The sequence below is a fragment of the Aeromonas rivuli genome (assembly GCF_020149575.1).
Taxonomy (GTDB): Bacteria; Pseudomonadota; Gammaproteobacteria; order Enterobacterales; family Aeromonadaceae; genus Aeromonas; species Aeromonas rivuli.
Genome location: NZ_CP079742.1, coordinates 2517072 through 2632414 on the forward strand (window position 1 = coordinate 2517072; position 115343 = coordinate 2632414).

Genomic DNA, 115343 nt, shown 5'->3' on the forward strand with positions numbered 1-115343 from the left:
AAAGTATGGTTTCGGCCAGATCTTCACCACCCTGGGGGAGCGGCTGGTGGCAGAAGGTGTGACGGTCAAGACAGGCGCCACCATCAGCCGCCTGGAGCAGGTCGATGGTCGGATCGAACGGGTCTATTGGTCACAAGATAACGTTGAGCAGAGCGAGCTCTTCGATCAGGTGATCTCCACCCTGCCACTGCCGCTCACCTGCCAGCATCTGGGGTTACCCTGCGACTTGCACTACCGCGCCCTGCGCTTTATCAATATGCCCCTGGCGCAAGAGAACCTGTCGGACAACACCTGGCAGTACCTCTCCGATCCCCATATTCTGGCTACCCGCTTGCAGGAGCCGCGCCGGCGCAGCCCCTTTATGGCGCCACAAGGCAAGAGCTCGGTGATGCTGGAAGTCCCCTGCAATCCGGGGGATACCACCTGGCAGGCGCCGCTGGCCGAGCTGCGGGGCCGGGTGACAGAGGATCTGGCAACGCTTGGTGTAGATACCGCCAAACTTGGCGATGAGACCTTCGAGGCGCGCAGTGAATATGCCTATCCGCTGATGGATCTCGGTTATCAGGGCCGACGCGACGCGGCCATCCAGGCCCTGATGCCGATCAGTAACCTCATCATGAGCGGGCGCCAGGGGACATTTCGCTACATCTTTACCGACACCGCCATGGAGATGGGGATGATGGCTGCGGACATGGTGATCGACGGGGTGGACAGACGCCATGCCATCTTCAATCATCGCAATGAAAATACCGTCATTGAAACCCAGAGCGTGGCCTGAGGATGGTGACAGGTGTTCAACAGGCAAACCGACGCCGCAACATCTTCAATCATCGCAATGAAAACAGCATGATTGAAACCCAGAGCGTGGCCTGATGGATGGTGACAGGTGTTCAACAGGCAAACCGACGCCGCAACACCTTCAATCATCGCAATGAAAATACCGTGATCGAGACCCAGAGCGTGGCTTGAGCCCGGCTGAATACATCAACGAAGGAGAACTGGATGACCATACGCCCGGGTTTACTTGCCCTCACTCTGCTGCTGACCCTGAGCGGACAGGCCCAGGCCTACTCCTACGCGGCGGCGGGCAAGGAGCCGTTGATCGATGCCCGCGAGCAGTTGCTCACCGCCGCCAGCGAAGGCCAGGATGGCAGCGCCATACTGGCCAGCCTTGCCGAGGAGCTCGGCTACCTGGAGCAGCACCACAAGGTGACACTGCAAGCGCCCCTGGCGGCCGCCATCGCGGCCAAGGATGCCAAGGGCACGGCCGCCCTGCTCAACCGCGCCTACAAGGCGGAGATCGAGCGTCGCCTGGAAGGTGCCAGCCAGAATCTGGGGGACTATCAAACCGCCAAGGTGCTGGTGGTCAAGAGCAAGCGCTTCCTGGATTTGATCCTCCCCTCCCTCAGTGAAGGGGATCGCCAGGCGGCCGATCAGGCGCTGGCCCAAGTGCTCGATGCCATCGGCAACCCTGGGGTGTTCGGGGTGGGTGCCAAGCCCGCCGATGCCGCCGCCTTCGCCGAAGCGGAAAAAGCGCTGATGGCCGTGCTGGCAACACTCTGATGACCACCTGCCAATCATTGCGCCATCTCGCAGTGACAAACGGTGGGTGTCGCTTCGCGCTACCCGCCCTACCCACAGCCTGCCGATAGATGCCCCCGAACGCCGGTTTGCCCCCTTCTCCCCTTGCGGGAGAAGGGCTGGGGATGAGGGGGACGATAGCGTCTCGGCGTTGGGCTTCCCCCTGCACCACCACCATTTGGCTGCTTGCCTTGCTACAACTGGCTTGGCTCGGCTGGCTATTTTCCTTCCCGGTGGCTCTCGATTCCGACGATGCGCTGAACTTTGCCCACGGGGTGACGCGTTTCAGCGTGCTGGAGTTCTCCCCCCACTTTCCGGGCTACCCCGTCTTCATCTGGCTGGCCCGACTGCTCAATTTGGGGCTGGCAGACCCCATTGCCGCCGTGCACTATGCCAGCCTGCTGGGCACGGCGCCTATCCCGCCCCTGCTCGCCTGGCTGGTGGTGCGTCGCTGGCAGGCTCCCACCTTGCTCGCTCCCCTCTGGTTGCTTGGCCTGGGTCTGCCGCTGGTGCCCGCCCTGGGGCTGGCAGGTTTGTCCGATGGCCCCGCACTGGCCGCCTGGCTCGGCGCCCTGCTCGCCTTGACGCCAAGCGGCCACTCTCCCTTGAGCGCGCGCAGACTCATGCTGGCCGGGTTGCTTGTCGGCATCATGCTGGGCCTTCGCCCCTCGTACTTTGTGTTGGCCCTGCTGCCAGGGCTGCTCGGCTGGCAAGGAGGGCGCATCCGGTTCTTGCTGCTGCCCATCCTGCTGGTGGGGCTGCTCTGCCTGGCCTTTGTCTGGCAGGGGGATGGCTGGGCCTATTTCAGCGAGGGGCGCCGCTTCACCAGCGGTCATTTCACCCTGTGGGGCAACACGGCGGTGGCCCATGGGGATCGCCTGCTGAGCTGGGCTCAGACGCTCAATACCCAGTTCAGCCCGCTCTGGCCGCTGGCCTTGCCCCTCATCGGCTTAGGTCTGCGCAACATGGTGGCGGCGAGCGGGCGGGCACTGGCCAGCCGCTATGGCCTGAGTTGGCTTGCCCTGCTGCTCTGGACGCTGTTTGGCCAAAATCCGGATAACCCCCGCCATCTGGCCCCCCTGTTGCTGCTCAGCCTGCTGCTGGCCGCAGGCGCCTTGGTCACGCCCGGCAAGACGGGGGCAGGATGGGGGCGCCGCCTTGCCTCAGGGCGCTCCTCTCCCGGCCATCTTGGCACCCCCTTCCCCCTGCTGCTCTGTCTGCTCGGCCTCTGGCTGCTCTGCACTACCCTGACCCCGGCGCGACCTGCGGCCCTGTATGCGGCGAAACAGCTGGCCGAGCAGCGCTGTCCGGCCCTCGTCACCCAATGGGGGGTACGACTGCTGCGGGAACAGAGCTCCCTGGCCATCACGGATGCCTGGTATGAGGGGGATGCTCGTCTGGCCCTGGCCGAGGGTGCCTGTCGGCTCAGCCGTCGTCCCCTGTCCGAGCTGACCACCCGCAATCCCCCTCTCACGCCCCTCTGGTTCGCGCCGCGTTTTCGGGCTGAGCCCGGGCTCTGGCTCGGTATCCCCCCCTCTTGAAGCGATCCAGAGGATCTGTCTCAGACAGAGCTCGACTACACTCAGCCCGCATCCCCCACTACCGAGATCATGCTGGATGACATACCGCCTCTGCCTGGTTCCCCTCACCCTGCTCATGGCGACGGGCGCCCTGCTGATGCCTCTCTGGTGGCAGGGGGGCAGCCAGGGTCATGATCTCTTCCATCACCTGCTCTCCGGTCACTATTTTGCGGCGCAGCTCTGGCAGGGTGAACTCTACCCTCGCTGGTTGATGGCCATGAATGGCGGTTTTGGTAGCCCGACCTTCTTCTTCTATCCGCCGCTGCCCTACTATGTCAGCGCACTCTTTGCGGGCCCCGATCTTGCGCCCCACAGGGCCATCTATCCCCTGCTGGCCAGCGCGACCCTGGCGCTGTTTCTCTCCGGACTCTTCGCCTATCTCTGGCTGTGCCGTCTGACCTCTTGCGGACGGGCCCTGGCCGTGAGTCTGCTCTATCTCGCCCTGCCCTATCACCTGGCCATCGATCTCTATGCCCGCTTCGCCCTCGCCGAGTTTTGGGCCTTCGTCTGGGCCCCCCTTGCCTTGCTGGGCCAGGAGCTCATCTGCCGCAACAGGCCCATGGGCCCCACCTTGCTGGCCCTGGCCGTGGCGTTGCTGGCGCTCTCCCACCTGCCCAGTCTGCTGTTGACTCTGGGGCTCGTCACCCTGCTGGGGTTGTTGCACGCCCGCCAGACAGCGGCGCTTGGCGCTCTTTGGCAATCCCTGTCCGCCCAGATGCTGGGCATGGGGATGGCGGCCATGTTGCTGTTTCCTGCATTGCTCGATCAAGGTGCCATCTCCATGGAGCTGATGCGCGGTGGCATTTTCGATTTTCGCCGCAACTTCCTCGACCGATTACCCAGCGGATGGCATGACTGGTATTTTCGCGGCCAGCTGGCCTGGCTGACCATCCTGACCCTGGGGCTGCTGCTGCTTGCCTGGGCCGGGGCGGCCGATCCCAGGCGAACCAGCCTGCAGTGCTGGGGCGTGGTGGGGGTGCTGGCCTTCCTGATGATGCTGCCGGTGAGCCAACCCCTGTGGTGGCTGCTGCCCCCCCTGCAACAGGTGCAATTTCCCTGGCGCTGCAATCTGATCCTGACCCTGGCCACCCTGGCCGTGGTGGCATTGGCGACACCGGCGCAAGGCCTCTGGCGTTATGGCTGGTGGGGGTTGTTGCTCCTGACGCTGGTCTCCTCCCTGGCCTATGTGAAGCATGCCCCCCTCACCCAGGCCCCCGACAAGGCGGTGCTGGACGCCGAATTCGACAGCAAGCGCAGCGCCCGGGAGTACAGGCCCAGCCAGGTGCCCAAGGGGGAGTTCACCCCCACAAGGCTCGCCTGGAAGGAGGAGTTCCAGCCCCCCATCGTCACGCAGCAAGCCGATGTCCAGTGGCAAGTCAGGCACTGGCAGGCGCGCCACCTCGAACTTGAGGTGACGGCCAAGGCCCCGGCCCGGCTGCTGCTGCACCAGTATGACTATCCCGGCTGGCAAGCCTGGCTCGATGACAGTCTCCCCCTGGCCGTGAGCGCCAATCACCAGGGGCTGATCCAGGTCTGGGTGCCGGCGGGTCATCACCGCCTGACCCTGCGCCTCGCACCGCGCTGGCCGGAGCTAGCTGGCTATGGCGTCTCCTTGCTGGCCTGGCTGCTCTGGCTTTACCTGAGCTACCGCGCCCTGGTGCATGCCCGCCCCATCTCCGAGGGGGGCTAAGCCACAACCGATGTGCCAACACTCAATGGGCGGCCATATCCGGTCTGGATGTGGCCGCTGCCCGGGCAAAGCTGCTAGACTCACCCCTTTGTCACGCCGTCATCCCAACCCCGGACTCTCTATGCCACAGACGCCCCTCTCGCCACGCTTCCTGTTTATCCTGCTCGGTGCCCTCGCCGGTCTCACCCCGCTGTCGGTGGACATGTATCTGCCCGCCATCCCCAACATCGCTCAGGACTTGGCCACCAGCATTGATGGCGCCCAACTCACCATCAGCGCCTTCCTCGGCGGTTTTGCCATCGGCCAGCTGTTCTATGGCCCGCTGGCCGACAGCTTTGGCCGCAAGCCGGTGATACTGGCGGGTCTGGTGATGTTCTCCATCGCCTCGGTCGGTTGCGCCATGGCGGACTCCCTGCCCGAACTGCTGGCCTGGCGCATGGTGCAAGCCGCGGGAGGGGCGGCGGGCTCTGTGGTGGTCAATGCCCTGCTCCGTGACATGTTCGAGAAAGATGCCTTCTCCCGCGCCATGTCTTTTGTGATCCTGGTGATGACCCTCGCCCCCCTGGTGGCCCCCATCATTGGCGGCTATATCGGTGCCCATGCCAGCTGGCGCCTCATCTTCTGGCTGCTGGTCGCCATCAGCTTGCTGATCTGCGTGGTGATGCAGTGGAAGATCCAGGAGACCCTCAAGCCCGAGCTGCGCCAACCCCTGCGTCTGGGTCAGATCTTGCGTAACTACTGGGGCGTGCTGAGCCACCGCCGCGCCATGGGCTATGTGCTGTGCGGCGCCCTCTCCAGCTCGGGTATGTTCGCCTTTTTGAGTGGATCCCCTTATGTCTATATCGAATATTTCCATGTGCCGACCCAGCACTATGGCTGGCTGTTCGGCCTCAATATCTTGCTGATGATGCTGGTGACCTTTGCCAACAGCCGACTGGTGAAGGGGGTGGGTTCGGAGCGCATGCTGCAATACGGTCTGACGGTGCTGCCCCTGGCCGGCCTCCTGCTGGTCTATAACGCCTGGAGTGAGAGCGGCGGCCTCTGGGGCATCGTCATCCCCATAGTGCTGTTTGTCGGCCACATCAGTCTGGTGGGAGCCAATGCCATGACGGGCCTGCTCGGCCACTTTCACCAGGCGGCGGGTACCGCCTCTGCCCTGGCGGGCACCCTGAGATTCGGGGTCGGCGCCCTGGTTGGCATCCTGGTCAACCTCAACCCGCCGCAATCTCCCCTGCCCATGGCCATCGCCATCGCCGGCTGTGGCCTGGGGGCGACCCTCTGCTACTGGTTGCTGGCCGGCAGACGTCCCGCCACAAGCTGAGGCTTGTCTCTCCCACGAAAAAGCCCTGTCTGTTCAGACAGGGCTTTTTCGTGCTCCTGTCACCGGGTTTTCACGGTGACAGCGCGGGTTGGCGCGGGGAGCGCGCTGACTTATTGCTCGGGGTCTTGCACCGCCGCCAGGCCGCTGCGGGCCACTATCTCGCTCTCAAAGCCATCCAGGCTCTGCTGGTTCTTCTTGCGCCAGTATGCCTGGATCCCCTCCTCGCCCTGACGCGTCGACCAGTTGGCCAAGTCCACCCTGTCAGCCTGATAGTCATACAGCGGCACCGACATGCCGCAAGAGGACTGCACGCTATCGATGTCGAGCAAGAAGATCTGCCGAGCCGCCACGCTGGGGGGAAACAGCGCCATCGCCTCGTCCCAGTCCAGATCGCCACGATGCAGTACCCGTGCCTGGCCATAGGCCCGCAGTATCATGGGCGCCCCCTCGAAGGCGCAGAACATCACCGTCATGCGCGGGTTCTGCAACACATGGGCCGCCGACTCGTTGCCACTGCCGGTCAGATTGAGCCAGGCCAGGGTGTTGCCATCAATGACCCGCACAGAGTCACCCCCCTTGGGCGAGAGATTGACGGTGCCCTCCTCTGCCGCCGTGCCGACAAAAAAGATCTTCTGCGCCTCGATAAAGGCACAATGACGCGGTGAAAGCGCCTCGAATAACTGTCCCATCTGCTTGTTCCCTCGGCTTTATCAGGCGATGACGCAGCGCTCCTGATGAGCGCCTTTCCTGGGGACGAGCATATCAAAACAGGGCGCTATTGAGCCACAGGTGAGCACCTATGCTCGCCAGATAGCCAAGCAGGATGACAGGCAGCCATTTGAGGTGGCCAAAGAAGGTATACATGCCGTGAGCCTGCCCCATCAGCGCCACCCCGGCGGCCGATCCGATGGAGAGCAGACTCCCCCCCACTCCCGCCGTCAGGGTCACCAGCAGCCACTGCCCCAGGGGCATATTCGGATCCATCGACAGCACGGCAAACATCACGGGGATGTTGTCGACCATGGAAGAGAGCAGCCCGATGGCGATGTTGGCCCAGGTCTGCTGTCCGCCCTCGTAGAGGAAGTGGGAGACCAGCTCCAGATAGCCCATGAAGCCGAGCCCGCCGACACACATCACCACCCCGTAGAAGAACAGCAAGGTGTCCCATTCGGCTTTCGCTATCTTGTTGAATACATCGAACGGCACGACCGATCCCAGACGCCGCAAGCGTTCATGATCGCCGGTGCGCTCGTAGAGGGCGCGCTTACGCGCCAGGGAGCCTGGCAGCGTCTTGCGCAGGTAGAAACCGAAAAATTGCAGATAACCCAGCCCCATCATCATGCCCAGCACAGGGGGCAGCAGCAGGAAGTGATAGCAGAGGACGGCGGTCACTATGGTCAGGATAAAGAGCAGCACTATGGTGCGGGCTCCCCGCTTGAGCTCCACCACCTCACGGAGGGCATTGGGGGCATGGCGCGGCACCATGAGGCTCATCAGCAGGGCGGGCACCAGGAAGTTGAGCAAAGAGGGAATAAAGAGCAACAAGAACTGGCCGAATTGCACCTTGCCAGCCTGCCACACCATCAGGGTGGTGATATCGCCAAAGGGGCTGAAGGCCCCGCCCGCATTGGCCGCCACCACTATGTTGATGCAGGCCAGATTGACGAAGCGGCGATCGCCATTGGCCACTTTGAGGACCACGGCGCACATCAACAGCGCCGTGGTCATGTTGTCTGCCATCGGCGAAATGAAAAAGGCCAAGCCACCGGTGAGCCAGAACAGGGTGCGCAGCCCGAAGCCCGATCGCACCAACCAGGCACGCAGGGCATCGAACAGCAGCCGGTCCTCCATGGCGTTGATGTAGGTCATGGCCACCAGCAGGAAGAGCATCAGCTCGGCATATTCCAGCAAATTGTGGCGAAACCCGTCGTGGACCAGGGTACTGAGCCCCTGCTCGGCGTAGACGATGCCTATCAATATCCAGATGATACCGGCCGCGATCAACACAGGTTTGGATTTGCGCAGTTGCAGGTACTCTTCGGCCATCACCAGGGCATAGGCAAAGACGAAGATGGCCACGGCAAACCAGCCAACACCGCTGTCGGTCAGGGGAATGCCGCCACTGTTGGCGACGCTGGCGCAGGAAAACAGACTGAGCCCAAGCAGGGCCATGAGGCGTATAAAACCAGACATAACTGCTCTTCCGTTGAGAACTGTCTGGCCTTGATGCTAGCAGCCGATACAAAAATAAATTGTATCCATATCAAGCTTTTCAGTATTGCTGCCCGAAAACACGCACCTCGTTGAGCCGTGGGAAAAGCAATTGGCCAGGCTCCAGAAAAGCCCGGCATCCTGGCTATTTTTTTCCGAAACCTGACTGTTTCAGGGTATGGCCGCTGCTGTTGTGCCAGGCATCCAGGCCGCTGCGGTTATTGCCCGCCACCAGGCTGGCCGCGAGACTCGGGCTATTGAACAGTTGATCCTGGGTGAAGAGGAAGCCCTGCTCCTTCGGCTCAAGCACGCCCTTGGCGAGCAACTCTTCACGCAGTTCGATCACCGCCTCGCGCAGGGAGGCCGCGTCCACCCCATTGGCAGTGGAGCCCGCCAACACCATGAAGCCCGGATTTTGCCGCTTGCCGACCGGGTAACCGTGGGCCTCTGCCCCCTTGCCGCTGAAGTGATAAATTTCCCGCTCGCCCGGCTTGGTCTCTGCCAGGGCTTTTTGCAGTGTCATCAGCTCGTTATAGATGTCGATGGGCACCACAGCCGCTTGTTTGTTGCCCTTGCCATCGACGATAAAATTGACCTGCTTGTGTAACATCCTTGCCATCCTCTAAGCCACGATGCCCTATTCTACCCAGCTCTGCCAGACAGGATCCAGACAGGATCCCGCTCCGTTTTGCTGCCCGGATCACGCCTCGCCCAAGACGAGCGCCTCCCCCTTGGCCTATAGTGGCCCCAGACTCGGATAACGCGCCGCCGAGTCAGTCGGCGGGCTCAGGGAGAGTAACATGCCAAGGCTCAACCAGATCCACAAGAACAGGATCAAGGAGGTCAGTCTGTTAAAGGTTGTCAAACTCCACAAAGGGTTCGAGGGGGACGGCACAAGGCAGCCCCTGCTGCAGGGGGTGGATTTTTGCCTGATGCCGGGGGAGATCTGCCTGCTGCTCGGCCAGAGTGGCTGCGGCAAATCGACCCTGCTCAACCTGATTGCCGGTCTTATCGCCCCCGACAGCGGCGAGATCTGGCTCGGCGATACCCGGCTCGATCTGTTGTCTTCCCACGCACTGGCGCAGCTGCGGGGCCGCGAATTTGGCATCGTCTATCAGGATTTCAACTTGCTGGCGACCCTGACCGTGGCCGAGAACCTGCGACTGCCCAGGGAGATCAACGGTCAGCCCCAGGATGAGGCGGCGCTGACGCAGCTGCTCGACGAGCTCGGCCTTGGCGCAAAACGCCACGCCTGGCCCGAGCAACTCTCCGGCGGCCAGCGACAACGGGTGGCGCTGGGGCGGGCACTGATCCACCATCCTGCTTGGCTCCTGGCCGACGAACCCACCGGCAGCCTGGATGAGGAGAACGCCGATCAGATGATGGCGCTCATGGTCGCTGCGGTGCGCGAACGCGGCACCGGTTTGCTGCTGGTGAGCCACAACCCCGCCTACGCCGCCCTGGCCGATCGCGTGTTGCGGCTGAGTGCGGGCCGCTTGCAACCCGTCGAGCGCCATCCACCTCAACCTGCCTCCCCATGCTGATCTTTCTCTCCTTGCTGAGGCTTTACCGCCGTCATCCCTGGCTATTGCTGATGAGCCTGTGCGGGCTGCTGCTCGGTAGCGCCCTGGTGGTGGCCATCGACCTGCTCAACCAGAGTGCACGCAGCAATTTCCTCGCCGCCCGCAGCCAGCTCGCGGGGGAGGCCAACTACCGGCTCTCTGCCCCGCCCGGCGCCCTGCTCGATGAGGCCCTCTACGTCAAACTGGTGCGCAGTCTGCCCGGACTCGAGGCCATGCCCCAGACCCGCGACTGGCTCAAGGATGAGCAGGGACGCAGCCTGCAACTGCTCGGCATGGACTTGTTCAACCCGGGCCCCTTGCGCTCCCTCTTCTCCCAGGATGCGGCTCAAGCACTGCCCGGCCTCTCGCTGCGCCCAGGGGAGAAGGCCCTGGTGCAAAAGGGCGTCTGGCTGGCCAACAGTGAGGCCGAGCGACTGGGCTGGCGAGTCGGCGAGACGCGCGCTTTTCACCGCTTCAACCAGGGGGCGGCGCCACTGCGCCTCACCCTGGCCGGTACCTTTTCACCCGGCGCCCTGCCCATGGAGCAGCTGATCATCACCGACATCGGCATCGCCCAGGAGCTGACCGGCAAGCGCGGGCGACTCGACGCCATCTTGTTCAAATTGACGGCCCCCCAGGTCGCCGCCGTGCAGGGGTTGTTGCCCGCCCCGCTCTGGCTGGTGCCCATCAGCCCGGTCCTGGACGCCAGTCAGCTCGGCGATGCCCTTGGCCTCAATCTCAGCGCCCTCTCCCTGCTCGCCATGGCGGTGGGGCTCTTCCTGGTGTTCAACGCCATGAGCTTCGTGCAGAGCGTGCGCCGCCCGCAACTGGCCCAGTTGCTGATGCTGGGGGCGACGCCCTATCGGCTGCTGCGCCTGCTCGCCCTGGAGCTGTTGCTCATCGCCTCGGTCGGCACCGGCCTTGGCATATTGCTGGGCATGGTGCTGGCCGAGGCGTTGATGGGCCAGGTCTCCCAGAGCCTGGCCAGCCTCTATGGCCCCAACCCCATCGAGCTGCTGCGCCTCTCGCCCTGGGTGCCCCTCAAGGCCGCCGCTATCGGCATGGGGGGCGCCCTGCTCGCCGCCCTCCCCGGCTGGTGGCAGCTGCTGCGCCAACCGCCGCTGACCTTGCGAGACAGCCCCCCGCAACCCCCTGGCCGCACCCGCTGGCGCCGCACGGCGGCCTCTGGGTTATTGCTGCTGTGCGGGCTCTGCGCCGTCTGGCCAGCAACCGGTCTTATCGGCGCGCTGTTGATGGCGGCGGCCTGGTTGCTGGCCATGGCCCTCTGGCTGCCCGAGGGACTGCGCTGGCTGCTTGGGCTCCTCAGCCGCTTCGCCAACCAGGGCTCCCACTCCTGGCCCCTCTCCCTGCGTCTGGCCTTGGCCGAGACCCGCTATCACCTGAACCGCACCGCCATCGCCCTGATGGCCCTGCAACTGGCCATCGCCGCCGCTATCGGCATCGGGGTCATGGTGTCGAGCTTTCGCACCAGCGTGGAGCTCTGGCTCGGCCAGCGGCTGGTGGCGGATCTCTATGTCAGCCCCCCCGCCCGCGGCCCCGGTGAGCGGGGCTGGTTTGCCGCAGATGAACTGGCCACCATTCAAGCCCTGCCCGAGCTGACACAGCTATCCCGGCGCAGCACCACCTTGGCTCGCGTCGGCGAGCACGCGATAGAGTGGGTACAGATGGACCTGATCCCTCCCATGCGTCGCGCCTATCCCCTGCTGGCCGGTCACTGGCCCACGGGGAACGATCAGGTGCTGGCCAGCGAGCCCTTCACCAACCACTTTGCCGCGACGGTCGGGGAGAGGCTCTCCGTTGAGACATCAAGCGGGCCCAGAGAGGTACAGATAAGCGGCATCTATCGCGACTACAGCAGTGACAAGGGCCAGTTGCTCCATGAGTTCGAGGCGGGCGCGGCGCACTCCCTGGCGCTGTTCACTGCCACCCCTGAGGCCCTGAGTCAGCGGCTGCGGGCCCTTGAGCCCAGTGCCAGCCAAGTGTTCGCCCCCGCCATTCGCACGGCCGCCCTCAAGGTGTTCGAGCAGACCTTTGCGGTGACCGAGCTGCTCAAACTGTTGATCCTCGGCATCGCCTTTATTGGCATCGCTTCGTCGCTCATGGTGCTGGGGCTGGCGCGGGCCCCGGAGTTTCGCACCCTGCAAAGCCTGGGCTTCACCGCTGCCCGCTGCCGCCGCTTGCTCATCTTGCAAGGGGCGGGCCTTGGTCTGCTCACCGCCCTGCTGGCCCTGCCGGTGGGTTATGGCCTGGCCTGGATCTTGATTGAGATGGTCAACCCCCGCGCCTTTGGCTGGACCCTGGTGTTTGAACCCGCCCCCCTGCACGCCGCCACAGCCCTGCTGTTGGCGCCGCTCACCTCGGCCCTGGCCGCCTGGCTGGCGGCAAGGAAGGCCATATGAATCAGCCCCTACCCATCACACTCGCAAACGGCAAGGGGAGCCCCATGAATCAACCCCTCGACACTGGCCGACTCATCGCCGGTGGCAAGGAAGGCCATATGAACCAGCCCCTCGAAAACGGCAAGGGGAGCCCCATAAATCAGCTCCTCGACACTGGCCGACTCATCGCCGGTGGCAAGGAAGGCCATATGAACCAGCCCCTCGGCACTGGCCGACTCATCGCGGGCGGCAAGGAAGGCCATATGAATCAGCCCCTCGGCACTGGCCGACTCATCGCCGGTAGCAAGGAAAGCCATATGAACCAGCCCCACGGCACTGGCCGACTCATCGCCGGTGGCAAGGAGAGCCAACTGTGCAAGACCCGCCATGCTCATCCGCTGGCAAGGCTCGTCACACCGACCAACAAGCAGCTTGGCTCAGTGGTGATGGCGCTCTGGCTGGCATTATTGGCCCCAAGCCTCGCCCGGGCCGATCCGTTAAGGGAGGTGCTCGGCGCACAAGAGGATGGCGCGCGAAAGGTCAAACCGGGGGAGAGCGTGCAACTGCCCCGGGATCACGGGGCCCACCCAGACTACAGATCCGAGTGGTGGTATCTCACCGGCAACCTCAAGGATGAACAGGGGCGTGACTATGGCCTGCAATGGACGCTGTTTCGCCACGGCGTAGCTGGCCAGGGCATATCCACCAACAGCGAGGGGGCCAGCGGCAATCCCTGGCTCAGCCCCCAACTCTGGCTCGCGCAGTTTGCCATCACGGATCTGGCCGCTGGCCGCCATCGGCAAGATGAGCGCAGCAGTCGCCAGGGGCCGGGGCTGGCGGGGGCCAGCAAGGGGGAGTATTGGCTCAGGGAGTGGTCACTGAAATCCCAGGCAACAACCCGAGGGGCTGATCTCTTTCCGGCAACCCTCAGGGTCGATAGCAAGATTGGTCAGCTGAAGCTGCGAGTAAACGCCCTTAAACCCGCGGTACTGCAAGGCAAGGGGGGCTACAGCGAAAAGAGCTCGGGCAACGCCTCCCTCTACTACTCCTACCCCAGACTGGCGCTGACCGGCACTTTGACCCTCGACGGGGAGGCGCGCTCCGTGACGGGGCAAGGCTGGTTCGATCACGAGTGGAGCAGCTCGGTACTGGCCCAATGGCAATCGGGCTGGGACTGGTTCTCCCTGCAATTAAACGATGGTCGCGAGCTGATGCTGTTTCGCCTGCGCACCAAAGCGGGCCGCGCCAATCCCGAAAACCAGCCCGAGAACCGCTACGGCATCTTGATCGAACGGGACGGCAGCAGCCGGCTGCTCGCCCCGGAATCCATTGTCCTCACCCCCGGCAAAACCTGGCGTGGACCCAAGGGCCAGCCCTACCCCATCGAGTGGCAACTTAAGGCCGCCGATTTGAATCTCGTTATTAAGGCGCGCCAGCCCAATCAGGCCATGACCGGCCGCTTCGACTATTGGGAAGGAGCAGTGACTGTGGGGGGCGATGCCAAAGGACTGGGCTATCTGGAAATGACGGGGTATTGAGCACCATAAAAATCTGATCGGCTTCAAAGAATCATTCAAACCCCATGCTTTTGGTGATTTTTCACTCAACAGGCTGATAGGTGATTGATACCATCTCCAGCTGGACCCTTTGTTGCCTTGTTACATATGATTTTTATCATCGACTTACAAGACCAAAAAAATCCGCGAAAGTCCGATTACGCTTCGCTAATCGAACCTACCGTGAAGTGAATTATTCATATAACAACAGCCTGACGCAGTATTCTCAGACCTCCATTGTTAATATTTACCATGTGAGTACATATGATTGACTTAGATAAAATTTACTTTAAGAGCAAAGTGGTAGGTAAGTTATCTTCTCAAAACCTGATTGATTTGAAAAATATGTTACATGACATAGAACAGAGCAGAAGAAAATTACAAGAAAATGCTTATATGATAAATATAAATATTAAAGATACTGAATCCAGTCTAGCATGGATAAATTGGTTCCCGGCAAAATTTTTCTTTAAGAAAAATATATCATCTAAAAAATCTGCCTTGCTCACCCTAAGAGATAAGTCAGCAGAGTTAGATAGTGAAATTAAAAAGCACCAACTGGGACTTGAAATACAAATATCAGATAAGCTTGAAAGCATATTTGGCTCACTGAGCCATCACTTCAATAACTTGATATCTATAGATAAAGCATGGGATATTACAACCTCTAGAAGGATTGACCGAGTTGTTGAAAGGACGGCAGCAGACAATGTTATAGAGAGAAAGGAAGTGAGGCTAAAGCTATCGGATAGTTCAAAAATACTCTGTGACTACCAGGCGCTTAACTTCGGAAATGCAAATGGTGACGACTTACATATCTATCCACAATTTATATTTATGGAAAGCAATAATGATATTGCCCTAATTGACATACAACACGTAACCATTGACTTCTCATATGTTAATTTCATCGAGAGTGAAAAGGTACCTTTAGATTCAAAGGTTATCGATCATGCATGGGCAAAATCTAATAAAGATGGAAGCAGAGACAAGCGTTTTACTGACAACTATCAAATCCCTATTGTTCGTTATGGTGAGCTACATCTGAAATCTAAATCTGGTTTAAATGAAGTATATATGTTCAGCAAACCTGAATCCGCAAGGGAATTTAAGAATCTATTCGATGAATATAAAACAGCATTAATAAAGGATGGCGTTTGAAATTATATATCTGGCGTAGGTTAGAATAGCGGAGCGTATTCGGATGATCGTGGATGGAACGTTCGAACCTCTCCAGTCTCGAGATAATTCTCGGGTCGATTATATTTTTGTCGATGGTCGCTATCGAACTCTGTAACAACGAGGCAATTCGCTGTTTTGCTTCACCTCGCTCAACTCAACCACCTATGCCGCGACCGTCTGGCTGGATATAAACGCCAACGACTGCCGATTAAAGTGCTCCGGCTGCTCAACATTGCAGACATGGCCGCAGTTCTCGATGATGGCGAGCTGGCTGTAGGGGTCGCGGGCCACCTGCTCGCGCACCGGGGAGAGGAACATGTGATCCTCCTGCCCCATCACATAGAGGGTCGGGATCGGCAGGGCGCGCTCCTTGAAGTAGCGCATCAAGGGGTTCACCTCGGCGGCGAGGCGGAACCAGCGTTTGAACTCCTTCTGGCACAATTTCCGGGCCTCGCGCACGAACAGGTTGCGGGACTCCTGATGGTGCTGGCGCGGCATGATGATGAAGGCGAACAACCGGTAGAGCCACATGTAGGGCAGAATATGCTGGCCGACCCGGCCGAGCTGCACCAGCACCCTGGAGCGGATGTCGAGGCGCAGTATGGCGCCGCCGAGCACCATGCTCTTGACCCGCTCGGGGCAGAGCTCGGCCAGGTGGCGAATGAGGATGGTGCCAAGGGAAATGCCGACAAAATGGGCGCGGGGAATGCGCAGGTGATCGAGCAGGCGCTGGATGTCCTCGGTCACGGCCCGAAAGCTGTAGTGCCCCTTGACCACTTGCTGCAACTGGTGGGATTGGCCGTGGCCGCGCAAATCCAGCAGCAGCACGTTGAAGTGCTCCCGATAGGCGCGCAGTTGCTTGAACCAGATGTTGGAGCTGCCACCGGCGCCGTGCACGAACACCACCCAATCCCGATCGGGGCCAAGCTCAAAGGTCTTGTGGTACAACATCTTATGGGCTCCCGGGGGGTTGAGGGATATACTCGGCGAGCATATTAACAGAAGGGGCGCCCCGCTGAATATGCTGTCACTCATCATCGGACCAGCACGGAGCCCCGCATGACCCTCTCTCTTTTGCGTGAATTTCTGCTCAGCCTGCCCGGCGCCCAGGAGGATACCCCCTTCGGCCCGGAGTTCCTGGTCTATCGCATCGCCGGCAAGATGTTCGCCCTGGTCAACTGGCAGGCCGAGCCGCTGACCATCAACCTCAAGTGCGAGCCTGAGCTGGCGCTCTTGCTGCGCGAGATCCACCCCGAAGTGAAACCCGGCTGGCACATGAACAAGCAGCACTGGAATACGGTGACCCTGAGCGAGAGTCTGGACGCCGCGCTCTGGCAGGGCTGGATCCTGCACTCCTATGAGCGGGTGGTGGCGGGTTTGCCCAAGGCCAAACGACCGCAGGCGGTGAAATCATGACGATATCGCAACCATCATCAGGCAGCCAAGAGCGTGATACCTTGCGCTGCGTGCCACTGTGCGCCGCCCACATCCCGCGCCTCGCAGACCTGTTCGAGCGCACTGTGCGCGAACTTGGCCCCGAGCATTACAGCCCGGAGCAGGTCGAGCAGTGGGCCCGGGGGGGCCAGCATCCCGGCTTTGCCGACCAGTTGCAGGCTCATCTCGGTTGGGTACTGGAGCAGGGCGACACCTTGCAGGGCTTTATCACCCTGAGCCCGGATGGCCATCTCGGCCTGCTCTATGTGGCGCCGGAGCTGCGCAGACGGGGACTGGCCAGTTTGCTCATTCGCCGCCTGCTGCAAGAGGCCAGGGCCCTGGGCCTGACGTGCATCGACACCGAAGCGAGCCTGTTCAGCTACCCGCTGTTCCTGCGCCATGGCTTTGAGCTGGACGGATTGGAGCAGGTAAGCCGGGGCGGTGTCAGCTTCACCCGTCACCGCCTGCACTTGAACTTACACGGATGAGCTTGCCAAGCTGAGCCTGGCCACTAGAATACGCCCTGATTTTTTCGATGAGGTAGAGACCCCATGGTGGTTGAGAGTGATGGCTACATAGCACTGATTGAATATCTGGTTGAACGGCTCAGCCTGTTCGAGGGCCACCAACAGGGGCCAGGGAGCCTGACCATAGAAGATCTGGTCAGCGAGCGAGTCGCCAGCAGTCTGATGACCCTGTGCGAGCAAAACCCCCAACTCGATGCCACCTTGCGTTTCGTGATGATGCAGGAGGCCGATGCGGTGGTCGCCGATCTGGAAGAGGTGCTCTCCGCCGTCTGGCTGCAGGCCCCGACCGAGCCGCAACTTGCTTTTTTGAACGAATTTATTGACCTTATCAAGAACCTGTTCGACAGCGCCATCAACTGACCCCGACCCGCAAGGGGTGTCAAATGAAAGGAGGACTCTGGCTCCCTCACGCGCTCTGATCTTGGAAACTGACCCGGCAAGTGGCTCGCAATGTTTTGATTGATAAGCGGAAATGAGAAGGGCCGCCCCCTGGAGGGCGGCCCCGCTTGCTATCATGGTTGGGAGGCTCATCATGTGTCTGGCATCGCGGCCATCCTTGGCTGCTATCTAGTTAGTCTACTCCTGTGGCCGCAAGTTCCTTTTTTGTTCCACTTTATTTCAACTTTTTTGCAACCCCTGATAACAAGCTCCGAAAGGAAACGTTCCTGGCATTAACGGGCCAGACTGGGGGGCAGGCAGACGCCGATGCCACCGAGGCCGCAATAACCTTCCGGATTTTTATGCAGATATTGCTGATGATAATCCTCGGCGTAGTAGTAGGGCGCAAACGGCACTATCTGGGTGGTGATGGTGCGTGTATCACCGCTCGCCACCATGGCCTCCTGATAGGCGGACAGGCTCGCCTCGGCCAGCGCTTTTTGCTGCTCATCGGCATAGAAGATGACGGATCTGTACTGGCTGCCCACGTCCCCGCCCTGGCGCATGCCCTGGGCCGGATCATGATGCTCCCAGAACAGGCGCAGCAGATCCTGGTAGCTTATCTGCGCCGGATCGAACACCAGTTGCACCGTCTCGGCGTGCCCGGTCTGACCGCTGCACACCTCTTTATAGGTCGGATTGGGGGTATGCCCGCCCTGATAGCCAGCCGTGCTCGAATAGATGCCTGGCTGCTGCCAGAACAGGCGCTCGACTCCCCAGAAGCAACCCATGCCAAACCAGGCCCGGGCCAGGCCCTCGGGCCAGGGACCCTGGGTCGGGTGACCGTTGACCGCGTGCACCTGACCAATCACCATGGCTTCATCGCGACCCGGCAGGGCCTGGTCGGCTGACAACATCTGTTCCATCTGTTCATCCTTAAATAGCGAGGCAGGCTCGCGCCGCTGGCACGCCGCCGGTCCCTGACATCGGCAAGAGCTGTGAAGATAAGGAGTTTGCCCGTTTGGATCAACCGCCCTCGCCTCCCGGGGGCCACTCTCCTTGGCGCCCATCCTGCCCCTGTCATCTCCCTCAGGTAGACCAGCCCTGCCTCCCCATCGGCAATAAATCGCACAAAATCAATATTTAGTCTTGATTTGTGAATTTATTTTCATATATTGGGCCCATTGCTGTTTTTTATGGATGTATCTCGAGTGCGTGAACGTGAACCCAGCCTGGTCCATGCCTTTCGGCAGTCCACCCCCTATGTCAACGTACACAGGGGCGCCACCTTTGTGCTCATGATGGGGGGCGAGTCGGTCGCTCATCCCAACTTTGCCAATATTGTCAGTGACATCGCCCTGTTGCAGACCCTCGGGATCCGCCTCGTGCTGGTGTTCGGCGCCCGCCCCCAGAATGATGAAGCCCTGGCCCGCGCCAACATAGACGCCCAGTACCACAAGCGGATCAGAGTCACCGACGATCAGAGCTTCGCCCTCATCAAGCAGGTCAGTGGCGGTATGCAATTCGACATCACCGCCAAGCTCTCCATGGGCTTGGCCAATACCCCCATGCAGGGCGCCCGGATCAGCGTGGTGAGTGGCAACTTCGTCACCGCCCAGCCCCTGGGAGTCGATGACGGGGTCGACTACTACCACAGTGGCCGGGTGCGCCGCATCGACGTCGAGGGGATCGTTCGCCAACTCGATCAGCAGAACCTGGTGCTCATCTCCCCCATCGGCTGCTCGGTCACCGGCGAGAGCTTCAATCTCACCTCCGAAGAGGTGGCCCGCCGCATCGCCGTGGATCTCAAGGCCGACAAGCTGATCTGTTTCAGCTCAAGCCAGGGGGTCATGGACCGTCATGGTCAGGCCGTCTCCGAGCTCTTCCCCGAGCAGGCGGAAGAGTACCTGATTGAGCTGGAGCAGGCGGGTGAGGAGATGTCCGGCACGGCTCGCTACCTGAGAGCGGCCATCGCCTCTTGTCGCGGCGGTGTGCCCCGCTCTCATCTGGTCAGCTACCAGGAAGATGGCGCCATGCTGCAGGAGCTGTTCAGCCGCGAGGGGCTGGGCACCCAGATAGTGCGCGAGAGCGCCGAGCAGGCCCGCGCCGCCACCATAGAGGACATTGGCGGCATCCTGGATCTCATACGCCCGCTGGAAGAGGACGGGATCCTGGTGCGCCGCTCCCGGGAGCAGCTGGAGATGGAGATCGACAAGTTCACCATCATAGAGCGTGACGGCCTCATCATCGGCTGCGCCGCCCTCTACTGCTTCATGGAAGAGGCCATGGCCGAGATGGCCTGCGTCGCCATCCATCCCGAGTATCGCAACTCCAACCGGGGGGATCAGCTGGTCGCCAAGGTGGCTGAGCGGGCCAAGCGGCTCGGCATACGCCAGCTGTTCGTGCTGACCACCCGCTCCATCCACTGGTTCCGGGAGCGCGGTTTCGAGCCCCTGGAGGTCGAGGCCCTGCCGGTGGAGCGTCAGCGGCTCTACAACTGGCAGCGCCGCTCCAAGGTTTTGTCGAAGACTATTTTTTAAGCTGTTGATTTTGTGCTGTCTTCGATGGGAGATTGAACTTTTTTCGAAACTCGATTGACAGTGCAATCCAACGCGGGTTATTTCTAATTGCACTCCATCCCCAGCGGATGGAGCCAGAAGAGGAGCGTTGCCCAGGTAGATCGGAGCAGGACACCAGCGTCCAGTGATGCCGATTGAGGGGGAGCAGCGCCGAGATGGTGCAGGAGACTGGTCTTCTCATCGTCGGCTACGGGGGCTGAATCCCCCGGGTTGTCATCGGTAGTGTTCATCCAATACCCGCGCCAGACTCTGGTCGGGTACTGGATGGGTTCTACAGGTGGAGCGCTTCTGGCCGGGATCCTTCGCTATTCCTGCCATTTTCTGCCCTCCCCTGTCTATTTCCCCCACGGATCCGGATTTTTGATATTTAGACAGGAGCATGCAATGAACCCTTTCAATGTCGCCAAGTTTGGCGGAACCAGCGTCGCCAATGCCGCCGCCATGAACAACTGTGCCAACATAGTGCTGGCCAACCCGGCAACCCGTCTGGTGGTGCTGAGCGCCAGCTCCGGCGTGACCAACCTGCTGGTCGCCCTGGCCCAGGGCGAGCTCGATGAAGGGGAGCGCGAGGCGCAACTCGGCAAATTGGCCGATATCCAGCAGAGCATATTGCAAGACCTCGGCCAGCCGAGCGAAGCCTCTGCCATCATCCATGGCCTGCTCGGCGACATTCGCAAGATGGCGCTGCAAGCCACCCAGCACACCGATGCCGAGCTGGCCGATCGCCTCATCGCCTGTGGCGAACTCATGTCCACCCGCCTCTTTACCGAGCTATTGTGCCAGCGCGGCGTCAAGGCCCAGTGGCAGGATGCGCGCCAACTGCTGCGCACCGACAGCCGCTTTGGCAAGGCGAGCGTGGATCTGAATGCCAGCCGCGCCCTGTGCCAGCAAGCGCTGGCCCCTCTGCTCGGCGACACCCTCGTCATCACCCAGGGCTTTATCGGCGCCGACGGCGATGGCCGCACCACCACCCTGGGCCGGGGTGGCTCGGACTACAGCGCCGCCCTCTTTACCGAGGCCCTGGACGCCGCCGCCATCGAGATCTGGACCGATGTTCCCGGTATCTACACCACGGATCCACGTCTGGTGACCCGCGCTCGCCCCATTCCCGAAATCAGTTTTTCAGAGGCGGCCGAGATGGCGACCTTCGGCGCCAAGGTGCTGCACCCCTCCACCCTGCAACCCGCCGTGCGCTGCGATATCCCGGTGTTTGTCGGCTCCAGCAAGGATCCCCAGGCCGGTGGCACCTGGATCCGCGCCAGCACCCAGAGCAGCCCGCTGTTTCGCGCCGTGGCCCTGCGCCGCCAGCAGGTGCTGGTCACCCTGCACAGCCTCAACATGTTCCACGCCTACGGCTTCCTGGCCGAGGTGTTCGGCATACTCGCCCGTCACCGCATCTCGGTGGATCTCATCACCACCTCTGAGGTGAGCGTGTCGCTGACCCTGGATCACACCGGCAGCCAGAGCAACGGTGAGCCCGTGCTCGGCGACAAGGTACTGGCCGAGCTGGGTCAGCTGTGCAAGGTGAAGGTAGAGACGGGGCTCGCGCTGGTGGCCCTCATCGGCAACCGGATGAGCGAGGCAACCGGGGTCGGCAGCCGGGTGTTCGACGCCATGCGCGATCACAACATCCGCATGATCTGTTATGGCGCCAGCGCCCATAACCTCTGCTTCCTGGTCAACGAAGGCGAGGCTAACCAGATAGTGAATCGCCTGCACCAGGAGCTGCTCGACTGAGCCAGCCGGGCTTGACGACAACAAGGGCGCCATCAGGCGCCCTTGTTGTTTGTGGCCAGCGCCTCAGAGGGGCGGTGTCACGCTGTGACTCACACCCGCTCAGGGGGGAGCTGCCAGCTCTTGGCCTGCTCGCGCTGGCTCGCCAGCAGGGCGAGCAGCTCACCCTGGCTCTGGTTGATCTGGGTGCCCCCGGCAAGCAGCTCCTCATAACAGTGGCCCAGGGCATGCTCCAGCCAGTCGAGGCGCTTGAGGGTGAGCGGGGTACAGCTCTGGCCACTGAGGTCGTCTTGCACATCCAGCCAATGGCTGCGGTACATGTCCTTGAGCCAGTTGGCCGCCAGCCCCTCCTCGCTTGCCAGGGCGGTGCGCCACTCCTGCTCGAGGCCCACCAGCCGCGCGAGCACGGGCTCGCAGGCCCCCTCCCGGCCAAGGCGAGCCAGCTCCTGCTCGGCCCAGGCCAAGGTGAGGCCGCGCCAGTAGGCAAATTGCGGCAACGGATTGGCAACCCCGAGCCAGAGTCCCGACAGGGTGCGGGTCTCGAGCCTCTCCACCACATGAAACGCCGGATCGCACAGGCCATTGGAGTTGAACTCGAAGCGGGGGTCGAAGGGCCACATGTAGCCAAAATCGAACACGCTGATCTGCTGGCCATCATCGAGCAGGTTGCCCGGGCTCGGATCCCAGTCAAACCATCCCCAGCGCGCCAGCTCCCCCTGTACCGCCAGCATCTGGGCCAGATTGCGCTCATTGAGGCGCTGTACAGGGTCGCCACGCAACCAGGGGGAGAGCAGTATGCCGGCCTGGGCCGATCCAAAGCTGGTGCAGACCACATGGGGCAAGAGGGTGGGGTGTTGTTCGCGCAGGGCCTCTATCTCCCGCCTGCGCTCCAGCTCGGTGAGAAAGGCGGTCTGGCCATCGATGTTGGCCACTCGCGACTCGGGAAGGCGCCGCTTGAGGCACCAGTGATGCCCCTCGACCTTGAGGTGGAACACCTGGGCGGTGAGGCCACTGTGATACACCTCGAGCACGGCGGGGTGCCCCTCGTGCAGGCTTTGCAACTGCGCGAGGGTCAGAGGGCAATCGCGCTCACGGCCGATCTGGATCTCTTCATCACACTGCAACATCTGCAGCAATCTCGCCTGGCGTCCAACAACCTTAGGATTCATTGCAGCCTCCCCCATCGTTATTGAGAGAGTAAACAGCTCTGTGCTTGGCCCGCCAGCCCCTTCATCTGATGATGCCGCTTTCATCACAGAAAGAGCCACCGCCAGCGGACCCCGATCACACAAGCGCCATCCAGGCTTCAGCATCAATTCATTTATCTGTCATTAAATTGACAAGCTGGAACAAGCCCAGCACCATCGGGTCAAAATTAAAACAAGCCAAGTCTGCCTCGCAACGCTCAAAGGATGAGCCCTTATGTCTCTCTCTCACCCCGGCCGCCATTCCCTACGGGTTTCTCTGCTGCCAGCCCTGACCCTGGCACTGCTGTTTGTGCTGCTGCTGTTTACCCTGCTGCTGCCAAAGCTAGGCCCGGCCAACCTGCTGAGCCCGGCCACGCCGCTGATACTGGGCCCGGCCGACAACCCGGTCGCCACCCTGGTGCGCCACTCCCTGCTCTACAAGAGTGACAATCGCGGTCTCTATCTGGTGGTGCACAGCCAGTGGCAACTGAGAAAGCCGTTGCAAGCCAGCGATCGGGTACTGGTCGAGCTGCTCGGCGAGCAGGGGCAGCGTATCGACCAGCTGCGCCAGCGGGCCGACAAGAGACAAAAGTGTGGCAAGCAAGGCTGTACCCTCGACATCAACAGCACGCTCAGGGCGCCGGACGATGCACTGTCTAACCACTATCAGCTGAGGGTCGGTCTGCTGCTGGCAGACCGGGAGGAGAGCGGCGAGTTTCGCCAGATCTTGCAGCCCCTGCCGGAGCAGGGCTTCAATCTCAGCTACCTGTTGATAAGCCTTGGGCTGGCCTTGCTGATCTGCGCCGCAATCTTGCGCATCTGCCTGCCCTTGCTGCGCCAGAACCTCTGGTGGCGCCTGCTCGGCTGCCTGCTGCTCGGCAACCTCACCTTCGTGTTGCTCCATGGCTTCGTGGTGTTCAGGGTCGGTGAGTTCCTGCTCTGGTCCGGCTTTCGACCCGAGCACTACTACCTGGCATGGGGCAGCATGGTGCTGGGCTGGGGGCTGTGCGCCCTTGCCGGTTTCAATCTCTACATGGGGCTGATATTCACCCTGTTATGCGCCGTGGGTCTGCTCGCCAATTTCATGAAGATTGCCATCTACGGCGTGCCCCTTGGCGGGGACGATCTCGGCAATCTGCTGGCCCTGGCGCGGATCCTCACCGAACAGCATCCCGTGCTGCCCTGGCTGACAGGCCTGGCGCTGATCGGGCTCTGCTGGTATTTCGCCCTGTCCCGCTGGGTGCTGCGCGCCCTAGCCGCCACCGTCGCCTTCTTCGCCCTGTGCGTGTTCGCGACCCAGGCGGGCAATCTGCTGCTCGGTGCCAACATCCGCTACGTGGACAGGGCGGTCAATTATCACAGAGACATCATCCGCTCAGGCCCCGGCCTCTACCTGTTCAACCTGGTCAACGAGATGCTGCAAAGCGGCAATATCTTCCGTTATCCGTTGCAGGCCAATGATCTCACCCCGCAGCTGAGCCAGCTGCCAAACCAGACGGCGCCACGCTGGGATCTGGTGATCGTGCTGCAATACGAATCCCTCTGGCTCAACTGGAAGGCCAACATCTGTGCCCCCGCCCCCACCCTCAACCTGCCCGCCAGCGTGCAGCAGTGGCAAAAAACCATTCACTCCCCCACCACGGGGGGCATGACGGTGCTGGCGGAGTTCGAGATGAATACCGGTTTGCCGGTCGGCCTGCTCAAGCAGGGCATAGTGCCTTACTACTACTTGCGTGACCGGGTGCCGGGCCTGGCCCAGACCGCCAAGGCGAGCGGTTATCGCACCCTGTTCGCCCACCCCTATACCGAGAAATTCTGGGGGCGGGAGAAGGCCATTCCTGCCCTTGGCTATGAGGAGCGCTGGTTTATCGATCGTTTCACCAGCCTGGAGCACAAGGGACTCTATGTCTCGGACCATGCCCTCATCGATCACCTGCTAAGGCGCAGCGAACAAGACAGCCAGCCCCTGTTTGCCTATGCGGTCACCATGCAGGGCCATGGCCCCTTCGATGCGGCCCGCTATCAGGCCCAGGAACTCGACAAGGCCTGCCCGGACATGGATCCGGCCCAGCGGCAGCTGCTCAATACCTACTACACGGGGGTGGTCGATGCCATGGCTTCCCTCGAATACCTGCTCAAGGTGCTCGATGGCAGTGACAAGCGCTATCTGGTGCTCGCCTTTGGCGATCATCAGCCCTTCCTGATGTCGGCCAGCGAGGGCATTCATGGCAAGCAAGCCCCCCGGGATGCCGGCTACCAGATCCCCATGATGGCCTTCACCCGGGATGATGGCAGCATCGAACTCGAACGCCAGTTTGGCGCCGTGCGCCAGCTCTATCAGATGGGCCAGGAGACCCGGGCCCTGCTGGCCGGGGATCTCACGCCGCTGGCCGACAAGCCGCTGCTCCATCCGGTATTGGGGGAAGAGAAGGGGTTCAAGGCCGCGCCCCTGGTGCCGCAGATCCGCGAGAGCTTCCGCCCGGACAGCCTGCCCTGACGGCCAGCGCCGTTGCCAAGGGCCCCTCTCGCCGTGCTCCTTGATACCGGGCCAGGCGAGATGCATCAGACAAGAGGCCGCCCCAGGCGGCCTCTTTCTCACCTATTCATGGGGTCAAGCGCGCTCAAGAGCACCAAGGCTCAAGCAGTCGCAACTGCTGGCGGTCAAGATCCAGCTCGGCCTGGATCCCCAGGGGCAGGGTCAACATGGGGTGGGTATGGGCACAATCAAACTCAGCCAATATGGGGAAGCTCGGCTCGCCAATCACCTCCAGCAGGATATCGAGGGGGCCCTTGCCGCTGCCCTGATCGTTGAAGCCCTCGTGTTTGCCAAGCAGCAGGGCGCCAATCCGGCTGAAGACGCCGCACAGCTTGAGGTGGGCGAAACTGCGCTCCACCGTCTCGGCGGATTTGAGGCTGTCTTCGAGCAACAAGATGTCCCCCTGCTCGATTGCAGGCATATAGGGGGAGCCCCAGATGCCTGCCATGGTATTGAGATTGCCGCCAATCAATCGACCCCGCACCCGGCCCGTGCCAAGGCTGATGAGTCGATTCTCCTGCCGCAGCTTGGCGCGGCTCTGGCTTTCCCAATCGAGCCGCTCGTCGGTCCAGTGGGTTGGGGTTGGCAGGAGATATGGCAAGGGACAAGCCTCGCCAACGCAGATCCCAAGGAAGGCAGCCAACGTCTCATCGACCAGGGGTGGCCACTCCCCGAAGGAGGCGACCAGGGCGGGACCGTAGAAGGTGACCAGCCCCGTCTTGGCCTGAATGCCCAGCAACAGCGCCGTCACATCCGAGTAGCCGATGATTATCTTGGGATCCCGGCGCAGCGCCTCGTAATCGAGATGGGGCAGCAGGGAGTTTGAGTTGCTGCCGCCGATCACCGACATGATTGCGCGCACCTGCGGGTCGCGAATGAGGGCATTGAGCTCATCGGCCCGCGCCGCGATGGAGCCGGATCGCCAACTCTCCTGCTGACCCGTCAGGCTGCCCGCCTTGAGCACAAAACCCTGCCCCTCAAGATACTCTCTGGCCCGGGCGAAGCGGTTCGGTGCCCAGGCGGTTGCCGCGCTGGAGGGCGAAAAGAAGCCGATGCACTCCCCGCGCTTGAGTCTGGGAGGAAAAAGGGGGCCCATCAGATCACCACGGCAGTGCCGCTGACGCTCACCATCAACATGCTGCCGTTCTGACCGACCACTTCATAATCGAGATCGATGCCGACCACGGCGTTCGCGCCCAGCGCCTGAGCGCGCTCTTTGAGCTCATCGAAGGCAATCTCCCGGGCCCGGGCCAGCTCTTTCTCATAGGCGCCGGAACGTCCGCCTATGATGTCGCGAATACCGGCAAACAAATCCTTGAACACATTGGCGCCGAGGATGGCCTCGCCGACCACGATGCCGCGATACTCGCGAATGGCTTTACCTTCCAGGGTGGGGGTGGTTGAGAGGATCATGGGATCTCCTTGTCGTGGTGATCGCGCACCGTGCGCTGAGTCCCCAGAGTAACAGGCCGGTATCAAAACGACACCCCTCACCGCTTCCCATGGGCAAGTAATGAACGGGCCAAAATAGAACAAGATCTTGATTTACCATAAAAATATTATTTTATATGCCGCATGACATGCTCATTGGCTTCACTCAAACTCAACGAGGTCAGCACAGGTTGTGCGAAGCGCCACGCGGATCATCAAGATTGACTCAACAAGGATATGGATAAAACCACAGCGACTGCGTCTGCCCCTCAGCCTGCTGGTGACTGCCCCCAGCAACAGACAAAAAAAGGGAGAGGCCTGGCCTCTCCCTTTCTTAATCGTGCCCACTGCCATGGGCGACGTGCAATGACTCAGTGCAGCTTCAGGGTCGGTCTCAGCACCCGGTTGATGCGACCCACCAGCATGATGAGGCCGGTCTTGATGTAACCGTGCAGGGCGACCTGGTGCATCCGGTACAGGGAGATGTACACCAGACGGGCGATGTAGCCCTCGACCATCATGGAGCCGCGCATCAGGTTGCCCATCAGGCTGCCGACGGTGGAGAAGCGGCTCAGGGAGACCAGGGAGCCGTGATCGTGGTAGAGATAAGGCTTCATCTCGCCACCTGCCAGCTTGGCCAGGATGTTCTTGTAGGCCTGGGTTGCCATCTGGTGGGCAGACTGGGCGCGAGGCGGCACGAACTTGCCATCGGGCTGCGGGCAGGCCGCACAGTCGCCGATGACGAAGATGTTCTCGTCACGGGTGGTCTGCAGGGTCTGGTGCACTACCAGCTGGTTGATGCGGTTGGTCTCAAGCCCGGCTATCTCCTTCATGAAGTCCGGCGCCTTGATGCCAGCGGCCCACACCATCAGATCAGCTTCGATAAGCTCGCCATCCTTGGTGTGCAGCCCCTCGGCCGTTGCCTCGGTGATCATGGTGCCGGTGCGCACATCCACCCCCAGCTTGGCCAGCTCCTGGTGGGCTGCGCCGCTGATGCGCTCTGGCAGGGCAGGCAGTATGCGCGGGCCCGCTTCGACCAGGCTCACCTTCAGGCTGTCGGTGGTGAGGTTCTTGAAGCCATAGGCATAGAGCTGCTCCACCGCGTTGTAGAGCTCGGCGGAGAGTTCGACCCCGGTGGCGCCGCCACCGACGATGGCAATCTTGACCTTGTCCCCTTCCTTGTATTCCGTCGCGAACTGCAAGAAGCGGTTCATCATCTGATCGTGGAAGCGGTGTGCCTGGGAGGGGCTGTCCAGGAAGATGCAGTGCTCCCGGATCCCCTTGGTATTGAAGTCGTTGGACACTGAACCTATTGCCATGACCAGGATGTCGTAAGGCACTTCACGCTCATGCACCACCAGCTTGCCGTCCTCATCGTGGATGGGGGCCAGCACGATGCGCTTCTCATCACGGTTGATGGCGGTCAGGCTGCCGAGCTGGAAGTCAAAACCGTGGTTCTTGGCATGGGACTGGTAGCTCAGGGCATCGATGCCCGCATCCATGGAGCCAGTGGCCACTTCGTGCAACAGGGGTTTCCACAGGTGGGTGCGATTGCGATCCACCAGGGTTACCTGCGCCTTGTTCTTCTTGCCCAGCTTGCGGCCCAGGCTGGTCGCCAGCTCCAGTCCGCCAGCCCCGCCGCCGACGACAACGATATTGGTCATGGTGAATTTCCTCAGTCTCATTTAAAGCTAAGGGAGCCGGCGGCTCCCTTGAAGTTGAATTCCATGACGTGACTGCATCAGGCCTCTTTGAAGGCCTTCATCCGCTGCAGGTGATGAGAGATGTTCTTGAACTTGTGGCTCTCTGTCTCATCCCACACGATGTTGTAATAATTCTTCAATTCACGCTCAATGTCCGCATTATTACCCACTTCATCCTGGACGGAAAGGATGCACAGGCAATTTCCTGAGTTTTTATTACGAAATTCTGACACACATTTGGTGCCTATGTCCTGATACTCCTCAGGCCGGTCGATGCGCCCTTCCATGTTGATTTCCGGGTGCAAATTGGGGTTGAAGATGACCTGCTTGATGCCACACAGGAAACCGATCCGCTCGCTCCAGTATCCTCCCAGGCCCACGCCGCAGATGAGGGGCTTGGGATCCGAACTCATGTCGAGCTGTTTCTTCACCTCTTTGAGCAGGTGACTCATGTCGTGACGGGGATGAACGGTGCTGTAATGAACGAAGCGCACATCATCATCGATATACTGCAACTGCAGCACTTTCTCATGATTGCCAGGGCTAGTGGCATCAAAGCCATGCAGATAGATGATCATGGTAAGACCTCAGACTCTGTGTCGGTTCTATCGAAACTACCGCAGCAGGCGGGCCCCACGCCACCAAAACATGCGGCTTTCTTGCTTTGGATCACGCCGGCCATCGTCAGCTGCGTCCGCCCTTCCCGTCACAACTTGCTACTCTTCAAACACAAAAAGACCACGGATGGGGTCGCTGTGAACGCCATTGCTCTGAGTTATCTGCTACTGGCGGCCCAGATGGGGCTGTATGGGATCCTCTGGTCCCTGACCGCCTGGCTGGTGCGCAGTGAGCGGCTCACCGGCCTGCTCGGCGCCGCCTACTCCCTGTGCTGGGCCGGTGCCTTGGCGCTGTTTGCCCTGCGGGGCACCCTGACCCCCTGGCTCACCTACACTGGCGCCGATGTCTTGGTGCTCTGCGGCTTCACCCTGTTGTGGGGCCGCGCTTACTGCTTCGACAGAGGCCGTTTCCCCTGGCGCCGCTGGTCACTGGTGACCCTGTTCGGCGCCTTGCTGCTCATCTGGGCCGGACCTGCCCCAGAGCACATGGACCTGCGCCTGCTGCTGCTCGCCCTCTTCTCCGGGGTCAGCGGCTTCCTGATGATCTGCTACTCGGCCCGCCCCTTGCGCCAACAGCTGGGCACGCCGCTGAGCTGGCTGATCTGCCTGCTGGGGCTGGCCGCCATCCTGGCCTGGGGAGAGCGGATCATGATGGCCCAGAGCCTGCCGATCCCGGCCCAGGATTTCGTCTACCCCTCGAGTCACAACATCCTGGCCTTGCTGGTGATCTGGCTGCTCACCATCGCCCTGCAGCTGGGGCAGTTGTTCATGGTGGTGCTGCGCAACACCCGCAAGCTCAACGACCTCTCGGTACGTGATGTCCTGACCCAGCTCCTCAACCGACGCGGCTTTGAGGCCAGATGGCGCGAGCTGCCCGCGGCATCCAGGTCGCTGCTGCTCATCGATGTGGATCACTTCAAGCAGGTCAACGATCGCCACGGTCATGATGTGGGCGACAGGGTGCTGTGCCACCTCGCCCGGCAGTTCACCGATCACATGGGGCCATCCGCCACCCTGGCCCGCATCGGCGGTGAAGAGTTCGCCATCTTGTTGCCGGGGGAGGATATCGCCAATGCCCATGGCCGCGCCGAATACCTGCGCAGCCAGATAGCCGCCACGCCACTGCCCAGCGAACAGGGCGCACTCCATGTCACGGTCAGCATTGGGGTGGCCACCAGTCAGGGGGAGTGCCTCTTCGAGCTGCTCAAACAGGCCGATCTCGCCCTCTATCTCGCCAAACGACGCGGTCGCAACTGCGTCGCCAGTCAGCAGGATCTGGCCGCGCAGATGAGTTGAAAGCCGGCCTCCCAGGCTATCGCGCCCCGGACATTGCAACCTCGGTGGCCCCGGACAGCTCCTGACTCAAGTCGGCAAAACGGTTCACCGCCTCCTCCACCCTGTCCAGACTCTGCTGCCAGAAGGCGGTGGTGCGAATATCCAGCCCCAGATGTTCCAGCACCAGGGCCTCGGCGCTCATGCGCCCCGTGTCGCGCAGCAGGGCGCGATAGGCCTGCGCCACCCCCGCCTCCCCCCGCGCCTTGCGCGCCATCAACTGGCCATAGACCCCCAGGCTGAACAGGTAACCAAACAGATAGGGGTAGTTGTAAAAACCCAGCCCCGGGATGGCGAAGTGCCCCTTGGCGGCCCAGAACAGCGGGAAGTACTCCCCCAGACTCTGCTCGTACCAGCGCCCCCACGCCTCATCCATCAGTTCCTTGAGCCGGGCGCTGCCCACATAGCCCTGGGCCCGCTCGCGCACCAGGGCCTGCTCGAAGTCGAAACGGGCCGGGATATTGAGCAAGAAGGTCGCGGCGCTGTCGGCCTCCATCCAGGCGATGGCGTCCCGATCCCCCGCCTCGGCGCGCTCAAACAGGGCGCCACGCACCAGGGTCTCGGCGAAGATGGAGGCCGTCTCCGCCAACGTCATGGGATAGGCTCGCTGGCTCATGGGCAAGTCGCGCAACAACCAGTTGTGCCATGCATGCCCCAGCTCATGGGCCAGGGTCACCAGGTTTCTCATGCTGCCCTCATAGGTGAGGAAGACCCGGGGCTCGACGGGATCGGCAAACTTGGTGCAGTAGGCGCCGCTCTGGCGACCAGGGCTCGGCGCCGCATCAATCCAGCCGCGCTCGGCCATCATGCGGGCAAACTCCCCCATCTCGGGATCGAAGCTGGCAAAGGCCTCGGCTATCCACTCGATGGCCTGCTCAAACGGGATGCCTGGCCCCGAAGCTGCCGGTGCGGGGGCGGCCAGATCCGCAGCGCTCATCCGGTTGATGCCGAGCCGACGCCCCATCACCCCCAGCGCGCGCTGACCCAGTTCACGCCGCGCATAGGTGGCGCTCATCATGGCCTCCAGGGTCACGGGTTCGATGCGGCTCTGATGGCAGGAGAGAGCCAGGGCATCCAGAGGGTGGCCGGCTTGGGCACCGCGCTGGCGAGCCAGCTCCAGGCGCCAGCCATTGATGGCATTGAGGATGGCGGCCACCGTCTCCTGCTCTGCCTCCCAGGCGGCACTGATGGCCGCCTGGGCTTGCAGGCGCACGGCGCGATCGGCGCTGCCGAGCAGGTTGCTGGCCTGGGCCAGCCCCAGCTCGCGGTCATCGACGCGCAGCCGCAGTCGGCCCGCCAGCTCGTTGTAGAGGTTGCCCCAGGCGTGCAGGCCATCGCTGCCCAGACCAATGACCAGCTGCTCCGCCGCCACCGGCAGCCGTTGATCCGCCAGGCGCCGCTCGTGGCGTAGCCGAAAGGCCTCCTCCCCCAGCAGGGGGTCTCTCATCAACGCCTCGAAGTCGACGTCCGGCAGGGTGAGCAGCAACTGCTCCATGGGCGCCAGGGTCTTGAACAAGTCGGCATTGAGGGCGCGGGCGCGAGAGGCCTGGGTTTTGGCCAGCGGGTCCCGGCTATTCTGGCTGGCGGCACTGGCCGCCAGCACGGCGATATTCCAGCCGATGTTGCGAATGCCCTGGGCGCGCTGGCGCACCTTGCGCAGGAGTGCCAGCCGCGCCGCCGGCTCCTCGCACGCCGTCTCCAGCTCGCCCATCACATCAGCCAGCTCGATGAGACGGCTGCGAGCCTGGGCCAGATCGGCCTCCAGTTCCAGGCTATCGAGGCCGGGATAGATGTGTTGATTGTCCCAGCATTGGGGATAGACGGTCTCTTGGCGCATCGATTCTCTCTTTATCAGGCGGGTTGCGGGCACACATCCGCTGGTGAAGGGGCACCCAAACAGGGCTGCGCCGCCTCTTCAGCGGGCGCAGCCCACTCATAGGTTGGCAGGGGAGGCAGGGCTCAGATCAAGCGCTCGAAGCGCTCGACCCCCTCCTCCACATAGTTCAGGCTCTCATGCCAGAAGTCGGGCTCCCGGATGTCCATCCCCAGGTGTTTGGCAATGAGATCTTCGGCGCTCATCCTGCCGGTGTCGGTGAGCAGGGCGCGATAGGTCTCGGCAAAGCCGCTCCCTTCCCGCACCTTCTGGGCATAGAGACTGAGGGCAAACAGGTAGCCAAACAGATAGGGGTAGTTGTAAAAACCCACCTCGGAAATGGAAAAATGACCCTTGCTGGCCCAGAACAGATCGTCATGGCGACTGAGGCTGTCACCATACCACTGCTCCATGGCCGACTTCATCAGGCTCCTCAGCTGACTGGCCCCGACATAGCCTTCGCGGCGGGCCGCCACCAGAGACAACTCGAACTCAAAGCGTGCGGGGACATCGACCAGCAGCGAGGCGGCACTGTCGGCGTCCATCGAGGCGATGTTGCGCCGCTCGCTCACCTCCTGACTGCGCTCGAACAGGGCGTCACGCACCAGGGTTTCGGCAAACAGCGAGGCCGTCTCCGCCAGGGTCATGGGGTAGTCACGCTGCTCCAGCGGCAGGTCACGCAGCAACCAGCTGTGCCAGGCGTGGCCCAGCTCATGGGCCAGGGTCGTCAGATTATCCACTGTCCCCTCATAGGTGATGAAGACCCTGGGTTCGGCGGGATGGGCGTACTCCGTGCTGTAAGCCCCGCTGCGCCTGTGCTCGCTCGGCGCCGCATCGATCCAGCCCCGCTCGGCCATCATCAACACGAAGGCCCCCATCTCGGGGGCAAACTCGGCGAAGATCTCCGCAATCAGGGTGATGGCCTGCTCAAAACCGATCAGCTTGGGCTCGCTCACCGGCGCCGGTGCATAGAGATCCCAGGGACCATAATCGCGCAATCCCAATGCCAGTGCCTTGCCCTTGAGGGCGCGCTGACCCAGGGTGCGGCGCTCCCGCGTCACTCTCAAGAGGGTATCCAGGGTCTGGCGACTGATCTGACTCTGGTGACAGGAGAGATCCAGGGCATCGAGCTGGCGCTGCCCTCCCCGCTGGCGGGCGAGCTCCAGGCGCCAGCCGTTGATGGCATTGAGGATGGCGGCCACCGTCTCCTGTTCCTCCTCCCAGGCGGCGCGAATACCAAACCAGGCGGCCTTGCGCCGTGCCTGCTGCGGATGACTGAGCAGGTTGCTGGCCTGGGCCAGCCCCATGCACTCCCCCGCTATCTGCGGCATCAGCTTGGCAACCAGGCTGTCGTAGAGTTCGCCCCAGGCCTGCAGGCCATCCACCGCCAGCCCCTCCAGCAGCTGTTCGCAGGCCAGACCCAACTGCTGATCTTGCAGCTCACGCTGATGACGGACCTGATGCGCCAGCTCGAACAGTTCCGGATCCTGAAGCAGGGTCTCGACCAGCGCCGGCGCAGCCTCCAGCCAGAACAGGGTCACCGGTTTGGTAACCTGCGCCAGGCGCGACGAGAGACGAGTACTTCGGGATAACAGGGTCTTGGCCGCCTCGTCCTGGCCGTTGCGACTGAGTAGGTTATAGCCATAGACGCCGCTATTCCAGGCGAGTTCGGTCAGCCCTTTCGTCTGCGCGCGAATGGTGCGCAGCAGCGCACGCAGGGCGGCCGGCTCATGGCGGTGGGCCAGTTCGGCGATCAGGCACTCCAGGCGATGAAGGGCCGGTTCGGCGTCGGCAAACTGCTGGTCAATGGCCGGGCAGTCGGGGGCGGCGAAGATGTGCTCATCACGCCAGATCATGCGGTTCATAAGGCTCCTTGGTTGTGTCGCGTTGTCTGCATCCATGACAAACCTCTTCTGACGAGAGGCTGGTCAGCATGCTAGGAGAAGCCCGGCCCCCTGACCATCCCCCATATATGCGCGCCACCCGCCCCTGATAGCCAGGGAACGCCAGCAAGCAGTGCGCCCCGACCAGCGGGGCGCACTCTGTACTGTTTGATCACGGCGTGACTGAGTATGGGGAGGCGCAAGAGAGGCAAGCGCCACCGCCTCTCTTGCTGGCGGTGTTATTTGGCGGGCTTGAGCCTGCTCACCATGCTCATCAGCGCCACCAATGCCAGACCGGCCAGCACACCGATCAGGGCATTGAGCAGGGTCGGCGTCAGGGCACCCAGTACGCTGCCCATCGTCGGCAGGGTCTGCACGCTCGCCGCCGCCCCCTCGACCAGGTGGTGCACGAAGGGCCAGCCATGGACCAGGATGCCGCCACCGACCATGAACATGGCAATGGTGCCCACCAGCGCCAGCAGGTGCATCAACTTGGGGGCCACCGCCAGCAAGCCGCGGCCCAGCCCCTGACGCAACAGGCCGCCATCCGGTTTCTTCAACAGGTGCAAACCGATGTCATCGAGTTTGACGATGAGGGCCACCAGGCCATAGACCCCGACCGTCATCAAGAGCGCTATCCCCGCCACTACGGCAATCTGCAAGCTCAGGCTGGTACCTTGCACCGTGCCAAGGGCAATGACGATGATCTCGGCGGAGAGGATAAAGTCGGTTCGAATGGCCCCCTTTACCTTCTGCTGCTCATAGCCGACCAGGTCCTCGATAGGAGGATGAGATGCGGCGCTCCCCTGCACATCCTCACCCGCCGTCTCCTGGTGGGGCAGAAACTTGTGCACCAGCTTCTCCGCGCCCTCGAAACAGAGATAGGCGCCCCCCAGCATCAACAGCGGGGTAATGAGCCAGGGGATCAGGGCACTGATGGCAATGGCGGCGGGCACCAGGATCAGCTTGTTGCGAAACGATCCCTTGGCCACGGCCCAGACCACCGGCAGCTCACGCTCGGCGCGCACCCCAGAGACCTGTTCGGCATTGAGGGCAAGATCGTCTCCCAACACACCCGCCGTCTTCTTGGCGGCGACCTTGGTCATCAGGGCGACATCATCGAGCACGGTCGCAATATCATCGAGCAGGGTCAGCAGACTGGCTCCGGCCATATCAATTATTCCTCATGTCAGTGGCGGGGAAATCCATCGATAAAGAGACTCTCTTCTTTGTCACTCCCTTGGTGATCTGCGCCATCTCGGCCAACGAGCGGGTTCCAGGCATCATGGTGGCTTCCTTATTTCGGACTAAAGATGGCACAGTGTAACGAGAAGCCGCCGTTTCGGCAGCACCCCTTGAGTCGTTTGTCCTTTGCTGCATCCGCACTCACCCCCCCTCTAGCCCAAGGAGTTTCCATGCAACCCTGGCAGCCTCTGCTCGATTTCTGGTTTGGCGATGACACCGACGATGCCAGCCGTGCCAAGCGACAAGCCCCGCTCTGGTGGGGTAAAAGCCGCGACACTGACCTCCTGATCCGCCAACGCTTTGGCGCGCTGGCCGAGCAAGCAAGCGCCGGCACCCTGGCCCACTGGGCCGAGGTGCCCACCGGGCGGCTGGCGCTGATCCTGCTGCTGGACCAGTTGCCGCGCAACATTCACCGCGGCACCCCGGGCTCTTTTGCGCAGGACGCCAAGGCCCTGGCCCTCACCTTGGCCGGGTTGTCCCTGGGGGCGGACAAGGCACTCTCCCCCCTGGCGCGGGTGTTTTACTACCTGCCCCTCGAGCATTCGGAGCAGCGGGAACATCAGGCGCGCAGTGTCGCCCTGTTCGACGCCCTGGCCGCCGAGCAGCCCGGCTCGACCTTCGCGGGCTACCTCAATTTTGCCCGCCGCCATCAGGTGATAGTGGACAGATTCGGTCGCTTCCCCCATCGCAATGCCATTCTGGGCCGCCCCAATACGACCGAGGAGAGCGCCTTTCTCACGCAGCCGGGCTCGGGCTTCTGACTGGCCGCCCCTCATCGCCATTGAAAAACGGGCCAAAGGCCCGTTTTTCGTACGCATTGGATTGAAGCTCGTTCAGGCCGCCTCGGGCAATGCCTCCTTCTTCTGGTAAGCCGCAGGGCTCAGCCCCAGCAGCTCCTGCACCGTGGAGGCCACCGTGATGGAGGAGAGGGTACCGGTCAAAATGCCGACGAACAGGGTGAAGGCGAAGCCATGGAGGGCATCGCCGCCAAACAGCAGCAGGGCTCCCACGGTAAAGAGGGTGGTGCCCGAGGTGATCATTGTGCGGCTGAAGGTCGCCTTGATGGCGATATCGCTGCACTCATGCATCCCCAACCGGGTGCGGGAGCTCAAGATGTCCCTCAGCCTGTCCGAGATGACGATGCTGTCGTTGAGGGAGTAGCCGATCACCGCCATCAGGCCGGCGATCACGTTGAGGTCGAACTCGATATGGAACAGGGCAAGCAGCCCCAGGGCGACCACGGCATCATGCAGCACCGACAGCAAGATGCCGACGGCCTGACGCCATTCGAAACGAAACGCCAGATAGACGGAGATGGCGATAGAGGCCACCAGCACCGCCATCATCCCCTGCTGGAACAACTCGGCGCCCACCTGGGGGCCCACTATGGTGGTGCGCAGCAGTTCGACCGGCAGGCCAAGCTGAGTCGCCAGCCGATCGGCCAGCTCCTGGGCAGGCATGGTCAGCCCCTCGGGGGGGAGCTTGATCAGCCACTCACCGGGGACGCCGGCCGGTTGCAGGCTCACCAGGGCGCGCAGAGGCTCCCCGAGCAAGGCATTGATCTCATGGGCATCCTTGAGGGTCTGGATCTTGAACTCCAGCAAGATGCCCCCGGTGAAATCCAGTCCCAGTTGCAGGCCGTTGATGGCCAGCAGCCCGAGACTGGCGAGGGTGAGCAGCACGGAGAGGCCCAGCCCCAGATAACGCCAGCGGGTCAGGCTCATGGAAAAGAAGCGATGAAACATGATTAAACCCTCTGCAGCCGTTGGCTGCTCTTGCCCCAGATGGGATTGATGATGGCGCGCGTGCCCCAGATACCGGTGATCATGCTGGAAACCAGCCCCAGGATCAGGGTGATGGAGAAGCCTTGCAGCGGGCCTGAGCCGATGGCGTAGAGCACCACGGCACTGATCAGGGTGGTGATGTTGGCGTCGAAGATGGTGCTGAAGGCCGAGCGGTAGCCAAAATCGATGGCTCCCGCCAGGCTGGCACCTTCACGCAACCTGTCCTTGACCCGCTCGAAGATGAGCACATGGGTATCCACCGCCATGCCGACCGTGAGTACCAGACCGGCGATGCCGGGCAGGGTCAATACGGCGCCGGGCAACACCGCCAGCATGCCCACCTGCATCAACAGGTTGCCAAACAGCGCCGTGATGGCGACCCAGCCAAACTTGCGATACCAGCACAACATGAACACCATCATGCCGACCATGCCAAACACCAGGGCGCTAAAGCCCGCCTCTATGTTCTGCATCCCAAGAGTGGGGCCTATGCTGCGCTCTTCCAGGATCGTGAGGGGCGCGGTCAGGGCCCCGGCGCGCAGCAGCATGGCGAGCTCTTGTGCCTCCGGCATGCTGCCAAGCCCGGTGATGCGGAACTGGTTGCCGAGCGCCGTCTGTATGGTGGCCACGTTGATCACCTGACTGTGAGCCCGCAACTTGCCGCTGCTGCCCGTCTTGTACTCGGTGAACACGGTTGCCATGGGGCTGCCCACATGCTGGCGACTGAACTGGCTCATCTTGCTGCCCCCCAGGGCATCGAGCACTATGCCGACCTGAGGCTGCCCCATCTCTCCCATGCTGGCACGGGCATCGACGATGTGATCGCCGGTCAACACCGGTTTGCGATCCAGCCCGACGCTGCGTCCCTCCTTGTCGGTCATGACAAAGCGGCTGTCCGGCTTGGCCTGATAGAAGGCCAGGGATGCCGTGGCGCCAATCACCTCCTTGGCCTGACGGGGGTTGTGGACCCCGGGCAGCTCGATGCGGATACCATCCTGACCCTGGCGCTGCACCGAGGCCTCGACGATGCCGAGCTCATTGATGCGCTTCTTGAGGATCGACAGGTTCTGGGTGACGGCGTTATTGGCGAGCAGAGTGCGCTCGGCCTCGCTCATCTTGAGGGTCAGCACCTGGCCCGATCGGGTCAGCAGCCACTGGCCCTGACGCACACCGCCACTCTCCTTGACGAGGGTGAGCCAGGCGCCCTGCTCCGCCTCCTCTGGCAGCACTATGCGCACCTCCCCGGTCGCTACCCGGCTCACATTGCCCCCGCGCAAGTGGGCTTCTCGCAGGCCGGTGCGCAGGTTATCCACCAGATTCTTGGTCTGATTCTCCAGCACGAAGTCCAGATCGACCCCGATCAGCAGCTGCGACCCCCCCCGCAAATCCAGCCCCAGCTTGATGGGGGTGGCGCCGAGCTGGCTGATCCAGGTCGGCGCCTTGGCATGAAACTCCAGGGTCAGGGCGGCGCTGTCATGGCCCTGCTGCTCGAGCAACTGCTTGGCTCTTTGCTGATCCCCCTGATCGGCAAACACCAGCTCCAGCTTGTCCGCCGAGGCGATGGTCTGCTGCAGCACTATGCCCTCTGCGGCCAGCCGCTTGGCATCGCTGGCACTCAGACTCGACTGGCCATGCAGGCCGAGGGAAGGCTGCTCACCGAAGAAGGTGGGCAGGGAATAGAAACCGAAGGTCAATAACATCAGCAGCAACAAGGCGTACTGCCAGGCGCTGGTGCGGTTGTGCAGCAGGCGCGGTTTTTTTCTCACACTGTTCATGGCAAGGATCCAATTCGAAACAGGCATGGCGATCGCCGCGATAGTCGCAGCAAACGCAGAAAATCAATCGAAATGGGGGCTGGCGTCCGATGGACGAGCCCGTCGGTCAGCGAGGGCAACTACCCTGATGTGACCGAAGATCAGCCGTGAACGGCGCTCTGGGAGAAGCGGTATTGCAGGTGTCGGCGGGAGAGCCAGCGGCGATGTATGCCCCTGAACTTGTCTCTGAAGCTGTGTTTCTGATAGAGCAGCGGGAGGCAGAGCAACAGGCCCCCCAGCAGTAGCAGGCTGACGGCAGCTGACCAGTCATGGATGAGCTGATAGTCGCGATCTTGCCTGTCGCCATGGTTGCGCAGGGAGTGTTCCAGCCGCTGCAGATGGCTCTGATGGGTGCCGATAAACTTGACGGCTCCCTCCTCAGGGCTGCTCACACCATGGAAGGCGCTCTGGGAGAGGGATGTTTCCTGGGGAGCAGCCACCACATGTCCATCCACTCGAAGAGTAGAAAACAGCAGCATGAAGGCGATGAGCAGGCTCATCACTATCCATTTCACTGTATTTGGACGATGGGACGACATAAGGCTCCGAAAAAAAGTGTGAGCTGGCGCCCACTGTGGGCAAGCTATCACAGGGGCTCGTCGGCAGCAAGGGCTGAACGGACCGGCCTTTGCCCTACCGACCCGAGCAACCCTGTGATAAATGGCGCTATTTACCTTGGGTCATCTGTTCGAAGTCGCTGGCATAACCCTTGAGCAAGCTGTAAAGGTGGGCACGCTGCTTGAGATCCAGGGAGCCACTCAAGTCACTCAACCACTGGACGGTACGTTGGCGGGACTGCTCGGTATAACCGGTGAAACGGCCGTCCATCAGACCATCCCCCTCGGCCAGCAGCTTGGTGAGCCGCTGCTCGAAGTCGGAGCTGGCACGCTGCCTGAGCAGCTGATCCAGCTCGCCGACCCAGGCTCTCTGGTACTCAATCCAGGGCGGCATCATCTCGTATTGCCACTCAACCCAGCGGGCCACCAGGGGCGCCTGGGCGGGTTTGACCTCGCCTATCCAGAACACCAGTCGCTTGTTCATCTTCTCGGTCGACTCGCGCAGCACCTTCTCCTTGGGATCCTTGGCAAAATCCTGCTCCCGCTCCTGCTGTCGCGCCAGCCTGTCTTTCATGAAAGCATCGACCTGAGCATCGGTCAGGGTGCGGGCCAGCCGCACCGCCCGCGGTATGGTGTTCTCCAGGGTACGGGTCAGGCTCTGTTGGGTGGCATCCAGATGTCGGGAGACCTGAGCCGGTGTCATGGGACTCGCCACCGCCCTGGAGAGGGCGGCAAGATCCTTGGCATAGCGCGGCAACTCATGCTGACGGTGCCAGCTCATCAACCCCTTCACCTCCTGATCGAGCAGCCTCTTCTGGCTGCTGCTCAGGGAAAAATAGTCATCGAGCTGCCAGACGATGCCGACGTCGAGCCAGTAGTAGATGACCCGGGTCGAGCAGCCGACCAGCAGCAGGCAGGCCAGACCCGCCAGCCAGACTCGTGTTTTCTTGCGCCAAGGGTGTGTCATCAAGATGGGTTACTCCAGTCGTTGGCGATGATGGGCTATCAGCTCGGCATAGGCCGCATCGGGAGCCTGCTCGGCCATGAGCAGGGCCCACAACAGGGCGATGTAATCGACCCAGGGCAGAAAGGCCGCCCCCTGAAAATCCAGGGGACGTGGCGTCTGACCCAGGGCAAGCCGTTCAATTTCTTCAAGATAGCAGTCTTCAAGCGCTGCCATCTCCTCCAGACCCCAACCATGGGTGCGCACTATGCTGGCCAGTTCGAAACCGGGGTGACCCGCTGCGCCATATTCCCAATCGATGACCCAGGGTCGCTCTCCCAACAAGTTAGCCGGATTGAGATCGTGATGGCAAGGGAGCCAGCAACCGTCCGGCTCCCGGCTGGCGAGTAGAGGCGCCTCCAGCTTGTCGAGCCAGGGAGGGGGTGCCTTGAGCCCCTCGCGGTAGCCCCGGGCATGGGCGCGCACCGCCATCCTGACGGTCGGTACCGGCAGTTGATGAAGCCGAGCCAGCAGCAGTGCCAGGGCGGGCAACGCCTGACGCTGCGGGAGGGGAGCCTGCGCCCAGCTCGGCGCCTCGCACCAGTCGAGCAGCAGTATGCCGCGATCGGGGTCCCCATAATGGCAAGGCAGTGCCAGCCCGGCGGCCATGGCCCCCCGATAGAGCTGCCATTCGGTCGCCCTGTCGATGCCAAGGCGTGCCGGTTCTGGGTGACCCTGCCTCAAAAAGTAACTGCGCCCCGAGGGGAGGCGCAGTCGATAGTTGCTATTGGTCAGCCCGAGCCCCAGTGGTTCGAGCCGCCCCTCCCGCCAGGGAGCGGGCAGGCTCGCCAGCAGGCGCTGTTGTTCATTACCAGCCAAAGGTCGATGTCTTCGCCTGTTTGCGGATCTCTTTCTGATCGGCCCACTCCAGCTCGCCGCTCTCCAGATCCATCAGGTTCATGGTCATCTGGTAGTAGACATCCTTCACCTTGCCGTTGTCCTTGACGATGCTGCTGAGGTTGCCATAGACCATGTAGCGGGCACCGGTCTGCTTGCCAAGCCGTACCATGGCAGCGGGATCCACCATGCCACTGCTCTGCTGATATTCGAGCTGCTGCTTGACCGCCGCCACCTTGCTCATGTCGACGAAACGGAACTTGCCGGAGCGCAGCAACTTGGTGCGGATGGTGTCGCTCACGGCTTCGGTATCGATGTGCTCCGAGGTCTTGTTGCGGATGGAGTCCATGAACATCACGGGGCGACCCCCTGCCGTGATTTCACTGGTCGCCGGCGAGCTCAACATGGAATCCGCCATCTTGTCGGCGATGGCTTGCAAGTCGCTCGATCCGTAATCCACGGTCACCGTCTCGGTGGCCGTCGGATCGCCATAGCTGACGGTGGTGCTGGAGCAGCCGCCCAGCAGCAGGGCGCCGCCCAGGATAAGCAAGGCATGATTCATCTTCATCGATTCGTTTCCTCAATCACTAAGTACATGCAAGGTGTCAGCACCCCTGGTGCCTGACACCTCAAGCCACCGCCTCGCGGCGGCAGGGGCTCATCAGTTCGACTCTTCAATCACTTCACGGACGGAGAGCCGATAACCCTTCACATCCACGGTCGGCGCCAGGGCCGACAGTGTCCGAACCTGCTGGCCATGGAGCACGAGTGGCGTCCAGCCGCGGCCATCAGACGCGACCTCCTGGCCGCTGGCATCATACCAGTAGAACAGGTATTGCAGAGGATTGTCGCCACGGCGCTCATTGACTATCTCCACGTTGACCTGCATCAGGCCATTTTGCTGGCGCCTGGCCAGCTCGCGCAGGTGCAGGTCAAGAGTGCTGTTATCCACTTGCATCTGGGCCGCGCCGCCACTTGGCGCCGACAGGGCAACACCGCTGGTGTTGGTGGCACAGGCCGACAGCCCCAAGGCGAGGCCGCAAGCCAGGACGATTCGTTTCATCTTCTACTCCTCACATCAATATCTCCCCCCCAGGCACCCGGCCTGGGGGGATTAGAGCATCATCACCCGGATGACGAGATTGGCACCGAGCCGGTTGACCCACACCAGGGTGGTATGCCCGGCACGCACCTCGATGGGCAGGGTCTTGCTCCCACTGCCTGATCCTAACTGCAACTGCTGCGAGCCCGGGGGAAGCGTCGCGTCCCAACTCGATGCCTGGGCAGGCAGGGTCAGCCAGCTGCGGGTGTCGGCCCGCTCAGACAAGGTGTTGAAGATGCCGACCACCAGGTTGCCCACATCGCCCCCCTCCTTGGCGGCGCTGCGGCGCAGTTGCTCCTTGGCGACCAGACGCAGCGCCTGACGGCTCAACATGGCGGGCAGTCGCTCCTGCAGATCCTTGGCAGCCAGGGCTTCGAGCCGCACCAGGGGCGCCGTGCTGCCTGCCTGGTTGCCCACCCCGACACTGAGCGGCCCCACCTCGGCGCCGCGATTATCGTAGTAGGGGATGGCCACGGTAAAGGTGCGAAAATCCCCCCTTGAGGTAAAGAGCGGCAGTGGCAGGAAGAGTTCGCGGCGGGCCGGGATCAGCCCATCTTCGAACAGCACCACCACCCTGCCCTGCCCCCGCACCAGAGGCGGAGCCTTGCGACCGAGGCGCTGCTCGGTGGCCGCCAACTCAGCAGCCGAGCCGCGCAGCCGTGCCAGACGCAGCATGGCCCCTTGCAGAGCCGGGTTATCCGGGGCTATCTCCAGGCCGCGACCATAGTCAACCCAGGCATCGTTGAGATCCCCGCTCGCCTCATAGAGCACCCCGGACAGATAGAAGGTATAGGCATTCTGGAAGCCGTTCTTGACCTGGCCGGTGAGGCGGTCGAGATCCGGCGCCCGCGACAGCGCCTGGCGCACACTGGCCTCTTGCTTCGCCTTGGCAACCTCATCACCCCGCTCGCGCAGGGCCCGCTCCTGCACCTGATTGGCGCGGCGCACTTCGACCAGGGCCCCTTCCAGATCCCCGCGCTGCAGATAATCCAGCGCCAGATAGTGGTGCAGCATGGTGCGCTCGTAATCCGGCGTCTGATAGCTGAGGGTCTGATCGTTGGTCAGCAGACTGCCGGCCTGGGCCAGCCCCTGGCTCACCCGAAAGCGGGCCTGCTCATCGTCGGCCTTGAGGGCCAGGTCCGCCGCCTCCCAGGCCTTGCGGCTTTGCGGGGCCTGATTGGCGAGCGAAGCGATACGCCCCAGCTCCAACCGGCTGAGCACATAGCCATCATCGCCGGGGTCAAGCTCACGCACTTCCCCGATGGCGTCGAGTGCCTTGCCCTGCAGCAGGGCATTGCGCACCGGAGTCATCTGCACCGAATAGGAGACGAACAGGTCTTGCCAACTGGCGCAGCCGCCCAGCCCCAAAACGGCGCAGAGCAGCAAGGGGCGCAGCCCGGTCAACCGCATCCTCACAGGGTGAGCAAGGGGCCCAGGGAGTGACCGCCAACCAGATGCATATGGATGTGATACACCTCCTGCCCGCCATGGCGGTTGCAGTTCATGATGAGGCGATAGCCATCCTCGGCGATGCCCGCCTCAGAGGCCAGCTTGCGCGCCACCGTGAACATGCGGCCAAGGGCCAGCTCGTGTTCGGCTTCGACGTCATTGACCGTCGGGATCAGCACATTGGGAACGATGAGGATATGCGTCGGCGCCTTGGGGAAGATGTCGCGAAAAGCGGTGACCAGATCGTCCTGATACAGGATCTCGGCCGGGATTTCCCTGCGGATGATTTTGCTGAAAATGGTTTCATCGGCCATGGATAACTCCTTGCGTTAAAAAGAAAAATTCAAATTAAGACTCTAAAGAGCCCATTCCATCCCACTGGGCTTCGCCAAGTGTGACACAGGGCGATTTTTGCGACAGCCGTTGTCACAAAGCCTTCAGTTATTGTTAAAAATACCGATAGCGAGAACAGTAAGGATCCCCGGTGCCCACCACGAAGTCCGTAGGGTAACAAAGGGACGGGGGATTCAGGCAAGGGACTTTTGCATCACAGCGGGACAATAATGAAACTAAGTATGTCTGACCTCTCCATCTTGCAGCGGGTCTATCTCGGGTTTGCCATCCTGGTCGCCGTGATGATAGCGAGTTCTGCTTTCACCTTTCACAGCCAGCGCGCACTCGGCCAGGCCCTGCATCAGGTCACCCAGCAATCCATGCCCCTGGTGCAGGCCAGCAGCCAGACCCAGATCAGCCTGCTGAGCGCCAACAAGCGGCTCAACGACGTGCTGACCGAGCAAGATGCCAAGGCGCTACCCGAAGAGATCAGCGCCCTTGACGCCGCCCAGATCGAGGTCGAGGGTCGCCTCCAGGCCCTGAGCAGCCAGGCCGGCAATGAGCCCCAGTTGCAAGCACCGCTCAACGCCCTCAAGGAGCAGGTCGCCAGCTATCAGGCGCTGACCCAGACCCTGCCCACCGAACACCAGGCCCTGCTCAGCCAGCTGCACAAGGTCAATCAGGCCAAGGGACAATTCCAGGTCACCCTGCCCCAGTTCAAGAAAAACCTGAGCGACATGATGGCGGGACAAGAGGACAGCTTTATCAAGATGCTCTCCGAGAAGCTGACCACCCAGCTCTCCACCATCGAGCTCTCCACCATGGATGCCCTCAATCAGAGCATGACGGGCCCCATCGAAGCGGCGCTCAAGCGCAACAAGATGCAGATTGGCGGCTTCAACGGCACCATCGCCGATCTGGAAAAAGAGCTGCCCAGCTTCGACAACGACGTCGGTCACAACGTGCGCGCCTTCGTGCGCGACACCACCGCCAGCGACGGCCTGCTCGGCCAGTATCAGGCCCTGATGACGCAACAAGCCGCCCTGCTGGAGAAGAGCAAGCAGGCCAGCCAGCTCATCATCGCCATCCAGGAACAGCTCGATGCCATCACGGCCCAGAGCCAGCAACTGATGAATGCCAGCATTGCCGCCTCGGAACAGGTACAGCAGCGCAGCACCCTCTCCCAGGGGGTCAGCATAGTGCTCGCCATCCTGGTCGCCATCCTGGTCGCTCTCACCCTGGGCCGGGCCATCCGCCGCCCACTCAAGGAGCTGCTGCGGGTACTGACCGACGTGACCCAGGGGGACATGACACTGCGGGTCGGCTTCAAGAGCCGCAACGAATTTGGTCAGCTCGGCAGTCAGGTCAACCTGCTGATCGCCCAGATGAGCGAGGTCCTCACCCAGCTGAGCCAGGCCTCGACCCAGCTCAATGATGCCGCCCACGGCAACCGCCACACCACGGAGTCGGTGCGTGCGGATCTGGAGACCCAGCGTCAGGAGACCGCCTCGGTCGCCGCCGCCATGACCGAGATGGAAGCCTCGGTGCGCGAGGTTGCCCAGGCGGCCAACCAGACCCTGGAGCGGGTGATGGATGTGGAGAAAGCCTCCGAAACCGGACGCCAGGTGATGGCGGGCAATATCAGCACCACCCACCAGCTGGCGGGCAAGTTGCAGCAGACCGGGGCTGTCATCGCCGAGGTCAGCACCATGAGCGGCCAGATTGGCAACATTCTCGACGTCATTCGCGGCATTGCCGATCAGACCAATCTGCTGGCGCTCAATGCCGCCATCGAGGCAGCCCGGGCCGGCGAACAGGGCCGTGGCTTCGCCGTGGTGGCCGACGAAGTGCGCAGTCTGGCGGGCCGCACCTCCCAATCCACCAGCGAGATCCAGACCATGATAGAGAACCTGCAACAAGGGGTCGCCAAGGCGGTGACCGTGATGCAGGAGTGCTCCCATGAGATGGACAGCTGCATGAGCCAGAGTTCCCAGGCCAACAACGCCATGGAGGAGGTGCAGGGGATAGTGGTGCTGATCAGCGACATGTCGAGCCAGATAGCCTCGGCCGCCGAGCAGCAGCAGGCGACCAGCGCCGACATCGCCACCAACCTCAATCGCATCTCGGATATCTCGGATCTCAATTACCAGGGCATCGCCCGGGTGGCCGAGACCAGCCAGCAACTCGATGCCCTGGCCGAGCAGCAGGAGAGCCTGGTCAAGCGGTTCCGGCTCAGTGCCTGATCGCCTCTGACGGCGCCCCCAGCAACAACAAGGCCCCTTTCGGGGCCTTGTTGTTTATCCATGGCGCATCAGGCGTAGGCGATGGCGCCCTTGCCCACCCCTTCATAGGCGACAATCTTGACGAACTTGTCCCCCACCTGCTTCTTCACTTCACGGGCAATATGGTGGGCAAGCAGCTCTATGGTGGTGTCGGTGTCGATCATCTCCACCTCGCTTCTGGCCATGGCGAGCTGGAACAGCCCCTGGGGGGCCACATATTTAAAACCAACATGCTGCTCGCCAAGCAGTGGCGTGGCGACGGCGCTCAGGACCAGTTCGGTCAGGGGAACTTGGTCCTCGGCGGTGCCGAGGTAGATATCGGCCCAACGCTCGGCCCAATTCTGTTCAAGCTCTTCATCACGCTCCCCTTCCACCTCTATCTCGATGGGCGAGCGATGACCGTGGGCGATGCGCTGGCAGTTGCCATCGTGTTTCTTGAGGCCATGGCTGTAGTGATAGAAGGCACCGGCAATGGCTTCGTGGCGCAGGGTCAGCGACAGATCCCGGATATTGCCCGGCAGCTCCTTGGCCAGTACCGCCAGCAGGTAGCGGGTCACAGACTCCTTGTCGACCTGGGCACCGGGGATAAAGGCAAAGGCCTCCCCCGGACAGCGCAGATGGATGGAGCCGCCCTGGCGCAGCAAGTCGACGCACTGCTCGCCCCCGGCCAGACTCTCGATGCGCACCAGGGCGTTGTCTGCCGGGACCAGCAGCTTATGGTCCACTTCGCGGTCGATGATCGCCTTGATAAGCTTCTTCACCCGACCAAAATCGAGCAGCATGCTCATCTCGTTGAGCTCGCCGCCCAGCTCCACGTCCACCAGCCAGCTCTCACCCACCATGCCACGGCGTTCACACAGGTAGCTGGAGTCGATCACGGTCAAATCTCTTACAAATAACTTCATTACTCAGGCCTTGCTACAGAGTAGGGACAGATTGCGCTATTATGACCCGCGCTCACCGACAAAGGAACTGGACCCGCCATGAACACATTGCTTATCAAGAACGCAACCCTGGTCAACGAAGGGCGCATCTACGCCTCCGATGTGCTGATCGAGGGCGAGCGTATCAAGAAGATCGCCCCCCAGATCGATGCCCCGGACGCCGTGGTGATCGATGCGGCAGGCCGCCATCTGATCCCCGGCATGATTGACGATCAGGTCCATTTTCGTGAGCCGGGTCTGACCCACAAAGGCACCATAGCGAGCGAGTCCCGCGCCGCCGTAGCCGGTGGCACCACCAGCTTCATGGAGATGCCCAACGTCAATCCCCAGACAACTACTATCGACGCCCTGGAAGCCAAGTACGAGATCGCCGCCAAAGGCTCTGCCGCCAACTACAGCTTCTATCTGGGTGCCACCAACGACAACCTGGAAGAGATCAAGAAGCTCGATCCCAAGCAGTCCTGCGGCATCAAGATCTTCATGGGCGCCTCCACCGGCAACATGCTGGTCGACAACCAGGAGACCCTGGCGGCCATCTTCCGGGAGAGCCCGGTGATGATAGTGACCCACTGCGAAGACACGCCGTCTATCAAGGTGCTCGAAGACGAGGCCCGCGCCAAGTGGGGCGAGGATGTGCCGATGCGCGAGCACGGCCGCATCCGCAGCGCCGATGCCTGCTACAAATCCTCCAGCATGGCGGTGTGCCTGGCGAAAAAATACGGCGCCAAACTGCACGTGCTGCATCTGACCACGGCAAAAGAGCTGTCGCTCTTCACCGCCAGCCCGGACTTGAAGGATCTCAAGGACAAGAACATCACCGCCGAGGTGTGTGTGCATCATCTGTTCTTCAACGAGGCGGACTACGACACCCTGGGCAGCCAGATCAAGTGCAACCCGGCGGTGAAGAGCGCGGCCGATCAGCACGCGCTGCTCGATGCGGTGCGCAACGATGTGCTCGACATCATCGCCACCGACCACGCCCCCCACACCTGGGAAGAGAAGCAGAACAGCTACTTCAAGGCGCCGTCCGGCATCCCGCTGGTGCAGCACTCCATGCAGGCCCTGCTCGAGCTCTACCACAACGGCGTCTTCTCCCTGGAAACTATCGTCAAGAAGACCTCCCACGCGGTGGCCGAGCGCTTCCAGGTGCAGGATCGCGGCTACATCCGCGAAGGCTACTTCGCCGACCTGGTGCTGCTGGATCTGGGCAAGCCCTATGTGGTCAATGACGACAACCTGCTCTATCTGTGCGGCTGGTCGCCCTTCAACGGCTATCGCTTCCAGAGCAGCATAGAGATGACCCTGGTGAATGGTCAGATTGCCTGGCAGAACGGTCAGGTCACCGACCAGGTATTGGGCAAACGGCTGACCTTTAACCGCTGACAGTGAGGGAAGCGATAGCCATTCAAAGGCTGTCGCTCCCAACCCCATTGGCATGAAGATGACAGGCAGATCACCCGGCAAAACGGTCAGTTCACCGGCTTGCCATTGGGCAAACGGCTGACCTTTAACCGTTAATTGCGTGCAAAGCAGGCGAACGCGTCAAAGTCGCTGTTTGCTGGTTGACAGGGGGGGGCCATCTCCATAAACTCAGCCCCCGTCAGCCAAGCTGACGCAGTCGGCGTGTAGCGCAGCCAGGTAGCGCACTGTCATGGGGTGTCAGGGGTCGGAGGTTCGAATCCTCTCACGCCGACCATCATTCCCCGAGAAAGGCCCAATCAGCAGATTGGGCCTTTTTTTATTCGCGATCCATCCCCTCCCCCTTTTCCCTCATCGCGGATGGCATTGACCCTCTCCCTGCTCTCCTCCAGCCAGGTGGATGATTGCCCAAAACCGATCCCTGTGTTGTGATCAGCTATCGTCTCTGCCCAGGGTTTATCTCATGCCATCTTGTCGCTCTCCTCTGCCCTCTCTCCTGCTGGTCTGCACCCTGCTCTTGGGCGGCTGCGCGACCCCCTATGACAGTGAGAAGTCAATGTGGAATGGTCAGACTGGCTTCTCCCAGACCCAGCTCGGCCCGGATCGCTGGCAGATAGAGTTCGTCGGCAACGATCTGGTGGACAGGGAGACGGCGCGCAAATACGTGCTCAAACGCGCCGGGGAACTGGCCCTGTCCAGAGGCTATGGCTGGATAGAGGTATTGAGTCTGGAGATTGCCCGGGATGCCGTGCGCGCGACCCCCCGTCGCCCTCAGTTTGGTTTCGATGAGTACGAGCCAGACACCTTCATGGAGCAGTTGCATGTCGAGCATCGCATCTCTGCCCTGCTCAACCTGCGCCTGCGTCACCAGGCCAAGGGGGATGGCAGCTTGTCAGCTGAATATCTCAATAAAATAACAATTAGCAACAGTAAATAGTAACAATTAATTAAATAACATCCTTGATACACCTAAGACCAGTATGAAAAGTGTGACTCGACGCTGGTGTTAGTGCTCGCCTTTGGGCATGCTGCAAACCGTGATCGCCCTCCTCTGGCGATCTGGCACGGCTGTCGTGGCACTCGCCACCCCATCCCGACTCCTTGCGTTGCCCGGATCTCTCCCCATGAAAATGAACAAGCTGACCCTCGCCATCCTGATCGCCATGCTGCTTGGCATCGCCACCGGTCAGGGTTATCGACTCTTTGCCCCCGGCGAAGCCCCCGCTTTTGCAGACAATGTCACCCTGCTCACCGACATCTTCCTGCGACTCATCAAGATGATCATCGCCCCCCTGGTGTTCACCACCCTGGTGGTCGGTATCGCCAAGATGGGGGATACCCGCACCGTCGGCCGGATCGGCGCCAAGACCCTCGGCTGGTTTATGCTCGCCTCCCTGCTCTCCCTGAGCCTGGGGCTGCTCATGGTCACCCTGATGCAGCCGGGCAGCGGCCTCTCCTTGCCTCTGCCACCCGAGTCCGCCAGCAGCGGCATCAGCGCCGCCAGCCTGAGCCTGCGCGACTTTATCGCTCATGCCATCCCCAAGAGCCTGATCGAGGCCATGGCCAACAACGAGATCCTGCAAATCGTGGTGTTCTCGCTGTTCTTCGGTCTGGCCGCCGCCGCACTCGGTGATGCCGCCAAGCCGGTGGTGATGCTGCTGGCAAGCAGCGCCGAGATCATGCTCAAGGTGACCGGCTATGTGATGAATTTCGCTCCCTTTGCCGTCTTTGCCGCCATCTCGGCCATGGTCGCCAAGGAGGGGCTCGGCATCCTCGCTACCTATGGCAGCTTCATGGCCCAGTTCTATCTGGCCCTGGCCTGTCTCTGGCTGCTGCTCATCGCCATGGGCAGCCTCTTCCTGCGCCAGCGCACCCCGCGCCTGCTGGCCCTGATCCGCGAACCCGTGCTGCTCGCCTTCTCGACCGCCAGCTCGGAGGCGGCCTATCCCAAGACGCTGCAACGCCTCGAGTGGTTCGGCTGTGACAAGCGCATCGCCAGCTTCGTGCTGCCCATGGGTTACTCCTTCAATCTGGATGGCTCCATGATGTACTGCACCTTTGCGGTCATGTTCATCGCCCAGGCCTATGGCATCGAGCTCTCCTTCGCCCAGCAGGTGACCATGTTGCTGCTGCTCATGGTCACCTCCAAGGGGATGGCCGGGGTGCCACGGGCCTCCCTGGTGGTGATTGCCGCCACCCTCAACCAGTTCCATATCCCGGAGGCGGGTGTCCTGCTGCTGCTCGGCATAGACCACTTCCTCGACATGGGCCGCTCCGCCACCAATGTGCTCGGCAACGCCATCGCCGCCTGCGTGATCGCCAAGACCGAAGATTGTCTGGAAGAGGAGACCCAAGCGCCCCATGCCGTCTCGAAAGAGGCTCGCCAACCCGTTTGATGAGGGGCGAGGTCCGCTCCGTCAATGGCCAACGCCCGACTGTGCCCCCTCCCGCCCCGAGACGGGGCACAGCTGGCATTTTCCCCTGTCTTGCTCCCCTTCAGCCTCTGATCACCTCAGGGAAACGTGACCTAAAGACGTGCCACAAAGAGCACCATACGGTACACTCCCATCCGGGTCCAAACCCCGTTAAATACATAAAAATCAATAACAAGGCATTTATTAGCCACTGGTAGCATCCAGGGGCGGATCCCGATCTGCCCCTCGATGCCCAGCCGCCTCGCCTCAACAAAACAGGACATCCCATGAACAAGAAAACCCTGCTCGCGACCCTGATCTTCGGCCTGATGGCTGGCCAGGCCGTTGCCGCCCCTTACCTGCCCCAGGCGGACGATCAACGCAATGGCCAGCAATACAGCGCCGCCAATGCCTGGCTGGAAGTGGATCTGGCAGCCTTCGATCACAACCTGCAGACCCTCAAGACTCGCCTCGGTGACAAGGGCCCGCAGATCTGCGCCATCATGAAGGCCGACGCCTATGGTCACGGCATCGATCTGCTGGTGCCCTCGGTGGTTGCCGCCGGCATCCCCTGCATCGGCATCGCCAGCAACGAAGAGGCCCGCGTGGCACGGGACAAGGGCTTCACCGGTCGTCTGATGCGAGTCCGCGCCGCGACCCCGGCCGAAGTCGAGCAGGCGGTGCCTTACAAGCTCGAAGAGCTGGTCGGCGGCCTGGAAAACGCGACCATCATCAGCGAGATAGCCCAGCGCCACCAGACCCGGATACCGGTGCACATTGGCCTCAACTCGGCAGGCATGAGCCGTAACGGTCTGGACTTGCGCGCCCAGGATGCCAAGGGTGAAGCCCTGGCCATACTCGGCCTCAAGGGGATCACCCCGGTCGGCATCATGACCCACTTCCCGGTGGAGGAGAAAGAGGACGTCAAGCTGGGTCTGGCCCAGTTCAAGCTCGATTCCCAGTGGCTGATCGAGGCGGGCAAGCTGGATCGCAGCAAGCTTACCCTGCACTGCGCCAACTCTTTCGCCACCCTGGAAGTGCCCGAAGCACATCTGGACATGGTTCGCCCGGGCGGCCTCATCTATGGCGACTCCATCCCCTCCTACACCGAATACAAACGCGTCATGGCCTTCAAGAGCCAGGTAGCGGCAGTCAGTCACTTCCCGGCGGGCAACACGGTCGGCTACGATCGCACCTTCACCCTCAAGCGGGACTCCGTGCTGGCCAACCTGCCGATGGGCTACTCGGACGGCTATCGCCGCGCCATGAGCAACAAGGCCTCCGTGCTCATCAACGGCCAGAAGGCCCCGGTGGTGGGCAAGACCTCCATGAACACCGTCATGATCGATGTGACCGACATCAAGGGGGTCAAACCCGGTGATGAGGTGGTGATGTTTGGCCGTCAGGGGGATAACGAGATTAAACAGGCAGATCTGGAAGAGTACAATGGCGCCCTGCTGGCGGACATGTACACCGTCTGGGGTTACAGCAACCCGCGCATCATCAAGCGTTAATCCTGCCGCCCCTGTGGCACGGCGCGCGAGCGGGCAATCAATGCCCATAGAAAAGGGCTCCCTTAGGAGCCCTTTTCATTTCATTATCCTCTGGCACCGCCGCCGTTATACCCGCGCGCCAGGGCTGCGGATCAGCTCGCCGATTTGACTTGCTTGCGCGTCAGCCAGAGGCTGAGCCCCATGCTGAGCACCAGTATGCTGGCCACCACCCCCAGGGCTACCCCGGTCGGGATCTTGAAGATGTCGAGCAGCAGCATCTTGACCCCGATAAACATCAGGATGAAGGCCAGGCCGTATTTCAGCAGGCTGAAACGCTCGGCCACACCGGCCAGCAGGAAGTACATGGCCCGCAGCCCCATGATGGCGAAGATATTGGAGGTCAGCACGATGAAGGGATCCGTGGTCACCGCGAAGATGGCCGGGATGCTGTCCACCGCGAAGATGAGGTCACTCACTTCAACCAGCACCAGGATCAGCAGCAGCGGCGTGGCGTAGCGCACACCATCACGCCAGACGAAGAAGTTCTCCCCTTCCAGCTGCTCGGTCACCTTGAAGCGACGGCGCATCCAGTTCAACAAGGGGTTGTTGGCAAGATCCGGCTCCTTGTCGGCCGCCCACAGCATCTTGGCACCGGTCAGCAGCAAGAAGGCGCCGAACAGATACAAGATCCAGTGGAACTGCTCGATGAGCCAGCTGCCCGCAAACACCATGCCAGCCCGCATCACGATGGCGCCCAATACCCCGTACAGCAGCACCCTGCGCTGCAGCTCGGCCGGGATCGCAAAATAGCCAAACAGCATCAGCCAGACGAAGACGTTGTCCACCGCCAGTGCCTTCTCAATGAGGTAGCCGGAGAGGAACTCCAACCCCTTCTGGTTCGCCATCTCGCGACCCATATTCGCATCAACCCAGTACCAGATGGCCAGGTTGAAGAGCAGCGCCATGCTCACCCAGACCAGGGACCAGGCTCCCGCCTCCTTGAGGGAAACCTTGTGAGACTTGCCGCCCCCCACGAAACGTAAATCGACCCAGAGCAGGGTCAACACCAGGGCGAAGAACCCCAACCACATCCACCATTCACCCATTGTGTCCTCCTTAAAAACGACAAAACCCATGACCGGAGGCATGGGTTCGCGTTTGGAGCAGATACACCTTGCCTCTCGGCAAGGTCTCACTTACAGCCTTGGCTGCCCGGGTGCCGGGTGCTTTGCGCTGCAAAGACACCGTAATGACGACAGACCGGCGAGAAGTTACTCCCCTTGTGCCGCGGATACTAGCAGGCCCTCCTGGTGCTGCCAAGTGCCTGATAAAGATATAGCAATCCGATGAGCGGATCGGTCCGCACCCAGCCTCTCCCCCCGCAGCAGCAGGGGGCACCCATAAAGAAGGGCGCCCAGAGGCGCCCTGTTATCTGCATGACGGCGACACGTCAGAGCGGGTCTGCCTTGAGGCAAGAGACGGCGTGGTCGAAGTTCCCCTCAAGCACAGGCCGGGTCTTGGCGCACTCGGGACCGGCCACCGGGCAGCGGGTACGGAACACGCAGCCGGACGGCGGATTCATCGGCGACGGCAAGTCCCCTTCCAGGATCTGGATCACCTTGCTGCGCTCCAGATCAGGATCCGGCACCGGCACCGCCGACATCAGCGCCTTGGTGTAGGGGTGCAGAGGATTGGCGTAGATCTCCTTGCCCTTGCCCAGCTCCACCGCATTGCCCAGATACATCACCAGCACCCGATCCGAAATGTGCTTCACCACGGACAAGTCATGGGCGATGAAGATGAGCGACAGCCCCATCTCCTTCTGGATGGACTTGAGCAGATTCACCACCTGCGCCTGGATGGAGACATCCAGCGCCGAGACCGGCTCGTCACAGATGATCATCTTGGGTTCGAGGATCAGGGCCCGGGCGATACCGATGCGTTGACACTGACCGCCGGAGAACTCATGGGGGTAGCGGTTGACCAGGTTGGGCAACAGCCCCACCTTGGTCATCATGGCGCGCACCTTGCCCTCCACCTCGCTCCTGGAGAGCTTGGGATAGAAGGTGATAAGGGGCTCGGCGATGATATCCCCTATGGTCATGCGCGGATTCAAGGAGGCGAGCGGGTCCTGGAAGATCATCTGGATCTCCTTGCGCTTCTCACGCAGGGCCTTCTGATCGAGCTTGGTCAAGTCGTTACCCAGCCAGACCACCTTGCCGTCCGTGGCGGGCACCAGGCCAATCAGCGCCCGGGCAAAGGTGGACTTGCCACAGCCGGACTCCCCCACTACGCCCAGGGTCTCCCCTTCATACAGACGCAGAGTCACCCCATCGACCGCTTTGAGGGTCGAGGGCTTGGCCCAGGGCCAGGCCTTGTCACTCTTGATGCTGAAGTGGACTTTGAGGTCGGACACTTCCAGCAGCAGTTTCTTGTCAGTACCCATTTAGTTCACTCCCTTGACCATGGCATCCGATACCCAGTGGCACGCGCGAGCGCGGCCATCGTTGAAGGGCAGCAAGCGCGGCGACTCCTGACCGCAGATCTCGCTGGCCCTGTGGCAGCGCTCCTGGAAGGGGCAGCCTTTGGGCAGACGCAGCAGGTTGGGCGGGTTGCCCGGAATGGTCGGCAAGATCTCCCCCTCGGTGTCGAGGCGGGGAATGGCACGCAGCAGCCCCTCGGTATAGGGGTGGCTAGGACGGTAGAAGATGTCGTTGACCTTGCCGTACTCCATGGTGCGGCCGGCATACATCACCAGCACCTTGTCGCAGATCCCCGCCACCACGCCCAAGTCGTGGGTGATCATGACGATGGAGGTGTTGAACTCGCGCTTGAGCTCGTTCATCAGGGTCATGATCTGGGCCTGTACCGTCACGTCCAGCGCCGTGGTCGGCTCATCGGCGATGAGCAGTTGCGGGCGGCAGAGCAGCGCCATGGCGATCATCACCCGCTGACGCATGCCACCGGAGAACTCATGCGGATACATGTTCATCCGCTGGCGCGACTCGGGGATCTTCACCGCATCGAGCATGCGCACCGACTCCTCGAAGGCCGCAGCCTTGCTCATCCCCTTGTGTTGTATCAGCACTTCCATCAGCTGATCCTTCACCTTCATGTAGGGATTGAGCGAGGTCATGGGATCCTGGAAGATCATCGCTATCTTCTCGGAGCGGATCTTGTTGAGCTTGTGCTCCGGCAGGTTGAGGATCTCCTCCCCCTGGAACTTGGCCGAGCCGGTGATGATGCCGTTCTTGGCGAGCAGGCCCATGATGGCGAAGGCCGTCTGAGACTTGCCTGAACCAGATTCTCCCACTATTCCCAGAGTCTCACCGGCCGAGAGGGAGAAGTTGAGATCGTTGACCGCCACCACATTGCCGTCCGGGGTCTTGAACTCGACCCGCAGATCTTTTACATCCAGTAATTTCATAAAAATTCCTTATCGAACCTCGTGGCTCTTATCAATCCTTCGGGATGCATGACCAGACCATGGGCGTCTGTTAGCACGCCCTGGCTGCACGTTTAGCGATCCTTGGGATCGAGCGCGTCACGCAGACCATCCCCGAGGAAGTTGAAGCAAAACAGGGTCACCACCATGAAACCGGCGGGGAACAAGAGTTGCCAGAGGGCCACTTCCATCGACTTGGAGCCTTCATCGAGCAGGGCACCCCAACTGGTCATGGGCTCCTGCACACCGAGGCCTAAGAAGCTCAGGAAAGATTCAAACATGATCATGCCAGGCACCAGCAAGGTCGCGTAGACCGCCACTATGCCGAGCACGTTCGGTACTATGTGCCGGGTGATGATCTTCCACTTGGAGACGCCGCAGACATGGGCCGCCTCGATGAACTCCTTGCTCTTGAGGCTCAGGGTCTGGCCGCGGACGATCCGCGCCATGTCGAGCCAGCTCACCGCGCCGATGGCGATGAAGATGAGCGCCAGGTTGCGGCCGAAGAAGGTCACCAGCATGATCACGAAGAACATGAAGGGGAAGGCGTTGAGGATCTCCAGCACCCGCATCATCAGGCTGTCGACCCGACCGCCGATAAAGCCGGAGGCGGCGCCATACAGGGTGCCGATGATGACGGCCACCAGGGCGCCCATGATGCCGACCATCAGCGAGATACGCCCGCCGAGCAGGGTCCGCACGAAGAGATCCCGGCCCAGGCTGTCGGTGCCAAACCAGTGTCCCGTCTCCAGATCCGGGGCCGATTGCATGGCGCCCCAGTCCGGATCGTCGAAGGTATATTGGGACAGATGCGGGCCTATGATGACCGCCAGACCGATGATGGTCAGGATGATCAGGCTCACCAGCGCAGCTCTGTTGCGCAGGAAACGGCGACGGGCATCTTTCCACAGGGAACGCCCCTCCACCACATCCACTTTCTGTGCGAAGGCTTCGAGTACTTCACGCTTTTCACTATTTACAACCATGATGCACTCCCGGCTTAGTAACGGATTTTGGGATCGATGAAGGCATAGAGAATATCGACCACGGCGTTAAAGGTGATGGTCAAGGCGCCGACCAGAATGGTCAGACCGAGCACCATGGAGTAGTCACGGTTAAGGGCACCGTTGACGAACAGCTGGCCAATGCCTGGCAGGCCGAAGATGGTCTCGATGACCACGGATCCGGTGATGATGCCGACGAAGGCCGGGCCCAGGTAGGAGACCACCGGCAGCATGGCCGGGCGCAGGGCGTGCTTGAGAATGATGTGGTGCAGCGGCAGCCCCTTGGCGCGGGCGGTGCGGATAAAGTTGGAGTTCATGGTCTCTATCATGCTGCCGCGCATGATGCGCGAGATGGCGGAGATGTAGTACATCATCATGCCAAACACCGGCAGCACCATGAACTGGATGCCGCCGCCCTGCCAGCCACCGGCCGGGAACCAGCCCAGATAGATACTGAAGAAGAGCACCAATAACGGCGCCAGTACGAAGCCCGGGATCACCACCCCGGCCATGGCCGACGACATCAGCAGATAATCGATGAGGGTGTTCTGTTTAAGGGCGGCAATGGTGCCGAAGGTGACCCCCAGCAAGACGGCAAAGAAGAAGGCAGATGCCCCTATCTTCGCGGACACTGGCAGCGCCTGGCTGACCAGATCGTTGACGCTGAAGTCTTTGTATTTGAACGAGGGGCCCAAATCACCCTGTACCAGGTTGCCCAGGTAGGTGAGGTATTGGGTGCCTATGGGTTTATCCAGACCATATTTGGCCTCGATATTCGCCAGAACTTCCGGCGGCAATGCCCGTTCGCTGGTAAAGGGGTTACCGGGGGCGAAGCGCATCATAAAGAAGGAGACGGTGATCAAGACCAGCAGGGTCGGGATCGCTTCCAATAGACGTTTAAGGATGAATTTCAACATAGACATGTCCTGTCCTGTACTGCTTCCAAAGGGTCGCGGTTTTAATTTAAAGGCCCGCCGTCTGGCGGGCCTGCTTGTTATGCGACTTTTTATTGTACTCAGTGAGCGATGATGTACATGTCCTTGCTGTACAGGTTATCCAGCGGGTTGGCCGGGTAGCCGCCCACATAGGGTTTCACCATACGGGAGGTCACGTACTGATAGATGGGCGCAATCGGCATGTCCTTGGCCAGGATGTCTTCGGCCTGAACATAGAGCTTGTTGCGCGCATCCGCATCCACCTGGTTGCGCGATTCGCTCATCAGCTTGTCAAAGGCGACATTGGAGTACTTGCCGTCGTTGTTGCCGTGGGTGGTCTGCATCAGATCCAGCATGGAGGAGGCTTCGTTGTAGTCCGCAATCCAGCCGGCGCGACCCACGTCGAAGTTACCCTGCTTCTTGGTTTCCAGGTAGGTCTTCCACTCCTGATTCACCAGGCTCACCTGCACCCCCAGCTTCTTCCACATGGAGGCGACGGCCACGGCCACTTTCTTGTGGTTGTCATCGGTGTTGTAGAGCAGCTCGAACTTGAGCGGCTTGCCCGGGCCGTAACCGGCCTCGGTCAGCAGCTCTTTCGCCTGGGCGTCACGCTCGGCCTGGGTCAGCTTGGACCAGGCCGGGGCCACCGGCTTGAAGCCATCCACGAAGTCCGGCACCAGGGTGTAGCCCGGGGTCTCGCCCTTGCCCATCACCTTCTCGGCGATCACGTTGCGATCGATGGCATAGGAGAGCGCGGTACGCACCCGCACGTCGTCAAACGGCTTGTGCTTGAAGTTGTACTGGTAGTAATAGGTGCCCACATAGCCGCTCACCTGCACCTCCGTCGGGTGCTCCTTTTTCATCTGCTTGAAGCGCTCGATGGGCATGTTGTAGGTGAGATCCACTTCGCCAGCCAGATAGCGGTTCAGTTCGGCGTTGGTGGACTGGATGGGCAGATAGGTGACCTTCTCGATCACCGTCTTGGCGTTGTTCCAATAGTTGGGGTTGCGCTCGACATCGACCCGCTCGTTGACCACCCAATCCTTCAGCTTGTAGGCACCGTTGGAAACCATGTTTTCCGGTTGGGTCCACTTGTCACCAAACTTCTCGATCACCGCCTTGGGTACCGGATAAGTGGTGGTGTGGGAGAGCATGCTGACGAAGTAAGGCACAGCCTTCTCCAGCTGTACTTCGAAGGTGTAGTCGTCGCTGGCTTTCACACCCAGGGTGTCGGCCGGTTTCTTGCCACCGATGATGTCGGTCGCATTCGTGATGGTCGGAATTTCCATGTACCAGGAGTAAGGAGAAGCCGTCTTGGGATCCACGGCGCGCTGGAAGGCGAAAACGAAGTCGTGGGCGGTGACAGGATCGCCATTGGACCACTTGGCATCTTTGCGCAGGTGGAACACGAAGTGTTTGTTGTCCTTGGTTTCCCAGGACTCGGCGACGCCGGGCAGGGTCTCACCCTTGGGGCCTGAGGTGACCAGACCTTCAAACAGGTCACGCAGAATATTGGATTCGACCGTTCCTTCGGTCTTGTGCGGATCCAGGGTAGCGGGTTCTGAACCGTTGCCTTTCACCAGGGATTGCTCGGGGGCGAGCTTGGTACCAGCGGGGACGTCGGCGGCCTGAGCCAGGGTGGCTCCACCGAATAGCGCAGCCAATAAAAGGGTATTAATCATTGTTTTTTTATGAGTCATTTCCATTTACTCCAACAAGAACATTCCATGCGTTTGTCATAAATGCGGGCCTGAGCACGCAGTCAGCATAATTCCCTGTCATTTCTGATAATGCAATAGATATCATCAGAGCGGGTCTGGATTCTTGGTTAAATAAACAGCTTTTAAGCAATTATCCAGCATTTAAATAGGCCGAAACGGCGCTTTTATACACAGAGCCGCTCGATTCTAGGAAATGGTTAACGAAAAAGAAACAATAAAAAGCCGGTCACGGGGACCGGCTGGCACAAAACAGACTCAGCTCACATCAGGCTAGGGAAGACTCCCTTGATGCCCGCCACCATGATCTCGATGCCAAGGGACATCATGATGAGGCCCATGATCCGGGTCACCACGTTGATGCCAGTGTTGCCCATCAACTTGAATAGCAAGGGGGCGGCGCGAAAAATCAGCCAGGAGCAGAAGGAGAAGATGGCCACCACCAGCGACATGCCAAGCAGCTGCTGCCAATGGCTCTGACTGGCATAGACGATCACCGATGAGATGGCCCCCGGACCCGCCATCAGCGGCAGCGCCAGTGGCACCACGGCAATCGACTCGCGGGCGGCCAGCTCCCCTTTCTCCTGCTTGTTGTGTTTCACCTCTCCCAGCTTGCCCTGCAGCATGGACCAGGCGATCAGGGTGATAAGCGACCCCCCTGCGATGCGAAACGACGCCAGCGAAATGCCAAAGCCATCGAGGATCAGTTGCCCCATGTACATGGAGACCAACAGGATCACCATGACGGCAATATTGGCCGTGGTGTTGGTCCTCATCCGCTCGGCCGGTGTCTGATGATTGGTCAAGCTGACGAAGACAGGCAGGAGGCCCAGCGGGTTGATAATGGCGATAAGGCCAATGAAGAACTTCAGATATAACGAAAAATCGATGTCAGCCACGCAAGTCATCCACAGATAAGCGCCCGTTGGGGCCAGCAGGTAAGAAATTGTGCACGAATTTACCTCATAGTTTGTGCGGCCACCAATCAAATAATCTCACGTTCCCCGCCCTCAATAGTTAGTTCCTCTAATGTGTTATCAAATTTCGACATAATCGTTTGTTAAAAAACATTGTGACGATTTAACATTTCGGTAAAATCATTTCGAGTTTTATCTCGCCATCGGATTTGGTAACAAGATTTCATCTCACAAAAAGAGGAGTTTTCAATGATAGATATGGACGTCACCCTGGATTGGCAACTCGATACCCTGCCAGCAATGCTCGTTGCCGGGCTGAGTATGTTTTTCGATCAACTCCCGGTAGATCCCTATATCGACGGTGATTTTCGTCGCCGCCGCTACGGTCGTTTCGAAAAACAGGGCCAGGGCTTTCATCGCCTCGACAACGGCGTCTTCTTCCAAGCCGCCGCCATCAACAAGTTTCTCGGCGACGTGCCCCGCACCTACCCCGATCTGCTGCCCGCCGTTGCCCAGCATGATGCCTTCCTGGCCATGCTCAGCGCCTTCGCACGCCACACGGCACTGGCTGACGGCCGCGAGATAGGCGTGCATCAGATGCGGATCTGCGCCTCCCTCGGCAGCGCAACCCCTCCCGCCCCCGAGGGCGTGCATCAAGATGGCTTCGACTTCATCGGCGTCTTCTTCTGTGGCAGCCAGGGGGTCACGGGCGGGGCCTTGCAGCTTTACCACGGATTAAAAGAACAACCCTTTTTCCAGCAAGCGTTAACAACCGGTGACTATCTGGTGCTCGATGATCGTCGCTTCTACCACAATGCCGCCCCCATCCTCCCCACAGGCCAGCAGGGCCACTGGGATGTCATAGTCCTAACTGCTTGATTTAAATGGCGTGAGATTCGTTCACGCCCCATTCATCCCCCGCCAGCTTAACTCCACAAGCCGATAACATGTTGAAAACATGTATTTTGAAATAAAATTTCTTTTGTTCTTTTGTTACACATGATCCAGATCAAGCTTTGCTGACATGAGACAGCCCTATAATCGATGTCGAAAGCAGTTCAGTAAGGCTTGTAAATACCCCATAGTGGTCAGGCTCTCCTTGACACGGTGTCTATAATTGCCGGGCATTGCCAAGGTCTTACTAAACAGTTTTCAAATCATCAGGAGATAAACATGGCAGTAACCAATTTGGCTGAACTGGATGCACTGGTTGCTCGCGTCAAAGAAGCGCAGCGTCAATTCGCCAGCTTCTCGCAAGAGCAAGTTGATGCAGTGTTCCGCGCCGCCGCCCTGGCCGCCAGCAACGCCCGTATCCCCCTGGCCCAGATGGCCGTGGCAGAGTCCGGTATGGGTATCATCGAAGACAAGGTTATCAAGAACCACTTCGCCTCCGAATACATCTATAACGCGTATAAAGATGAGAAGACCTGCGGCATCCTGAGCCAGGATGACGAGATGGGCACCATGATCATCGCCGAGCCGGTAGGCATCATCTGCGGCATAGTGCCGACCACCAACCCGACCGCTACCGCGATCTTCAAAGCCCTTATCTCCCTGAAGACTCGCAACGCCATCATCTTCTCCCCGCACCCCCGCGCCAAGAACTCCACCAATACCGCCGCCAAGCTGGTACTGGATGCCGCCATTGCCGCCGGTGCCCCGAAAGACATCATCGGCTGGATTGACCAACCTTCCGTCGAGCTGTCCAACGCGCTGATGAAGCACAACGACATCAACCTGATCCTGGCCACCGGTGGCCCGGGCATGGTGAAAGCGGCTTACTCCTCAGGCAAGCCTGCCATCGGTGTCGGTGCGGGCAACGTGCCTATCGTCATCGACGAAACCGCCGATGTTAAGCGCGCCGTCGCCTCCATCCTGATGTCCAAGACCTTCGACAACGGTGTGGTCTGCGCCTCCGAGCAAGCGGTCATCGTGGTTGACTCCATCTACAACCAGGTGAAAGAGCGTTTCTCCAGCCACGATGGCTACATCCTCTCCAAGGATGAAGCGGACAAGGTACGTAAAGTACTGCTGATCAACGGCGCCCTGAACGCCGACATCGTCGGCCAGCCGGCCACCAAGATCGCGGCCATGGCTGGCGTGACTGTGCCTGCCACCACCAAGATCCTGATCGGTGAAGGTCTGGAACTGTGCGCCGAGGATGAGTTCGCTCACGAGAAGCTCTCCCCGACACTGGGTATGTTCCGTGCCAAGAACTTCGAAGACGCTGTTGATATGGCCTGTGACATGGTCAACATCGGTGGTATCGGCCACACCTCCGGTCTGTACACCGACCAGGATCGCAACGCCGACCGCATCAGATACTTTGGCGACAAGATGAAGACCGCCCGTATCCTGATCAACACCCCCTCCACCCAGGGTGGTATCGGTGACCTGTACAACTTCGCTCTTGCTCCTTCCCTGACCCTGGGTTGCGGCTCCTGGAGTGGTAACTCCATCTCCGAGAACGTCGGTCCCAAGCACCTGATCAACAAGAAGACAGTCGCAAAACGGGCAGAAAATATGCTGTGGCACAAACTTCCGAAATCCATCTATTTCCGTCGTGGCTCCCTGCCGATCGCCCTCGGTGATCTGGAAGGCAAGAAGCGTGCAATGGTGGTCACCGACCGCTTCCTGTTCAACAACGGCTATGCCGACGACGTGGTGCGTCTGCTCAAGAAGCTGAACATGGAAGTGGAAGTCTTCTACGAAGTAGAAGCCGACCCGACCCTGTCCATCGTCCGTAAGGGCGCCGAGATGGCCAACTCCTTCAAGCCGGACGTTATCCTGGCGCTGGGTGGTGGTTCACCGATGGATGCGGCCAAGATCATGTGGGTCATGTACGAGCACCCGGACACCGCGTTCGAAGACTTGGCCATGCGCTTCATGGACATCCGCAAGCGTATCTACAAGTTCCCGAAAATGGGCGTGAAGGCCGAACTGGTCTGTATCACCACCACGTCCGGTACCGGCTCTGAAGTCACCCCGTTTGCGGTAGTCACCGACGACGCCACCGGCATGAAATACCCGCTGGCCGACTACGAGCTGACCCCGAACATGGCCATCGTCGATGCCAACCTGGTCATGAACATGCCCAAGTCCCTGTGCGCCTTCGGTGGTGTGGATGCGGTCACTCATGCCATGGAAGCCTACGTTTCCGTACTGGCTAACGAATACTCCGATGGCCAGGCGCTGCAAGCCCTGAAGCTGCTCAAAGAGTACCTGCCGTCCAGCTACCAGAACGGTGCCAACGACCCGGTTGCCCGCGAGAAGGTGCACAATGCTGCCACCATCGCCGGTATCGCGTTCGCCAACGCCTTCCTGGGTGTCTGCCACTCCATGGCGCACAAGCTGGGTGCCGAGTTCCACATCCCGCACGGTCTGGCCAACGCCCTGCTGATCAGCAACGTGATCCGCTACAACGCCAACGACAACCCGACCAAGCAGACCGCGTTCTCCCAGTACGATCGTCCGCAGGCTCGTCGTCGTTACGCCGAAATCGCCGATCACCTGGGTCTGACCAACAGCAGTGACCGCACCGCGGCCAAGATAGAGAAACTGCTGGCCTGGCTGGACGAGCTGAAAGCGACCTTAGGGATCCCGGCCTCCATCCGTGAAGCCGGCGTGAACGAAGCCGACTTCCTGGCCAAGGTTGACCAGCTGGCCCTGGAAGCCTTCGATGACCAGTGCACCGGCGCCAACCCGCGCTACCCGCTGATCACCGAGCTCAAAGCCATACTGATGGATACCTACTACGGTCGTCCTTTCAGCGAGGAAGTCCGGGTTGCTGCCAAGGTGGAAGCCAAAGTCGACGTCAAGGTTGATAGCAAGAAGAAAGCCAAAGCCTGATAAGTCAGAGCGATAACAAGAGCCCGCGCACATGCGCGGGCTTTTTTATTTGTCTATCTGCTTAATTTTGCTAGCTTGTTGGTAGGCTTTTTGGCGAACAGGTGTTGCGTATGGCACTGATGCAGGCATCTATCGAGCAGTTGCGGATAGGCCACTATGTCCACCTGCCCGTGGGCTGGCAGCAACACCCCTTCCTGTTCAACGCTTTCAAGATCAAAGATCAGCAGCAGCTCGATATCATACGCCACCTGGATCTCGCCCTGCTCACCGTCGACACCGACAAGAGTGACCTGCCGCTGGCCCCCTTGCTGCAAGGTGACGACCCCGTCGAATTACCCCCTGCCGGACACTCCCCTGCCCCGAGTCACGCCACTGAGACGGCACTCTTCGATGACAAAGCCTGGCGCCGATCCCTGCGCAGTGCCGACAAGGCATTTGGCCAATCCATGTCGGATTTGCGTGAAGCACTCGGAGCCCTCAATTTGAAACCCGATGAGGGGCTGGCCAATGTCGCCCAGCTGGTGCGCAATGTGGCCGCCCGCCTGCGTGAACATCAGGGCCCCCTCGGCCTGCATCTGATCCGCAGTGTCCACAGCGACATCCTGCTACAGCACAGCCTCAACATTGCCTTTATTGCCATGTTGATGGCCCGCGAGCTGGAGATGGACCCCTTGGCGATCGAGGAGGTGGGATTGGCGGGTCTGGTACATGATATCGGCGAGCTGAGAGTGCCCAGCCAGATCAGCCAGAAACGGGGCGAACTGACGCGTTCTGAACAAAATTACCTGAATATGCACCCTCAATACGGGCTGGAAATGCTCAATCAGTGGCAGGCATTCGAACCCAGGATCCGTCAGGTTGCCCATCTTCATCATGAACGGCTCGATGGCAGTGGTTTCCCCCTCGGCATCAAGGGCGGCGAGATCCCGCCACTGGCGCGCCTCATCGGTCTGGTGGATTATTTTGATGAACTGCTTCACCCCAGGGGGACGAGTCAGCCAGTCGCCCCCAATCAGGCCATCAGCCAGCTCTACAAGCTCTCTCAGAAGAAATTCGAGCAACCCTTGGTCAAGCTGCTTATCAAACTGCTCGGCGTCTATCCCCCCGGATCTCTGGTGCAGCTGTCGGATGGTGTCCTGGCCCTGGTTGTCAGCACTGAGCCTACCCAACCCTTGAAGCCCAAGATCCTGCCCTATGCCAAGGGGCAGCGCAGCGAGGGGGTTCCCCTCATCGATCTGCGCGAAGATGAACGCACTATCATCGCCTCCCTCAAACCGGAGGAACTGGACGATGCCCAGCGCCACTTCTTCAATCCGGGCCGACGCTTTTGTTACTACTTTGCATTTTGAGTTATCCCCAGAAGCTGGGGATAACTCATTGGACAAACTTGAATAATCGACTGAAAACCCACAAAACGGTTGTCGACTGAGGATGGATGAAAAACGCCCAGTCTCACGACTGGGCGGAGCATGCCACCTCCATGTGGCACATCCTGCGGATGCATTCATGCTCCCCTCCTGAATATCAATTGTTTTTCATTTACACAAATATCAATTTAACGTACTGATTTTATATAGTTTTTATTTTATGTTCTGGCAGAATGCCGCCCCAGGCACCAACAGAGTCGCCACAGAACAAGATCCCGATCACAGTTGCGGGGGGATGGTCATCCACTGACCCCCTAGCAATGAGGAACGTTTTTTATGCAATTGGTCCTCTCACTGCTGCAGCAGATGAGCGTCTTCCTGGTCATCGCCTACCTCTTTTCCAAGACGCCACTGTTTCGGCCGCTGACGCATTTCTCGGTGCGCCTGCCCCACAAGGTGCTCATTTATGTGCTCTTTTCCGGTTTCTGCATCCTGGGCACCTATGTGGGCCTGGACATCGATGATGCCATCGCCAACACCCGCGCCGTGGGGGCCGTGCTCGGCGGTCTGCTCGGCGGCCCCCTGGTTGGCCTGCTGGTCGGACTGACCGGTGGCCTGCACCGCTACAGCATGGGCGGTTTTACCGATCTGGCCTGCGCCATCTCCACCACCTGCGAGGGGCTGCTCGGCGGCCTGCTGCACTGGCGCCTGGTGCGGGCGGGTCGAACCGATGCTCTGTTCGAGCCCAGAACCGCCTTCTTCGTCACCCTGGTGGCCGAAGTGATGCAGATGGTGATCATCTTGCTGGTCGCCGCCCCCTTCGATAAGGCACTGCTGCTGGTGCGCACCATCGCCACCCCCATGATCCTGGCCAACTCCTGCGGCGCGGCCCTGTTCATCAGCATGATCCGCGATCAACAGCAGATGTATGAGAAGTTCTCCCGGGTCTTCTCGGCCAAGGCCCTGACCATCGCCAACCGCACCGTCGGCATCATGAGCCAGGGGTTCACGGTGGAAGCGAGCGACAAGATTGCTCATATCGTCAAGGAAGAGACCGGGGTCGGCGCCGTGGCCATCACGGACACTCACCAGATCCTGGCGTTTATCGGCATAGGGGAAGATCACCACAAGCCGGGTACCCCTATCACCTCGCGCCTCACTCAGCAGGCCATCAGTGAGAACCGGGTGCTGTTTGCCGATGGCAACAGCCAACCCTATCGCTGCAGCATCTCCCCCCAGTGCGAGCTCGGCTCGGTGCTGGTGATCCCCCTGCAGGGGGACATGGGGGTGATTGGCACCATCAAGCTCTACGAGCCCAAGACCCGATTGTTTCTCAAGATCAATCACACCCTGGGCGAGGGGATCGCCAATCTGCTCTCCCAGCAGCTGCTCAGCGGTCGACTGGAGCAACAACAGCGCCTGCTGATGCAGTCAGAGCTCAAGTTGGTACAGGCCCAGATCAATCCCCACTTCCTGTTCAACACCCTCAACACCATAGGGGCCATCACCCGCCGCAACCCGGAGCGGGCCCGGGAGCTGCTATTGCACCTGTCGCGCTTCTTTCGCAACAACCTCAAGCGCCAGAGCGATCTGGCCACCCTGCAAGAGGAGCAAGAGCACTGCCAGTCCTATCTGGAGATAGAGCTGGCCCGCTTCGGCGACAGATTGACGGTCATCAACGAGATCCCCGAGCATCTGGCCCAGCTGCGTCTGCCGAGCTTCACCCTGCAGCCTCTCATCGAGAATGCCATCAAGCATGGGATCTCCACCCTGCTGGGCGAGGGGCGATTGCGATTGTTGGCCCAGGAGCATGAGGGGTGCGTGACCATCAGCGTCGAGGACAACGCCGGTTGCTGGCAACCGGGAGCCAATGGCGATGGGTTAGGCATCTCCATTGTCGACAAGCGCCTCAAGAGCGCCTTCGGCCCGCAATATGGCATCAGCATTCACTGTGAACCCGAGCACTGGACCCGGGTCTCGTTCACCTTGCCCAGGGATACCCCATGAACCCGCCTTGCGCCCCGGTCTCAACCCGTCCCACACAGAGCCCTTTGTCCCAGGAGAGAAGATGATCCGCGTTCTCATCGTCGACGATGAACCCTATGCCCGCGACGAGCTGGCCCTGCTGCTTGGTCAGGATGATGACATCGTTCTCCTGGGGCAGGCGGCTAACGCCATAGAGGCGCTCGGCCTGATCAACAGCCTCAAACCTGACGTGGTCTTCCTCGATATTCAGATGCCCAAACTCAGCGGCATGGAGCTGGTCGCCATGCTCGATCCCCTGCCCCGCATCGTCTTCGTCACCGCCTATGACGACTATGCCATTCAGGCCTTCGAAGAGCAGGCCTTCGACTATCTGCTCAAACCGGTCGAACCCGCCCGACTGCACAAGACCCTGGCTCGGCTCAAGCAGGATATGACGCCGCAACCCATGGCGACCCTGGCACCGGCCATCCACCATATTCCCGGCTATCTCCATAACCGGGTGAGACTGTTGCCCATGGCGCAGGTGGAGTACGCCTTCTCGGATCTGGGCGGGGTGCATGTGGCCTGTCAGGGGGAGTTGTTTCATACCCAGCTCACCCTCAAATCCCTGGAGGAGAAGAGTCCGCTGCTGCGCTGCCATCGCCAGTACCTGATCCACCCTGCCGCCATCTTCGAAATCGCCCTGCTCGATAACCAGCTGGCCGAGATAGTCACCCAGAGCGGCGCCCGGGTGCCGGTCAGCCGCCGCTACCTCAAGGAGCTGAAAGACCAGTTCGGTCTCAGCTAACCGCCCTCCTCCAGCAGGCCAAGGCGCCTTGACCACCCGCTCGGCGTTGATTGACCGCCTCCCCGCGCCTTGACCAAGGACCCCTGCCAGGGCCCCTTGCCATGCAAGCCGGGCCTCCAGCAGGCCTGGCCCATCGGGCATCAAGCGTGAACCGGATCACAATCCTTCGCCGCTCGGGACGCCAAGACGCCGCTCAGGTTCTTTCCCATGAGTTTCACCGCCCGGCCACCTAGACTCCTCAGCGCACACCACAATAACAAGTAATGGAGCGTTACAATGGTCTGGTTCTTCCTCTGTGTCGGCCTGCTCGTCGCCGGCTATTTCACTTACGGTAAAATCATCGAACGGATTTTCGGCCCCAAACCCGAGCTGAAAACCCCGGCCATCACCATGGCCGATGGGGTGGACTATGTCCCCATGTCCGACAAGAAGATTTACCTGGTTCAGCTGCTCAACATCGCCGGGGTCGGTCCCATCTTCGGCCCCATACTCGGCGCCCTCTATGGCCCGGTCGCCATGCTGTGGATCGTATTTGGCTGCATCTTCGCCGGTGCGGTGCACGACTACTTCTCCGGCATGCTGTCGGTGCGCGCCAAGGGCGCCTCTGTCCCGACCGTGGTCGGTGAGCACCTGGGCACGGTCGCCAAGCACTTCATGAACCTGTTTGCCGTCATCTTGCTGATGCTGGTCGGCGTGGTGTTCGTACTGAGCCCGGCCGGTCTGCTCTCCAGCCTGACTCATATCGAGATGGTCTACTGGATCGCGGCCATTTTTGCTTACTACATCCTCGCGACCATTGTCCCCATCGACAAGATCATCGGTCGCTTCTACCCCATCTTCGGCGCCCTGCTGGTGTTCATGTCGGTCGGCCTGGTGATCGGCCTCATGGTATCGGGCAAGGGGTTCTACAACACAGGGATGGACTTCTCCAACCTGCACCCCACCGACTTGCCGCTCTGGCCGCTGCTGTTCATCACCATCGCCTGCGGTGCCGTCTCGGGTTTCCACGCCACCCAGTCCCCACTGATGGCGCGCTGCATGCAAAATGAGAAGTCCGGTCGCTTCATCTTCTACGGCGCCATGATAGGCGAAGGTGTCATCGCGCTGATCTGGTGCACCCTGGGGCTCTCCTTCTACGAGAGCACGGACGCCCTGAACGCAACCCTGGCCAATGGCGGCCCCTCTGCCGTGGTCCACGAGGTCTCCACCGGCCTGCTCGGCACCGTCGGCGGCATCCTCGCTATCCTCGGCGTGGTGATCCTGCCCATCACCTCCGGCGATACCGCGTTTCGCAGTGCCCGCCTGATAGTGGCGGACTTCCTCAACATGACCCAGAAGCCCATCGTCAAGCGCCTGCTGATTGCCATCCCCATGTTTGTGCTGGGTTACATCATCTCCAAGGCTGAGTTCGGGGTGATCTGGCGCTACTTCGGCTGGGCCAACCAGACCACCGCAGTGATCATGCTGTGGGCTGCCGCCGCCTACCTCGCCAAGGAGGGCAAGCTGCACTGGATTTGCACCATACCGGCCATGTTCATGACCGCCGTGGTCATCACTTACCTGGCCAATGCCCCCATCGGCTTTGGCATGGAGATGCAGATCTCGACCATCATAGGCTTGGTGGCTACTGCCCTGCTGACCCTGGCCTTCCTGGTCAAGTTCAGGCCAACCGATGCGAGCGAGACCGCCAGTGAAATCAAGGAGAGCTGACCGCCCTCCCGCGCTGAAATAGCAAAAGGCCCGGCATCGCTGCCGGGCCTTTTCATTTGTCAGGTCATCAGACGCAGACCCCTGACTCAGTTGCCAGGTGCCTGATCCTTGGGCGCTTCGGCCGGGGCCTGGTACCACTGCTCCTTGGCCACCAGCACCGCCTGCTCCGGCTGGGCAATGAAGTTGGGGGACATGATCTGCACCCCGAACTCGTTGAACACATCCTGGATATGGCCATGGAGCTCGGTCTTGACCACCGCGGGCAGCAACCCCGCCTTCATGCGCACCTGCAGCTCGTACTCCACATACCAATCCTGCAGATTGAGCTGACGCACCAGCGGGGCCTCGTCCTGATTGAGCCGCTCACAGCGCCGGGCGGCCAGTTCCAGCATGGCATGCACCTGACGCCAGGGGGTGTCGTAGCCGATGGTCACCTTGGTGAGCAGGGCCACTCCCTTCTCGCCGGCGAGGCGGGTGAGGTTGACCACCTTGCCCCCCACGACCACGGCGTTGGGCAGGGTGACCTCGTGATCCTGGCGCGTCACCAGCTTGGTAGACAGGGCGCTGAGCTCGGTCACCATGCCTTCCACCTCGCCAATCTGTACCAGATCGCCGGGACGCAAGGCCCGCGAGTAGATGAGCACCAGACCACTCATGGCGTGGTTCATGATCCCCGCCGAGCCCAGGGTCACCATCAGGCCGAAGAAGACACTCACCCCCTTGAAGGCATCCGAATTGGCGCCGGGCAGATAGGGGTAGGCCACCGTCAGGGCAAACAACCAGATCACCACGGAGAGCAGGCGACGGGTCGCCCCCACCGTCTCGGCATGCAGCCCCTGCATCCGTAGCTGGCCACGTTCGATGCGATCAAAGATGATGCCCAGCATACGTATGAAGAGCCGGGTCATGACGAAGATGAGCAACACTGTCACCAGCCCCGGCATGGCGGCCATGATGCCCTCCAGCATGTCGACGCACAGGGTAAACAGCGAGCTGCCCAGCCGATCGCTCCAGGCCCTGGTTTGAGGAAAGAGCCCCAATACGTAGGTGAGCCAGCCGTAGGTCACCATGAACACCAGCAGCAGCGTCACCAGCCCCAGTAGTCGCACCTCGACATTGCCCGCCACCTGGCGCCACTGGTGAGGGATCAACCCCTTTTGCAGCAACAGTCGATTGGCGAGCCACTTTCTGACTCGACGATGGATCCATTGCAGGCCCCATATAAGGCCGAAGAATACCAGGCTGGCCAGCACAGCCTTGCCGGTGGCCTTGAGCAGATAAGGCGTGGAGTGCAGCTCCAGATACTTGAGTCTCACCTCTTCCAATCGCCCCCGCACGCGGTCGGCCGCTTGATCCAGGGTTAGCTCATCGAGATCGTCCAGATCCTTGTCCACCAGCACCAGGACTCGTTTGCCGTTGGCCATGAACTCCCGCGTCTCATAGCCGAGCCGCTGGCTCGCGACGACGGTAATGGGGGTCTGCAAGTCATCCGCACTCATGGTGTCGAGGCGTTCATGCACCCGACGCACCCGATCCGCACCGTCCAGGCTACCAAATTTGGCCTGAAACATGACGATAGGTTCATGGAGCAGCACCAGGGTCCGGGCCAGCTCCTGCTCGGTGGGCTCTCGCCTCGGCTCTGCCGCCCAGCCCACTCTTGCCAAGAGCAGGCAAGTCAACAGCAGACCGGTCAACCACAAACTCATGTTGCACAGTTTTTTCATCGCGCCCCCATTTCTCTGTTCCTCACAGATCCGGATCAATTTCTTGTTTGATTTTACAGAAAAAAAACTCTTTTGCGTGATTAATAACCGGCCAATGAACCTAGGCTGTACCAGAAGATGGACGCCTCTATTGCACACTTGCACTGAGGTAATATGCTGTCATCATGTGCCGCTGAACACTGCGGATACGAGATGAAAGTGTCAGCTCGAAATTTATATGGGAGAAATTGAGGATGCTTGATTACATTGCCTTGGGGATCTTGGTATTCGTCGTCTTGGTCATGTTTTATGGAGTTATCGTCATTCACGATATTCCGTATGAAATTGCCAAACATCGCAATCACCCCCATCAGGATGCCATTCACGTGGCCGGTTGGGTCAGTCTGTTTACATTGCACGTACTTTGGCCTTTCCTGTGGATCTGGGCCACTATCTATCGCCCCGATCGTGGCTGGGGGTTCAGTCAACGTCTGCAACAGGACGAAGATGATCTTTCTACCATCAAGCAAGAGCTTGCCGCTTTGCAAGCCCGTATGGCCACGCTCGAACAGCCCAAAAAATAGGTAATATTTCATGGACTTGCTACTGATCCTTACTTATACCGCTCTCTGTATCGGTATCTTCAAGCTCTTCAAGATCCCCCTCAACAAGTGGACTGTGCCGACGGCCGTGCTGGGCGGGGTCTTCATCATCGGGGCGCTCATCGTACTGATGAACTACAACCACCCCTATTCAGAGCTGGCACGCAACTATTACGTCTCCACCCCCATGGTGCCGCTGGTCAAGGGCCGCGTCACCGAGGTGCCAGTCCAACCGAATCAGCCTGTCAAGAAAGGAGATGTGCTGTTTCGTATCGACGCAGAGCCATTCCAGGAGAGGGTTGCCAGCCTGACCGCCAGGCTCGCCTCCAACACAGATTTCCTCAGAGCCCTCAGTGCCAGACTGCGCTCCGCCAGTCTGGATCGCGATCGTGCTCAGGAGCTGATGCGCCGTGGCATCGGCAAACAACGGGATCTCGACGTCACCCAGGCCAACGTGGACGATATCGTCGCCCAGATTGATCAACAAAAGGCAGCGCTGGATGACCTCAAGGCCCAGCTAAACATCGCCAAATACGATCTGGAGCAGACAGTGGTCTATGCCCCAAGCGATGGCCATATCGTGCAACTGGCGTTGCGCCCCGGCATGATCGCCGCCCCCTTCATGTATCGACCCGTGATGACCTTCATCCATGAAGATGCCAACTCCTATGTCGGCTGGTTCTGGCAGAACAGCATGCAGCGCCTGAAGGCAGGGGACGAGGCTGAAGTGGTGCTGGACGGCATCCCAGGCAAGATCTTCAAAGCCAAGGTGCAGTCCGTGATCCCCGCCATGGCGCCGGGTAACATTCAGGCTCAGGCGGGCCTCATCGACCAGACCACGGCGCAGCTGCCGGGTCGCCTGCCCATCGTCCTCGAGATCACCGATCCCGAGTGGGCCAAGTATCAGGTGATCGCCGGCTCCAGTGGCCAGGCCGCCATCTATACCGAACATGTCCACCATGTGGCCATCATGCGTAAAATTCTGATGCGCATGGGTAGCTGGCTCAACTACCTGTTCCCCTTCCATTGATCACCCCAAGCGGGCCAGTCTGACTGGCCCGCTGTCGTTTGTGCCCAGCCCTTCCCCTCCCTATAATGCCCGCCAGCCCTTTTTATCAGTCAGCTTCCCCATCATGTTCGTGCTCAGGCCCTATCAGACAGAGGCGGTCAACGCCGTCATCCAGCATTTTCGCAAGCACCCGGATCCCGCCGTGGTGGTGCTGCCCACCGGGGCTGGCAAGAGTCTGGTGATCGCAGAACTCGCCCGCAAAGCCCGTGGCCGGGTGCTGGTGCTGGCCCACGTCAAGGAACTGGTGGAACAGAATCACGGCAAATATGAGGCCTGGGGGCTCAAGGCCGATATCTTCGCCGCCGGGCTGGATCGCAAGGAGGCCAAGGCCCAGGTGGTGTTTGGCTCTGTGCAGTCTGTGGCACGCAATCTGGCCGCCTTCGATCCCGTTTCACCAGTGGTAGCCACCTCGGTAGACACCATCACTGCCACGGGCAGCTTCTCCCTGCTCATCATCGACGAGTGCCATCGGGTTTCACTGGATGAGGAGAGCCAATACCATCAGGTGATCGACCATCTTAAAATCGCCAATCCATCCCTCAAGATCCTCGGGCTCACCGCCACCCCCTACCGACTGGGGCTGGGCTGGATCTACCGGCGCCATTATCACGGCATGGTGAAGAGCCACGGCGAACGGCTGTTTGGCGACTGCGTGTTCGAGCTGCCGCTGCGCTACATGGTGAAACACGGTTATCTCACGCCGCCCCGATTAGTTGATGCCCCCATAGTCCACTACGACTTCAGCAAGTTGATTCCCAAGGGCAATGGCCTGTTCAGCGAGGCGGACCTCAATGGCGAGCTCAAGCGCCAGCAGCGGGTCACCCCCCACATCATCAGCCAGGTGCTGGAGTACGCAGTCGATCGCCAGGGGGTGATGGTCTTCGCCGCCACCGTCGAGCATGCCCGCGAGATCCAGGGCCTGCTCGTCGCCAAGGAGCAGCACGCCGCCCTCATCACCGGCGAGACCCCGGGCCCTGAGCGCGATGCCCTCATCAGCGCCTTCAAAGGGCGGGAGCTCAAGTTTCTGGTCAACGTCTCCGTGCTCACCACAGGTTTCGATGCTCCCCATGTCGATCTCATCGTGATGCTGCGCCCCACCGAGTCTGTCTCGCTCTACCAGCAGATCGTCGGCCGTGGCCTGCGCCTCTCGCCGGGCAAGACGGATTGCCTGGTACTCGACTACGCGGGCAACAACTTCAACCTGTTCGCCCCCGAGGTGGGGGAGCCCAGGCCCCATGCCGGCACCGAACCCGTGCAGGTACCCTGCCCGGCCTGTGGTTTTGCCAACACCTTCTGGGGCAAGACCGATGAGGATGGCCAGGTGATTGAACACTATGGCCGGCGCTGCCAGGGATTCTTCGAGGATGACGATGGCGCGCGGGAAGAGTGCGACTACCGCTTTCGCGCCAAGATTTGTCCCGGCTGTGGCAGTGAAAACGACATCGCTGCCCGCCGCTGCCAAAGCTGCTATCAGCTGCTGGTCGACCCGGATGACAAGCTTAAGGAAGCCCTCAATCTCAAGGACTGCATGGTGATCCGCGCCGCCGGGCTGACCCTGGCTGCCGGCCGCGGCAAACAGGGGGAGCGGCTGGAGGTGACCTATCACGACGAGGATGGTTTGACCCTGATGGAGTATTTTTCTTTCCACAGCCCAGGGGCGCGACGCTTGTTTCAACGGGCCTTTGTGCGTCATCATTGGCGCGCTCCGGGCCTGGAGCCCGAATTTGCCACCCTGGATAGCGTCCTTGCGGCACAGGCCCAGTTCCGTCATCCCGATTTCGTCATCGCCCGCAAGTCAGGGCGCTTCTGGCAGGTGAAAGAGAAGATTTTTGATTATGAGGGGCGGTATCGCACTGCCGACACCCTCGGCTAACGTCGGAGCCTGACTGACAGGTGACAGCGACCATGCTCGATGATGAGGCGCCGCACCGCCAACCCTTGGCTAAGGTCGGGACCCGGCTGATGGGTAAAAGAGACGATTTTTCTATTCTGAGGGGCGACAGCGCACCGCCGGCCCCTCGGCTAACACAGAGGTTTTTATGCAGCGGCTTTTGACAGGTTTTTGTGCTTTCGTTTCCCTGGCGGCTCTGGCTGCCCCGCTGACCCCGCCCCAGGGCGGTCAATATGCCGTGATAGTGCAGGGCAACAATGGCGTCGAGTACGCTCGCCACGCCGATGACATGATAGCTCCCGCCTCCACCATGAAGGTACTCACCGCCCTGGCTGCCCGACTCGAGCTCGGCGCCGATTTTCGCTTCGCCACCGATATCCAGGTCAAGCCGGGCGCTAAGCAGGGCGATCTCATCAATGGCGATCTCTGGATCAACTTCGTGGGCGATCCCACCCTGTCGCGGATGGATCTGCTCGCCCTCTTCAAGCAGCTTGGCGTCACGCGCATCAAGGGCAATGTCCACGTCAATACCGGCGCCTACAACGGCTATGAACGCGGTAATGGCTGGTCCTGGGGGGATCAGACCCTCTGCTTCGCCGCCCCCGTCTCTGCGGTCATCATCGACAAGAACTGTGCCTATGGCACCGTCAGCGCCACCCAGATAGGCCGCCCCGCCAGCGGTCATGTGGCCACCGGGGTACCCATCAGCATCAGCGCCGACAACGTGGAGGTGATGAGCTATGGGGACATGGCACGCCAGTTCTGCGCCCTGGAGGTCGACATGGCCAAGGGCAATCATTACGAACTCAAGGGCTGTATCACCCCGAACAAGGAGCCTCAAGGGCTACGTTTTGCCATCCACGATGTGGAAGCCTGGGGCTGGGACAACATTCGCTGGGCCATGGACAGAGCCGGGGTCAAGCATGACGGTCTGCTGCGCGTGACTCACAAGGCGCCTGAGGGTGCCGAGACGCTGGCAACCCACTATTCCGCCCCGCTGCCGGTGATGCTGGCCAAGATGCTGAAGAAATCCGACAACACCTATGCCGATACCTTCCTCAAGACCGTGGGTCGCCACTACTACAACAAGCCGGGCAGTTATCGCAGCGGCACCATGGCGGTCCGCGCCATCCTGACCAAGCAGGGCATCGATCTGGGCAATGCCACCCTGGCCGATGGCTCGGGTCTCTCCGCCCATAACCTCATCAGCGCCCGCCAGATGCTGTCTGTGCTGAACTTTATCCAGCGCAATGATGCCCAGCTGGGCTTTATCAAGTTACTGCCCAGCTCCCAGGTTGACGGCACCCTGGCGTGGCGACGCAGCGTCACCGCCCCCATGATGAAAAACAAGGTGCATGCCAAGACGGGCACCATCACAGGCACCTCCAACCTGGCCGGTTTCATCGATACCGCCGGGGGACAGCGCAAGGCGTTCGTGGTGTTCCAGCGTGGCCTCTCCCAGGATCCCGCCACCCATGAGCGCTACCGTGCCAGCAAGGCGCCCTGGCCATGGACCGTCTTTGAGAAAGGCATACTCGAGGGTATCTACCAGCAGCAACCGCTCCAGATCGTCGATCGCCCGTGAATGGGCGCGGTGAGCATACCGATGCCGGCAGGGCCTGTGCCATCGAACAAGGCGAATGCAGGCATCGACAATTTCCACTTTGACTGACCCAGGGGCACCGCTATGCTGTGCCCTGTCCCATATCAACGCCCTCGTATCATCGGAGAGAGAAGATGTTTGTAGAAATTTATGGTCGTCCCGGTTGCCCCTACTGCGTGCGCGCCAAGATGCTGGCCGAGCAGTTGCGTGAGGAACGCGATGATTTTGACTTCAAATACGTGGATATCCAGGTAGCAGGGCTCACCAAGGATGACTTGGCCGCCAAGGCGGGTAAACCCGTCACCACAGTGCCGCAAATCTTCCTGGACGAGCAGCACATCGGTGGCTGCACCGATTTCGAAGCCTATGCAAGAGCCAATCTGGGCCTCGATCAGTAACCCCATAGAAATACCAAAAAGGCGCCCCGGGGCGCCTTTTTCATGCTCATGGCCGATCATTCCCCGGCTTGACTCGCCACCCTGGCGAATCGGCTCACGGCCTGGCCTTGATCCTCGGCGCTCCCCATGAACATGGCGAGGGGGCGAGCGTACACCACGCCATCCTGCTCGGATTGATAGATCACCAGCTGCTCCCGGGTCTCGCTGTGCCAAGCCAGGGTGAGCACCCGATAGTAGCCGCCCTTGAAGTGACGATAACGGCCTGGCTCGGGTAACTGGGGTTGCATGTCCGCTGCCATCTTATTCTCCTCAATGGTGCCATCGGTGAGCACTTCGCCGCACTGGCCTGAACACCGACCCACTCTGCGGCCAATCAGGCCCCCAAACGATACTTTTTTACGCAAGCTAATCGTGCCACAAGCGGGTGGTAATTCAATACAGTAAGGGTTGATATACCACTACCACCCCATCTTTCACTAGAAATCCGCACCATCAGCAAACGAAAACACTAAAAATAACAACTTGGCAACCCTGTTTTAGCGGTCATAAACAGGGAATTATTCTAAAAAGAGGATTGTTCTGGCATTCAATTCTGTGAAGAATAGGGACAAAGAAATTTGATTCTAAGCATGCCTTTTCGCCAACGCGCTCCAGGGGATTTCAGTCACTATGCTCACCATCGACAAGTCGCACAAGCTCGACGATGTCTGTTACGACATTCGCGGCCCTGTGCATAAAGAGGCTCGCCGTCTCGAAGACGAAGGCCACCGCATCATCAAACTCAACATCGGCAACCTGGCCCCCTTCGGTTTCGAGGCCCCGGAGGAACTCATCAAGGATGTGATCCTCAACATGCCCCAGAGCCAGGGCTACTGCGACTCCAAGGGACTCTTCTCCGCCCGCAAAGCGGTGATGCAGTACTACCAGCAAAAAGGGATGCGCAAGATCGATATCGATGATATCTACATCGGTAACGGTGCGAGCGAGCTCATCGTCATGGCCATGCAGGCGCTGCTCAACAACGGCGACGAGATGCTGGTACCCTCCCCTGACTATCCGCTGTGGACCGCCGCCATCACCCTCTCCGGCGGCCATGCGGTGCATTACCGCTGTGATGAAGGGGCCGACTGGTATCCGGATCTCGATGACATCCGTGCCCGCATCACCCCGCGCACCCGCGGCCTGGTGCTGATCAACCCCAACAACCCGACCGGTGCCGTCTACGGCAGCGAATTCCAGTTGGAGTTGATCGAGATAGCCCGTCAACACAACCTCATCATCTTCGCCGACGAGATCTACGACAAGATCCTCTACGACGACATCTCTCATACCAGCGTCTGCACCCAGTGCGACGATGTGATGGTGGTGACCTTCAATGGCCTCTCCAAGGCCTACCGCGCCTGCGGTTTCCGCCAGGGCTGGATGGTCCTCACCGGCCCCAAGGGCCGTGCCAAGGGCTACATAGAGGGGCTGGAGATGCTGGCCTCCATGCGCCTGTGCTCCAACGTGCCCATGCAGCATGCCATCCAGGCGGCGCTCGGTGGCTACCAGAGCATCAATGAGCTGATCCTGCCGGGCGGGCGGCTGCGTCGCCAGCGAGACAAAGCCTGGGAACTGATCAACGCCATCCCCGGGGTCTCCTGCGTCAAACCCAAGGGGGCGCTCTACCTGTTCCCGCGCCTCGACCCCAAGGTGTACGACATTCGCGACGATCAGAAGATGGTGTTCGACCTGCTGCAGCAAGAGAAGCTGCTGCTGGTGCAGGGGACCGGCTTCAACTGGCCTGCCCCGGATCACTTCCGCCTGGCCTTCCTGCCACGGGAAGAGGAGCTGGAAGAGGCCATTGGTCGCCTCGCCCGTTTCTTGAAGGGTTACAAGCAGTAAGTCGCTGATTGACATGTAGAAAAGAGGCTCCCACGGGAGCCTCTTTCATGGATGCAATGGGCCGGGTGAGGCCCGCCTATCGGCCCCATGAGCCGTTCATAGCAAAGGGCCCTGTCTGTAGCAGACAGGGCCCTTTTCATGGCGGGAACTCAGGCGAGATTACAGCTCGATAACGTCGAACTTCACGTCCGGATCCACATCCGCGTCGTAATCCACCTCGTCCAGACCGAAGCCGAACAGGCGCAGGAACTCCTGCTTGTAGCCGGTGTAGTCGGTCAACTCGGAGAGATTCTCGGTGGTGATGGAAGGCCACAGATCCCGGCAGGTCTGTTGCACGTCTTCACGCAGCTCCCAGTCATCCATGCGGATGCGGGCCTTGTCATCCAGGGCCAGATCGCCGGTGTAGAGACGGGTGCGCATCAATCTGTCCACCTGCTCCATGCAGCCTTCGTGGATGCCCTTCTCTTTCATGATCTTGAAGGCCATGGAGATATAGAGCGGCATCACCGGAATGGCGCTGGAGGCCTGGGTGACCACGGATTTGAGCACGGCCACGTGGGCGGTGCCGCCCTTGGCCGCCAGGGAGCCACGGATGGCGGTCGCGGCGCGGTCCAAATCTTCCTTGGCGCGCCCCAGAGTGCCATGCCAATAGATTGGCCAGGTGAGATCGGTGCCGATGTAGGAGTAGGCCACCGACTTGGCGCCATCGGCCAGCACGTCTGCATCACGCAGGGCCGCCATCCACAGCTCCCAATCCTGACCGCCCATGACGGTGATGGTGCTCTGGATCTCTTCCTCGTTCGCCGGCTCGACGGTGGCGGTGATGATCTGATCCTTGTTGGTATCGATGGCGGTGGTGGTATAGGTCTCGCCGATAGGCTTCAAGGCAGAGCGCACCACTTCACCGGTGTCCGGCATCTTGCGTACCGGCGAGGCCAGGGAGTAGACCACCAAGTCGATTTGACCCAGATCGGCCTTGATAAGCTCGATCACCTTGGCACGGCACTCATGGGAGAAGGCATCGCCGTTGATGCTCTTGGCGTAGAGACCGGCCTCTTTGGCAGCCTTGTCGAAGGCGGCGGAGTTGTACCAGCCGGCAGAACCCGTCTTGGTCTCGGAGCTTGGCTTTTCGAAGAAGACACCTATGGTCGCGGCGTCGGAGCCAAAGGCAGTGGCAATGCGCGAGGCCAGGCCGTAACCGGTGGAGGCGCCGATCACCAGCACCTTCTTGGGGCCATTGGCAATGGTGCCATTGGCTTTCGTGTAGGCAATCTGGCGACGAACGTTGGCTTCACAACCGACCGGGTGAGTGGTGGTACAGATAAAGCCGCGAACCTTGGGTTTTATAATCATGTTGGGTCTCGACACCGTTAAATGAATGAAATCGGGGCATAAGATACCTCATTGTGGCCCGTTATGGTGCTCTGATGTGTTGAACTGCCTGGAAAACCGGCAAAGTGCCGTCGCCCGCCGCGAAAAATGAAAAATCCGTTGGTGCAAGACAACACCCTCAACCCAATTGGGTATATCAACCTCAGCGACCTGGAAACGACCCAGTGCGAAAGCCGTTTAGAGAGGGGTAAAAGGCCGGTGAATCAACAGCAGGCCCAGTGATAGCACCGGCTAGATGGCAAGCCTTCGGGCCTATCGCCACCCATCCCCTCATGCAACCACCACATCACTCCCTGATAGTCACCAGCCTTATTTTGGTCCTGGTGGTAGCCGTGGTAGCAGAATAGATATCAGGCAACATAAAGACTCCTCGATTGGTTACGTCATCCGCAGCGAACCAGAGGGCCTCCATGACAGGGTTTATGATGGGTTAGAAATACAGAAGTATAATAAGGTTGCTATTTCAGTAGGTGCCACGCCATTAATTACACGTTCTTCACACATATTAATTACAAATTTAAAGTTTAATTTTAATTTTAATTTTAATTTTAATTTTAATTTTAATTTTAATTTTAATTTTAATTTTCAAAAACATTAATATAACTTCGCGACATCTAGGCATCAATTAAAGGGTTGACACAGGACCCTCGTCTGGGTATTTTTTTGCTCCTGCATATTGTTATGCAGTATTTTAAATGACTGTGACTTGATGTTTTAAGGAGATGAGATGGCAATCATAGACTCAACAACTCAAGAGTTTCAAAGTTTCATTAAAAACGGCGGCTCACTGACATTTACCATTGATGCTCGCGATATCTCTGTTAGTGATTTCGAAGAGCTTGATAGCATCAAGCCAATTCTCTGCAGTGGCTTCGAAATCCCTCCGTCTCTGGTCATTCATGATCCACTGGAGAAGACGGTGACACATAAATATGGCGACGAGTGGACTAAGATAGTTGAGGAAATATATAGCCGAGGTGGGCGCATTGTTTACCAAAAGCAACCTTCCGGCCAATTCCTCGCTACATGCACCATCCCTGCCAACGCCTGATATAAAGACTCTCTGGTTATTTAAAGTAAAACCCCGCCATGGCGGGGTTTTACTCGATATGAGCAGCACCACTCTTGCTATCCAAACAATCCAGGCTGATACCGGAGCCCGATCAATTGCCACTGCTCCGCCACTACCGCATGGGTTTAGGGCAGCCCATGTTGGCGACCCCATTTCGCTATATTGCGACTGTTGAACTCATCCCGGATAGCCCTATCTCGCAACGTCACCTTGGGGTGCGCCCCGCTGGGAATGTAATCAACGCGCCCCCCATGCAATGCACCTCTATCAGCACCGGCTCACGGGCTGAAGCAAGCAATAGGTACAATATGACGCAGGGCCGCGCGACCGGGCCGATAGCCCGAATGTGACGGTGGATGGACTGACATTTCGATTGTATTTTGTACTTTTTTCCCCACATAGCCCCGTCACTACTCTGGAGCACCTTGAAGTGATGGGCTGTATGAGAGCCACCGCACAGGCAAACCGGCCGGCAACGCCAGAACACCTTCATAAACTGTGGCAATCTGTCATGAAACGGCTCGCCGCAGCGACTACTGTTTCAGATACCCGATGCAACCGGCAAGTCACCTGCCCAGGCTTGGTTGTGCAGGCACCGCATTCAAGGAGGAGTCCATGTCACGCATTCTGGCCATCTGCCTCACCAGCCTGATCCTCACTGCCCCGCTGGTTACCCAGGCCGCCGTCTATCAATGCACAGTCAACGGCCGCGTCAGCTTCAGCGACATCCCCTGCAGCGGTGACGCCAAACCCATGGACTTGCGCGTCTACACCCCACCGGTCGAGGCGGTGGCAGAGGCCAGCAAGCAGACCCAGGAGATAGAAAAAAATCTGGCCGACAGCCAGAAGCAGCGCCAGATTGCGACCCTGCGCGCCGAGATGGAGGCCAAACAGCAGAAGATGAAAGGTGAGATCGCCAGGTTCAACGGGGCCACGACATCCCAGACCGGTGAGCCACGCTCCGCCGCCGAGATACAGTCCCTGACCCGCCGCCATCAGAGCGACATGGAGGCCCTGAACAAGCAGATCACGACCCTTCAGCAGCAGAAATAGACAGGCTCAAGTGCCAACGTCGGCGCCTGAACCGGCAAACTGGAATGAAAAGGGGGAGCCAAGGCTCCCCCCTTGCTACTCCCCTCAATACTGGGTTTCGAAAGCGGCCTCGGTGACCCCGGCAGGCAGCGCCAGGGCGCCGGGCGTGGTCTTGCTGACCACCAGCCTGCTGGCCAGGGTGAAGGTCAGCGGCTCTATGGCCGACACCTCGCTGGACGGGGCCACATACAGCTTGTAGGTCCCGGGCTCGATGACCCACTCGCTGTTGAGGTTGTCGAAGCTGGCCAGCCAAGTGGCCGGGATCTCGAAGCTCAGCGTCTCGCTTGCCCCCGCCGCCAGCAGGCCGGTCTTGGCGAATGCCTTGAGCTCGATGGCCGGCTTGCCGAGGGTACCCGCCGGCGCGGCCACATAGACCTGGGCGGCCTCCTTGCCCGGCAGGTCGCCACTGTTGTACACCGTCGTCGTCAGGCTCAGCTTGCCCCCTTGCTCGGTGAGGTTGTTGGCCGTGATCGCCGTGTTCTTGTAGTCGAAGCTGGTGTAGGAGAGTCCATAGCCAAAGGGATAGCTCACCCCCTTGCCGAAGGTCGCATAGTAGCGATAGCCGACATAGATGCCTTCGTTGTAGTAGTGGGTATCTATGGTGCCATCACCGTCGGTGTCGGTACCTGGGAAGCCCTTGGACGAGGGCACATCTGTGTAGCTGAGGGGGAAGGTCTGGGTCAGCTTGCCACTGGGGTTGACGACCCCCGACAGCAAGTCGGCCACCGCATTGCCCGCCTCCTGCCCCGGCATGTAGGCCAGCAGGATGCCGTCTACCTTATCCTGCCAGGCGCTGGTGTCCATGACGCCACTGATGTTGAGCACCACCACCACCTTCTTGCCCTGGCCGTGGAAGGCGGCCGCGACGTCGTCGATCAGGCTCTGCTCCACATCCGACAGCTGGTAGTCGCCCTTCAGGTTCTGGCGATCCACCCCTTGCATGGAGTTGCGGCCCAGGGTGATGACGGCGACGTCATTGCTGGCGGCGTAGGCGCCGATGTCGCTCGGGCTCAGCGCCGGCTCCGGGCAGCTCACCACGGTGGAGATGCCACCGAAGTCGCTCGATGTCTTGTTCGCCTCGAAGAAGCTGCGATAGAACTCCTTCAGCCCGGCATCGACGGCGAACTGCTGCGCCAGCCCGTCCACCATATTGACGGTATGGGCCGCGTTCACATCACCACTGCCGGCCCCACCTTTCAGCGTGTTGATCTGGGTGATCCCGAAGGAGGCGACCTTGCTGCCCTTGGTCAAGGGCAGACTGGCCTGGCTGTTTTTCAGCAGCACCATGCCGTCGCTGGCCGCCTGCCGGGAGAGGCGAGCATGGCCGTCGAGATCCGGCGCATTGCCGGCCACATAGCCCTGGTTCGATGGCATCTTCAGCACCTGGGTCAGGATCCGCACCGCCCCCTGCGCTATGGTGTCGGCGCTCAGATCCCCGGCGGCATAGGCCTCCTGCAGGCCGGTCAGGGCATCCCCGTAACCATATGGCAGGGCCGGACCACCCGGTTCAATCAGGTCGTTGCCCGACTTGATCATCGCGGCATAGCTACCGTCCCCCGACCACCAGTCGCTCATGACGAAGCCCTCGAAGCCCCATTCGCCCCGCAGCACAGCGGTGTTGAGATCGGCCCACTGCCCGGTGTAGGTGCCGTTGACCTTGTTCATGGCGGTCATCACCGCCCAGGGGTTGGCGTGCTCCTCCGCGTATTGGAAGCCCCGCAGATAGATCTCCCGGATGGCTCTTGGGGAGATGATGTTGTCCACGATGGAGCGCGAGGTCTCGGCATTGTTGGCGATGAAGTGCTTGATGGTGGTTCCCACCCCCTGGGCCTGCGCCCCCGCCACCTCGGCGGCCCCCATCACTCCCGACACCAGCGGATCCTCGGAGAAGTATTCGAAGTTGCGACCGTTGAGCGGGTCGCGCTGGATATTCATGCCGGGTGCGAGCCAGACATCCAGCCCGTACTCCTTGATCTCGTTGCCGATGGCAGCCCCCACCTGCTTGACCAGGGCCGCATCCCAGGTCGAGGCCAGCAAAGTGCCCACCGGGAAGGCGGTGCCATAAAAGGTGCCCGCTTCCCCGTCCCGGGTCGGCGTGATGCGCACCCCGGCAGGCCCATCCGCCAGCTTGCTGGCCGCGATGTCCAGACCCGACTCGGCGTTGTAAACCCCGTTGATGTAGCCCACGCTGCCGGGCACATCGCTCTTGAGGTTATTCAGGGCATCCTTGTTGGCCACGAAGGCACCATTGGCAAACACATAGCCAGGCCCCACCAGCATTCCCAGCCGCTCCTCGGGCGTCATCTTCTGCACCATCCCCTCGGCGAGGGCACGGTAATAGGCGTTATCCTTGTTGACCTCTGTCTTGGCGCTGGAGCTGTTGTCATTGCATCCTTGCGCCACCAGGGCCACTGCGATGGCAATGGCAACCCCACTCCATCTGTTGAGGTTATTATTATGTTTCATATGATTCCCTTTCATTCCATGTTCAGGTGAACAAACAAGCCAGAATAGCCTGCGCAGCGTAGCGCGAAGACAAGGGCGCCCGCTTTGCATCCGGGAGCGGGAATTGTGCATGGCGGTGGTGATATTCAATATCACCACCGCCATCACAGCGTTACATTTGGTTACAACAACAGACGTTAAGTTTCACTGCATTTGATCTGACGCGCAGTTATCTCACCGGGAAGATGCCTTAATCGCGCAGCGCAGCAGGATGCTGCCTGGCCAGCACAATAATACTTATCAGGCATGAAGGGACTTATATGGGGAAGAGCGTTTCCAATATTATCGCCAGATCGACGCTGCATTTCCTGCGCGAAAATGGCGTTAATACCGATGCCATCCGTGCGCAGTGTCAACTCAGCCAATATGAGCTGGATAAGAGTGATGGCCGCATCTCGGACAAACAGCATCTGCGCTTTATTAAAGAGACGGAGCCATATGATTTCCTGTGGCAAGAACGCATGCGCCAAACCGATGCTGATGATCATATCATCAGCGGGGCCTACGCATTATTCCCGGAGCTGGTGGGTTATTGCCTCAATCAGAAAAATGCCGAGGAGGCGGTGCTCGGCTATATCCGCAACCGGGTCATCATCGGCAACTGCGACAACTTCGTCCTGCGCAAGGAGGGGGAGCATCTCGCCATCGGCTATGTCGAGGAGTCAGGCATGCCGCAGCGCAACTACTCCGCCATCGGCAACTTCATGCTGCTCAGGGCCCTCGTCCGTCTCTATGCCCCTACCACCAAGAGCGCCGTTTCCCTGCGCGGGAGCGATGAGCGCGGGCGCAAGCGGCTCGATGATGCCTTCGGCTGCCACTGCCAGTTTGGGCAGGAGGCCAACATCATCTACTTCAAGGGGGCCGATCTGGCCAGCCCGGCCGAGACCTATCTGCCCCTGCTCAACAAGAATCAGCACCAGCTGATCACCCGCAAGGTGGCGGCGCTGGAACATGAACAGGGTTTTTCATCCCTGATCTATTCCCTGCTCGATGAGGTCATCGAGAATGACCATATCCAGGATGAGACCAGTTTCATGGATCATATTTGTGCCGTCATGGGCATGAGTCGCTGGACCATCAATATTCGCCTCGGTCAGGAGGAAACCAATCTCAGCCTGCTATTAAAAAAGGTGCGAATAAATAAGTCCTGTCGCTGGCTGGCCGAAACCAACCTGAGTGTTCAGGATATCAGCGAACGGCTGCGTTTCTCTTCCCTCTCGGTATTCTCGCGGTTTTTCTCGACCCATATGGGTTCTTCTCCCCTGCACTATCGGCGCCGGCTCGGTCAGCGGATCTGATGGGCCTCATATAAATAAGTCTCATGTAAATAGGTTTGACGCCGATAATCTCGCCCCAAGCCTGCAATCACATCCCTAATGGCACCATAATAATGGGGTGCCAATTGATGCGTATTTATAGCTGCATCCTGCATGACTGGGAGATCACCCTGTGATTATCTGGCCACGCAGGGACTAGCCTATTTTCAAGTCTCCTCACCCAATAAATTAATCGGCACTGAAAATTAAAAATACAAAAAGTTCACCGTGATTCGAGTAGGGTTCATGGGATAGCGATGCTATTGTTAATTTACTCAGATTACGGTCAGTCTGTCATTCAAGGGTCTCATGGAGGAGCTCTGTTATGTTCTGGAAACGCACAGCCAGCAAGGAAGCGAGTGAACAGGCGGCAAGAGTGGTGGAGCTGGGGGCCTTCGAACAGGCCATCCAATCTCAGGTTCCCTACATCCAGTTCACCCCGGAGGGGATAGTCACCTTCGTCAACGATCTCTTTTTAAAGATTGTGGGTTTCAATCGTGATGAGGTGATGGGTCAGCATCACAGCGCACTCTGTTTCCCGGATGACGTCAAGAGCCGCGACTATGAGTCCCTGTGGCGAGATCTTCGCGGCGGCGCCTTTCGCAATGGTCGCTTTATCCGCCAATCCAAGTCAGGCAAGGCCATCTGGCTCGAAGCCACCTATTTCCCCATCATGGTCGATGGCAAGGTGAGCAAGGTGGCCAAGGTGGCTTCGGATGTCACTGCGCAGCAATCATCACTGGAGCGTACCCAGGCGCTGCTGGCCGCACTGGACAAATCCCTGGCCGTCATTGACTTTGAGCCAGATGGCACCGTCATCACCGCCAATCAGAATTTCCTCGATTGCTTCGGATACCGGCTGGACGAGGTGACAGGCAAGGCACACCGCCAGTTTTGTGATGACGATTTTTACAAGAAAAACCCCCACTTCTGGCGCGATCTGGGCTCAGGGGACATCAAGACCGGGCTCTTTATGCGCTTTGGCAAACAGGGTCAGAAGATCTGGCTCGAGGCCACTTACAACCCCATCTTCAACCATGAGGGCAAGGTGGTCAAAATCATCAAGCTGGCCAGTGACATCACCGAGCGGGTAGAGAAATCCCTCTCCATCAAGGAGGCCGCCCACACCGCCTGCGCCATTGCAGGCGAAACGGTGGCCAGCGCCGCCAGGGGCCGTCAGGTGATCGACAAGGTGCTCACCACATCGAATCATATCAACACCTCCGTCGGTGATGTGGCCAACCAGATTGAACTGCTCAACCAGCAGTCGAGAAGCATCGAAGCCATCATCTCCACCATCAGCAGCATCGCGGATCAGACCAATCTATTGGCGCTGAATGCAGCCATAGAGGCCGCGCGCGCCGGGGAGCAGGGACGAGGCTTTGCCGTGGTCGCCGACGAAGTGCGGCAACTGGCCGCCAGAACCAGCACCTCCACCAGTGAGATAGGGGCGGTGATCAAGCAGAACTCCAGCATTACCGCGCGGATCACCCAGACGGTTGGCGTGGTCTCCACCAATGCCATTGCGGGTCAAGAACAGGCAGGCATCATTTCGGAGGTCATCGAAGAGATCATCAAGGATGCCAATTCGGTCTCGGATACCGTCAAAAATCTCTCTTTGTAAGGGAGTTTCGTAACCGAGATGGCGCGTTTCGCGGCGCCTTGAGCGGAGTGAGGCCATCGGGCAGGGTGCATTCCCTGCCTGATGGCGCCACGGAACCGGCAGTGCGCAGCATTACCATAGCGTCAGCATCAACCCCAGCGCAGTGCCTCTATAAACGGTTGCCCTGCCCAGCCCCTTCTGCTTTCCCATCTCGGCGCCATGGTCATCCTGTGACTTTTTCAGGAACGCCTGGAGGAATTCAATAATAACCATGCGGGCTTGCGGTTGTTTCTGACCCCCTAACATCAGATAATACCGCCCGCCTTCACAGCGGATAATCCAAATCTGATGACTGAGTACCTGCTTTTACTGATTGGCACCGTGTTGGTGAACAACTTCGTGCTGGTGAAATTTCTCGGCCTCTGCCCCTTCATGGGCGTCTCCGGCAAGCTGGAGACCGCCATCGGCATGGGACTGGCGACCACCTTCGTACTGACCCTGGCCAGCGCCTGCTCCTACCTGGTGGAACATTACATTCTGCTGCCGCTTTCGGTCGGGTATCTGCGCACCCTGGCCTTTATCCTGGTGATCGCCGTGGTGGTGCAATTTACCGAGATGGTGGTGCGCAAGAGCAGCCCGACCCTCTATCGCCTGCTCGGCATCTTTTTGCCCCTCATCACCACCAACTGTGCCGTGCTTGGGGTTGCCCTGCTCAACATCAATGAGCGCCACAACTTCATCCAGAGCATCATCTATGGCTTTGGTGCCGCCGCCGGTTTCGCCCTGGTGCTGGTGCTGTTTGCCGCCATGCGTGAGCGCCTGGTGGCCGCCGATGTTCCGGCACCGTTTCGCGGCGTCTCCATTGCCATGATCACCGCGGGCCTGATGTCCCTTGCCTTCATGGGCTTTACCGGCCTCATCAAGATATAGCCCTATGACTCACTTATTGTTTGCCATCCTGGTTCTGGCGCTGTTGGCCCTGGCCTTCGGTCTCATCCTGGGATTTGCCGCCGTCAAGTTCAAGGTTGAAGCCGATCCCATCGTCGATCAGCTCGATGCCTTGCTGCCTCAGACCCAGTGTGGTCAATGCGGTTACCCGGGCTGCAAACCCTACGCAGAGGCCCTCGCCAATGGCGATGCCGTCAACAAGTGCGTACCAGGTGGCGATGCCACCATGCGCAAGATCGCCGATCTCATGGGGGTAGAACCCCTGGCCATGGGGGGCGATCACGCCGCCGTGCCCATCAAGAAGGTCGCCTTCATTCATGAGGATCAGTGCATCGGTTGCACCAAGTGCATCCAGGCCTGTCCGGTCGACGCCATTGTCGGTGCAACCAAGGCGATGCACACCGTCATCACCGCCGAGTGCACGGGTTGCGACCTCTGCGTCGACCCCTGCCCCACCGATTGCATCGAGATGATCCCCGTGCCCACCACGGTCGATAACTGGAAGTGGGATCTCAATAGCGTCGTTATCCCGGTCAAGATGGTGGAGTAGTCATGCAGTCTGTTATCGAACGCATCAAGGCCGGGGCCCTGTGGGATTTTCATGGCGGCATCCATCCCCCAGAGAACAAGCATCAGTCGAGCCAGCACCCTGTCGTGCAGGCCGGGCTGCCCCCCGAGCTTATCATTCCGGTGCGCCAGCACGCGGGCCAGGCTGGCGCCTTGCTGGTCAAGGTCGGTGATAAGGTCAAGAAGGGCCAACCTCTCACGGCCTTCGAACGTGGCCGCTTCGTGCCGGTGCACGCCAGCAGCTCCGGGGTGATCAGCGCCATCGGCCAGCACACCGTTGCGCACCCATCCGGTCTCTCCGATCTCTGCATCACCCTTGTTCCCGATGGAGAAGATGCCTGGTGTGAACGTCAGCCTCAACCTGACTACTGGAATCTGGACAGAGTCAGCCTGCTCGAACGTATTCAAGGTGCGGGTATAGCGGGCCTGGGCGGCGCCGTCTTCCCGACCCACAGCAAGCTCGATGGCCATGGCCAGCTCACCGAGATCCTGATCATCAACGGCCTGGAGTGCGAGCCCTATATCACCACGGATGACCGGCTGATGCGTGAATACGCGGACGAGATCCTCGACGGCATCCGGGTGCTCAAGCATCTGCTCAAACCCAAGCTCACCCTGGTCGGCGTGGAAGACAACAAGCCGGACGCCGCCATGTCACTGCGCCAGCAGATAGCCGACGCCGAATCTGACATCCTGGTGCGAGAGGTACCGACCAAGTACCCCTCCGGGGGCGCCAAGCAGACCATAGAGCTGCTGACCGGTCGCCAGGTGCCCAAGGGGGGCCGGGCGGTCGATATTGGCATCATGGTGCTCAACGTCGCCACCGTGTTCGCCATCAAGCGCGCCGTCATGGATGGCGAGCCGCTCATCGAGCGCATCGTCACCCTCACTGGCGAGGCCTTCAAGCAGCCGGGCAATGCCTGGGTGCGCCTTGGCACCCCGGTACGCTGGCTCCTCAAGCGTTTCGAGCTGCAGCCGGAGCCGGGCCAGCGGGTGATCATGGGGGGCCCCATGATGGGCTTCACCCTGCCCCATGCCATGGTGCCCGTGGTCAAGGCCACCAACTGCCTGCTCGCGCCAACCCAGGTCGAGCTGCCCCCCCCCGAACCCGAGCAGTCCTGCATCCGCTGCAGCGCCTGCGCCGATGTCTGCCCCGCCACCCTGCTGCCCCAGGAGCTCTACTGGTACAGCCGTGCCAAGGAGTATGAGAAGGCCGAGAAGCTCAACCTGTTCGACTGCATCGAGTGCGGCGCCTGTGCCTGGGTCTGCCCGAGCCAGATCCCCCTGGTGCAGTACTACAAGATTGCCAAGGATGACATTCGCGAGGCTCGCGAAGAGGCCGAGAAGGCCGAACGGGCCCGCTTGCGCTTCGAAGCCAAGCAGGCCCGCTTCGAGCGGGACAAGGCCGCTCGCGAGGCCCGTCACGCAGAGGCTGCGGCGCAGCGCCGTCAGGCCATGGCCGCGGCCAGTGGCGAAGACCCGGTCGCTGCCGCCCTGGCGCGGATCAAGGCCAAACAGGATGCCCCCATCAACGAGGGCGCCCTGGATAACACGGCCATGGCCGCAGCCCGGGAGGCGCGCAAGCAAGAAGCACTGGCGCGCCGTGCCGCCAAGGCGGCGGAGCCGCAGGCTTCCCCCTCCGCCGTCAGTGACAGTGAACCCGCGACCGAGGCACCCGATCCCAAGAAAGCCGCCATTGCCGCCGCCATCGCCCGCGCCAAGGCCAAGAAGGCGGCAGAGGCCGCGCAACCTGACGGCGCCAGCGATGCCGTTTCACAGCAGGTAAGTGACGACGCCCCCGCGACCGAGGCACCCGATCCCAAGAAAGCAGCCATTGCCGCCGCCATCGCTCGCGCCAAGGCCAAGAAAGCGGCAGAGGCCGCGCAGCCTGATGCAGCCGTCGATGCCGTTTCACCGCAGGTGAGTGACGACGCCCCCGCGACCGAGGCACCCGATCCCAAGAAAGCAGCCATTGCCGCCGCCATCGCCCGCGCCAAGGCCAAGAAGGCGGCAGAGGCCGCGCAACCTGGCGGCGCCAGCGATGCCGTTTCACCACAGGTAAGTGACGACGCCCCCGCGACCGAGGCACCCGATCCCAAAAAAGCCGCCATTGCCGCCGCCATCGCCCGCGCCAAGGCCAAGAAGGCGGCAGAGGCCGCGCTGCCTGACGGCGCCAGCGATGCCGTTTCACCACAGGTGAGTGACGACGCCCCCGCGACCGAGGCACCCGATCCCAAGAAAGCGGCCATTGCCGCCGCCATCGCTCGCGCCAAGGCCAAGAAAGCGGCAGAGGCCGCGCAGCCTGACGCAGCCGTCGATACCCCTTCCTCGCAGGTGAGTGACGACGCCCCCGCGACCGAGGCACCCGATCCCAAAAAAGCCGCCATTGCCGCCGCCATCGCTCGCGCCAAGGCCAAGAAAGCGGCAGAGGCCGCGCAGCCTGACGCAGCCGTCGATACCCCTTCCTCGCAGGTGAGTGACGACGCCCCCGCGACCGAGGCACCCGATCCCAAAAAAGCCGCCATTGCCGCCGCCATCGCCCGCGCCAAAGCCAAGAAGGCCGAGCGGGACACCACCACAGACAGTGCTAGTCAGACTGATAGCAAGATGGATACCTGACTCATGTTCAACATCGCGAGTGCCCCCTTCGCCCATAACCGCAAGCAGACCCAGACCCTGATGGTGCTGGTGATCCTGGCCTGCCTGCCCGGGCTCGCCGCCCAGATCTGGTTCTTCGGCTGGGGAAGCGTCATCCAGATAACCCTGGCCGCGGTCACGGCGCTGGGTTGCGAAGCCTTGGTGCTGCGCCTGCGTGGCCGTCCCGTCAAGCCCGCGTTGCTCGATGGCAGCGCCCTGCTCACCGCCGTGCTGATAGGGCTGGCGCTGCCTCCTCTGCTGCCCTGGTGGATGACCCTGGTCGCGACCGCCTTTGCCATCATCATCGCCAAACACCTCTATGGGGGCCTGGGCCAGAACCTGTTCAATCCGGCCATGGTGGCCTATGTGCTGCTGCTGGTCTCCTTCCCGGTGCAGATGACCAGCTGGCTACCCCCCGACAGCATCCGCGCCTACGGACTGGGCTTTGGGGATGCCGTCTCGACCATTTTCACCGGCTTCAGTCTGGACGGCTACAGCATGGCCCAGCTCAAGCAGGGGATAGATGGTCTCACCATGGCGACCCCCCTCGACACCCTCAAGACTGGCCTCGGCCAGGGGCTGACCGCCAGCGAGGTCATGAGCCATGCGGTGTTCGAGGGTTGGGGCGGCATCGGCTGGAGCTGGGTCAATCTGGGCTATCTGCTGGGCGGCCTCTTCCTGCTGCAACAGAAGGTAATTGCCTGGCGCATCCCGGTCGCCGTGCTGGCCAGTCTGTTTGGCGCCGCGACCCTGGGTTATCTCATCAGCCCCGATGCCACCGGCACCCCCATGTTCCACCTGTTCAGCGGCGCCACCATGCTGGGAGCCTTCTTCATTGCCACCGATCCGGTCAGCGCCTCCACCACGGCCCGGGGCCGCCTCGTCTATGGCGCCCTCATCGGCATCCTGATCTACATCATTCGTCGTTTCGGGGGCTATCCCGATGCCATCGCCTTCGCCGTATTGCTGGCCAACCTCTGTGTACCCATGATTGACAGCCTGACTCGGCCCAAGACCTACGGAGAACGCCGTAAATGAGCGCCTCCTCATATCAAGCTTGCACAGTGCGGCTGGCCAACCTCTGCGTGACCACAGGGATTGACAGCCTGACTCGGCCCAAGACCCATGGAGAACGCCGTAAATGAGCGCCTCCTCATATCAACTGGCCAACCTCTGCGTGGCCACAGAGATTGACAGTCTGACTCGTCCCAAGACCCATGGAGAACGCCGTAAATGAGCGCCTCCTTCCCCGTTATTCAAGGAGCTCCCCAATGCTGAGCAGCATGCGCAAAAATGGGGTCACCCTGGCGTTGTTCGCCCTGGTCTGCACCAGCCTGGTCGTGGCCACCCATCTGCTCACCCAGGACAAGATTGCCCACCAGCAGCAGCGGGAGAAGCTCGCCACCTTGAATGAGCTGCTCCCTCCTGGCAGCTACGACAACGATCTGGTGGCCAGCTGCAAGCGAGTGACCAGCCCCCTGCTCGGCAGCGATCAGGCCATGCCGCTCTACACCGCGACTCAGGCGGGCAAGGTGACCGGTTATGCCCTGGAGACAGTTGCCCCCGATGGCTATAGCGGTGCCATCCGCCTCATCGTCGGCACCGACGCCAGTGGCAAGGTGAGCGGGGTGCGAGTCTTGGCTCACAAAGAGACCCCGGGGCTGGGGGACAAGATTGAGCTGAAGAAATCGAACTGGATCTTGAGCTTCAACGGTCATAGCCTGACCACGGATAACGCCAAGAGCTGGGCAGTCAAGAAGGATGGCGGTGATTTTGATGCCTTCACCGGCGCGACTATCACCCCGCGGGCCGTGGTCAAGGCAGTTGCCAACCTGCTGCGTTTGCAACAGACTCATCCCGAGGTGCTGGCAGATGCCCCCTCTTGTGAACGGGCCGGAGAGAGCCAATGAGCGACGAAAATCAAGGTTCTGAGGTCAAGGAGCTGATGCTCCAGGGGCTGTGGAAGAATAATCCCTCCCTGGTTCAGGTGCTGGGGCTCTGCCCGACCCTGGCGGTCTCCTCCACCTTCACCAACGCCCTGGGGCTGGGACTGGCCACCATGGCGGTGCTGATAGGCTCCAATCTGGCGGTCTCTCTGGTCCGCCACTGGGTGCCCCGCGACGTGCGCATCCCCATCTATGTGATGATCATCGCCTCCCTGGTGACCTGCGTGCAGCTGCTGATGAACGCCTACACCTACGGTCTCTATCAGGCCCTTGGCATCTTCATCGCGCTGATTGTCACCAACTGCGTCATCATAGGGCGGGCCGAGGCCTATGCCTCCAAACAGCCGCCCCTGCTGGCGGCCCTGGATGGCCTGATGATGGGACTCGGTTTCACGCTAGTGCTGCTGCTGCTCGGCGCCATGCGCGAGATCATCGGCATGGGCACCCTGTTTGATGGTGCCGAACTGCTATTGGGCGACTGGGCCAAGTCCCTGCGTATCGAGATCTTCGCACCGGGTTCGGCCTTGCTGCTGGCCATCCTGCCCCCCGGCGGCTTTATCGGCCTGGGGCTGCTCATCGCCGCCAAGAATGGCATCAATGACTGGCTGGGCCGCAAGCAGGTGGCAGAGAAGGCTCACTGCAGCGTACCGGCACCGGGCGCCCGCGCCACCGAGTTATAAGTACCATTTGCGGATGAGTGAGCGATGAATAACGAAAAGCGGCGCCAGATCCTGACACGACTGCGCGAAAACAATCCTGCACCCAAGACCGAGCTCAACTACAGCACCCCCTTCGAGCTGCTCATCGCGGTGCTGCTCTCGGCCCAGGCGACAGATGTCGGCGTCAACAAGGCGACCGACAAGCTCTATCCGGTCGCCAATACCCCGGCCAGCATACTGGCGCTCGGGGTCGATGGCCTCAAGCAGTACATCAAGACCATTGGCCTGTTCAATACCAAGGCCGAGAACGTCATCAAGACCTGCGCCATCTTGCTGGAACGCCATGGGGGTGAGGTGCCCGAAAACCGCGAGGCCCTCGAGGCTCTGCCGGGGGTGGGCCGCAAGACCGCCAATGTGGTGCTCAACACCGCCTTTGGCTGGCCGACCATCGCCGTGGACACCCATATTTTCCGGGTGTCGAATCGCACAGGTTTTGCGCCGGGCAAGAATGTGGATCAGGTGGAGGAGAAGCTGCTCAAGGTGGTCCCCGCCGAGTTCAAGCTGGATGTCCATCACTGGCTGATCCTCCATGGGCGCTACACCTGTCTCGCTCGCAAGCCGCGCTGCGGCTCCTGTATCATTGAAGACTTGTGTGAGTACAAAGAAAAAATCTACCCGGAGAACTGATCAATGAGAATCCTGCATACCATGCTGCGCGTTGGCGATCTGCAACGCTCCATCGACTTCTACACCCGTGTACTGGGCATGACCCTGCTGCGCAAGAGCGAGAATAGCCAGTACAAGTACACCCTGGCCTTCGTCGGTTATGGGGATGAGAAGGATGAGGCTGTCATCGAGCTGACCTACAACTGGGGCGTGAGCGAGTATGAGCTGGGCTCGGCCTACGGTCACATCGCCCTGGAAGCGGATGACATCTACGCCACCTGCGAGGCACTGCGCGCCGCCGGGGCCAAGATCACCCGCGAGCCGGGTCCCGTGATGGGCGGCAGCACCGTTATCGCCTTCGTCGAGGATCCTGACGGTTACAAGATTGAGCTGATCGCCAAGAAGGATGCAGGCGCAGGCCTGGGTGAGAGCCTCTAACATGCGGCGCTAGCCAGCCCTGTGCTCACCGCCTGGGCCGTTAATGAGAAGGGGGAGCCATTGGCTCCCCCTTCTGCGATGCGCGATCCCTGATGTCACAGCAAGCTGGGCTGACCATCGAGGAACACCAGCCGTTTGCCCGCCTGATTGGGGGCAACGAAGGGCAACTCGTTGCTGTTGACCACATAGATGCCGTTTTTGAACTGGAAGACAGGCACCGTTGGCAAGGCGCGGGGCACCAGCAGCTCACCGAGGTCGCTGCGCACCGTCAGCACGGTATAACGGCCCTGAGGGAGCCCCAGTATCGGGCCAAACTCGCTGCCATCGGCCTCACGGACCGCTTTGACGTAGACACTGAACTCCTCGTAGCCCGGCACCAGGCACTCGTGGGTATAGGCGCCGGTACTGACCGTGGTCACCAGCAGAGGCGCCTGATAGTCATGGCACACGAAGCCCGCGAGGTTGCCGGAGCGCAGCAGGGGTTGCAGGCGGATGGGCTCTTCGCGGATATCGGCAAGGGGTTCGCGGATCTGGTACTGCTCAAGCAGGACGCGGCGCACCACCTCGGCATCATCATAGGCTTCACCATCATGGAGGGGGGCGGTCACCACACTGGCGCGGGTCAGCGGATAAGCCTCGACCAGGGAGTCCGGCAGTATGATGCCTTTGCCCTCCTGTTCACTCAGGCTGGCTTGCTCGCGATAGGGGTTGTCACGGATCAGGTTGGGGTAGCCACCATAGGCGGTGACGTTCCAGGCCCAGCTCATGGTGGGCTCCTGAACATAATGGCCGTGTTGGTCGGGGGTATTGGCGCAACCACTCAGCGCCAAGCTGGATAGCAAACCCGCTAGGGCAGTCAATTTTCTCATCTGGGCTTGTCTCTCATCGCATCATGGCGCCAGCATCCCTTATCCGGCACCCGTGAGTCCCAAACTAGCAAAAATCAGATGGCTCCGCTACGCCCCATGCTAATCACCACCCGCCGGTTCCTGGCTCGTCCCTCTTCGGTCTCGTTGGAGGCGACATGCTGTTTCTCCCCATGGCCCTCCACCGAGATCTTGCCCTCCTCTATCCCCAAATCGAGGAACACCTTCTTGATGGCATCGGCCCGCTTCTCGGAGAGCTTCTGGTTGGGCCAGCGCCCGCCATAGCTGTCGCTGTAGGCGTCAATCACCACCACGTCGATGCTGGTGTCCGCCTTGATGAATTCGCTGATCATGGCGAGTCGTCGCTTGGAGGAAGCCGACAGGCTGTCGCGGTTCTTGTCATAGGTGAGCACGCTGAAGGCGATGTCATTGAAGCTGTAAGGCAAGAGACCATTCAGGCAATCCATGAAGGCCTGATACTTGACCCGAAAATTGACGTTGGAGAGCGACACCCGCACCGCCCGGTTCTGGCGATACCAGTCCCGGTACTGGAAGGTGGGCATGCGGCCACTCTCGAGTTCATCGAGCATGGTCCAGGCGGTCTGGCCATCGACCAGGCCGTCAAACTGCTTGAAGAAGCGGATCTGGCTGATATCCCGCCCGGCGAGACCCGGACGCCAGTTGGGGGGCATGCTGCCCAGGCTCACCGTCTGGGTCTGCGCCTGCTGACGCAGCCCCTTGAGTTCGAAATCGAGGTTGATCTTGCGCCCGGCCCGGCTCACGAAGGCCCCAGTGCCCCAGCTCGGGATGGGATGTTCGAGGCGACACTCGACCTGGCTGTCTGCCGTCAGGCGCCAGACGGATTGATCCAGGCCGGCGCCAAATTCGGCCACCCCCGCCTGCAAGTGCATGCTCACCGACATGCTGATCAATCCCAAGGTCCACCCCTTCACTCGCCTCTCCTCTGCCTGGTCCACGCACCTATCACAGGGGCGTTTTTCATCTGTCTCAAGGCTGTATCGGCATGAGCCGGGCAAGCTTTAGGGAGCAGGCGGCAATTCTTTGCCGCTCGAGACCAGAGGGCCGGGCCTGGGGTATAGGCAACCTTGACCGTCTGCCACCCAGGCGCGACACAAAATAAGAGGCTGGGTCTGCCACGTAGGCAATCCCGGTAGGCTGTTACCCAAGCACGACATACTAAGGGGCTGGGTCTACCAAGCAGGCAACCCGGCGGCCTGTCACCCGGGCGCGACAAATGAAGGCTGATTTGCCATAATGCCGCCTCACTTCAAGCCGACCGAGATCCCATGACCGACGCCGTTAACACTCTCAAAGGCCGTTTCCGTGGCTTTTACCCCGTCGTCATCGATGTTGAAACCGCTGGATTCAATGCCAAGACTGATGCCCTGCTCGAAATCGCCGCCTACACCCTCAAGATGGATGAGGCGGGCTGGCTGGTGCCCGATCAGGTCTTTCACTTCCACGTTGCCCCCTTCGAAGGCGCCAACCTGGAGAAAGCCGCCCTCGACTTTACCGGCATCGATCCCTACAACCCGCTGCGCGGCGCCGTAGACGAGAAGGAAGCGCTCACCGAGATCTTCAAGGGGATCCGCAAGGGCATGAAGGAGCAGGACTGCAACCGCGCCATCGTCGTGGCCCACAATGCCCCCTTCGATCACGGCTTCGTCATGGCCGCCGCCGAACGTGCCGGCCTCAAGCGCAATCCCTTCCACCCCTTTGCCACCTTCGACACCGCCGCGCTGTCTGGCCTGGCCCTGGGGCAGACGGTCTTGGCCAAGGCGTGCCAGAGCGCCCGTATCCCCTTCGATAACAAAGAGGCGCACTCGGCCCTCTATGACACCCAGCGCACCACCGAGCTGTTTTGTCATATCGTCAATCGCTGGAAGGCGCTGGGGGGTTGGCCCCTGCTGGAAACCGACGGGGCTGACGCTGAGGCAACGCCACAAGACGCGGCCTCCGAACAGTAACCACCTGTTGCCTTGCGAGAAGGGCTGCCACGGCAGCCCTTCTTTGATATCCGTCAGCTGAAATGACTGATTGAGTCATTTTTCTGAATTTATACTCGACTTTTGGCCCGTTTTTCGCAAACTAACGCCCTTTCACACGCCAGACAACAACACAATATTATAAGGAAGTCGCATGAATCCTGTTGTTATCGCAGTCTCGCTGATGCTGGTGCTCAGCCTGCTGCGGATCAATGTGGTCGTCTCATTGTCGGTCAGCGCCATCGTCGGCGGCCTGGTTGGCGGCCTCTCCCTCACCGATACCCTCAGCGCCTTCAGTGGCGGCCTGGGTGGCGGTGCAGAGATAGCCCTCTCCTACGCCATGCTGGGGGCCTTCGCGGTCGCCATCTCCCGCTCCGGCATCACGGATCTGCTGGCCCGCAAGGTGATAAACCAACTCGGCAAGGACGCGAGTGCGTCACGGATGCTCTGGGTCAAGACCCTGCTGCTCACCTCCGTGCTGGCGGTCGCCATCTCCTCCCAGAACCTGATCCCGGTCCACATCGCCTTCATTCCCATACTGATACCGCCGCTCTTGCACGTGATGGCCCAGATGAAGATGGACAGGCGTCAGGTCGCCTGCGTCATCACCTTCGGCCTGACCGCAACCTATATGCTGCTGCCGGTCGGCTTTGGCGGCATCTTCCTCAACAACATCCTGGCCAAGAACCTCATCGATAATGGGGTGACCCTGGTCAACAGCCAGATCCCCCAGGCCATGGCCCTGCCGGTATTTGGCATGTTCCTTGGGCTGCTGGTTGCCGTCTTTATCAGCTACCGCAAGCCCCGCGAATATGATCTGGCCAAGATCCTGGCCGCCGAGCCCGAATCCGTCGAGCTGAACCTGACCCACATCTGGGTCGCGCTGGTCGCCATCGCCGTGGCGCTGGGCCTGCAGCTTTACACCGACAGCATTGTGCTCGGTGCCCTTGCCGGTTTCATCATCTTCACCTGTGGTGGCGTCATCAAGTTTCGTGAGAGCCAGGATGCCTTCACCCAGGGGGTGCGCATGATGTCCCTCATCGGCTTTATCATGATCTCCGCCGCCGGTTTCGCCGCCGTGATGAAAGAGACCCAGGGGGTCGAGAGTCTGGTGCAATCCGTCTCCAGCCTGATTGGCCATCACAAGGGCATCGCCGCCTTCCTGATGCTGCTGGTCGGCCTGCTCATCACCATGGGCATCGGCTCCTCCTTCTCCACCGTGCCCATCATCGCGACCATCTATGTGCCGCTCTGTCTGCAGCTTGGCTTCTCCCCCATGGCGACCATCGCCCTGATCGGCACAGCCGGCGCCCTGGGTGATGCGGGATCCCCCGCCTCGGACTCCACCCTGGGGCCCACCTCTGGCCTGAACGCCGACGGCCAGCACGACCATATCTGGGACTCCGTGGTGCCGACCTTCATTCACTACAATATCCCGCTGATCCTGTTTGGCTGGGTCGCCGCCATGGTGCTCTAACCCGCCGCAATCGGCCTCATCGCCAGATAACAACGCCCTCGCCAGTCATGGCGAGGGCTTTTTACTGGGCGCATCGCAGGGACGGGCAATCACCCCGTGAAAGAACCATGGCTTATATACTGCTAGTGACCAACAAGGAGCTACCCCATGAAACCTGCATATTGGCTGATTGCCCTGCTGTTTAGCACCCCTGCCCTGGCGTTCCACTGCCCGGTCGACATGAAACAGATAGACGATGCCCTCGCGACAGGCCCGGCACTCAGCGCCGAGCAGCTCGCCGAGGTCAAGACCCTCAGAGCCGAAGGCGAAACCCTGCACAAGGCCGGTCGCCATCAAGAGTCCGTCGATACCCTGGCCAAGGCCAAGGCACTGCTCGGCATCGACAAGATCTGATCCTCGGCGGCGCCAGCAATCCGCCCCCTGCCGTGCTTGATTGATAGATAGCAAAAGCCCCCGCCACGGCGAGGGCTTTTTCATGATGGCGTCTGGCAAGCAAGCCGGGGACCCTGGTCGATGCTCAGACCCGGCCGCTATAGACCAGGGTGCGATAGTTAAAGGCTATCTGACCCTCGATGGCGTGGTGGGCAAACTCGTGCCGGATCAGCGCCGCCAGCGCCTCATAGGCTGGCGTCCCGATGGCGGGAGCGTAAGAGGAGGAGTTGAGCCGCCCCAGCACACCATCAAGATCGAACATCTGGCAGTTGTCGAAACACTCCAGCCGGTACTCTCCCTCGAAGAAGGCGTCGAAGTCGGCCTCGCCAAGGTTGCGATGATTGACCTCCTCATAGTCACCGGAATAGGCACGCAGCCCCGCCTCATAGGCCTTGAGAAACGGGGTGTCGGTCAGCCTGTCATTCCAGATGAGGGCGACCCGGCCACCTGGCTTCAACACTCGGCGACACTCGGCCTTGAAGGCTGCTCGGTCAAACCAGTGGAAGGCCTGAGCGACCGTCACCAGATCCAGACTGGCATCGGCCAGACCGGTTGCCTCCGCGCTCCCCGCCTGCCAGCGGATATTGCTGGCCCCGGCCAGCAGCGCCTCGGCGGCAGCGCGCATCTCCGCATTGGGTTCCAGGGCCCAGACCCGGCTCACCCGAGGCGCGAGCTGCGCCGTCAATATGCCGGTACCCGCCCCGATATCGGCCACCACGGCATCGGGTCCCATGGCAAGCTCCTGGATGAGAAAATCCAGCATGGCCGCCGGGTAGCCAGGGCGGTATTTCACATAGGCCTCAACCCGGGCCGAAAATCGTTGGGTACTGTCCATTGCATGCTCCTCTTGGGGGATGGCCTCTGGATAAGGGCGATAACGCGGCATTGGCCGCCGTGACAAGATGATCCCGTGGGTTTGAGCCTATCATGCCCAGTCCCATTCCTGGCATCATGCCCGGCAAGAGAGCCACCCTGCGTAATGCTGTCACTCGGTCAACCAATCGATGGCCGCAGCTTCATCATCGAACGCCTTCACCTCCCCCGAGAGAAACCAGTTGCCGACCCTGGCAGCGAGGGTCTGCCAGCCCTGCTGACCATAGAGGGCTATCTTGCCAAACTCGCTGCCATGCCTGAGCCCGAGGGTGAGATCGTCCCAGGCGGCGCGCAGCTCCCAGCCTTCCAGCTCGCGGGCATCGAGCAGCACCCTCACCCCCCTGCCCTCGACCCGGCTCAGCGCCGCCTCCAGCATGGGAGTGATGGCCAGATAATCCTCATGGCTGAGCTTGCCGACCGCCTTGATTGAAATAAAAGAGACATCATTCACCCGGGCCAGCCCCAGGGTCAGGCCATGTTGTTGCATCGTCATCCCGCATCTCCTGTGACGGCTGAATGCCAGCTCATTCTGGCGTCCTATCAATTGAGTCTATCCCTGACAGGGAGAGGCAGCCCCCCGGCCTGATCCTCAAGCCAAGGGATCTAAAAAGGCGTGGGAAATGTGACTACCTATATCAGCCCTGCCCCTCAACCAGCATGGGCAACAGCAAGGCCATGGCTATCACATCTTGCCTGAATGCCAAGTAGCCAACCCGACACTCACCATGGTTGGTATTGAAGGGGTGCAAACCGCAAGTAGCCCGTATTCTTCTGCCGTTTCCGTTCGCGCTATGGCATCACCGTCAGACAGATCAACAAAAAAGGCCTTGCGCGATGCAAGGCCTTCTCACTTTTCAACTTAGCTACCCGAGCTCATCTTGCTGAGCACTGTGCCCCGCTTGATGGCACCGATCATGTGCCTCACTCCCCGATGTAATCCTCGGTCGGGATGCAGGAGCAGAACAGGTTGCGATCGCCGTAGACGTCATCGATGCGGTTGACCGAGGGCCACAGCTTGGCGGCGCGCACCGCGCTGGACGGGAATACCGCCTCGGCGCGGGTATAAGCCCGCTCCCAGCGCTCGTCCATGACATCATCCTGGGTGTGGGGGGCATTGACCAATGGGTTGTCGGTCAGGCTCCAGTGGCCATCCTTCACCTTCTCCATCTCGGCGCGAATGGCGGTCATGGCTTCGATGAAGCGATCCAGCTCGGCCTTGGACTCGGATTCGGTCGGTTCGACCATCAGGGTTCCCGCCACCGGGAAGCTCATGGTCGGCGCGTGGAAACCGTAGTCCATCAGACGCTTGGCCACATCCATCTCGCTGATGCCACAGGCCTCCTTGAGGGGACGAATATCCAGGATGCACTCGTGGGCGACGCGGTTGTTGCGGCCGGTGTAGAGCACAGGGAAGGCTTCCCCCAGTTTCTTGGCCAGGTAGTTGGCGTTGAGGATGGCGACCTGAGTCGATTTCTTCAGCCCCTCGTCACCCAGCATGGCGATATACATCCAGCTGATGGGCAGGATGCTGGCCGAGCCAAAGGGCGCGGCAGAGACGGCGCCATTGTCGCGGCTGCTCTTGTCGGTCTTGATGACGGCGTGGCCGGCCACGAAGGGGGCCAGGTGCTGCTTGACGCCGATGGGGCCCATGCCTGGACCGCCACCGCCATGGGGAATGGCAAAGGTCTTGTGCAAGTTGAGGTGGGACACATCGGCACCGATAAAGCCTGGCGCCGTCACGCCGACCTGGGCGTTCATGTTGGCGCCATCCAGGTAGACCTGACCACCGTACTGGTGAACGATGTCGCACACCTCCTTGATGGTCTCCTCATACACCCCGTGGGTGGAGGGATAGGTGACCATCAGGCAGGAGAGCCTGTCTCCCACTTCCGCGGCCTTGGCGCGCAAGTCGTCAAGATCGACGTTACCGGACTTGTCACAGGCGGTGACGATCACCTTGAGGCTCGCCATCTGGGCGGAGGCCGGGTTGGTGCCGTGGGCCGACGCCGGAATGAGGCAGACATCGCGATGCCCTTCGCCGCGGGACTCGTGGTACTTCTTGATGGCCAACAGACCGGCGTATTCGCCCTGAGCGCCGGAGTTTGGCTGCATGCAGACCGCATCATAGCCGGTGATCTTGACCAGCCACTCTTCGAGGTCTGCCAGCAGCAGCTGGTAACCTTTAGCCTGCGCCAGCGGGGCGAAGGGGTGCAGCTTGCCAAACTCGGGCCAGGTCACCGGGATCATCTCGGCGGTGGCGTTGAGCTTCATGGTGCAGGAGCCCAGGGAGATCATGGCGTAGTTCAGGGCCAGATCCTTGGCTTCGAGACGGTGGATGTAGCGCAGCATCTCGGTTTCGGAATGGTACTTGTTGAACACCTCGTGGGTCAGCACGGCATCGCTGCGCAGCAGCTCGGCGGGGATGGCCTGATGAGCCTGCGCCTTGGCATCCAGGGTCTCGATATCCAGCCCGTGCCCCTGGCCCAGGAAGAGCTCAAACAGCTCGGCCACATCTTCGCGGGTGCTGGTCTCGGACAGGGAGACACCGACCGCGCCATCCAGGTCGGCGCGCAGGTTGATGTTCATGGCATCGCCACGGGCTACCAGGGCGGCCTTGTCGGCGGTCAGGAGTGTGATGGTGTCGAACCAGCTGTCGTGCTTGAGGGTCAACCCCTTGGCGGTGAGTCCCAATGCCAGGATGCTGGTCAGACGGTGCACGCGGTTGGCGATGGTTTTGAGGCCAACCGGGCCGTGATAGACGGCATAGAAGCTCGCCATGTTGGCCAGCAGCACCTGGGCGGTACAGATGTTGGAGTTGGCCTTCTCGCGGCGGATATGCTGCTCGCGGGTCTGCATGGCCATGCGCAGGGCAGACTTGCCGCGGCTGTCTTTGGAGACGCCAATGATGCGGCCCGGCATGGAGCGCTTGTAGGCATCACGGGTGGCGAAAAATGCCGCGTGAGGACCACCGTAGCCCATGGGCACACCGAAGCGCTGGGCGCTACCCAGCACCACGTCGGCACCCAGTTCGCCCGGGGACTTGAGCAGCAGCAGGGAGAGCATGTCGGCACTGACACAAGCCAGACCCTTCTGGGCCTGTACGGCCTTGATCAGCGCCCCCAGATCGGTCACTTCACCCGTGGTCGAGGGGTACTGGAACAGGGCACCAAACACCTCCTCGTTCACGGCGTCGGCGGCCGGGGCCACCACCAGCTCGAAGCCGAAATGGACGGCACGCTCGCGCACCACGTCGATCACCTGGGGGTGAACGTCATCGGCGACGAAGAAGAGGTTGGACTTGGACTTGGCCATGCGCTTGGCCAGGGCCATGGCCTCGGCGGCGGCAGTGGCTTCATCGAGCAGAGAGGCGCTCGCCAGATCCATGCCGGTCAGATCCAGGGTCAGCTGCTGGAAATTGAGCAGGGCTTCGAGGCGGCCCTGGGCCAGCTCGGGCTGATAAGGGGTATAGGCGGTGTACCAACCCGGATTTTCCAGCACGTTGCGCAAGATGACGTGGGGCACATGGGTGTCGTGATAACCCATGCCGATGTAGCTCTTGGCGATACGGTTCTGAGCGGCGTAGCCCTTGAGCTTGGCCAGGGCCTCTACTTCCGTCATGGGCGCGCCTATGCCAAGCGGCGCCTCGCGACGAATGGCGGCGGGCACGGTCTGGCTGATGAGGTCATCCAGACTCTCGGCACCGACAGTGGCCAGCAGGGCGCGCAGTTCGCTCTCGCCCGGGCCTATGTGGCGACGCAGAAAATTGGTTTTTTGCTCGAGTTCAAACAGTGACTGGGTCATTTCCCTATTTCCTAGTAGATATGCCTGATAGAAGATCTTGCCAAGGGATGAGATCTCGCTCGGCAGCTCGCGGGCACTTGCCCACGGCGGATAAAACAGGCGCCCGCACAGGATAATTCCGCGGGGCGGGCCTGGGATGCGCGCCAGTTGGCAAGGCGCACTCCCATGGCGAAGCCCGCGCTGTGCAGGGGCTCATAGCAAAAGGCCCTGCACGCGTGCAGGGCCTGGGCGACATTACTCTTCGTCGACGACGTTCTGGTAGCCGTCGGCATCCAGCAGATTTGCCAGCTCCTCGGCGTCGTCCAGCTTGATACGGAACAACCAGCCAGCGCCGTAAGGATCGGAGTTGACCAGCTCGGGACTCCCTTCCAGCTCTTCGTTGACGGCGATGATTTCACCGCTCACCGGGCTGTAAATGTCGGAGGCCGCCTTGACGGACTCGGCCACGGCGCAGTCGTCACCGGCACCAACCTGCTTGCCCACTTCCGGCAAGTCAACGAACACCATGTCACCCAGCAGCTCCTGGGCGTGCTCGGAGATACCGACCACGGCCTCACCGTTGGCTTCGACACGGATCCACTCGTGGGAAGTGGCATATTTCAGTTCGCTCGGGATATGGCTCATGTGTGCTTCCTTTATTCACTTGCATCATTGAACAGGGGTGACCCGGGGTGGACCCCGAGCCTGAAACGATAAACGTTATACCAATTTCTGGCCGTTGCGTACAAAGGCGGGCTTGGTCACCTTCACGGTTACCAGCTTCTTGCGAAGCTCGACTTCGGCCACGTCACCGATGTCGCGAGGCACCCGGGCCAGGGCAATGGAGAGTCCCAGGGTCGGCGAGAAGGAGCCTGAGGTGATCACCCCGGTGCGTGACTCGCCCTGGGCATTGGTGAAGCTGACCGGCATGCCGGTGCGCAGCACCCCTTTCTCTTCCATCAACAGCCCGACCAGCTTGGGCTGATCCCCGGCGGCCTTCTGGGCTTCCAGGGCCGCGCGGCCGATGAAGTCACGGCTGCTCGGCTCCCAGGCGATGGTCCAGGCCATGTTGGCGGCCAGGGGGCTGATGCTCTCGTCCATGTCCTGGCCGTAGAGGTTCATGCCCGCCTCAAGACGCAGAGTGTCCCGGGCGCCCAGACCGCAGGGCGCCACGCCCGCGTCGAGCAGGGCTTGCCACAGGTCGCAGGCCTGATGCTCCGGCACCACGATTTCGTAACCCTCTTCGCCGGTATAGCCGGTGGTGGCGATGAACAGATCCCCGGCTTGTACCCCGAAGAAGGGCTTCATGCCCGCGACGGCGGCGTTCTGCTCGGCATTGAATACCTTGGCGGCCAGCGCCTTGGCCTCTGGCCCCTGCACGGCGATCATCGCCAGGGAGGGTTGTTCGGTGACGGTCACCGCGAAGGCGGCGGCGTGCTGGCGGATCCAGGCCAGATCCTTGTCGCGGGTGGCGGAGTTGACCACCATGCGATAGAAGCTGTCGTCCAGATAATAGGTAATGAGGTCATCGATGACCCCACCCTCAGGGGTCAGCATGCCGCTGTAGAGCGCCTTGCCCGGGGTGGTGAGTTTGGCCACGTCATTGGCCAGCAGATGTTGCAGGAAGGCTTTCACCCGCTCGCCGGTCAAATCGACGATGGTCATGTGAGAGACATCGAACATGCCCGCCTGGGTGCGCACCACATGGTGCTCTTCCAGTTGAGAGCCGTAGTTGATGGGCATCTCCCAGCCGTGAAAATCGACCATCTTGGCGCCGGCTTCCAGGTGCTTGGGGTGCAATACGGTAGTCTGGGTCATCGCTGTTTTTCCTTAAAACCTGGGCCTGCCTCATCCCGGTTCCCGGGTGGAGCAGGAGGCCACAGGGCCTGGGCTCGCTCCCGACATCGCCATGGGCGCTGCGGGACTGGTTCCTTCAATGGCGCGGATTATAAGACAAGCGGGATGGAGCACCGCTTAAAAAAAACTAATCCACAACATGCTGATAGCGGCCAAACACTATGATAAAAACAGAGGAAAAAACAGTATTGACCGGTAGTTTTCAGGGTTAAATTTTGATTTTTACCGTCTCGTCACAATTTATAGGAAAACGTTTCGCCAGCTTTCCATATTAAAGGCTGATGCCATAAACGCGCACATCAGCCTATCGGATTACTTTTATTGTAAAAAATGGCGCCTGGGATTAGTTTTTTTCACCCGGCATACCCCAAAATGCCTCGCCACGCTGCTCGGTGCGGGCCAGGAGGGGCAGCTCCCCCTCCAGTCCCATGGCGCTGCGGATCAGGCGCTGCTTGACAGGGATCATGGCATCGACGGCGCTTAAGCCCACACCTCGCACCAGCTTCTTAAGGGGATGAGCGCCACCAAACAGCCGCTTCAACCCCTCCATGGCGGCCAACATCCGGCTCGCCTCCGTCTTGCGCCAGCGCTCATAACTGCGCAGCCCGGCCAGGGTACCGATATCCCGTCCCTTGGCGACATGGGTCAGCAGCGTCTGCGCCAGGGCGGCGGCATCCATCAGCCCCAGATTGACCCCCTGCCCCGCCAGCGGATGTATGGTGTGAGCCGCATCGCCGACCAGCACCAGCCGCTCCCGGGCAAAGTCGCGGGCGTAACGGGCGGTGAGCGGTATGGCACTGCGGGCTCCCTCCACCCGGCACAGGCCGAGACGCGCATCGAAGGCGGCGGTGAGCGCGCGGTTGAAGTGCTCTTCATCGCACCCTTGCAGCCGCAGCGCCTCATCGGCGGGCAGCGACCAGACGATGGAGCTGAGAGTGGGCTGCCAGAGCGGCAGGAAGGCGAGCGGTCCGGCGGGGCTGAAGATCTGGCGGGCCACGGCCCCATGCTCCTCGGTGGTGCGCACTGTGGCGACCAGGGCATGGTGGCCATAATCCCAGCTGGTCAGGGGAATATCGGCCTGTTTTCGCACCCAGGAGTGAGCGCCATCGGCGGCCACCACCAGCTTGGCCGACAGCACTCGGCCATCTTCCAGCGTCAGCATGGCATGCTCTTGCCCCTGTTGCAGGCTTGTGGCCCGGGCCGGCGCCAGCAGGTCGATATGAGCAGCCCCCGAGATGGCCTCTTGCAGTGCCAATTGAACAACCCTGTTCTCGACGATGTGACCAAGCCAGGGCAACCCCAGGCTGGCGGCATCGAACTCGATGCGGGCGAAGCTGTCGCGCTCCCACACCTGCATCTGCTGGTAACCTTGCAAACGGCGTGCGGTGATGCCCTGCCAGGCGCCGACCCCACGCAGGATCTGCTGACTGGCGAGGCTCAGGGCGCTGACCCTGTTATCCGGCGTCGCCGCCAGCGCGGGATCCGGCAATTGCCCCTCGATGATGGCTATCTTGAGTGCGCTCTGTTTGAGCGCCGCGGCGAGCGCCAGACCCACCATGCCGCCCCCCACGATGACCAGATCGTATTGCGCCATGCTCGGTTGCACCCTGTTCCGTTGCACCATGTCATGCTGCTCCATGGCTTACTCCTTAGTGACTGGGCTGATAAAGCCCAGGGTCTGGCGAGCCAGAGGGCCCTTGAGGCAGCTGGCGCGCGCCATCAGAGAGAGCGCCAGATTACGACCGGCCACCAGGGGGCCATGGTCGTTGGAAAAGAGCTGGGCCAGGGCCGAGGTGAGCCAGATGGTGGCCTCTTGATCTCCCTTTCGCCCTTGCCAGTAACGGCTCAGCACCGGGTAACCGCCAATGTCCTCCCCCTGTGCCAGGGCGCTGGCCACGATGGCGCAGAGGGCATCGAGATCGCGCATGCCGAGGTTGAACCCCTGCCCCGCGATAGGGTGCAACAGATGGGCGGCGTTGCCCACCAGCACGGTCCTTTGCCCCAGAGGGTAATCGGCTGCCGTGAGTGCCAGCGGGTAGCAGTGACGTACCCCGGTGCGCAGGAAGCGGCCAAGCCGCCAGCCAAATGCCTGCTGCAATTGGGCCAGGAAGGCCTCGTCATTCAGGGCCATGATGCTGTCAGCCTCCTCCCCCGGCATGCTCCAGACCAGAGAGCTGAGCCCTTGCTGCATCGGCAGCAGCGCCAGGGGGCCGCCGTCGGTGAAGCGCTCGAAGGCGCGCCCGGCCGGATGCGCGGCGGTTTGCACCGTGGCTATCACGGCGCTCTGACGGTAGTCATGGCGGCGTACCGGGATATTGAGGGCCTGGCGCACGAAAGAGTGGCCGCCATCGGCCGCGACCAGCAAGGCGGTGATGATCTGCTCCCCCGTGGCCAGAGCCAGCTCGACGGCGTGCTCCCTTGGGGTGACCCCCGTCAACTGCACCGGGCAGAGCATGCGAATATTGGCCGTCTGCGCGATGGCTTCTTGCAGGACCTGACCGGCGGCGCCGAGCTCAATCACCTGACCCAGGGCGGGCAAATCATATTCAGCGGCCGTCATGCGGGTCTGGCCGAGATGGCCTCGGTCCGAGACATGGATGTGGGTGATGGGGGTGGCATGGGGGGCCAGCCCCGCCCAGAGGCCATGGCGAGCCAGCGCCTCGCAGGTACCGGCGGCCAGCGCAATGGCGCGCGCATCGAAGCCGGGATGCGCGCCCTGTGCGAGGGCACTCGCCTCCAGCAGCACTATCTGCAAGGGCCTGCCATCCGGTCGGCGCAGTGCGGCGAGGGAGAGGGCCAGCACGGCGCCACTCATGCCACCGCCAACCAGGGTGATATCGGCCTGCAGGACAGGTGAATGGGCGGTTGCGGTCGGATCAGTGTGAGTCATGGGATGAAGAGAATCCGATAAAACGTGGGGCCATGCTATCACAGTTGCCCCCGCTGGGATGGGAGGTGGCGGGCAAAAATGGTGCCCGCCCCGCAAACCCGCAAACAGACGAGGCAGCCATGGCTGCCTCGTCGAGTGGGTGCTGTCTACCCCGGATCAATGCAGCGTCGGCGGCGCATCCGGCGTGTCGGGACGCTTGCCGAACTCTTCGAAGGTCATCATGACCCCCAGTTTGACATGCTCATAGAGCACCAGGAAGGCGACCTCGTTCTCCTCGTCCTCCTGATCGAACTCCTCCGAGACCTGGGTGATGTTGGCGATGTCCTGGATCATCTCCTGCAGCTCCTCGGACGCCTTGGAGAGCTCTTGCTGCACCACGCCAAAGCCCGCCAGGAAGGCCTGGGACCAATCCACCAGCCCATCGATACGCTCATCCAGGGGGGCATCATCACTAGGCAGCAACAGCTCCACTCCTTTCTGGGCCATCAGCCCCTCGATGGCGTCCTGGTAGAGCTCCGTCATCACCTGGCGCACCTGGGCCGGCAGACCGAAACCGTCGTTCACCAGATCGTTGAAAGGGGCTAACCAGCTCTTGTCATCAAGAGGAACGCCACCGCAGATCAGGCCACAGATAACGCCGTGGGCCTCCACTGCCGTGGCCATCAGCTCGTGCTGGTCCATGAGGTCGGCCAGGGCCGCATAATTGGGGGGGGTTGTCTTGCTCATCGGGGATCCGCTCAAAGTTCAGTCAAATAGCCGGAATTGATGGTCAAGATCCTAGCATTCTCACCCGCCCAGAGCCAGCAAGGCCTTGAAACTTCTGCATCTGCGCTATATAGTCCCGCCCAGTTGTCCACATGGATAAAGGCGGAAATCACCCCCGCCGTATTGAGGAAGGCATGAGCACAGAGGCCGTAGAAATCGTCGTTTTGGGACGTCCCTACAAGGTATCCTGTCCCCCAGGACAGCAGGATGCCCTGCGCCAGGCCGCCGATCAGTTATCCAGCAAGCTTGTCGAGCTGCGTCAACGCTCCAAGGTCTCCAGCAATGAACAGCTGGCCATCATGGCGGCGCTCAATTTCTGTCATGAGCTCTGCCTTGAAAAAGAGAAGAACCACCAATACTCTGAGACCATGGACAAGCGGATCAAGATGCTGCAACGCACCATAGAAGCAGCCCTGATCGAGCATGGACAGTATGGTGACAATGGCGAAGAGGCCAAAAAGCCTTAACGCGCGACCCGTTTTAAAATTCCCTGGAGTGTTTGTCAGCCGGTTCAAGTCCCCGAGCCGATAATCAAACCAAACAGGGGATCGGCCTTCTGGCTATTGTGCATGCTCGGCTCGACCGAGAAGCCTGCGGTCAGACTCGATCTCCGCCTTGAACCTACGGTTCAAGGGCCCAAACCGGCAACGGCATCTCCGGGGTACCAACAGCAAAAGGCCCGTCATCTTGATGACGGGCCTTTTCTTTTGTCTCTTTTGCGCAGCCTGTCGCTGCGAACACGCCCCTCCAGATCAGCGGGCCCCATTGAGGGGCTTGTCACCTGTCGGCACCCGGAGGGGGCCGTCTCGCCCCCCTGCCTCCATCACCATCCAATCCGAGCTGGCGGTGCGGGCACACCATGCCCAGCGGCTCGCTTTGGCGATAACGCCGCACAGGCATGGCAGGCTTAGGTGAGCCGAAGCAGATTCTCCGCTTGCTGGGAGGGGGTCACCAGCACGGGGATGGATTTGGAAGTGGGCGTAAAGGAGCCCTCCCCCACGCTGTCGATGGGCACCAGCGGGTTGGTTTCCGGGTAGTAAGCGGCAATGTTGCCCTGGGGAATGTCATAGAGCGCCACGCTAAAACCCGTGACGATGCGCTCCCGGCCATCGTTGCAGATGGCGGCCATATCCACCCTGCTGCCCTCCTCCAGACCGAGGCGATGGGCATCCGTCTGGTTCATGAACACCACCTTGCGCTGGCCCTTGATGCCGCGATAGCGATCATCCATGCCGTAGATGGTGGTGTTGTACTGATCGTGGGAGCGCAGGCTCTGCAGCAGCAACACAGGTTGATCCGTCATCTGTTCGGCATGGCGAGTGCATTCGGGCAGCACAGAGCGTGGCAAACGGCTTGCCCGAAACTCGGCGCTGCCGCTGCTGGTTTTCCACAGCAACTGGGCCGCCGAGTTATCCAGATGGAAGCCACAAGGCTGCTGGATGCGGGCATTGAAGTCACTGAAGCCGGCAATGGTCTGCTCGATGAGGCAGCGAATGCGGCCGTAGTCATCCCGCAGCGCCAACCAGTCGACGCGCTCACTCCCCAAAGTGGCATGGGCCATGCGCGCTACGATGTCGGTCTCCGACAGGCAGAGCGCGGACAGGGGTTCCGCGGCCCCGGTCGAGGCGTGCACCATGCTGAAGGTATCCTCCACCGTGATTTTCTGGTTGCCGGTGCGCTGAATGTCGAGCTCGGTGCGGCCGAGGCAGGGCAGGATCAACGCGGCCTTGCCCACCTGCAAGTGGCTGCGGTTGAGCTTGGTGCTGATCTGCACATTGAGTTCAGTGGCCCCCATGGCGGCATGGGTGAAGGCCGTATCGGGCGCGGCCGCCGCCAGGTTGCCCCCCAGGCAGATGAGCACCTTGCTCCTGCCCTCGTGCAGCGCCTTGAGCGCCTCATAGACATTGTGGCCAGGTGCCCTGGGCAGACTCACTTGCAGATGGCGTTCGATGCGCTCGATGAAGGCTGCGGTCGGTTTTTCATTGATGCCCATGGTGCGGTTGCCCTGCACGTTGCTGTGGCCACGCACCGGACAGAGCCCCGCCCCCGGCTTGCCCAACTGGCCGCGCAGCAGGTGCAGGTTGACGATTTCACGTATGGTATCGACCGAATGCAGGTGCTGGGTGATCCCCATGGCCCAGCAGCTGATGACGCTGCTGCTGGCGGCAAAGACCCGAGCGGCCTGCACGATGTCCGCCTGGGCTAGCCCGGACTGCTGTACTATCTCGGCCCAGTCGGTGGCGCGCACCTGCTGTTCATACTCGTCGAAATGCCGGGTATGGCGGGTGATAAAGTCGCGATCCACCGCCTCTGGCAGCTCTTCCAGGATGTACTTGGCCATGCCACGCATGGCCGCCATGTCACCGCCCAACCTGGGGGTCAGATACTGGTGGCTGATGGTGGTGGCCGCCGGGGTCAGCAGTTCGAGCGGGCTCTGGGGGCTGGCGAATCGCTCCAGGGCCACCTCTTTGAGATTGTTGAAGCTGACAATCTTGCACCCCTGGCGCGCCGCCTGGCGCAGGGCATTCATCATGCGCGGGTGGTTGGTGCCCGGGTTCTGGCCATAGACGAAGATGGCGCCGGCGCGGTCAAAGTCATCCAGCACCACTGTCCCCTTGCCAATGCCCACCGCCTGAGTCAGCGCCACCCCGCTCGCCTCGTGACACATGTTGGAGCAGTCGGGGAAGTTGTTGGTGCCAAACAGGCGGCCAAACAGCTGATAGAGGTAGGAGGCTTCGTTGCTGGCACGGCCCGAGGTATAGAACTCGACCCGATCCGGGCTATCCAGGCCTGTCAGTTTCTCGGCAATCAATGCAAACGCATCATCCCAACTGACCGGCTCGTAGTGATCGGTTGCGGGGTTGTAGCGCATCGGCTCGGTCAGACGCCCCTGATACTCCAGCCAGTAGTCGCTCTGATTGGCGAGCTGGCGCACCGAATGGCTGGCAAAAAAGTCCGCGCCCACCGTCTTGCCCGTCGACTCCCAGGCCACCGCCTTGGCGCCGTTCTCGCAGAACTGGAAAGCACCGTGGTCGTTGTCCCCCCAGGCGCAGCCCGGGCAGTCGAAGCCATCGGTCTGGTTGACCCGCAGCAGATTCTTGATGTTCTGCTTGGTTTTCTGGCTGCGTAACACCTGCTTCATGGTGGATTGCAGGGACGAAAATCCGCCGGCTTTGGCAGGCTTTTCAATATGGCTCATGAGACTCTCCGATGGGACTCGACGGGTGATGGCTGGAATAGCACACAGGCGCATCGAACTTGGGAATATGGACGACATTGAGGTTGTATTTGAGGGCCAGCCTCACCGCCAGTTGACTGGGGGACGCGAGGCAGACGAGATGGCGAGCGCCAAACAGCACGGCTTTTTGAATAAGCTCGCTGCCACAGCGACTGGTCACCACCAGGGTGTCGCAGGCAAGCTGCTGGCGCAGCAACAGGCCGATCAGCTTGTCGAGGGCATTGTGCCGACCGATATCCTCCCGGCAATGGAGGATCTGGCCCTGCTCGTCCAGCGCCAGGGCCGCATGGATGGCCCCATACTGCTGCGCCTTGAGCTGCCACTGGGCAATCTGTGGTCTCAACCCGGCCAATAATCCCGCATCAAGGGGAGGCGTGAGTGGCAGGGGGCGCAGCTCGGGGAATGCCTGCTCGACCGCCTCCACCCCGCAGATGCCACAGCCGGTTGCCCCGGTCAGCCTGCGCCGACGCTGCTGCAG

At 60.8% G+C, this 115343-nt stretch carries 98 protein-coding genes, 1 tRNA gene, 1 other RNA gene and 1 riboswitch (2 of these 101 cut by a window edge); of the genes, 53 read left to right on the top strand and 47 right to left on the bottom strand.

Annotation, left to right across the window (positions count from 1 at the left end):
* From KYK33_RS11695 to KYK33_RS11715, 5 genes are all read left to right on the top strand, one after another.
* Window positions 1-778, top strand: partial view of an FAD-dependent oxidoreductase gene (locus tag KYK33_RS11695; RefSeq protein WP_224430619.1) — the 3' portion only. 644 nt of this gene lie to the left of the window's left edge; 778 of the gene's 1422 nt are visible here — the last part of the coding sequence; the start codon falls outside the window, past its left edge; the stop codon is at window positions 776-778.
* 224 nt (window positions 779-1002) lie between these two features.
* Entirely contained in the window at window positions 1003-1563 is a 561-nt protein-coding gene (locus KYK33_RS11700; RefSeq protein ID WP_224430620.1) for a hypothetical protein, read from the top strand.
* Window positions 1564-1763: 200 nt separating this feature from the next.
* A complete protein-coding gene (locus tag KYK33_RS11705) occupies window positions 1764-3122 on the top strand; it encodes a hypothetical protein (protein WP_224433002.1) in 1359 nt (452 codons plus the stop codon).
* A gap of 76 nt (window positions 3123-3198) precedes the next feature.
* Complete coding sequence (locus tag KYK33_RS11710) at window positions 3199-4851, top strand: hypothetical protein (RefSeq protein WP_224430621.1); 1653 nt, start codon at window positions 3199-3201, stop codon at window positions 4849-4851.
* A gap of 121 nt (window positions 4852-4972) precedes the next feature.
* A complete protein-coding gene (locus tag KYK33_RS11715) occupies window positions 4973-6172 on the top strand; it encodes a Bcr/CflA family multidrug efflux MFS transporter (RefSeq protein WP_224430622.1) in 1200 nt (399 codons plus the stop codon).
* A 110-nt stretch (window positions 6173-6282) separates the two neighbouring features.
* Here the strand turns inward: KYK33_RS11715 and KYK33_RS11720 are convergent, their stop codons facing one another.
* The 3 genes from KYK33_RS11720 to KYK33_RS11730 form a co-directional block, all read right to left on the bottom strand.
* The gene (locus KYK33_RS11720) at window positions 6283-6861 is read right to left on the bottom strand and encodes a pyridoxamine 5'-phosphate oxidase family protein (RefSeq protein ID WP_224430623.1); all 579 of its coding nucleotides are present in this window, start codon (window positions 6859-6861) and stop codon (window positions 6283-6285) included.
* Window positions 6862-6934: 73 nt separating this feature from the next.
* A complete protein-coding gene (nhaD, locus tag KYK33_RS11725; RefSeq protein ID WP_224430624.1) occupies window positions 6935-8365 on the bottom strand; it encodes a sodium:proton antiporter NhaD in 1431 nt (476 codons plus the stop codon).
* Between the two features lie 163 nt (window positions 8366-8528).
* On the bottom strand, window positions 8529-8993 hold the full coding sequence (locus KYK33_RS11730; RefSeq protein ID WP_224430625.1) for a DUF4357 domain-containing protein: 465 nt from the start codon (window positions 8991-8993) through the stop codon (window positions 8529-8531).
* A gap of 238 nt (window positions 8994-9231) precedes the next feature.
* Between KYK33_RS11730 and KYK33_RS11735 the strand changes: the two genes are divergently transcribed.
* From KYK33_RS11735 to KYK33_RS11750, 4 genes are all read left to right on the top strand, one after another.
* The gene (locus KYK33_RS11735) at window positions 9232-9927 is read left to right on the top strand and encodes an ABC transporter ATP-binding protein (protein WP_396021397.1); all 696 of its coding nucleotides are present in this window, start codon (window positions 9232-9234) and stop codon (window positions 9925-9927) included.
* Window positions 9921-12365, top strand: coding sequence for an ABC transporter permease (locus KYK33_RS11740; protein ID WP_224430627.1), 2445 nt, complete (start codon window positions 9921-9923; stop codon window positions 12363-12365). Before KYK33_RS11735 ends, KYK33_RS11740 begins: the two co-directional genes overlap by 7 nt.
* A 425-nt stretch (window positions 12366-12790) precedes the next feature.
* The gene (locus tag KYK33_RS11745) at window positions 12791-13882 is read left to right on the top strand and encodes a lipocalin-like domain-containing protein (protein WP_224433003.1); all 1092 of its coding nucleotides are present in this window, start codon (window positions 12791-12793) and stop codon (window positions 13880-13882) included.
* 282 nt (window positions 13883-14164) lie between these two features.
* Window positions 14165-15061 (top strand): hypothetical protein, encoded by an 897-nt coding sequence (locus tag KYK33_RS11750; RefSeq protein ID WP_224430628.1) that lies wholly within the window; start codon window positions 14165-14167, stop codon window positions 15059-15061.
* 183 nt (window positions 15062-15244) lie between these two features.
* On the opposite strand, the gene KYK33_RS11755 is transcribed toward KYK33_RS11750, so the two are convergent.
* Complete coding sequence (locus KYK33_RS11755) at window positions 15245-16033, bottom strand: alpha/beta fold hydrolase (protein ID WP_224430629.1); 789 nt, start codon at window positions 16031-16033, stop codon at window positions 15245-15247.
* Between the two features lie 108 nt (window positions 16034-16141).
* Between KYK33_RS11755 and KYK33_RS11760 the strand changes: the two genes are divergently transcribed.
* From KYK33_RS11760 to KYK33_RS11770, 3 genes are all read left to right on the top strand, one after another.
* Window positions 16142-16498, top strand: coding sequence for an MmcQ/YjbR family DNA-binding protein (locus tag KYK33_RS11760; RefSeq protein WP_224430630.1), 357 nt, complete (start codon window positions 16142-16144; stop codon window positions 16496-16498).
* Entirely contained in the window at window positions 16495-17004 is a 510-nt protein-coding gene (locus KYK33_RS11765) for a GNAT family N-acetyltransferase (protein WP_224430631.1), read from the top strand. The genes KYK33_RS11760 and KYK33_RS11765 overlap by 4 nt, the downstream gene beginning before the upstream one ends.
* A gap of 63 nt (window positions 17005-17067) precedes the next feature.
* A complete protein-coding gene (locus KYK33_RS11770; protein WP_224430632.1) occupies window positions 17068-17403 on the top strand; it encodes a DUF3802 family protein in 336 nt (111 codons plus the stop codon).
* Between the two features lie 311 nt (window positions 17404-17714).
* Here KYK33_RS11770 and msrA read toward each other — a convergent pair whose 3' ends face one another.
* Window positions 17715-18347 carry a peptide-methionine (S)-S-oxide reductase MsrA gene (gene msrA / locus KYK33_RS11775; protein WP_224430633.1) on the bottom strand — a complete coding sequence of 211 codons (633 nt, stop codon included), beginning with the start codon at window positions 18345-18347 and terminating at the stop codon, window positions 17715-17717.
* 285 nt (window positions 18348-18632) lie between these two features.
* Between msrA and argA the strand changes: the two genes are divergently transcribed.
* Window positions 18633-19961 (top strand): amino-acid N-acetyltransferase, encoded by a 1329-nt coding sequence (argA, locus tag KYK33_RS11780; RefSeq protein WP_042042178.1) that lies wholly within the window; start codon window positions 18633-18635, stop codon window positions 19959-19961.
* A gap of 109 nt (window positions 19962-20070) precedes the next feature.
* Window positions 20071-20296, top strand: a riboswitch (Lysine riboswitch).
* Between the two features lie 88 nt (window positions 20297-20384).
* Complete coding sequence (gene lysC / locus KYK33_RS11785) at window positions 20385-21737, top strand: lysine-sensitive aspartokinase 3 (protein ID WP_224430634.1); 1353 nt, start codon at window positions 20385-20387, stop codon at window positions 21735-21737.
* A gap of 89 nt (window positions 21738-21826) precedes the next feature.
* On the opposite strand, the gene KYK33_RS11790 is transcribed toward lysC, so the two are convergent.
* Entirely contained in the window at window positions 21827-22903 is a 1077-nt protein-coding gene (locus KYK33_RS11790) for a protein kinase family protein (RefSeq protein ID WP_224430635.1), read from the bottom strand.
* A gap of 253 nt (window positions 22904-23156) precedes the next feature.
* Here KYK33_RS11790 and KYK33_RS11795 point away from each other — a divergent pair, with 253 nt between their 5' ends.
* Window positions 23157-25418: an LTA synthase family protein gene (locus tag KYK33_RS11795; protein ID WP_224430636.1), complete on the top strand. Its 2262-nt coding sequence runs from the start codon at window positions 23157-23159 to the stop codon at window positions 25416-25418.
* Window positions 25419-25542: 124 nt separating this feature from the next.
* Here KYK33_RS11795 and KYK33_RS11800 read toward each other — a convergent pair whose 3' ends face one another.
* The 4 genes from KYK33_RS11800 to ycfP all read right to left on the bottom strand — a co-directional run bounded on the left by KYK33_RS11800 (window position 25543) and on the right by ycfP (window position 29169).
* Entirely contained in the window at window positions 25543-26553 is a 1011-nt protein-coding gene (locus tag KYK33_RS11800) for a S66 family peptidase (protein ID WP_224430637.1), read from the bottom strand.
* The gene (locus KYK33_RS11805) at window positions 26553-26870 is read right to left on the bottom strand and encodes a heavy metal-binding domain-containing protein (RefSeq protein WP_224430638.1); all 318 of its coding nucleotides are present in this window, start codon (window positions 26868-26870) and stop codon (window positions 26553-26555) included. The genes KYK33_RS11800 and KYK33_RS11805 overlap by 1 nt, the downstream gene beginning before the upstream one ends.
* Before the next feature lie 389 nt (window positions 26871-27259).
* A complete protein-coding gene (locus tag KYK33_RS11810) occupies window positions 27260-28552 on the bottom strand; it encodes an NAD(P)/FAD-dependent oxidoreductase (RefSeq protein WP_224430639.1) in 1293 nt (430 codons plus the stop codon).
* 77 nt (window positions 28553-28629) lie between these two features.
* Entirely contained in the window at window positions 28630-29169 is a 540-nt protein-coding gene (gene ycfP / locus KYK33_RS11815) for an alpha/beta hydrolase YcfP (RefSeq protein WP_224430640.1), read from the bottom strand.
* A gap of 177 nt (window positions 29170-29346) precedes the next feature.
* On the opposite strand from ycfP, the gene KYK33_RS11820 reads away from it, so the two are divergent.
* Entirely contained in the window at window positions 29347-30504 is a 1158-nt protein-coding gene (locus tag KYK33_RS11820) for a GGDEF domain-containing protein (protein WP_224430641.1), read from the top strand.
* A 16-nt stretch (window positions 30505-30520) separates the two neighbouring features.
* Here the strand turns inward: KYK33_RS11820 and KYK33_RS11825 are convergent, their stop codons facing one another.
* From KYK33_RS11825 to KYK33_RS11835, 3 genes are all read right to left on the bottom strand, one after another.
* Window positions 30521-32377: a M3 family oligoendopeptidase gene (locus KYK33_RS11825; RefSeq protein ID WP_224430642.1), complete on the bottom strand. Its 1857-nt coding sequence runs from the start codon at window positions 32375-32377 to the stop codon at window positions 30521-30523.
* Between the two features lie 122 nt (window positions 32378-32499).
* Window positions 32500-34278, bottom strand: a complete 1779-nt coding sequence (locus tag KYK33_RS11830) for a M3 family oligoendopeptidase (RefSeq protein ID WP_224430643.1) — start codon at window positions 34276-34278, stop codon at window positions 32500-32502.
* 257 nt (window positions 34279-34535) lie between these two features.
* Window positions 34536-35468, bottom strand: a complete 933-nt coding sequence (locus tag KYK33_RS11835) for a DUF808 domain-containing protein (RefSeq protein ID WP_042042192.1) — start codon at window positions 35466-35468, stop codon at window positions 34536-34538.
* A gap of 243 nt (window positions 35469-35711) precedes the next feature.
* On the opposite strand from KYK33_RS11835, the gene KYK33_RS11840 reads away from it, so the two are divergent.
* The gene (locus KYK33_RS11840; protein WP_224430644.1) at window positions 35712-36302 is read left to right on the top strand and encodes a DUF924 family protein; all 591 of its coding nucleotides are present in this window, start codon (window positions 35712-35714) and stop codon (window positions 36300-36302) included.
* A gap of 72 nt (window positions 36303-36374) precedes the next feature.
* On the opposite strand, the gene secF is transcribed toward KYK33_RS11840, so the two are convergent.
* The 9 genes from secF to hinT all read right to left on the bottom strand — a co-directional run bounded on the left by secF (window position 36375) and on the right by hinT (window position 44401).
* On the bottom strand, window positions 36375-37286 hold the full coding sequence (gene secF, locus KYK33_RS11845; protein ID WP_224430645.1) for a protein translocase subunit SecF: 912 nt from the start codon (window positions 37284-37286) through the stop codon (window positions 36375-36377).
* 2 nt (window positions 37287-37288) lie between these two features.
* Window positions 37289-39100 carry a protein translocase subunit SecD gene (secD, locus tag KYK33_RS11850; protein ID WP_224430646.1) on the bottom strand — a complete coding sequence of 604 codons (1812 nt, stop codon included), beginning with the start codon at window positions 39098-39100 and terminating at the stop codon, window positions 37289-37291.
* A 140-nt stretch (window positions 39101-39240) separates the two neighbouring features.
* Window positions 39241-39639, bottom strand: a complete 399-nt coding sequence (locus tag KYK33_RS11855; RefSeq protein WP_224430647.1) for a hypothetical protein — start codon at window positions 39637-39639, stop codon at window positions 39241-39243.
* A gap of 166 nt (window positions 39640-39805) precedes the next feature.
* Window positions 39806-40663 (bottom strand): DUF6279 family lipoprotein, encoded by an 858-nt coding sequence (locus KYK33_RS11860; protein WP_224433004.1) that lies wholly within the window; start codon window positions 40661-40663, stop codon window positions 39806-39808.
* Window positions 40664-40672: 9 nt separating this feature from the next.
* Window positions 40673-41518 carry a phosphotransferase gene (locus tag KYK33_RS11865; protein ID WP_224430648.1) on the bottom strand — a complete coding sequence of 282 codons (846 nt, stop codon included), beginning with the start codon at window positions 41516-41518 and terminating at the stop codon, window positions 40673-40675.
* On the bottom strand, window positions 41508-42104 hold the full coding sequence (gene lpoB, locus KYK33_RS11870) for a penicillin-binding protein activator LpoB (protein ID WP_042042199.1): 597 nt from the start codon (window positions 42102-42104) through the stop codon (window positions 41508-41510). The genes KYK33_RS11865 and lpoB overlap by 11 nt, the downstream gene beginning before the upstream one ends.
* Before the next feature lie 93 nt (window positions 42105-42197).
* Entirely contained in the window at window positions 42198-42599 is a 402-nt protein-coding gene (locus tag KYK33_RS11875; RefSeq protein ID WP_224430649.1) for a YcfL family protein, read from the bottom strand.
* Between the two features lie 51 nt (window positions 42600-42650).
* The gene (locus KYK33_RS11880; RefSeq protein WP_224433005.1) at window positions 42651-44048 is read right to left on the bottom strand and encodes a COG3014 family protein; all 1398 of its coding nucleotides are present in this window, start codon (window positions 44046-44048) and stop codon (window positions 42651-42653) included.
* Window positions 44049-44050: 2 nt separating this feature from the next.
* On the bottom strand, window positions 44051-44401 hold the full coding sequence (hinT, locus tag KYK33_RS11885; RefSeq protein WP_224430650.1) for a purine nucleoside phosphoramidase: 351 nt from the start codon (window positions 44399-44401) through the stop codon (window positions 44051-44053).
* A gap of 261 nt (window positions 44402-44662) precedes the next feature.
* Between hinT and KYK33_RS11890 the strand changes: the two genes are divergently transcribed.
* Window positions 44663-46663 carry a methyl-accepting chemotaxis protein gene (locus KYK33_RS11890; RefSeq protein ID WP_224430651.1) on the top strand — a complete coding sequence of 667 codons (2001 nt, stop codon included), beginning with the start codon at window positions 44663-44665 and terminating at the stop codon, window positions 46661-46663.
* A 68-nt stretch (window positions 46664-46731) separates the two neighbouring features.
* Here the strand turns inward: KYK33_RS11890 and KYK33_RS11895 are convergent, their stop codons facing one another.
* A complete protein-coding gene (locus KYK33_RS11895) occupies window positions 46732-47607 on the bottom strand; it encodes a 6-carboxytetrahydropterin synthase (protein WP_224430652.1) in 876 nt (291 codons plus the stop codon).
* Between the two features lie 78 nt (window positions 47608-47685).
* Here KYK33_RS11895 and KYK33_RS11900 point away from each other — a divergent pair, with 78 nt between their 5' ends.
* The 5 genes from KYK33_RS11900 (at window position 47686) to alr (ending at window position 52993) form a co-directional block, all read left to right on the top strand.
* Entirely contained in the window at window positions 47686-49029 is a 1344-nt protein-coding gene (locus KYK33_RS11900; RefSeq protein ID WP_224430653.1) for a dihydroorotase, read from the top strand.
* 236 nt (window positions 49030-49265) lie between these two features.
* A tRNA-Pro gene (locus tag KYK33_RS11905) sits at window positions 49266-49342 on the top strand.
* A 186-nt stretch (window positions 49343-49528) separates the two neighbouring features.
* Complete coding sequence (locus tag KYK33_RS11910) at window positions 49529-50002, top strand: CC0125/CC1285 family lipoprotein (RefSeq protein ID WP_042042206.1); 474 nt, start codon at window positions 49529-49531, stop codon at window positions 50000-50002.
* A 187-nt stretch (window positions 50003-50189) separates the two neighbouring features.
* Window positions 50190-51461 carry a dicarboxylate/amino acid:cation symporter gene (locus KYK33_RS11915; RefSeq protein WP_224430654.1) on the top strand — a complete coding sequence of 424 codons (1272 nt, stop codon included), beginning with the start codon at window positions 50190-50192 and terminating at the stop codon, window positions 51459-51461.
* 305 nt (window positions 51462-51766) lie between these two features.
* On the top strand, window positions 51767-52993 hold the full coding sequence (gene alr / locus KYK33_RS11920; RefSeq protein WP_224430655.1) for an alanine racemase: 1227 nt from the start codon (window positions 51767-51769) through the stop codon (window positions 52991-52993).
* A 131-nt stretch (window positions 52994-53124) separates the two neighbouring features.
* Here the strand turns inward: alr and KYK33_RS11925 are convergent, their stop codons facing one another.
* From KYK33_RS11925 to KYK33_RS11955, 7 genes are all read right to left on the bottom strand, one after another.
* Window positions 53125-54078, bottom strand: a complete 954-nt coding sequence (locus tag KYK33_RS11925) for a TerC family protein (RefSeq protein WP_224430656.1) — start codon at window positions 54076-54078, stop codon at window positions 53125-53127.
* Between the two features lie 344 nt (window positions 54079-54422).
* Window positions 54423-55418: a murein tripeptide/oligopeptide ABC transporter ATP binding protein OppF gene (gene oppF, locus KYK33_RS11930; protein ID WP_042042210.1), complete on the bottom strand. Its 996-nt coding sequence runs from the start codon at window positions 55416-55418 to the stop codon at window positions 54423-54425.
* On the bottom strand, window positions 55419-56399 hold the full coding sequence (gene oppD, locus KYK33_RS11935) for an ABC transporter ATP-binding protein (RefSeq protein WP_224430657.1): 981 nt from the start codon (window positions 56397-56399) through the stop codon (window positions 55419-55421).
* Between the two features lie 92 nt (window positions 56400-56491).
* Window positions 56492-57403 carry an oligopeptide ABC transporter permease OppC gene (gene oppC, locus KYK33_RS11940; protein ID WP_042042212.1) on the bottom strand — a complete coding sequence of 304 codons (912 nt, stop codon included), beginning with the start codon at window positions 57401-57403 and terminating at the stop codon, window positions 56492-56494.
* A 14-nt stretch (window positions 57404-57417) separates the two neighbouring features.
* Window positions 57418-58338: an oligopeptide ABC transporter permease OppB gene (gene oppB / locus KYK33_RS11945; protein WP_042042214.1), complete on the bottom strand. Its 921-nt coding sequence runs from the start codon at window positions 58336-58338 to the stop codon at window positions 57418-57420.
* Between the two features lie 98 nt (window positions 58339-58436).
* The gene (locus KYK33_RS11950) at window positions 58437-60056 is read right to left on the bottom strand and encodes an ABC transporter substrate-binding protein (protein WP_224430658.1); all 1620 of its coding nucleotides are present in this window, start codon (window positions 60054-60056) and stop codon (window positions 58437-58439) included.
* 281 nt (window positions 60057-60337) lie between these two features.
* Entirely contained in the window at window positions 60338-60973 is a 636-nt protein-coding gene (locus tag KYK33_RS11955; RefSeq protein WP_005906182.1) for a YchE family NAAT transporter, read from the bottom strand.
* Window positions 60974-61240: 267 nt separating this feature from the next.
* Here KYK33_RS11955 and KYK33_RS11960 point away from each other — a divergent pair, with 267 nt between their 5' ends.
* From KYK33_RS11960 to KYK33_RS11985, 6 genes are all read left to right on the top strand, one after another.
* On the top strand, window positions 61241-61870 hold the full coding sequence (locus KYK33_RS11960) for a 2OG-Fe dioxygenase family protein (protein ID WP_224430659.1): 630 nt from the start codon (window positions 61241-61243) through the stop codon (window positions 61868-61870).
* Between the two features lie 294 nt (window positions 61871-62164).
* Window positions 62165-64840: a bifunctional acetaldehyde-CoA/alcohol dehydrogenase gene (gene adhE, locus KYK33_RS11965; protein WP_042042215.1), complete on the top strand. Its 2676-nt coding sequence runs from the start codon at window positions 62165-62167 to the stop codon at window positions 64838-64840.
* A 110-nt stretch (window positions 64841-64950) separates the two neighbouring features.
* On the top strand, window positions 64951-66189 hold the full coding sequence (locus tag KYK33_RS11970) for an HD-GYP domain-containing protein (protein WP_224430660.1): 1239 nt from the start codon (window positions 64951-64953) through the stop codon (window positions 66187-66189).
* A gap of 354 nt (window positions 66190-66543) precedes the next feature.
* Entirely contained in the window at window positions 66544-68214 is a 1671-nt protein-coding gene (locus tag KYK33_RS11975; protein WP_042042217.1) for a sensor histidine kinase, read from the top strand.
* Window positions 68215-68275: 61 nt separating this feature from the next.
* Window positions 68276-68980, top strand: coding sequence for a two-component system response regulator BtsR (btsR, locus tag KYK33_RS11980; protein WP_042042218.1), 705 nt, complete (start codon window positions 68276-68278; stop codon window positions 68978-68980).
* A 276-nt stretch (window positions 68981-69256) separates the two neighbouring features.
* Window positions 69257-70690, top strand: a complete 1434-nt coding sequence (locus KYK33_RS11985) for a carbon starvation CstA family protein (RefSeq protein WP_224430661.1) — start codon at window positions 69257-69259, stop codon at window positions 70688-70690.
* 86 nt (window positions 70691-70776) lie between these two features.
* Here the strand turns inward: KYK33_RS11985 and KYK33_RS11990 are convergent, their stop codons facing one another.
* The gene (locus KYK33_RS11990) at window positions 70777-72414 is read right to left on the bottom strand and encodes a mechanosensitive ion channel family protein (protein WP_224430662.1); all 1638 of its coding nucleotides are present in this window, start codon (window positions 72412-72414) and stop codon (window positions 70777-70779) included.
* A gap of 233 nt (window positions 72415-72647) precedes the next feature.
* On the opposite strand from KYK33_RS11990, the gene KYK33_RS11995 reads away from it, so the two are divergent.
* The 5 genes from KYK33_RS11995 (at window position 72648) to KYK33_RS12015 (ending at window position 77956) form a co-directional block, all read left to right on the top strand.
* Window positions 72648-72977, top strand: a complete 330-nt coding sequence (locus KYK33_RS11995) for a DUF3302 domain-containing protein (RefSeq protein ID WP_084218196.1) — start codon at window positions 72648-72650, stop codon at window positions 72975-72977.
* Between the two features lie 10 nt (window positions 72978-72987).
* Window positions 72988-74025, top strand: coding sequence for an HlyD family secretion protein (locus KYK33_RS12000; RefSeq protein WP_224430663.1), 1038 nt, complete (start codon window positions 72988-72990; stop codon window positions 74023-74025).
* Window positions 74026-74128: 103 nt separating this feature from the next.
* Entirely contained in the window at window positions 74129-75937 is a 1809-nt protein-coding gene (locus KYK33_RS12005) for a DEAD/DEAH box helicase (RefSeq protein ID WP_224430664.1), read from the top strand.
* 166 nt (window positions 75938-76103) lie between these two features.
* Entirely contained in the window at window positions 76104-77540 is a 1437-nt protein-coding gene (gene dacB, locus KYK33_RS12010) for a D-alanyl-D-alanine carboxypeptidase/D-alanyl-D-alanine endopeptidase (RefSeq protein WP_042042224.1), read from the top strand.
* A 152-nt stretch (window positions 77541-77692) separates the two neighbouring features.
* Window positions 77693-77956, top strand: coding sequence for a GrxA family glutaredoxin (locus tag KYK33_RS12015; protein WP_042042225.1), 264 nt, complete (start codon window positions 77693-77695; stop codon window positions 77954-77956).
* Between the two features lie 56 nt (window positions 77957-78012).
* On the opposite strand, the gene KYK33_RS12020 is transcribed toward KYK33_RS12015, so the two are convergent.
* Entirely contained in the window at window positions 78013-78255 is a 243-nt protein-coding gene (locus tag KYK33_RS12020; RefSeq protein ID WP_224430665.1) for a DUF1653 domain-containing protein, read from the bottom strand.
* A 370-nt stretch (window positions 78256-78625) separates the two neighbouring features.
* On the opposite strand from KYK33_RS12020, the gene KYK33_RS12025 reads away from it, so the two are divergent.
* A complete protein-coding gene (locus KYK33_RS12025) occupies window positions 78626-79840 on the top strand; it encodes a pyridoxal phosphate-dependent aminotransferase (protein ID WP_224430666.1) in 1215 nt (404 codons plus the stop codon).
* A 159-nt stretch (window positions 79841-79999) separates the two neighbouring features.
* Here KYK33_RS12025 and fabV read toward each other — a convergent pair whose 3' ends face one another.
* Window positions 80000-81193 (bottom strand): enoyl-ACP reductase FabV, encoded by a 1194-nt coding sequence (gene fabV / locus KYK33_RS12030; RefSeq protein ID WP_042042227.1) that lies wholly within the window; start codon window positions 81191-81193, stop codon window positions 80000-80002.
* A 274-nt stretch (window positions 81194-81467) separates the two neighbouring features.
* Here fabV and KYK33_RS12035 point away from each other — a divergent pair, with 274 nt between their 5' ends.
* Window positions 81468-81830 carry a hypothetical protein gene (locus KYK33_RS12035; protein ID WP_224430667.1) on the top strand — a complete coding sequence of 121 codons (363 nt, stop codon included), beginning with the start codon at window positions 81468-81470 and terminating at the stop codon, window positions 81828-81830.
* A 129-nt stretch (window positions 81831-81959) separates the two neighbouring features.
* On the top strand, window positions 81960-82283 hold the full coding sequence (locus KYK33_RS12040; RefSeq protein ID WP_224430668.1) for a hypothetical protein: 324 nt from the start codon (window positions 81960-81962) through the stop codon (window positions 82281-82283).
* A gap of 146 nt (window positions 82284-82429) precedes the next feature.
* Here KYK33_RS12040 and KYK33_RS20245 read toward each other — a convergent pair whose 3' ends face one another.
* On the bottom strand, window positions 82430-82513 hold the full coding sequence (locus KYK33_RS20245) for a hypothetical protein (protein WP_396021398.1): 84 nt from the start codon (window positions 82511-82513) through the stop codon (window positions 82430-82432).
* Between the two features lie 406 nt (window positions 82514-82919).
* Here KYK33_RS20245 and KYK33_RS12050 point away from each other — a divergent pair, with 406 nt between their 5' ends.
* Window positions 82920-83357, top strand: a complete 438-nt coding sequence (locus tag KYK33_RS12050; protein WP_042654512.1) for a DUF4124 domain-containing protein — start codon at window positions 82920-82922, stop codon at window positions 83355-83357.
* Window positions 83358-83441: 84 nt separating this feature from the next.
* Here the strand turns inward: KYK33_RS12050 and KYK33_RS12055 are convergent, their stop codons facing one another.
* The gene (locus KYK33_RS12055) at window positions 83442-85862 is read right to left on the bottom strand and encodes a beta-glucosidase (protein ID WP_224430670.1); all 2421 of its coding nucleotides are present in this window, start codon (window positions 85860-85862) and stop codon (window positions 83442-83444) included.
* A 299-nt stretch (window positions 85863-86161) separates the two neighbouring features.
* Between KYK33_RS12055 and KYK33_RS12060 the strand changes: the two genes are divergently transcribed.
* The 10 genes from KYK33_RS12060 to gloA all read left to right on the top strand — a co-directional run bounded on the left by KYK33_RS12060 (window position 86162) and on the right by gloA (window position 96681).
* Window positions 86162-87199, top strand: a complete 1038-nt coding sequence (locus KYK33_RS12060; RefSeq protein WP_224430671.1) for an AraC family transcriptional regulator — start codon at window positions 86162-86164, stop codon at window positions 87197-87199.
* A 343-nt stretch (window positions 87200-87542) separates the two neighbouring features.
* Window positions 87543-88841, top strand: coding sequence for a methyl-accepting chemotaxis protein (locus KYK33_RS20250; protein WP_396021339.1), 1299 nt, complete (start codon window positions 87543-87545; stop codon window positions 88839-88841).
* Window positions 88842-89168: 327 nt separating this feature from the next.
* Window positions 89169-89750: an electron transport complex subunit RsxA gene (gene rsxA, locus KYK33_RS12075; protein ID WP_042042230.1), complete on the top strand. Its 582-nt coding sequence runs from the start codon at window positions 89169-89171 to the stop codon at window positions 89748-89750.
* Window positions 89751-89754: 4 nt separating this feature from the next.
* Entirely contained in the window at window positions 89755-90318 is a 564-nt protein-coding gene (gene rsxB / locus KYK33_RS12080; protein WP_042042231.1) for an electron transport complex subunit RsxB, read from the top strand.
* A gap of 2 nt (window positions 90319-90320) precedes the next feature.
* A complete protein-coding gene (gene rsxC / locus KYK33_RS12085) occupies window positions 90321-92954 on the top strand; it encodes an electron transport complex subunit RsxC (protein WP_224430672.1) in 2634 nt (877 codons plus the stop codon).
* A gap of 3 nt (window positions 92955-92957) precedes the next feature.
* Complete coding sequence (rsxD, locus tag KYK33_RS12090; RefSeq protein WP_224430673.1) at window positions 92958-94010, top strand: electron transport complex subunit RsxD; 1053 nt, start codon at window positions 92958-92960, stop codon at window positions 94008-94010.
* 233 nt (window positions 94011-94243) lie between these two features.
* A complete protein-coding gene (gene rsxG / locus KYK33_RS12095; RefSeq protein WP_224430674.1) occupies window positions 94244-94882 on the top strand; it encodes an electron transport complex subunit RsxG in 639 nt (212 codons plus the stop codon).
* Window positions 94879-95598 carry an electron transport complex subunit E gene (locus tag KYK33_RS12100; protein WP_042042234.1) on the top strand — a complete coding sequence of 240 codons (720 nt, stop codon included), beginning with the start codon at window positions 94879-94881 and terminating at the stop codon, window positions 95596-95598. The genes rsxG and KYK33_RS12100 overlap by 4 nt, the downstream gene beginning before the upstream one ends.
* A 24-nt stretch (window positions 95599-95622) precedes the next feature.
* Entirely contained in the window at window positions 95623-96264 is a 642-nt protein-coding gene (gene nth / locus KYK33_RS12105; protein WP_042042235.1) for an endonuclease III, read from the top strand.
* A 3-nt stretch (window positions 96265-96267) separates the two neighbouring features.
* Window positions 96268-96681: a lactoylglutathione lyase gene (gene gloA, locus KYK33_RS12110; protein WP_224430675.1), complete on the top strand. Its 414-nt coding sequence runs from the start codon at window positions 96268-96270 to the stop codon at window positions 96679-96681.
* A 95-nt stretch (window positions 96682-96776) separates the two neighbouring features.
* Here the strand turns inward: gloA and KYK33_RS12115 are convergent, their stop codons facing one another.
* The gene (locus KYK33_RS12115) at window positions 96777-97448 is read right to left on the bottom strand and encodes a hypothetical protein (RefSeq protein WP_224430676.1); all 672 of its coding nucleotides are present in this window, start codon (window positions 97446-97448) and stop codon (window positions 96777-96779) included.
* 176 nt (window positions 97449-97624) lie between these two features.
* Window positions 97625-98500, bottom strand: a complete 876-nt coding sequence (locus tag KYK33_RS12120) for a flagellar protein MotY (RefSeq protein ID WP_198135268.1) — start codon at window positions 98498-98500, stop codon at window positions 97625-97627.
* A gap of 354 nt (window positions 98501-98854) precedes the next feature.
* On the opposite strand from KYK33_RS12120, the gene rnt reads away from it, so the two are divergent.
* The 3 genes from rnt (at window position 98855) to KYK33_RS12135 (ending at window position 101423) form a co-directional block, all read left to right on the top strand.
* Complete coding sequence (gene rnt / locus KYK33_RS12125) at window positions 98855-99535, top strand: ribonuclease T (RefSeq protein WP_042042238.1); 681 nt, start codon at window positions 98855-98857, stop codon at window positions 99533-99535.
* A gap of 172 nt (window positions 99536-99707) precedes the next feature.
* On the top strand, window positions 99708-101030 hold the full coding sequence (locus KYK33_RS12130; protein ID WP_042042239.1) for a Na+/H+ antiporter family protein: 1323 nt from the start codon (window positions 99708-99710) through the stop codon (window positions 101028-101030).
* A 147-nt stretch (window positions 101031-101177) separates the two neighbouring features.
* Window positions 101178-101423: a hypothetical protein gene (locus KYK33_RS12135; protein ID WP_042042240.1), complete on the top strand. Its 246-nt coding sequence runs from the start codon at window positions 101178-101180 to the stop codon at window positions 101421-101423.
* A gap of 124 nt (window positions 101424-101547) precedes the next feature.
* Here KYK33_RS12135 and KYK33_RS12140 read toward each other — a convergent pair whose 3' ends face one another.
* From KYK33_RS12140 to KYK33_RS12175, 8 genes are all read right to left on the bottom strand, one after another.
* Window positions 101548-102297 (bottom strand): class I SAM-dependent methyltransferase, encoded by a 750-nt coding sequence (locus KYK33_RS12140; RefSeq protein ID WP_224430677.1) that lies wholly within the window; start codon window positions 102295-102297, stop codon window positions 101548-101550.
* Between the two features lie 150 nt (window positions 102298-102447).
* The gene (locus KYK33_RS12145; protein ID WP_224430678.1) at window positions 102448-102828 is read right to left on the bottom strand and encodes a SpoIIAA family protein; all 381 of its coding nucleotides are present in this window, start codon (window positions 102826-102828) and stop codon (window positions 102448-102450) included.
* A gap of 428 nt (window positions 102829-103256) precedes the next feature.
* Window positions 103257-106136 carry an aminomethyl-transferring glycine dehydrogenase gene (gcvP, locus tag KYK33_RS12150; protein ID WP_224430679.1) on the bottom strand — a complete coding sequence of 960 codons (2880 nt, stop codon included), beginning with the start codon at window positions 106134-106136 and terminating at the stop codon, window positions 103257-103259.
* Window positions 106137-106370: 234 nt separating this feature from the next.
* Complete coding sequence (gene gcvH / locus KYK33_RS12155; RefSeq protein WP_042042245.1) at window positions 106371-106760, bottom strand: glycine cleavage system protein GcvH; 390 nt, start codon at window positions 106758-106760, stop codon at window positions 106371-106373.
* A gap of 75 nt (window positions 106761-106835) precedes the next feature.
* Window positions 106836-107933, bottom strand: coding sequence for a glycine cleavage system aminomethyltransferase GcvT (gcvT, locus tag KYK33_RS12160; protein ID WP_042042246.1), 1098 nt, complete (start codon window positions 107931-107933; stop codon window positions 106836-106838).
* Window positions 107934-108315: 382 nt separating this feature from the next.
* Window positions 108316-109611, bottom strand: coding sequence for an FAD-dependent 2-octaprenylphenol hydroxylase (locus KYK33_RS12165; RefSeq protein WP_396021340.1), 1296 nt, complete (start codon window positions 109609-109611; stop codon window positions 108316-108318).
* Window positions 109612-109614: 3 nt separating this feature from the next.
* Window positions 109615-110862: a 2-octaprenyl-6-methoxyphenyl hydroxylase gene (gene ubiH, locus KYK33_RS12170; protein ID WP_224430680.1), complete on the bottom strand. Its 1248-nt coding sequence runs from the start codon at window positions 110860-110862 to the stop codon at window positions 109615-109617.
* A 156-nt stretch (window positions 110863-111018) separates the two neighbouring features.
* Window positions 111019-111588, bottom strand: coding sequence for a UPF0149 family protein (locus KYK33_RS12175; protein ID WP_042042248.1), 570 nt, complete (start codon window positions 111586-111588; stop codon window positions 111019-111021).
* Window positions 111589-111761: 173 nt separating this feature from the next.
* Between KYK33_RS12175 and zapA the strand changes: the two genes are divergently transcribed.
* Together zapA and ssrS are read left to right on the top strand one after the other, a co-directional pair.
* Window positions 111762-112094 (top strand): cell division protein ZapA, encoded by a 333-nt coding sequence (gene zapA, locus KYK33_RS12180; protein ID WP_042042249.1) that lies wholly within the window; start codon window positions 111762-111764, stop codon window positions 112092-112094.
* A gap of 17 nt (window positions 112095-112111) precedes the next feature.
* Window positions 112112-112294, top strand: a non-coding RNA gene (ssrS, locus tag KYK33_RS12185) — 6S RNA.
* Between the two features lie 240 nt (window positions 112295-112534).
* On the opposite strand, the gene KYK33_RS12190 is transcribed toward ssrS, so the two are convergent.
* Complete coding sequence (locus tag KYK33_RS12190; protein ID WP_224430681.1) at window positions 112535-114826, bottom strand: FdhF/YdeP family oxidoreductase; 2292 nt, start codon at window positions 114824-114826, stop codon at window positions 112535-112537.
* On the bottom strand, window positions 114813-115343 hold the 3' portion of the coding sequence (locus tag KYK33_RS12195) for a formate dehydrogenase accessory sulfurtransferase FdhD (protein WP_224430682.1). 276 nt of this gene lie beyond the right edge of the window; the window shows 531 of its 807 coding nt (coding positions 277-807); its start codon lies off the right edge, out of view; the stop codon is at window positions 114813-114815. Before KYK33_RS12195 ends, KYK33_RS12190 begins: the two co-directional genes overlap by 14 nt.

Excerpts from the sequence above, each read along its gene's own strand:
- KYK33_RS11795 (WP_224430636.1), top strand. The coding sequence starts at position 23,157 with ATGTCTCTCTCTCACCCCGGCCGCCATTCCCTACGGGTTTCTCTGCTG.
- gloA (WP_224430675.1), top strand. The coding sequence starts at position 96,268 with ATGAGAATCCTGCATACCATGCTGCGCGTTGGCGATCTGCAACGCTCC.
- hinT (WP_224430650.1), bottom strand. The coding sequence starts at position 44,401 with ATGGCCGATGAAACCATTTTCAGCAAAATCATCCGCAGGGAAATCCCG.
- KYK33_RS11975 (WP_042042217.1), top strand. The coding sequence starts at position 66,544 with ATGCAATTGGTCCTCTCACTGCTGCAGCAGATGAGCGTCTTCCTGGTC.
- oppC (WP_042042212.1), bottom strand. The coding sequence starts at position 57,403 with ATGGTTGTAAATAGTGAAAAGCGTGAAGTACTCGAAGCCTTCGCACAG.
- KYK33_RS11835 (WP_042042192.1), bottom strand. The coding sequence starts at position 35,468 with ATGGCCGGAGCCAGTCTGCTGACCCTGCTCGATGATATTGCGACCGTG.
- btsR (WP_042042218.1), top strand. The coding sequence starts at position 68,276 with ATGATCCGCGTTCTCATCGTCGACGATGAACCCTATGCCCGCGACGAG.
- KYK33_RS11720 (WP_224430623.1), bottom strand. The coding sequence starts at position 6,861 with ATGGGACAGTTATTCGAGGCGCTTTCACCGCGTCATTGTGCCTTTATC.
- lysC (WP_224430634.1), top strand. The coding sequence starts at position 20,385 with ATGAACCCTTTCAATGTCGCCAAGTTTGGCGGAACCAGCGTCGCCAAT.
- gcvP (WP_224430679.1), bottom strand. The coding sequence starts at position 106,136 with ATGACCCAGTCACTGTTTGAACTCGAGCAAAAAACCAATTTTCTGCGT.
- oppF (WP_042042210.1), bottom strand. The coding sequence starts at position 55,418 with ATGGGTACTGACAAGAAACTGCTGCTGGAAGTGTCCGACCTCAAAGTC.
- rsxB (WP_042042231.1), top strand. The coding sequence starts at position 89,755 with ATGACTCACTTATTGTTTGCCATCCTGGTTCTGGCGCTGTTGGCCCTG.
- KYK33_RS11800 (WP_224430637.1), bottom strand. The coding sequence starts at position 26,553 with ATGGGCCCCCTTTTTCCTCCCAGACTCAAGCGCGGGGAGTGCATCGGC.
- nhaD (WP_224430624.1), bottom strand. The coding sequence starts at position 8,365 with ATGTCTGGTTTTATACGCCTCATGGCCCTGCTTGGGCTCAGTCTGTTT.
- KYK33_RS11760 (WP_224430630.1), top strand. The coding sequence starts at position 16,142 with ATGACCCTCTCTCTTTTGCGTGAATTTCTGCTCAGCCTGCCCGGCGCC.
- KYK33_RS11960 (WP_224430659.1), top strand. The coding sequence starts at position 61,241 with ATGATAGATATGGACGTCACCCTGGATTGGCAACTCGATACCCTGCCA.
- rsxC (WP_224430672.1), top strand. The coding sequence starts at position 90,321 with ATGCAGTCTGTTATCGAACGCATCAAGGCCGGGGCCCTGTGGGATTTT.
- KYK33_RS12020 (WP_224430665.1), bottom strand. The coding sequence starts at position 78,255 with ATGGCAGCGGACATGCAACCCCAGTTACCCGAGCCAGGCCGTTATCGT.
- KYK33_RS11840 (WP_224430644.1), top strand. The coding sequence starts at position 35,712 with ATGCAACCCTGGCAGCCTCTGCTCGATTTCTGGTTTGGCGATGACACC.
- KYK33_RS11825 (WP_224430642.1), bottom strand. The coding sequence starts at position 32,377 with ATGCGCCAAGAGACCGTCTATCCCCAATGCTGGGACAATCAACACATC.
- rsxA (WP_042042230.1), top strand. The coding sequence starts at position 89,169 with ATGACTGAGTACCTGCTTTTACTGATTGGCACCGTGTTGGTGAACAAC.
- lpoB (WP_042042199.1), bottom strand. The coding sequence starts at position 42,104 with ATGAAGATGAATCATGCCTTGCTTATCCTGGGCGGCGCCCTGCTGCTG.
- KYK33_RS12175 (WP_042042248.1), bottom strand. The coding sequence starts at position 111,588 with ATGAGCAAGACAACCCCCCCCAATTATGCGGCCCTGGCCGACCTCATG.
- KYK33_RS11900 (WP_224430653.1), top strand. The coding sequence starts at position 47,686 with ATGAACACATTGCTTATCAAGAACGCAACCCTGGTCAACGAAGGGCGC.
- gcvH (WP_042042245.1), bottom strand. The coding sequence starts at position 106,760 with ATGAGCCATATCCCGAGCGAACTGAAATATGCCACTTCCCACGAGTGG.
- KYK33_RS11875 (WP_224430649.1), bottom strand. The coding sequence starts at position 42,599 with ATGAAACGAATCGTCCTGGCTTGCGGCCTCGCCTTGGGGCTGTCGGCC.
- rsxD (WP_224430673.1), top strand. The coding sequence starts at position 92,958 with ATGTTCAACATCGCGAGTGCCCCCTTCGCCCATAACCGCAAGCAGACC.
- KYK33_RS12145 (WP_224430678.1), bottom strand. The coding sequence starts at position 102,828 with ATGACGATGCAACAACATGGCCTGACCCTGGGGCTGGCCCGGGTGAAT.
- KYK33_RS11855 (WP_224430647.1), bottom strand. The coding sequence starts at position 39,639 with ATGAGCCTGCTCATCGCCTTCATGCTGCTGTTTTCTACTCTTCGAGTG.
- KYK33_RS11700 (WP_224430620.1), top strand. The coding sequence starts at position 1,003 with ATGACCATACGCCCGGGTTTACTTGCCCTCACTCTGCTGCTGACCCTG.
- dacB (WP_042042224.1), top strand. The coding sequence starts at position 76,104 with ATGCAGCGGCTTTTGACAGGTTTTTGTGCTTTCGTTTCCCTGGCGGCT.
- KYK33_RS11730 (WP_224430625.1), bottom strand. The coding sequence starts at position 8,993 with ATGTTACACAAGCAGGTCAATTTTATCGTCGATGGCAAGGGCAACAAA.
- KYK33_RS12025 (WP_224430666.1), top strand. The coding sequence starts at position 78,626 with ATGCTCACCATCGACAAGTCGCACAAGCTCGACGATGTCTGTTACGAC.
- KYK33_RS11810 (WP_224430639.1), bottom strand. The coding sequence starts at position 28,552 with ATGACCAATATCGTTGTCGTCGGCGGCGGGGCTGGCGGACTGGAGCTG.
- KYK33_RS11895 (WP_224430652.1), bottom strand. The coding sequence starts at position 47,607 with ATGAAGTTATTTGTAAGAGATTTGACCGTGATCGACTCCAGCTACCTG.
- msrA (WP_224430633.1), bottom strand. The coding sequence starts at position 18,347 with ATGGAACAGATGTTGTCAGCCGACCAGGCCCTGCCGGGTCGCGATGAA.
- KYK33_RS11910 (WP_042042206.1), top strand. The coding sequence starts at position 49,529 with ATGCCATCTTGTCGCTCTCCTCTGCCCTCTCTCCTGCTGGTCTGCACC.
- KYK33_RS12140 (WP_224430677.1), bottom strand. The coding sequence starts at position 102,297 with ATGGACAGTACCCAACGATTTTCGGCCCGGGTTGAGGCCTATGTGAAA.
- KYK33_RS12000 (WP_224430663.1), top strand. The coding sequence starts at position 72,988 with ATGGACTTGCTACTGATCCTTACTTATACCGCTCTCTGTATCGGTATC.
- KYK33_RS12055 (WP_224430670.1), bottom strand. The coding sequence starts at position 85,862 with ATGAAACATAATAATAACCTCAACAGATGGAGTGGGGTTGCCATTGCC.
- KYK33_RS11860 (WP_224433004.1), bottom strand. The coding sequence starts at position 40,663 with ATGACACACCCTTGGCGCAAGAAAACACGAGTCTGGCTGGCGGGTCTG.
- oppD (WP_224430657.1), bottom strand. The coding sequence starts at position 56,399 with ATGAAATTACTGGATGTAAAAGATCTGCGGGTCGAGTTCAAGACCCCG.
- rnt (WP_042042238.1), top strand. The coding sequence starts at position 98,855 with ATGACCGACGCCGTTAACACTCTCAAAGGCCGTTTCCGTGGCTTTTAC.
- oppB (WP_042042214.1), bottom strand. The coding sequence starts at position 58,338 with ATGTTGAAATTCATCCTTAAACGTCTATTGGAAGCGATCCCGACCCTG.
- secD (WP_224430646.1), bottom strand. The coding sequence starts at position 39,100 with ATGAACAGTGTGAGAAAAAAACCGCGCCTGCTGCACAACCGCACCAGC.
- KYK33_RS11765 (WP_224430631.1), top strand. The coding sequence starts at position 16,495 with ATGACGATATCGCAACCATCATCAGGCAGCCAAGAGCGTGATACCTTG.
- rsxG (WP_224430674.1), top strand. The coding sequence starts at position 94,244 with ATGCTGAGCAGCATGCGCAAAAATGGGGTCACCCTGGCGTTGTTCGCC.
- KYK33_RS11715 (WP_224430622.1), top strand. The coding sequence starts at position 4,973 with ATGCCACAGACGCCCCTCTCGCCACGCTTCCTGTTTATCCTGCTCGGT.
- KYK33_RS11710 (WP_224430621.1), top strand. The coding sequence starts at position 3,199 with ATGACATACCGCCTCTGCCTGGTTCCCCTCACCCTGCTCATGGCGACG.
- KYK33_RS11830 (WP_224430643.1), bottom strand. The coding sequence starts at position 34,278 with ATGAACCGCATGATCTGGCGTGATGAGCACATCTTCGCCGCCCCCGAC.
- KYK33_RS11740 (WP_224430627.1), top strand. The coding sequence starts at position 9,921 with ATGCTGATCTTTCTCTCCTTGCTGAGGCTTTACCGCCGTCATCCCTGG.
- KYK33_RS11890 (WP_224430651.1), top strand. The coding sequence starts at position 44,663 with ATGTCTGACCTCTCCATCTTGCAGCGGGTCTATCTCGGGTTTGCCATC.
- gcvT (WP_042042246.1), bottom strand. The coding sequence starts at position 107,933 with ATGACCCAGACTACCGTATTGCACCCCAAGCACCTGGAAGCCGGCGCC.
- KYK33_RS12165 (WP_396021340.1), bottom strand. The coding sequence starts at position 109,611 with ATGGAGCAGCATGACATGGTGCAACGGAACAGGGTGCAACCGAGCATG.
- KYK33_RS11950 (WP_224430658.1), bottom strand. The coding sequence starts at position 60,056 with ATGACTCATAAAAAAACAATGATTAATACCCTTTTATTGGCTGCGCTA.
- KYK33_RS12115 (WP_224430676.1), bottom strand. The coding sequence starts at position 97,448 with ATGAGCTGGGCCTGGAACGTCACCGCCTATGGTGGCTACCCCAACCTG.
- KYK33_RS12015 (WP_042042225.1), top strand. The coding sequence starts at position 77,693 with ATGTTTGTAGAAATTTATGGTCGTCCCGGTTGCCCCTACTGCGTGCGC.
- KYK33_RS11755 (WP_224430629.1), bottom strand. The coding sequence starts at position 16,033 with ATGTTGTACCACAAGACCTTTGAGCTTGGCCCCGATCGGGATTGGGTG.
- adhE (WP_042042215.1), top strand. The coding sequence starts at position 62,165 with ATGGCAGTAACCAATTTGGCTGAACTGGATGCACTGGTTGCTCGCGTC.
- KYK33_RS12050 (WP_042654512.1), top strand. The coding sequence starts at position 82,920 with ATGTCACGCATTCTGGCCATCTGCCTCACCAGCCTGATCCTCACTGCC.
- KYK33_RS12135 (WP_042042240.1), top strand. The coding sequence starts at position 101,178 with ATGAAACCTGCATATTGGCTGATTGCCCTGCTGTTTAGCACCCCTGCC.
- fabV (WP_042042227.1), bottom strand. The coding sequence starts at position 81,193 with ATGATTATAAAACCCAAGGTTCGCGGCTTTATCTGTACCACCACTCAC.
- KYK33_RS11745 (WP_224433003.1), top strand. The coding sequence starts at position 12,791 with ATGGCGCTCTGGCTGGCATTATTGGCCCCAAGCCTCGCCCGGGCCGAT.
- KYK33_RS11925 (WP_224430656.1), bottom strand. The coding sequence starts at position 54,078 with ATGGGTGAATGGTGGATGTGGTTGGGGTTCTTCGCCCTGGTGTTGACC.
- KYK33_RS12190 (WP_224430681.1), bottom strand. The coding sequence starts at position 114,826 with ATGAGCCATATTGAAAAGCCTGCCAAAGCCGGCGGATTTTCGTCCCTG.
- KYK33_RS11915 (WP_224430654.1), top strand. The coding sequence starts at position 50,190 with ATGAAAATGAACAAGCTGACCCTCGCCATCCTGATCGCCATGCTGCTT.
- ubiH (WP_224430680.1), bottom strand. The coding sequence starts at position 110,862 with ATGACTCACACTGATCCGACCGCAACCGCCCATTCACCTGTCCTGCAG.
- KYK33_RS12130 (WP_042042239.1), top strand. The coding sequence starts at position 99,708 with ATGAATCCTGTTGTTATCGCAGTCTCGCTGATGCTGGTGCTCAGCCTG.
- KYK33_RS11770 (WP_224430632.1), top strand. The coding sequence starts at position 17,068 with ATGGTGGTTGAGAGTGATGGCTACATAGCACTGATTGAATATCTGGTT.
- KYK33_RS11990 (WP_224430662.1), bottom strand. The coding sequence starts at position 72,414 with ATGAAAAAACTGTGCAACATGAGTTTGTGGTTGACCGGTCTGCTGTTG.
- nth (WP_042042235.1), top strand. The coding sequence starts at position 95,623 with ATGAATAACGAAAAGCGGCGCCAGATCCTGACACGACTGCGCGAAAAC.
- KYK33_RS11790 (WP_224430635.1), bottom strand. The coding sequence starts at position 22,903 with ATGAATCCTAAGGTTGTTGGACGCCAGGCGAGATTGCTGCAGATGTTG.
- KYK33_RS11970 (WP_224430660.1), top strand. The coding sequence starts at position 64,951 with ATGGCACTGATGCAGGCATCTATCGAGCAGTTGCGGATAGGCCACTAT.
- KYK33_RS12035 (WP_224430667.1), top strand. The coding sequence starts at position 81,468 with ATGGCAAGCCTTCGGGCCTATCGCCACCCATCCCCTCATGCAACCACC.
- ycfP (WP_224430640.1), bottom strand. The coding sequence starts at position 29,169 with ATGATCATCTATCTGCATGGCTTTGATGCCACTAGCCCTGGCAATCAT.
- secF (WP_224430645.1), bottom strand. The coding sequence starts at position 37,286 with ATGTTTCATCGCTTCTTTTCCATGAGCCTGACCCGCTGGCGTTATCTG.
- KYK33_RS12100 (WP_042042234.1), top strand. The coding sequence starts at position 94,879 with ATGAGCGACGAAAATCAAGGTTCTGAGGTCAAGGAGCTGATGCTCCAG.
- KYK33_RS11805 (WP_224430638.1), bottom strand. The coding sequence starts at position 26,870 with ATGATCCTCTCAACCACCCCCACCCTGGAAGGTAAAGCCATTCGCGAG.
- KYK33_RS11995 (WP_084218196.1), top strand. The coding sequence starts at position 72,648 with ATGCTTGATTACATTGCCTTGGGGATCTTGGTATTCGTCGTCTTGGTC.
- KYK33_RS11750 (WP_224430628.1), top strand. The coding sequence starts at position 14,165 with ATGATTGACTTAGATAAAATTTACTTTAAGAGCAAAGTGGTAGGTAAG.
- zapA (WP_042042249.1), top strand. The coding sequence starts at position 111,762 with ATGAGCACAGAGGCCGTAGAAATCGTCGTTTTGGGACGTCCCTACAAG.
- KYK33_RS12005 (WP_224430664.1), top strand. The coding sequence starts at position 74,129 with ATGTTCGTGCTCAGGCCCTATCAGACAGAGGCGGTCAACGCCGTCATC.
- KYK33_RS12040 (WP_224430668.1), top strand. The coding sequence starts at position 81,960 with ATGGCAATCATAGACTCAACAACTCAAGAGTTTCAAAGTTTCATTAAA.
- alr (WP_224430655.1), top strand. The coding sequence starts at position 51,767 with ATGAACAAGAAAACCCTGCTCGCGACCCTGATCTTCGGCCTGATGGCT.
- KYK33_RS20250 (WP_396021339.1), top strand. The coding sequence starts at position 87,543 with ATGTTCTGGAAACGCACAGCCAGCAAGGAAGCGAGTGAACAGGCGGCA.
- KYK33_RS12060 (WP_224430671.1), top strand. The coding sequence starts at position 86,162 with ATGGGGAAGAGCGTTTCCAATATTATCGCCAGATCGACGCTGCATTTC.
- KYK33_RS11880 (WP_224433005.1), bottom strand. The coding sequence starts at position 44,048 with ATGCGGTTGACCGGGCTGCGCCCCTTGCTGCTCTGCGCCGTTTTGGGG.
- KYK33_RS11985 (WP_224430661.1), top strand. The coding sequence starts at position 69,257 with ATGGTCTGGTTCTTCCTCTGTGTCGGCCTGCTCGTCGCCGGCTATTTC.